This is a genomic window from Faecalicatena contorta, from assembly GCF_003149105.1.
Classification (GTDB): Bacteria; Bacillota; Clostridia; order Lachnospirales; family Lachnospiraceae; genus Muricomes; species Muricomes contortus_C.
In genome coordinates this window covers 1-115343 of record NZ_QGDS01000006.1, presented here as the reverse complement: position 1 = coordinate 115343, position 115343 = coordinate 1, and the positions used below count along the sequence as shown (strand labels likewise).

Sequence of the window (115343 nt, the reverse complement as noted above, 5' to 3'; positions counted from 1 at the left end):
TCTTCACCGGCCCTGAATTCACCATATAACTCATCAATATCTTTAATAAACTTACGATTAAACAGATGAAGCGGAATTCCTTCCGGGCAGACCCGGCTGCACTCTCCGCAATCGGTACATCGTCCGGCCACATGAAAGGCGCGGATGATATGGAACATCTTTTCTTCAAATGAATCGGTATTGGCTTTCTGGGCACTGTCAAACTTGTTGCTGTCAAATACACATTTACGGCAGCTGCAGGCCGGACAGACATTGCGGCAGGCATTACAGCGGATGCATTTACTCAGTTCTTTCTGAAAATAAGCGAATTTCTCTTCCGGACTCATGGCCTCAATCTCTGCAACCCCGGCAAACTGTTCCCTGTCGCCTGTCTCTTCTGATTCTCCGATCAGTTCATCGTATACCCGGTGCTCTTTACCCTTGCAGCTATGACAACGTTCCAGCATCGCTTCAGCGTAACTGATACTCTGATCACCATAGAGCGTCTTGATTTTTAACTCACCGTCTTCTTCAGCAATGCTCTCGATTCCTTTAATCCCGCTTCTTTTCACTGCCTCAATATCCAGCTTGCCGCGGCATCCCACACCAATAATCCATGCTTTTTCGCGGTCAACCCGATATTCTTTCAATAATTGATTAAAGCTGTATGTATCACAGGGTTTTAGGAAAACCAGTGTCTTTCCTTCCATTTTTGATGCTTCAATCATGTATTTACTTAAGTTTGCGCCACAAAATCCGTTATAGACAAATGAACGTAACTGCTCTTCATTTTCAAAGTAAGCGGGTTCTGGGTTATAAGGCAAATCACCGGCCTTCCAGCCAAGGACACGTGCCACACTCCCATCAGCCAGCAGCTCACTCGCACGCTTTACTAATTCCTGCATCGCAAATCCCCCAATCTTACATTTTCACCCAGCGACTGGATCTTCTCTACAAACTCATTCATCGTCGTTGAAAACTTTACACCTTCGGCAGCGGACACCCACTCGACCCGGGTCCTGCCCTGTTCTACACCGATATAATCCAGCATGGAGAATAACAGCGTCATCCTTCTCCTTGTATAATAATTACCGGTACTATAGTGGCAGTCTCCCGGATGGCATCCGCATAAGATTACTCCGTCCGCACCTTTTTCAAATGCCCGCAGGACAAACATCGGGTTTACCCGGCATGAGCAGGGCACCCGGATAATCTTCACATCAGCCGGATAACTCAGACGGCTGCTGCCGGCCAAGTCTGCCCCGGCATAGCTGCACCAGTTACAGCAGAAGGCAACAATTTTAGGCTTAAATTCTGTTTTTGCTGTTATCGACATATTGCATCCACCTCCGCTATAATTTGTCTATTCGAAAATCCCTGTAAATCCATGGCCCCGGAAGGACAGGTCACAGTACATGCACCACAGCCCTGACATAGGGCATTATTGACTATTGCAATTCGCCGGATCTCACGGATACCATGATCATTGACTTGACTCTCTTCGTATGTAATCGCGCCATAAGGACAAACGTTGGCGCAAGTTGAACAACCGTTACACAGTAATTCATCGGACTTCGCTGTGCAGGGGTTGGTCATCAGCTTTTCTTTCGCCAGCAAACCGATTGCTTTTACTGCTGCAGACCCCGCCTGAGCAACCGTCTCAGGAATATCTTTCGGACCCTGGCACACGCCAGAGAGAAAGACACCGGCAGTCGGTGATTCAACCGGACGAAGTTTGGGATGTGCTTCAGTCAAAAAGTTATTGGTATCAATACTGGCTGTCAGCATGGTCGCAATTTTGCGTACTCCTGCTTCCGGCTCAATTGCCGTTGCCAGTACAACCATGTCAGCTTCCATCAGAATCTGTTTATTATCCAGCAGATCAACCCCCTGCACCAGCAGCTGGCCATTTGCCTGAGGAGCAACTTTACCGACCTGTCCTTTGACATAATTCACACCGTACTCTTCAACTGCCCGGCGATAGAACTCATCGAAATTCTTTCCGGGAGTCCGGACATCAATATAAAATACAGTCACATTTACATCCGGATATTTATCACGGATCAGCATCGCATGCTTAGCGGTATACATACAGCAGATTTTTGAGCAATATTCTTTCCCACGGCAGGTGACGTCACGGGAACCGACACACTGTATAAAAACCATGTTCTTCGGTGCTTTGCCGTCGGAAAGACGTTCCAGATGACCCTTAGTCGGGCCGGCTGCATTCATTACCCGCTCCAGTTCCAGCGAGGTAATAACATCCTTGCTCTGGTTATACGCATACTCATCAAAATCATCTAATTTAATTGTATCAAATCCAGTCGCCACGACAATTGCACCATACTTCTCGGTGATAATCTCATCTTCCTGGGTATAGTCTACCGCTCCGGCCTGACACACCTTTTCACAAAGACCGCATTTACCGGTTTTAAACTTAATACAGTTTTCACGGTCAATAACCGGTACATTGGGGATAGCCTGAGCAAACGGTGTGTAAACCGCGCTGCGGTTCCCTAATCCGCGGTTAAACTCACTGGATATTTTCTTTGCCGGACATTTCTCTGAACAGACGCCGCATCCGGTACACTTATCCATATCTATAGAACGGGCCTTTTTTCTGATATCCACAGTAAAATCACCGACAAAACCACTAACCTGGTCCACTTCACTATATGTATAGATATTAATGTTATCATGGGCCGAGGCTTCCACCATTTTAGGCGTCAGAATACAGGCCGAACAGTCCAGGGTAGGGAACGTCTTATCAAGCTGTGACATGCGTCCGCCGATACTTGGCGTTTTCTCAACTATATCTACTTCATATCCCGCTTCGGCAATATCAAGTGCGGTCTGAATACCGGCGATTCCACCCCCGATTACCAGTGCTCTTTTGGTCACCCGGCTTTCCCCCGGCTTAAGCGGTGTATTAAGGGTTACTTTAGCAATCGCTGCCCGGGCCAGAATAATCGCTTTTTCGGTACCTTCTTCAATATTTTTATGAATCCAGGAACAATGCTCACGTATGTTCGCAATCTCAACCATGTAAGGATTGATACCAGCCCGCTTTGCGGCATTTCGAAAGGTCGTCTCGTGCATCCGGGGAGAGCATGAACATACCACGATTCCTGTCAAGTTTTTCTCTTTTACTGCTTCTGCTATTCTTGCCTGCCCGGCTTCCGAACACATATACTGATAGTCTTCTGCATGAACCACTCCCGGTTCCAGCAGAGCCATCTGAGCAACCTTTTCAACATCTACCGTTGCCGCGATATTGGTCCCGCAATGACAGACAAACACTCCAATCCTCTGCACTTATATCACCTCCTGTATCTTCTGAATGCACTGACTAAAAGCTGCTGGGGTAATTCCGGGTCTAAACGTTCCGGGATATCCTCCGGTGTCAGATAATCTGCCCCCCTCTGGCGCACTACCAGCTGCCGGGCACCATCAATCAGTTCCCCTGGCTTAACATTCCGCGGACAGCGTTCGATACAGGCAAAACATGACAGACATTTCCAGAGTGATTTCGAATTCACCAGAGCATCTATATCTTCATTCAGTACATAAGATACAAACTGATGCGGCTTTATATCCATCTCATTAAACAAAGGACAGGTTGCCGAGCACTTGCCGCATTTCATACATTTATATGGATCGACGCCAGTAATTTCTTTAATTTTCTGCGTCTGCGATTTTCCGTGACTCATGATGCCTGTACCTCCTCATTTTTATCAATCAGGCCCAGCGCTTCCGCCAGCAATTCAGTGAAATACTGTACGGGCAGTTTAGAACCGCTTTTACTCATATTTAAATTATAAAGACATAACGGACAGGCTGTGATCAGTGAATCAGCGCCAAATGACGCGGCTGAATCCATAATCTTATCAGTCATGTTCTGTGCCACCTGCGGCTCTTTGAGAGATATGTAACCACCACAGCATTCATTGCGGTACGGATAGATGACCGGGGTCCCCCCAATCGCCCGGATAAAGTCCTCGATAATCGTCGGATTCTCCGGATTATCGAAAGCTAACACTTCACTTGGGCGAAGCAGCAAACAACCGTAATAGGCACCAATTGCCCGGCCTTTTAAAGGATTCACAACTTTCTCTTTCAAAACATCAAATCCTATACGGTCACGAAGGACTTCCAGGAAATGGAGTACCGTAGTTTCACCTGCATAGGGTTCTTCCAGTTGCATATAATTGTTAGCCCGTGTCCGGATGTCACCCACATTCTTCATATTGTCATTGACCCGTTTAATGACATGATGACAGGCTGAACACAAGGTGACCAGATCCTGTTCTTTTTCTTTGGCAGCATTTAAAGCGCGAACTGAAGACAGCTTGGAAGCAATCTCGTCAGTGCCCAGCGGATATACTCCGCCGCAGCACTGCCATTCTTCTATTTCCTCCAGCTCAAATCCAAGCGCTTTCGCTGAAATCCTGGCATATGTATCTAAGTCTTTTGCCTTGGTTTTGAGGGTACACCCCGGATAATAACTGTATTTCATAGTTCCTCCTTACTTACACTACAGATCGATTTGCTTAATAACCGTCTTCAGTGCCTCTGCGCTTGCATGCAGTTTTTCCATCTCTTCTTCACTGAGTTTCACTGGAATCCTTCCCTGTACCCCATTGGGTCCGACCAGTGTCAGAGTACTCAGACAGACATCATCAATACCGTATTCACCGTGCTGCATCGTCGATATCGTAGCGATTGAGTCAGATGAAGCCAGCAGCATTGCACATAACTTCACTACTGATACGGATACTGCATAGAAGGTGGCTCCTTTATTAGCAATAATCTTGCCGCCTGATTTACGAACATATTCAATCATTGCATCCTGATCCAGCTCGTCGATTTCCTGTCCGAAAGACTGGGCAATCTTTGTATATTCTGCAACATTAGCACCACCTATATCAGCACATGACCAAGGGATAAATGAAGTATCACCATGCTCTCCCAATACATAAGCATGAATATTTTTCTGAGCTACTTTAAAATGCTCTGACAATCCACACCGAAGGCGGGCTGTATCTAAAATAGTTCCCGAGCCAATAATCTGATTTTCCGGAAGCCCTGATATCTTAGTAAATACATACGTCATGATATCCACTGGGTTACTGACAATCACATACAGAGCCTTGGGCGCTGCTTTGACAATTTCCGGTGTAATACTCTTTAAAATATTAACATTGGTCTGTGCCAGTTCGATGCGGGTCTGACCCGGTTTGCGGGCAATTCCTGATGTAATGATGACAATATCCGAGTCCGCAGCATCCTCATATTCGCCGGCAATGATTGAAATCGGATTACGGAAACAAGTCCCCTGGACGATATCCATAACCTCTCCTGATACCTTTTGTTTGTTAATATCAATCATTACAATTTCTGAAGCAAGATCTTCGTTTGACAGTGTGTATGCAATTGTTGATCCAACACTCCCGGCTCCAATGATGGTGATTTTTCTACTCATGTGATTTTCCTCCCTTGATTCAAGCAATCGTCTTTTTTTTAACAATGCTTTTTTAAAAAAATATGTCTCTATCCGTTATAAAATACATATTTCATATATTCTTTCGCAGCTCCTACTAAATATGATGTATAATACTAAAATACTCAGGTTATATGTATTTATTATAGAATATCACATTGATAATGTTTTAACAACCATATGATTATCCAGAAGGTAATATTATCATTTATTTACATAAATAACCCTGTTTTTTCATTCTATTTGTGTATTTTTACCAACTAAATTTTAAGAATCACCAATATTAAATATCCCGTTTTCACTGCTGACATATGATTGTATATCATCACTTTAGTATCTCTCACTCTCCGTAACACGATATAGTAATTCTATTCAAATACAGCTTGAACAAAAAAAATATATTAGTCTACAAAAAGAGTGATTTCGTCCAGATTTTTTCGGTTCGGACTCTTGTGCACTCCTTCTGCAGGTATGCCCAGGCTCATCATACAAGTGAAGAAATAATCTTCTTTGTCTATCCCGGTTTTCTCTTTCATGAGGTTTTCAATTTCTGCTCCGGCATAATTGGCACTGGTCAGCCAGCAGGATCCGTAACCAAGATCCGTTGCTGCAAGGGCTATATGCTCCATTGCGGCCCCGATATTCTGCATTCCCGGACATGGTTTATAAGCCAGATAATCCAGCTCCTCCTTAGCAGCACCACACATTTTTAACTCATGATAGCCGGAGGGCAGATAGTCCTTTCCAAAAGTGAGAATGACTACCGGAGCCCCTTTAACAAATAAGGTAAAATTTTTACAGAACTTGCGGAATCTTGCTCCGGCTTCTTCATCTTTCTTGGCCAGTTCATCGGAAATCTCAGCATTCTTTGCTTCAATAACCTCACATAGGTCTTCAATGATTTCTTTATTGTCGAGGACGAAGAAAAACCAATTTTGAAGGTTCTTTCCTGAGGGAGCAATTCTCGCCGCATTCAATATCTTTTCGATATCCCTGCGGGGAATCCTCTCCTCCTGATATCTTCTGATACTCTGCCGCTTTGAAATCAAATCAAAATATTCCATGCTTAAGCCTCCATAGCTGCATAACTTTTAAGATTTTTCGTCAACATGGGCAGAATTTTACTATAATCTCCAACGATTCCGTAATCTGCCACGTCAAATATCGGCGCCGTTTCATCCTTATTGATTGCGATGATGATATCAGCCTCTTCCATCCCGGCAACATGCTGGATTGCTCCAGAAATACCAACTGCAAAATATACATTTGGCCGTACTGTTTTTCCAGTCTGCCCAACCTGTAGGTCTTTCGGCTTCCAACCTGCATCTACCACAGCTCTTGAACAGCTGACTTCACCGCCAACCGCTTCGGCAAGCTCTTCAAGAATGTAGAAGTTCTCCGGTCCGCCCACTCCGCGGCCGCCGGAAACCAGGATGTTGGCATCCATAATATCCACTGTATCAGAGATACTCTTGACTACTTCAAGAATCTCTATGTACTGTGCATTTTCTTCAAAGCCGGGATTAAATTCAATAATCTCTGCCTGCGCATCTGCTATCTTTTCTATTTTCTGCATAACTCCCGGACGAACGGTTGCCATCTGGGGACGATTATCCGGGCAGGCAATGGTTGCAATCGTATTGCCTCCAAAAGCCGGCCTGGTCATCAACAGCTGATTATGTTTTTGTTCTTTCCCTTCCATCGCTTTCAGTGGAAAATCACCGATATCAAGCTGGGTACAGTCAGCCGTAAGCCCAGTCTTAACTCTGGCCGATACAAGGGGACCCAAATCACGGCCAATGGCAGTTGCTCCTACCAGGACGATATCCGGCTTGAATGTGTTTATAACAGAGGCAAGGCCATGGGTGTATGGTTCGGTCCGATAATCTTTTAGAGCCGGATCATCAACGAGAATCACCTTATCCGCACCATACTGGGCAAGCTTCTTTGTCAATCCTCTCACATCACTGCCCAAAAGAACTGCTGTTACGTCAGTATTTAAATCTTTTGCCAGGTCTTTTGCCTTACCCAGAAGTTCGAGAGCAACACCGTCGATTTTGTTATCCACCTGCTGTACATAGACATATACACCTTTATATTCATTTAAATTCATCCTATTATAGTCTCCTTATCTATATAACATGCTTTTCTTTTAGCTTCTCAAGTATGTACCCTACCGATGCTTCCGGATCCAGGTTTACCTGTTCCCCGGCGCCTTTTCTTACCTTATCAGACGCCTTTGCAATCTTGGTGGGAGATCCTTTCAGCCCCAGGTCGGCATCATCCACATCAATGAGGTGCTGGCGGTTAAATTCAGTTATTTCGGCATCGTAAGCTGCAAATATTCCTCCCGGAGTCATGTATCTGGGCTCGTTGAGCTCCGCCAACGCTGTGATCAGACAAGGCATCTTCGCTTTTACTACATGATATCTGTCTTCGTACTGGCGCTGTGCAATCACGTAGTCACCGTCAATCTCAAGCTTTTGGGTATAAGAAATAACCGGAATATGAAGATGCTCTGAAATCTGGGGACCTACCTGTGCGGTATCGCCGTCAATCGCCTGACGCCCTGTAATGATTAAATCATACTCAAGGTTTCTGATCGCACCTGCAAGGGTTGTTGAAGTTGCCCATGTATCCGCACCGCCAAGCATTCTGTCGGTAACTAAGACCGCTTTATCTGCGCCCATCGCCATGGCTTCTACAAGGACATCTTTTGCTTTTGGAAGCCCCATTGTAATAACCGTTACCTCGGCACCATATTGATCCTTTAAACGAAGTGCTGCCTCAAGTCCGGCTTTATCATCCGGGTTCATAATTGCGAGCATCGCTCCCCGGTTTAATGTTCCATCCGGATTAAACTGTACGCCGCCCTTAGTGTCCGGCACTTGTTTTATACAAACAATTATTTTCACTTTATATCCTCCTGTATTATCAGTTTAGGCTTGATTTTTTCCCAGCCCGGTATTGCTGGTGTTTCTTATTTTAAAAGATTAGCAGCTATAACCATCCGCTGTACTTCTGATGTGCCTTCATAAATCTCAGTTATTTTTGCATCCCTCATCATTCGCTCTACACCATATTCGCGAATATATCCGTAACCTCCATGCAATTGAACCGCTTTAGTGGTTACTTCCATCGCCGTTTCGGCAGCATATAACTTTGCCATTGAAGCTTCTGTACTGAAATGACCGCCATTTCCTTTTGCCACCGCTGCCCTATAGACAAGAAGCTGAGCTGCCTGTACCCGAGTCGCCATATCAGCAAGCTGGAACTGGGTATTCTGAAATTGGGAAATTGTTCTGCCAAACTGCTTTCTCTCCTTGACATATTCAACCGTAGTATTAAGAGCACCTCCGGCAATGCCAAGCGCCTGAGCAGCGATTCCGATCCGCCCGCCGTCAAGCGTGTGCATCGCAATCCCAAATCCCTTCCCTTTCTGTCCCAGGAGATTTTCCTTAGGAATCCGGCAATCGGTAAAGATAAGCTCATATGTAGCAGACCCGCGGATACCCATTTTTTTCTCTTTTGTTCCAAAAGAAAATCCAGGTGTTCCTTTTTCGACGATGAAAGCAGATATTTCTTTCATTGTCCGGCCTCTTTTCTCCACCATTCCGGTGACTGCAATCACAATATAAACATCTGCATATTTACCGTTTGTGATAAAAACTTTACTGCCGTTTAATACCCATTCATCGCCGTCAAGTACTGCTTTTGTCTGCTGCCCCTGGGCATCTGTTCCCGCACCCGGCTCAGTCAGGCCAAAAGCGCCAAGCTTCTCCCCTTTGGCAAGAGGCGGCAGATATTTTTCTTTCTGTTCCTTAGTCCCATAGGTCATAATCGGATCAATACAAAGGGAAGTATGTGCCGATACGATAACTGCAGTGGTGGCACATACCTTTGCCAGCTCCTCTACACAAATTGCATAAGTAAGCGGATCACAACCCTGGCCGCCATACTCTTTCGGCACCGGAATTCCTAAAAACCCGTATTTCGCCATCTTCTTTACGGTTTCTTCCGGGAAAGTTTCTGTTTCATCCACTTCCTCCGCAAGAGGTTTTACCTCTGTTTCAGCAAAATCCTTAAATAGTGTTCTCGCCATTTCATGTTTATTGCTTAAATTAAAATCCATCTTTACTCCTCCGATATATCCTGCCATTTGCTTTGAAATCTCTCTTCCCAGTGACCGATAAGCTCTTCTTTGAAGTTTGGGTGGGCAATCATAATCAGTGCTCTGGCACGCTCTCTGAGAGATTTTCCTCTGAGGTCCGCAACCCCGTACTCCGTCACGATGTAAGCAACATCATTTCTTCCTGTAGTAACTGCTGCCCCCTGTTCCAGCATGGGAACAATTTTAGAAACACTGCCGCCTTTCGCAGTTGAGGTCATGGCAATAATTGACTTGCCGCCCTTTGACATATTTGCACCCCTGACAAAATCAACCTGGCCGCCGACACCTGAAATCTGCATTGTGCCGATGCTCTCCGCACTGACCTGCCCCATGAAATCTACCTGAAGACAAGAATTGATGGAAATCAGATTATCATTTTTGGCAATGATATACGGGTCATTTGTATAGTCTGCAGAAGCCATATACACCATGGGATTGTCATCAATAAAGTCATACAGTTTCTTGCTTCCCATAAGGAAAGTTGCCACCAGTTTTCCGGGATTGAAGTTCTTCTTCTTATTGGTTATGACGCCGGCCTCAATCAACTCCACCACACCATCCGAGAACATCTCGGAGTGAATGCCTAAATCTTTTTTATCTTTTAATGATAATAAAACTGCATCAGGAAGTGCGCCAATCCCCAGTTGCAGGGTATCTCCGTCCTTGATCAGACTGGCACAGTTTTGGCCAATCTTTTTTTCAACATCAGTAAGCTCTTTGCGCCCGAGTTCAAGCAAAGGAGTATCTTCCTCAACCAGATAATCAAACTCGCTGATGTGCATAAAGCATTCACCGTGACATCTGGGCATATGCTTATTTACTTGAGCAATCTTAAGCTTCGCCACCTTAGCAGCTGTATATGTATAGTCTACTGAAATACCAAAACTTACATAGCCGTGCTTATCCGGAGTGCTGACCTGCACTAAAGCGACATCTGTCGGCAATGAGCCGTCCGTGAACAGGGCTGGTATTCTTGAAAAATACCGGGGGGTATAGTCGGCCCGCCCTTCTTTAATTGCAGTTCTTTCGTTCTTGGTTCCTACAAAAAGAGAATTGTGTCTGATATGACCATTTGCTGCTTCGGTACAATATCCGCTCTCTCCCATCCCGACCATATGTGTAGTTTCCACTCCTTTAAGCTGCTCCATACGATCACAAAGAGCCTTTGTCAGAGCTCTTGGTTCGCCGCAGGAATGACCGATGGCAATCCGGTCATTATCCTTAATATGCATGACCGCCTCAGCGGCGCTGACAATTTTATCCTTATACTTTTCTTTGAAATTTTGCATTTATTCACTCCATATTTATACCACCTGGTGAGGTTCTTTCGAACCTCGTGGTATAATACAACCTGCTGGCTTGGTAAGGTCTTTTCGAACCTGGCGGCATGGTTGTTACACAATGTCTGGGTTACATTACTTTTTCTTATTGATTCCGGCAATTTCTTTTGCGAGCTCTTTCTTGTGCGCAACGTTTGCCTGTCTGCCAATCATAATTCTCTGAGCCTGGGGTGAACCTGCACCATGCATAGATTCTGTACGGTATCCCACTGCTGCTGTTCCTAAGGTAATGTTTTCAATCAACCGCAGGATTCTCATCCGGTCCTCTGTTGGAACATCATCAGTACCTTTCAGATATTTTTCGATGTATGGCTTTAATTTTTCATTATCGAAATCTTGCTGACTGGGCATTGTAACCATAAGACCACCGGCAATATCCTCAGCCAGGCGAGTAATTTCATAAGGCATCCGAGTGACATTTTGCTTACAGACATTTGCCAGCAGAGTATCCACATAATAGTTACCAGCTTTGGTCGCGCAGCCTTCACAAGAACAGGCAATACCACATGAGTATAAACTTTCGTTCAAGTGATTCATTTCAATAATCTTATCTTTAATATGGCTCGCCTTTGGTACGCCGTTGTAATCTGCCGCCAGTGCCGTTGCACCGATCAGGACATCGCCAACTCCAACTTTACAGCCTCCATAGCTCTGGCGGTGATAAGAAGCAAACCGTTCAACCAGCATTCCTGCAAAATCAGTTTCTCCATTCATGAAAATCAGTTCATTTGGCACAAATACATCATCAAAGATCATCAACGCTTCGTGTCCGCCAAAGTTTTTATTACCTACATCAATATCTGCATTTGGTTCAAGCTTTCTGGTATCGCAGCTTTGACGTCCGTAAATCATAAAAATCCCTTTTGCATCCGCCGGCAGTGCAAAGGCTACCGCATAGTCTTTATCCTCTGGTCTTAGCGCGATGGTGGGCATAACGATGACTTCGTGAGAGTTGATAATTCCTGTCTGATGAGCCTTAGCCCCACGCACCACGATACCGTCTTCTCTTCTTTCAACAACTCTTAAATACATATCCGGATCGGCCTGCTGGGAAGGAGAAAGAGCACGGTCGCCTTTCGTATCGGTCATCGCTCCATCAACAACCAGGTCCTCTCTCTGAATTCTATCCCAGTATTTCTTAAAGTTTTCATGATAATGTGTGCCATGTGCCTCATCACATTCGTATGTAGTAGAAAAAACAGCGTTTGCTGCATCAAGGCCAACACATCTCTGAAAACATGATGCTGTCTTTTGTCCCAGCAGTCTTTGCATCTTCACCTTTTTTACCAAATCATCCGTACTTTGATGAAGATGTGTAAAACGGTTAATTTTTTCACCGTTTAAACTGGAGGTCACGGTCATTAAATCTTCATATTCCGGCTGCTGTGCCAACTCATAGGTCATTGCAACAGAATTCATAGACGGTTTGATAATCGGATGTTCTGTCGGATCTTCCACTTTTTCACCCAGTAAATAAACTTCTAAGTTAAGCTTCTTTAAACTTTCTATATATTCTTCTCTCGTTTTCATTATTATCCTCCTTGCTTATGCATCTTAGGCTTGATATTGTCAAGCCTTAGTTTCAAATTAAATACATCTCTGATAAATTGTCTTGATTTGCTCATGTGACAGTTCAATCGGATTGTTTGCCAATAATCTTTGTTGATTCTGGATTACTGAAGTTGCCATTTCTTCGGCTTTCACGTCGTCTACTCCCAGACCGCCCAGTTTTTCCCGCTCTAACACGAAGTCCAGCAGTTCAAACATCTTCTGCCATGATTCTTCTTTACTGCAGCCAAAAATCTCAACCAGCACTTCTTCCGCCGGGCTGAGATCTGCCCCCAGCTCTTTATACATATTGAAGACACTTTCAAAGACCATATGGTTTGCCTTACCATGAGGTACGTGATAATTTCCTCCCAGGGGATAAGCTAAAGCGTGTACTGCAGCACATCCGGCATTGCCGAAGGCAACTCCTGCCATGGTGCTGGCAATCAGGAAATCTTCCATGTCTCCAGGAAGTTTTGCTTCCCCTTCGTTTCTCATCTTCAGGTACCCTTTCAGGATCTTTTCGATTGCCGTTTTACCAAACATTCTTGAGAAAGGCGTTGCTTTTGGTGATATGTAGGACTCCATCCCGTGTACCAATGCATCGATTGAGCTTGTTGCAAAGACACCGTATGGCAAGGTTGAAAGCATTTGAGAAATCAATGCTGCCTCATCTGCGTAAAGCTGTGGAACGGCCAGGCCCAATTTAGTCTGTTTTTTCTTAAACTCCATAATCGAGATATTTGTAACCTCGCTTCCGGTGCCACAAGTTGTGGGAATTACAATGAGTTCTCTCTCTTTTACAAGTTTAGCGCCCTGAGCATATATTTCCTCAACATCGTATTGATCATTAAAAAGTAAAAGTTTCGAGATGTCAATTACAGTACCACCGCCGATTGCGATGATCCTCTTATAATTCTTTCCTTTGATATCTTTCAGAACGGCATCGACCATCTCATCCGACGGCTCGCCCTGTCCATACTGCTCCTGATAGAGAACATCACAGGGTGTACTGGCTTTGTCTAACTGAGGTGACAACACATACTCATTGGTAACAATCAGGTCGCTTTCGCCTAATTCTTTCTGCGCGATGAAATCCGCTAAAGAATCATAGACGGCAATTGTAGGTTTGATTGAAAAATTCATAACTTCCTCCCTTTCTCCTCTTAAAATCTTTATCGTTAAACTATTGTCGTTAAATTATTATCGTTAATTAATTAACGATATTTTCAGAAAAAAAGTCCCCCTTTCTTTATTAAGAAAGTATACTTGAGAAACCACTATATGTAAAATGTATTTACGATATGTCCATTATACTCATTTTATATGAATCTACCCTTTTACTTCTAGTATCATCTGCTTTAGCTTATTTGCGGCAATATTTAAGTGACGGCTGTTATCTTCGACAATACAAATTGTCCGGGTTGGAACTTTCTGTAAAAGCGGTATTGGAATCACCTCTCCTTTTTCGATGGCTTCCCTCGCAAATTCCTCGGGAATAAAAGCAAGACCTATGTTATTTTTAACAAGCGGCAGTAATTGGTCGGTCGTTGCCGTTTCCGTATCCGGCATCAAAACAAGGCCGTGGGTTGAATAAAAGGTATTATAAAACTCACGGGTGGTCGTATTTTTCCCCAGACAGATCAACGGATATTGAGCCACTTCTGCCAGACTTAAAGGTTTTTTTGCCAGGGACTTATACTGATGACTGCCAATTAGTATTTCCTGAAAATTCTTAAGGCCAGTCTCTAAAAAAGGTCTTTTTAGGTGAAGCGGGGTTGTCACCAGGGAAAAATCCACAGTTCCATTCTTTAATGCCTGCACTGCCTGGGGGGTGGTCTGATTGGAAAGACGCAGGCGTATCTTCGGATACTTCTCGTGAAACTGGCTCAGTACCGGTAAGAGTATGCCATGCAGTGCCGTATTACTAACCCCGATTGTTACCACTCCGCTCTCCAGATTTTTATCATTTGCCAATTCAAGCTCTGCTGCTTTCAATTGTTCATATGCCACCGCCACATGAGCGTAAAGCTTTTCTCCCTCAGGTGTCAGGCTGACGCCTCTGTTAGTTCTGACAAATAACTTACAGCTCAACTGATTCTCGAGGTTGTTTATATACTTCGTTAAATTAGGTTGATTACTGTTTAAAACATTTGCTGCCTGAGTAAAGCTCTGGTATTTTGCCACAAAATAAAATATACGGTAATAGTCATATGTGATTTCCATGTTTTCTCCTCACTCTTTCAATTGTTATTTTTATAACATAAAATATCTATTTAGTCTAGTATAACTTACTTCCCATACATAATCTATATATTCAATATGCTATAAATACTTTTTACATATACTAAACCTTGTTATATACTCACACATAAGCGAAAAAGATATTTTTTTGCTTTTCAATTGTTATTATTTTAACGATACATGGAGGATGCGTAATGAATCAAAATTTAACAAAAAGAATCCGAAATGCTGGATTGTTGGAAAAGGTAATGTCCGCAGATGATGCGGTTGCTTTCATTGAGCCGGGAATGACACTCGGTGTCAGCGGATTTACCATTGCAGGCTATCCAAAGGTAACCGCAGCCGCACTTTCCCGCCGGGCAGATACAGGGGAAAAGCTGGACCTCACCGTTTATTCAGGTGCTTCTCTCGGCGATGAATTTGATGGTGAACTTACCCGTAAAGGTGTATTTAAAAAAAGAATTCCCTATCAGACTAATAACGACCTGCGAAATGCAATCAACGCCGGTAAGGTAGGGTACTTCGATATGGCTCTCGGCGAACTGCCGGTCTGGATCAAAAACGGGATTCTCAATCATATCGATGTTGCGGTGATTGAAGCTGCTGCTATTGATGAGGACGGCAATATTATTCCGACCACTTCAATCGGCGTATCCAATACCTATGTAGAATATGCTGACAAAGTAATCGTTGAGCTCAACACCTATGTACCGGAGGAAATAGAAGGGATTCATGATGTGTTCTCTCCTCAAAAGGCACCAAATACGGAACCTATCATGATTATAAAACCAAGTGACCGCATCGGTACTCCTTACATAAAATGCGATCCCTCTAAAATCGTCGCAATTGTCGAAAGCGATGTGCCGGATAACGGGCGGGCGGTAGCTGCACCTGATGACGAGTTCAAACAGATGGCTAAGAATCTTATCAGCTTTCTGGAAAACGAAGTGAAAGCCGGACGATTGTGTAATCCTCTGCCGCCCCTTCAGGCTGGTATCGGCAGTGTGACAAACGCTGTATTGGATGGTTTACAGACATCAAACTTTGAGCACATGACCGTTTACTCCGAGGTGCTCCAGAATTCAATTTTTGAATTGATGGACAGCGGTAAAATAGACTTTGCCTGTGCAACTTCACTGACTCTTTCTTCTGATGTCAGAGATGAGTTCTTTAAGAACTTCAGCCGCTACAAAGATAAAATTATGCTTCGGCCTCAAGAAATCAGCAATGCCCCCGAGGTAATCCGCCGACTGGGTATTATCGCAATTAATACAGTAATTGAGGCGGATATATACGGCAACACCAACTCCACTTATATTGATGGACACCGTTTGATGAATGGTGTCGGCGGTTCCGGTGATTACTGCCAGAATGCCGGGCTGGCCATATTTATTACTAAGTCAACAGCCAAAAACGGGACTTTATCCTCGATTGTGCCACTGGTCAGCCATATCGATCATACGATTCATGAGATTCATGTGCTGATTACCGAGCAGGGAGCTGCTGATCTTCGGGGTCTCGACCCTATTGATCGTGCCAGAACTATCATTGACAACTGTGCTCATCCGGATTTCCGCCCGGCACTGCACGCTTACCTGGAGGAAGCAATCGAATGCTGCCCCAATAAACACAAGCCGGTCAATTTAAAAGCGGCTGCAGCGTTCAAAAAACAAACTAATAAATAGTACATAGGAGGCAAACAATGGAACAAGATGTAAACAAAATGATTGAGGAACTAGTTAACAAAGCAAAAGCTGCCCAAAAGGAATTCGAAGAAAACTTTTCTCAGGAACAAGTTGATGAAATTGTCCGTGCAATCGGCAAAGTAGTCTATGACAATGCTGAAGAACTGGCCAAAATGGCTGTTGAAGAGAGTAAGATGGGGGTATACGAGGATAAGGTAGCTAAAAACTACGGAAAATCCAAAAATATATGGAACAGCTTAAAGGGCAAAAAATCAATCGGTATTATTGACGAAGATAAAGAAAAGGGAATCATCAAGGTTGCTAAAGCAAAAGGTATCGTCGGAGCTGTTACTCCGGTCACAAATCCTGTTGTTACACCGATGTGTAACGGAATGTTTGCTTTAAAAGGACACAATGCAATCATCATCTCCCCTCACCCAAGAGTAGAAAAGCTGAATAAGTACTTGGTCGACCTCTTCCGTGAGGAATTGAAAAAATTAGGCGCTCCGGTCGATCTGTTCCAAACCATCGAAAAAACTTCTATTGAAGCAACCAACGTATTGATGAAGAATGTTGATGTAGTTGTAGCTACCGGCGGCGGTGCCATGGTTAAATCTGCTTACTCAAGCGGTAAGCCGGCCCTCGGTGTCGGCCCGGGTAACGTACAGGTAATCGTTGACCGTGGTATTAATTACGAAGAAGCTGTACCCAAAATTATCGCCGGCCGTATCTTTGATAACGGTATCATCTGTTCCGGTGAGCAAAGTGTATTTATTCCCAGGGAAAATTACGACGAAGTGATTGACATCTTTAAGAAAAATGGTGTTTTCTATGTTGATAACAAGGACGATGTCGCTAAGTTCTCGGAAGCAATCTTCCCGGACGGAGGCATTATCAACCGCGATGCAGTCGGCCAGAGCGTGCAGGTTATTGCCAAACTTGCCGGAGTTGAAGTTCCGGAAGGAACCCGGATGATTCTTCTGAAAGCCAGAAGCCTGGACAGAAATGAACCTCTCTGTAAGGAGAAAATGTGTCCGGTAATGATCAGCGCTGCTTACGATACCTTTGAAGAAGCAGTTGCACTCGCTCAGGCAAACCTGGAGTGGGAAGGAAAAGGTCATTCCGCTGCTCTTCACAGTGATGATAAAGCACACATTGAATATGCGGGGGAACACCTTACCGTCAGCCGTCTCGTAGTAAATCAGGCTTCTTCCACAGGAGCAGGCGGCAGCCTTTACAACGGCTTTTCTCCGACTACTACGCTCGGATGCGGATCCTGGGGTAATAACAGTATCTCAGAAAACTTAAACTATACGCATTTAATCAATGTTTCACAGATTGGTCTTTTCAATAAGGATGCTAAGGTTCCTAGTGATGAGGAAATCTGGAGTTAGGTTTTACTCTTAAACATCATAGCAAAGTCATAAAATTAGAAGCTGCTGCACAAAAAGATGTGCTGCAGCTTCTTACTTTTAATCAAATTATTTCACAGCCAGCGTTGCCCAAAATGTGGGAACCCCATACTCCCTAAGAATACCCTGTCCATTCGTATCCTCATAGAGGTCAATCAGCATAAATCCCGCCATTAACCTGCCATCTTTTTTCATAATGCGGTAACATTCCTTCCAGACATGCATCACATCTTCAATAAAGCAATTTGATACAGGATGAAAAATTAAGTCAAAGGAATCGTTGTCAAAGGGCAGCGGCTTTGTCATATCCGCACGGACAGCATTGATTTTATACCCTTCTCTCTCTGCAACAGACAAATCGCTTTCTATTTGCTTCTCCGAATAATCAAGAACCGTACATTCGGCGCCGCACGCGGCAAAAATAGGCATTTGCTGGCCGCCCCCTGAAGCAAGGCCGAGAACCTTTTTACCTCTCAGATCAGGATACCACTCTTTCGGTACTGGCTTATTCGGTGTCAAAAGCATTGACCATTTGCCATTCAGTGCTTCCTCAAACTGTTCATGGGAAATCGGCACACCCCACTCCCATCCATCCTCAATCCATCTATCTACCGCTTTTGCATTAATCTGTGTATAATCCATACATTTTCCTCCATAAAAAGACCCTGCTGAACTGTAACTAAAATACTACTGTACCTGATTTAACCGTCCCCAAACGTCCTCCCGCACCTTTTGTATGGATGTAACCGCCTCTTCTTCCGTTTTTCCCTTTGCATAAAAGTACAGTTTCACCTTCGGCTCCGTACCGGATGGACGTATTGAAAACCATATTTCGTTTTCTAAGACAAACTTTAAAACATTTGATTTACTGATATCCTTATACCCTTTTTGGTAATCAATTATCTCTTTTACTTTGAAACCTCCGAACTCACCGTAATCCCCTGTCCGAAAGGCTTCCATCATGCGCTCAATACGTCTCGCCCCTGCAATGCCCTCTAACACGAGAGAAACTTGCTCTTCTTTGTAATATCCATACTGTTCGTATAAATCATAAAGGACCTGAAGAAGCGTCTTTTGCTGCTTTTTATAAAATGCTGCGGCTTCACAAACAAACATGGCAGCACTTATGCCGTCTTTATCCCTGATTTCATCACTTATTGCATAACCAATGCTTTCTTCGTACCCGAACAAATATTGGAATCCGTTCCTCTCCAGCTCCGGTATTTTTCCACAAATGTTTTTAAAACCTGTTAAGGTCTCAAACATCTCAACTTCATATGCTTTACATATGGTTGTTCCCATATCCCCTGTTACGATAGATTTTATCATAGCCGGACGCTCCGGGATTTTTCCCGCTGCCTTTAACCCCTCCAATAAATAATGAATTAAAATTACCCCTGTCTGGTTTCCGTTCAGCGCAATGTAATTTCCATTTTCATCCCGCACCTCAACTGCCATTCTGTCCGCATCAGGATCCGTGGCAATTAATACTTCGGCACCCACATCAGCTCCCAGTTTTTCTGCCAGGGCAAAGGCATTTCTGTCTTCCGGGTTCGGGTATCCCACTGTAGTGAAATCCGGGTCCGGATATTCCTGTTCAGGCACAATATGAACATTGGAAAAGCCCCGCTCTTCCAAAATTGTTCTTACTGGCTTACTTCCCGCCCCATTGAGGGGTGTATAAACAATAGGAATCGTTTTTTCCAGCTCAGCCCCATCTCTGATTGCCAGAGACTTCACCAGATTCATATAATCCCGGTCCATCTTTTCGGAAAGAACTGTAATAATTTTTTCATCTGCTGCCTTATCAAAATCTATGCGCACAGCTCCTTCAAACATATTGACCTGTGCTATTTTTTCAGACATCCCATCTGCGATTTCTTCCAGAACCTGTGCCCCATTTTCCCAATATACCTTATATCCATTATATTGCTTCGGATTATGGCTTGCAGTCACATTAATCCCTGCTGCCGCCTTTAACTGAAGAATTGCATAAGACAATTCCGGTGTCGGACGCAGCGATTCAAAAATGAATACATTTATCCCATTTGCCGCTAAAACTTCTGCGGAAAGTACAGCAAATTCCTTCGAGAAATGCCTGCAGTCATACGCAATAACAACTCCTCTTTGTTTATAATCCCTGCCCTTATCTGAAATAAAATCGGCTATCCCCTGGGTCACTCTTCCGACAACAACTTCATTTATTCGATTTGTTCCTGCACCCAACTTTCCTCTGAGCCCTGCCGTTCCAAATTCAAGCTCTTTGCAGAAACGGTCTTCTATTTCTTCCGTATTTCCTTCTATCTCTTCCAGTTCACGCTGTATTGATTTGTATTCCTTCAGCCTGTCCCGCCATTGTAAATAAATCTCACCAGCTTCCACTATAAATACACCTCCGTTATATCTCTTTCTTTCACCAGGCTTTACTTAAACAAATAACTCGTCATTGAAAGAGAGCCCAGTACACAGGAATCATTAAAAACACTGACTTTATCCTGCTGCTCTGATGCACCTAAAATATAAAGAAGAGGTGCAAAATGATCCATCATTTGAAAAGCAAGTGCTGCTGACTCTCCAGCCCCTGAATAGTTTATTATATTCTCATATTCTTTATTCAATATATTATTTTTGATGTATTCATCAAATTCCAAAGCCCACGGATAGCCTCCTTCCTCCATGGACCAGTTGACCCTGGAAAGATTATGGACAATATTGCCGCTTCCCAGAATTAATACACCCTGTTCCCGCAGCCTGCGAAGCTTCTCTCCAGTTTCATAACAATCTCTTGCGGAAGCCAGTCTATCCACGCTCATCTGAAATACAGGTATATCCGCCTGGGGATACATCCGGCACAATACGGACCAGGAACCGTGGTCCAGCCCCCAGGAATTATCGATTTGGATATTCTCTCCAACCAGCTCCTTTGTCAAACCTGCAAAACGGGGCGCACCGGGAGCATTATAAGCAACCTGGTACAGTTCCTCAGGAAAACCATACATATCATAAACCATTTTGGGAAAAGGTACATCCGTAACTCTCAGCCCCGGTGTATACCAATGGGCAGAAATTGAAAGAATAGCTTCCGGCCGTGGAATTTGTCCGCCAAGAGTTTCCCAATATGCGGAAAAACGGTTATTTTCAATTGCATTCATGGGAGAACCATGTCCCACAAAAAGTACAGGCATATGTTTCATCGTATCACACCCTCCATCATATAATTCCCAAATTGTCATATAGTACTGTTACTTTTATTCTTACTGCACTTAGATATATGTACGATTCTGTCTCACTTTCGAATCACATTTCCTTCCCGCCTCGGCGCCGTCCTTCTGTATCTGACTGCCGGATATCCAATAAGCATGCAGCAGGCCACGGTCTGTTCTCCTATCTCAAGCCATTCCCTTAATTTCGGGCTTATACTTATCACCCGCATCATATAACCGCTGAACAAGGCCCCCAGACCTTCTGCAACAGCCATATTCTCAATGTTGGCCGCTGCGAGGCCACCGTCCAGAGAATGATTATCTGATGTAATAACCAAAAATGCAGGTGTATTGTAAAGAAGCGTATCATCTTGTGGATCTTTCTTCCATTTCTCATAAAAGCTTCTAAACACTCTTGCATATAACGGAGCATCTTTTTTAAGCACTTCCAAAATCTCCGGCATCGTCTCCCACACCAGATTTCTGAATTCATCCATCTTATCCTGAATAAAAACAAAGGTACTTGCCTGTTTATTTTTGGCGGTAGCTGTATAACGTCCTGCATCTAATATATGCTTTACCTTTTCTTCTTCTATTTTTTCAGGCTTAAAGTTACGAATACTTCTCCTGAATTTTATAGCATGCAACATATTCTCCGGCTCTATGCGGAACGTTTCCGGATCATATTCGTCCACATCCTCCATATCATACTCTGGAATAGAAACTGCCTGCACCGGACAGACAGCTACACAATGTCCGCATTGAATACACGGTCCTTTATTCTCAGCTTTTCCATCTGTTAGATGAATTATCTTTGCCAGGCAATCTTCCGCACATACCCCGCAGCCAATACATAACTCCTGATTTATCAATACCATAGTCTTACTCCTTCCATTTTACAGACACTTTCACAAAAGTATATCTTGTTGAAGATTAGTAGTTTAATAAATATACCGTCTTGAACGTTAGTAGTTCAATAAGTATGGGCTAATATTAAAATAATACCATAGTTTAAAAGGTTAAGCAATTATACCCAGAAGTGTAGGCTTAGTTTTGGTTTTTGAGAAAATAAATTGACACATTCGTTGTACAAAAGTATAGTTTAGTTAGAATTCAAACTATGCACCAATGATTGGGAGAGAGGATATGAAACAAAAATATTATGAGGACCAAACATTTGAAAATTTAAAATCAGACGGGAAAGTAATTACAGACTGTGAGTTTGTAGATTGTAAATTTATAAATTGTACGTTTGAAAATTTCCAATTATCCAGAAGTATACTTTCAGGATGTATTTTTCAAAAATGCAGTATTATTCACTAAAAGCCCAATATTCTCAAATCCGATTTGCAGAGTTTGAAAGCTGCAGCTTAGTAGGGATTCATTGGAACGAATTATTGCCAGCAGGAAAGCTAAGCTGGGACTATCCCAAAGATTGTGTAAACCTTCAAACTGATGTAAGATAATTACAACAGTTTGGAGGTTTTTTATGGCTAGAAGAAAAGATGAATCACCACAGAAAAAAGCAATGCGTGAAATGATGAAAGACTATCTTAAAAACAGCGATGTCAAGATCAAAGATGGCGCAGATGTCAACTCTGCAATGCGAGATATGATGTCTATTCTATTGGAGGGTGTCTTGGATGAAGAGTTAGATGAAGAACTCGGTTATACCAAGTATGATTATCGTAACAAAGATACCAACAATAGTCGCAATGGGCACTCATCCAAGACAATGCATACCTCATATGGAGATATGGAATTAGATGTCCCCAGAGACCGTAAGGGAGAGTTTGAGCCACAAGTAGTCAAGAAATATCAAAATACTGTTACACAGGACATGGAAGAAAAAATCATCTCCATGTATGCAAAAGGTATGACTACTGGGGATATCGAAAGTCATCTACGAGAATTGTATGATATCGAGATTTCTGACAGCACCATCAGCAGAGTGACCGATAAAATCCTTCCAATCGTGCGCGAATGGCAGGAACGACCTTTGGAAGAAATCTATGCGGTTGTATTTATGGATGCCATCCACTATCATGTTCGCAGTGAAGGACGTATCGTAAAGCGTGCAGTTTATATCGTTTTAGGAATTGATATGCATGGACATAAGGACGTGCTTGGAATGTATGTCGGCGAGAATGAAAGTGCGAAGTTCTGGCTTTCTATCATGAATGGCTTAAAGAATCGCGGCGTAAAAGATATCCTGATTGCTTGTGTAGATGGTCTGACAGGTTTTCCGCAAGCAATTGAGGCAGTATTTCCGAATACAGAAGTGCAGCACTGTATTATTCATCAGATCCGTAACTCTACCCGGTTTGTATCCTACAAGGATTTAAAAGCCTTAATGTCTGATCTGAAACGTGTTTATGCTGCAGCGACGGAAGAGATTGCTTATTCAGAATTGGAGCGTTTTGGCGAGATATGGAATGGAAAATACCCTAAAATCTTTAAATCGTGGAATGACAATTGGGCAACGCTCTCTACATATTTCAAATATCCTGAGCCTGTTCGCCGCCTGATTTATACGACGAATGCTATTGAGGGATTTAACCGCCAGCTCCGCAAAGTGACCAAAAGTAAGACGATTTTCCCATCAGATGATAGCCTGTTAAAAATGCTCTATCTGGCAATGATGGACATTACTAAAAAGTGGACCGGCCACCGACAGGACTGGGGTGTAATCCACTCTCAACTTGAAATTTATTTTGAAGAACGTCTGGAAGGTTATTAGAAAAATGAGGCCGAAATCCATCGGCTTTATTGACATGCTCTGAAATGGAGCTATAATACACACAAGGGGCAAAGCCCGAAAAATCGGCTTTGCCCCAACGTAACTATCAACATTTCTTAAATCAGTTTTTTGCGTTTACACAAAACTTGAAACAGTCTCGCTAAGCTAAAAGGGGCAAACATTTTGTCCCCCGCCATCAAAAATTCTCTATATTAGATTTTAACTGTAAGATTTTCTTTTCAATTTCGTCAATGATATATACAAACTCCTTATCCGCCTTCCCACTTGGATCATCCAGCCCCCAGTCTTCCCTGTATTCACAGGGAACCGCCGGACAGGAAACATTACATCCCATCGTAATAACTATATCCACCGGAGGAATCTCTTCCAACAGTTTTGAATACTGGTTTTTCTCCATATCAATACTGTAGATCTGCTTCATCAGTCTTAACGCATCCGGATTGATATTTAATACTCTTTCTGTACCTGCCGAATAAACCTCAAACATATCCCCCGCCATGTATCTGCAAAGTGCTTCGGCTATCTGCGAACGACAAGAATTATGAACACATACAAAAGCAATTTTCTTTTTCATATTCCTCCTACATGGATAGTAGCTTATCACCCTTAATTTCAGCAGCACTCCAACTGATTACTGCATAATTACCATTAGAATGCTTATCTACACGATTAATCCACTCTATTTCGTGGCTGGCTTTTGCTCTTAATAGAGCATTGGTTGTATTGGCCGCATACATTGATGAATTTATCACCCACCACTTAGCTGCAATTTCAGCCCGTTTCAAATCTTCTTCTAATCGCAATGCCTCATATACAGGTGTTGTTTCAGCTAATGTTACAATGAGCACTTCGGTTTCTTCTTCATTTCTCAAACGTGGCAAAAGTTTCTTCACCGGCTCAGGAATGGTCCCTTGTGTACGCTGCACCTCCCTATGATAGCTTTGTGTAGAATCAAGAAGCAGCAAGGTGTGACCCGTTGGTGCGGTATCAATAACAACAATCTCACTCTCAGCTTTCTCCACAATTTCTGCAAACGCCCGGAATACCGCTATTTCTTGTGTACATGGAGAACGCAAATCTTCTTCAATATAAGCAATATCATCTGCAGACATTGTTTCTCTCGCTTTTGCCAGGACTTCTTCCTGGTAACGCTTCAACTCTCCTTGTTCATCGATACGGCTCAGGGTTATATTCTCATTTTCTTCAATTACAAACTTTAGATGAGCCGCCGGATCAGTTGTTGTTAAATGAACCTTCTTTCCTTTTGCCGCCAACCCTAGTGCAACCCCAGCAGCTATCGATGTCTTCCCGACGCCGCCCTTGCCCATTGTAAAGATAACCTTTTTTCCGCTGTCGCACAAATTATCAATAATCTTTGACAACTTCGGTATTTCCGATACATTTAATGACTCATCACTCACCACCAAAGTATCTCTCACCAACAGATTCCGAACATTCTCCATTCCGGTAATGTTATAAGCCCGAAGAGGCACCGTATAACTCGGAATCCCCTTAATACCATCCGGCATATTTTTCAGAGCGTTCTGCTGTTTTTCAAACAGGCTGTCAGAAACTGCATCATCATGCTGCTCCAATACTCCATTGATTACCAGCATCTGATTATTCACATTTAAATCCGCCAGTTCTCTGGACGCCCGTTCCGCTTCCTTCAATGGCGATACTTCTGGACGTGATACAAGAATTAAAGTTGTCATATCACCATTTGACAACGTCTCCACTGCTTTTTTATAAATATCCTTGCGTTCTTCCAGACCGGAAAGTTGACCCAGGCATGATACTCCATGGGTACTTTTGCTAATAAAATCACTCCAGGCAGACGGCAATTGAAGCATGCGCAGTGTATGGCCAGTCGGTGCCGTGTCAAAAATGATGTAATTATATTCACTTTCAGCTTTTTCATCAGTAATAAAATTTGAGAACTCATTGAATGCAGCTATCTCCACTGTACAAGAGCCTGAAAGCTGCTCCTCCATATTCTCAAGCACCACATCCGGCAGTTTTCCGCGATATGGTGCAATTACACTTTCCCTGTACTCTGCTGCAGCCTGAATGGGATCCAGATTGGCAACAACCAGTCCCGGCACTTCTGAAATCGGTACGCCTTTATTCGTCAGCTCAGTGTGAAACACATCCTGAAGGTTTGATGCCGGGTCAGTGCTGATAAGCAGTACTTTCTTTCCATTGTCCGCTAATGTAACAGCGGTGGCACAGGCAATAGATGTCTTTCCAACACCACCCTTGCCAGTATAAAATAAATATTTTGTAATCGGTAATTGTTTCAAATCAAAAGCAGCCATTAACAACATTCCCCTTCGTAATCACATTCATTTCCGCATTTACATTCTTCAGACTGTTCAGATGTTTCCCCGTCCAAATAATCTTTCGGAATCTGAAGCATCTCTATGATTTCATCGTTTGTCGGATATTTCTTCGTTTTCACTATCTTTCCATCTACCACTGTAGCCGGAAGCGAATCTACACCATCCCCCATAATCAGCTTATTGATGTCAGCATTGCTTATAAATTCCTGAGGGAAATTAGTCAAGTTAAAACGTTGTACGCTAACCCCATTATTCCTCAAATTGTTAACTACTGTTGATATCCGCAGTAACTCGGTATCGACCCCAACACCACAGATACCTGTTTCACAGCACATTGCCGGTTCATAAATCTTCATTTCTTTCATAATAAATACCCTCTCTTCCTATATTTTTATATTTTGTGCTCTTCCCGAAACCATCCTCTCGTGTTATTTGCTATTTTCACGAGAACCAACATTACCGGTACTTCCACCAAAACCCCTACCGTAGTTGCCAGTGCTGCCGGTGAAGTCATCCCAAATATGGCTATTGCCACTGCCACCGCCAATTCAAAAAAATTAGATGCTCCTATCATTCCGGCCGGCGCTGCAACATCATGTGGCAGCTTTAATACTTTACTTGCACCGTAAGCGATAAAAAATATAAGTACTGTCTGAATGACCAGAGGAATTGCTATGAGCACAATATGCAGCGGATTAGATAATATCATATCTCCTTGAAATGAGAAAATGATAACCAGCGTCAATAATAATCCTGTTACAGTTGTATTACTGAATTTAGGAATGAACTGATACTGAAAATACTCCTCTCCCTTCTTCTTTGTAACCAAAGATCTTGTTAATACTCCTCCGCCGAGAGGTATCACAACAAACAATACCACCGAGAGAATTAATGTGTTCCACGGTACAGCTACATTACTTATACCCAATAAGAATTTTACAATCGGTACAAAAGCAAAAAGTATAATCAAATCATTTGTCGCAACCTGCACTACGGTATATGCGGCATTTCCTTTCGTCAGATAGCTCCATACAAAAACCATTGCTGTGCAGGGGGCTGCTCCTAAAAGCACTGCACCAGCCAAATAATCTTTTGCTAAATCTGACGGAATAACATTCTTAAAAACAATGTAAAAGAAAAACACCGCTATTCCAAACATGGTAAATGGCTTTATCAGCCAGTTAGCAACCCACGTAACAAATAGTCCCTTCGGATTTTTCCCAACATTCCGGACGCTCTTAAAATCAACTTTCATCATCATAGGATAAATCATCAGCCAAATCAGAACCGCCATCGGTATTGATACATTGGCATATTCGAACCGCCCCAAAAACTCTGGTATAGCAGGTAGAAACTGACTAATCAGGATTCCCACTGCCATGCAGATGATTACCCAAAGCGTAAGATACTTTTCAAAGAATCCAATTCCTTCTACTTTTTGTTTACTCATACTCTCTGCTCCTTTAATTAAAATATTTGTCCGCATCAAATCGACATTCGTCGATATGTGCTTTTTCAAAAAAGGCTGCCTGACAGCCTTTTTTATTACATTATCTACAATCTGCTTTTCTATTTTTAACTTCAGTAAATGTTTCCAAAAGTTTTTGTGCCTTTCTGATGCCCTCCTTGTCGATGGTATAATACATCCACTTTCCATCTCTGCGGCCCCGCACAACCTGGGCATCAGTTAATATCTTCATATGGTGCGACAGCGTAGACTGACTAATCTGCAGCTTCTCCAGTAACTCACAGGCGCAATGCTCACCTTCGGTTAAAAGTTCTAAGATGTATAATCTATTTTCATCACAAAATGCTTTATATATCTTCGCAGTTTCTCTTAAATATTTTTCCATGGTTTTACCTCGCATCGATATATATCGATATGTAAACATTATCATTCATATTGATATATGTCAATATGTATTCACATTTTTATTTTATGCCTGAACATTGGCAGGATAGAACAGACATTCCTCTTTTAAACACTCATTGTTTTCTTTGAAAAATCCACAGGCAATGCGTTCTGGCAGCTCCATCTTAATCCCGCTATTCTTTTCTGTGTATGCCGCCGCTTCTTTGATGGCCAAGAAGGAATCCCGTTTACAACACCTTGGGCCTCCATGCCGGGCAATTGCAGTCAATGCAGCAGCAGTCATAAGATTAGATTTCTGCCACTCTTCTTTTTTTAATGGTGTACATTCAGTAATGATACTGTAATATATTCCGGTACTTACCGCTGCTCCGCAGCACCCATACAAACCACAAAAACCACCCGGCACCTGCTTTCCACGTACCTCCATCTCTGATAACGCGCTTTCCAGATTAATATCTCCGCCGCTGTTCGCGTAAGCTGTCAGCAGACTGGCTCCTACCAGTATATGGTGCTCGGGGCCATGCATATAAATATAGGGATAAGTCATAATGCTTCTGGCTATTTCAATAGGGTTTCTGGATTTACTGTTATGACAGACATTGATGATTTCTTTTATTCCCTTTTTACTATGACATTCATCACAAACATAGTGACCGCCTGCACATTTTGCATTACTTAAATGCTCTGTATTACATACCACACACGCCATTAACTCTGCTTTTTCTAAATATTGAAGTTCTTCACCGCAAATAAGACACGCATTTGCTTTTCTTTTTAATCTGCCTGTTTCTTTCATTTCAACCTAATCTCCTATAGACTGATAATTTATTTCTAAATAACTGATTGGCATTTCACACCATTCGTCAATAAGGTATGCTTCTTGAACTACTAACGTTCAATAAGATATTATTTATATCATATAATACCACGTCACACCTTACACGTCATTAAAACAACATCTATTAATATTATAATTTTCACATGCTTGCTCTTTTTGTTTTCATAAGTTACAATTAAAACCCTCCACTATAACACCAGACTTTAATATGTGGTATTATTGTGCAATAGAATGGCGGTGATATTTATGAATACTTATAAGACATCCGAAATTGCGCATAGTATTGGAATCCATCCCAATACAGTGCGGCTATATGAGGAGCTTGAACTGATACCTAGGCCAAAGCGTAAAAAAAACGGCTATCGTGTCTTCACGGATTTTCATATGGAGCAGATTAAATTCGCAAGAATTGCTCTAAAGATTGAAGTCCTGCAAAATGGCCTGAGAAAACAAGCAATTACTATTATCAAAACCTCTGCACTCGGAGATTTTGCCAAGGCAATTTCTTTAACAAAACACTATTTGCAGCAGATTCGAAACGAGCAAGAAAATGCCGAAGAAGCCATAGCAATTACCGAAAAGTTGTTATCAGGTGACAGGCGGGAAGCAAGCGCTGTGTCTTTAAGCAGAAAAGAAGCAGCGGATTATTTGCAAATTTCAATGGACACTTTAAGAAATTGGGAAATGAACGGCCTGCTTACAGTAAAGCGAAAACAAAATGGCTATCGTGTTTATACCGATGAAGACATTCGGCGGCTGAAAATCATACGTTCCCTGCGTTGTGCAAATTACTCTCTTTCAGCCATCTTACGAATGCTGAATACCCTATCTCAAAATCCCGGAGCAGATATTCGGCTAGTGATTGACACCCCAAAGGAAAATGATGATATTATTTCTGTATGCGACAAGCTGCTGACATCATTACAGTATGCGGAGCAAAACGCAAAAATTATGCTCAGCCACCTTTATAAAATGAAAAAACAATTTCCGGCAAACCCTACACTTTAACACCAGACTTTGTTCTGGTGTTATTCTTTTTCTGCAAAGAAAAAAAGGAGGGATTTCATCACATGGAAACAACGATTGAGGTAAAGAACCTATGCAAATCTTACGCCCATGTCAAAGCAGTGGAAAATATCAATTTCTCCATTTGCCGCGGGGACGTATTTGGTTTGCTGGGTGCAAATGGTGCAGGCAAAAGCACCACAATTGAATGCATTTTAGGAACAAAGAAACAAGATAGCGGAACAGTATCCATTCTGGGAATGAATCCGCAGAAAGAGCGGAAAAAATTGTTTGAGAGAGTCGGCGTTCAATTTCAGGAAGCGAACTATCAGGACAAAATAAAGGTGGCTGAACTTTGTGAGGTCACTGCTTCTCTTTACAAAAACTCTCTGGATTATGGCACTCTTCTAAAACAATTTGGGCTTTTTGAAAAGCGCAAAAGCCTTGTCAGTGAGTTGTCTGGAGGCCAGAAGCAACGGCTTTTCATTGTGCTTGCACTAATTCCAAATCCTGACATCGTATTCCTGGATGAGCTGACTACAGGCTTGGACGCCAAGGCTCGGAGGGATGTCTGGAAAAGACTTTCCGCCTTAAAAGCAAAAGGCATTACGATTCTATTAGCCTCTCATTTCATGGACGAGGTGGAAACGCTTTGTGACAAAATCATGATTTTAAAAAGAGGAGAAAGTATTTTTTATGGAACAGTACAAGAGGCCATTGAAGCCAGCCCATATGAAAAATTGGAGGACGCATATCTTTGGTACACAGACGAGGAGGTAGAAAATGAAAGCATTTAGAGCTCTGTTGAAAACGGAAATAAGGTTATCTCTCCGCGGGATGGATATGTTTATTTTTGCTATCTGTATGCCTGTTGCTGTTGTTATTATTTTGGGATCAGTGTTCGGAAACAAGCCGGCTTTTGACGGTGCGGGATACACTTTTTTGGACCAGTCTTTTGGCGCAGTGTCAACGATTGCCGTTTGCGCCGGAGGTGTAATGGGACTTCCCCTTGTCGTATCTGATTACCGGAGCAGAAAAATATTAAAAAGGTTCAAGGTAACACCTGTCAGCCCCGCTCTTATCTTAACGGTACAGCTTGTTATTTATGCGCTTTATTCCATTGCTTCACTTATCCTTGTTTATGCAGCAGGAGCAATTTTTTTCGGCTATCAGCTGCAAGGTTCATGGCTGGAATTTTTAGGAGCATATTTGCTTGTTATGCTGTCAATGTTCAGCATAGGGCTGTTGGTAGGAGGAATTGCACCAAACACAAAAATAGCAGGTGTTGCTGCCAGCCTGCTGTATTTTCCAATGCTTCTCTTTTCAGGTGCTACTCTTCCTTACGAAGTGATGCCCGTTACACTTCAAAAAGCAGCAGATATATTGCCGTTAACACAAGGAATAAAGCTCCTCAAAGCTGCTTCACTCGGATTGCCGATATCCAGCGTTTTTATTCCAGTAATTGTGATGATTATAATTGCTGTAATATGTGTTACTATTTCTATTCGCTTTTTTAAGTGGGAATAACCAAAGGAAGGGCGCAGTCTTACACTGCGCCCCTAAAATATCCAGCTCTTTTCTGTCACCGATAACGGACCAGTCAACCGTTGTTTCTGAGCCGAATACGCTGAATTACCCGCTGCCTGGATTTCCTGTCATCAGCTTATTTTACTCGCCACAGAATCCCGTTCTATTAACACCGGTACCGCATTGTAACTCATAGCGGCCTCTTCTCCCCTAATCATATTCAGTATGATAGCTGCAGCCTCCCGGCCAAGTTCCCGTACCGGGTTTTTCATCGTCGTGAGCATCACCCTGGATCTCTTGGCAATATCTGCATCATCAATCCCCACAATAGAAATGTCCTCTGGTACAGAGATATGATGAGATGAGTAAATTTCCATCAGTTCATATGCAATCTTATCGTTATAGCACACATAAGCCGTATTCCCATTCATTCTGTTTAAATATCTGTCCTCATCCTGCTTCATACGGCTGATATCCTCAGTTGATACCCATATAATATGAGATTCTCTGAAAGATAACCCCGCCTCTAAAAGCGCCTCCACATATCCATAATACCTCCGCAGCCCCTGCCCATCATCCGACTTGAATATAGCTCCTATATTCTTATGCCCCTTTGAAATCAGGTATTTCGTAGCCAGCTTTCCGGCCAGTATATCATCAAGAACTACACGGGGCACCTCAAGCTGGGGATAGTAAGAATTTAAAAATACCACCGGGACTCCTCTGCAGGCCAGTTTTTCAAAAAGAGGAATATTGGGATTTGGGAGTGCACTCTTAGTCGGTTCTATAATCATTCCAGCTACATTGTTTTCTTCTATAAGCTGATTTAAGATTTCCCGTTCTTTTTCTACAGAATTGTTTGTAAACATCAGCTGCATCATATAACCTTCTCTGGCAATCGTATGTTGGATTTCCTGAATGATTCTGGGAAAAATATAATCATCAACATAGGTTGTTACTACTGCTATCTGCATACTGCCGGACGGTTCAGCACCGCTGTCTGCTTTCCTGATATATGTTCCGCTTCCACGCCTTTTCACTACAATATCCTCATATTCCAGCTTTGAAATTGCATGCCTTACCGTCTGGCGGCTTACAGAAAAGAGTTCAACCAGCTCCTTTTCAGAATACATCCGCTCTCCCGGTTTTAAATTCCCAATGTCTATCTGCTGTTTAATCCATTCGAATATCTCAATGTATTTTGGCTGTGCACACATAGCTTCTCCTTTTATAAAGAAAATCTCCGTTTTCTCACTGTAAATTATTTACCTAAACGAATCACATTCCATGATGTTTTATGAAGAATACTTGTAATGATACCTCCATCCATTTTGGATTGACTTGCCTTCTTCGGTGCCACCCTTTCATTTCCCGCGCTGTTTACAATTTTCATATTATCATTTTCCAAAACAATATGTTCCAGAATCCGGTAACCTTCCAGTCCCCTTATATCTGTCTCGAGTTCTATATCCTCATCCAGATTACGGTTAACTGCAAAAATGGTCATTTCCTCTTTTTCTTCATTCCATACTGTCACACTTTCTATATCCGTAACTTGTTCATGACACGCTGTATCATGCACCGGTGTATCAAGAACCGGACGAAGCACTACTCCACGCCCATATTGTGATGTATGCATAAATGGATAGAAAATGGTCTGCTTCCATGCTGCACCTCCGTCTTTATCTGTCATAATCGGGGCAATGACATTCACAAGCTGTGCGAGACATGCCATCTTTACTCTGTCCGCATGTTTTAAAAGAGTAATGAGCATCAGTCCAACCAGCAGAGCATCTTCAAATGTATAAACATCCTCCAGAATTGAAGGTGCAACCTGCCACGGGCGGTTTTTCATGGTATCAACTTCCTCCGCTCTGGAATGGAACCATACATTCCACTCATCAAAGCTTAAATTAATATTCTTTTTTCCACGTTTTTTTGCCTTTACATAGTCGCACGTTGCAATAACTGAACGGATAAATTCATCCATATCATCTGATTTTGCAAGGAAATCCGCGGTATCATCTGCCTCATTTCCATAATATTGATGGAGGGAAACATAATCCACAAGATCATATGTACATTCTAATGTTTTAGACTCCCACTTTGGAAATGTAGGCATCTCCAGATTGGAGCTTCCGCATGAAACCAGTTCAATGCTGGGGTCAATCAGCTTCATCGCTCTTGCGGTTTCCTCCGCAAGCCTTCCATACTCGTCCATCGTTTTGTGACCTAACTGCCACGTGCCGTCCATTTCATTTCCCAGACACCATACTTTAATATTGTGAGGGTCTTTTACTCCGTGGGCAATACGCATATCGCTGTACTTCGTGCCGCCGGGATGATTACAATATTCTAAAAGATTACATGCATCTGCAATTCCACGGGTCCCCAGGTTAACAGCCATCATCATCTCAGAATTTACCTTTTCTGTCCATTTTGCAAATTCATTTACTCCGATTTCATTCTTTTCCAGACTTCTCCATGCCAGTTCCAGCCTGGCCGGTCTTTCATCCACCGGACCTACACTGTCCTCCCACACAAAACTGGATACAAAATTCCCGCCTGGATAACGGATAATCGGAACATCAATCTCCTTTACCAGGCAGATGACATCTTTGCGAAATCCATCTTCATCCGACAGCGGATTGCCCGGCTGATATAATCCATCATATACCGCCCTTCCCAAATGCTCTATAAAAGAGCCATAAATTCTTTTATCCACCTCTGCTACTCTATATTCCTTATCAATAATCATTTTTGCCTTTTTGGCCATGTCTTTAAACCTCCTCCAGTATGATACGCAACATTATCCCGTTCTTCCTTTGGATAATATTTGCTGAATATTCTAGTAAAAAAAGACTCCCTGTTATCCGGGTTCACCCTGCACCCCTCCGATCCCCGTTTAACAGCCGATTCGAATCACCCCTGCCATATGGGGCTTCAGTGCAACACTCATTCCCGGTTTATATGGGCCCAGCTTTGTATGTTCTAATGTCACAGCATCATGACCCACATCATTATAAGCCTCTGTACTGTCCCCTGAAATATAATGGAACTGTACATCCCCGGAAGCTTCCAGCTCCAGGCCGAGTCTCTTTTCTTCTGAATCACTTTTATTTACAACCGCTATGGCGAAGCCTTCCCTGTTACTAAAGGCTGTTGCTGCAATATCAAGCACATCTGTTTCTTCCCGTTCTCCCGCTTTGTTATATACGTTCATCTTCTCCACATCTTCACACCATGCATTCAATACAATATCGCCCATATAATTCACATACAAATCAAACACATGGTATGTGCTTCTGAGCACAATCCCATTCTCATATGTATAAATGCACCCTCTGGTATTTACAATAGGAGCAAAATTCGCCATCCCTACAATATCGCAGTTCCGGTTTAATGCATTCAGGAAGCAGGCTGTAAATACTGCATCTGCCATTGTATATTTCGTATTATCATCATTTTCATCCCGTGGATACAGATACTCTTCTTTCATAATCCCCTGACGGATGGTATGAACATTGGGGTGATACCACCCTCTCAGATTCCATTCATCGAATGCAATCTTTATCTTTTTATCCAGGCCCATCGCCATCAAAAGTCCCCGTACCTTCTGTATAGAATGCTCCGTCAGATTTGTATACGCCATAACTGCTTCATAATCTGCATAATCATTATTCTGCTGGATGCCGTCCCAATACTCATGAATGGATATCCAATCCAGAAACTGTCCGCTGTTTTTGAGCAGGTTTATATTCCATTCTAAATCTGTAAGTGCTGCGGCAGTCAGCTCTGTCTCCGAATCCACATGCTTTATCATTTTTGCTGATTCCCTGACCAGGCGCCCCCACTCATCGGAAGACTTGGCGCCAATTTCCCAAAAGCCATAATTCTCGTTGCCAATACTCCAGTACTTAACTCTGTGAGGCGCGTTATATCCGTTAAAAATACGCTGTTTTGCATACTGCCCTTCCGTCTCCAGATTACAGTATTCCACCCAGTCACTCATTTCTTCCGGGGTCCCCGTACCGGCATTCGTACAGATATATGGTTCACATCCAATCTTTTTGCACATCTCTATGTATTCATCTGTACCAAATGTATTTGGGTCTTCCACCCGCCATGCCTTATCAAAAAGCGGCTTTCTGTTCTTTCCAACAGCATCCTTCCAGTGATAGGAAGATACAAAACACCCTCCCGGCCACCTGAGCACCGGAACTTTTATCCTTTGCATGGCCTCCAGAACATCCATACGAAGGTCCGTTTCGTCAGATAGTGGATTGCCGGGATCATAAATCCCCCCATAAATCTGGCGGTGGAAATGCTCGATAAAATGACCATAAATCATTGGATTTCGCTTTCCAATCTCATGCTTTCTGTTTATATGTAGTTTCATTTTCGGACTCCTCTGCAAACAAATATTACCCTTTTACTCCGCCTGCTGTCATTCCTTCAATAAAATAGGACTGGAAGCATGCAAATAATATTAAAATCGGTATAATCGCAAAACAAGACCCTGCAATGAGAATATCATAGTTATTTCCATATGGTGACATCAGGCTCTGCAGCCCCACCGGCAATGTAATCTTATTCTGGGAGCGCATAACAATCATCGGCCACAGGAAGTTATTCCAGCTCTGCATACCCTGATAGATGCCCATTGCCGCAAAGGAAGGCTTCATAAGCGGCATCATAATTCTCAGAAAAATTCCATACTCAGAGCATCCGTCCACACGTGCCGCATCCAGGAAATCTTTTGGTATTCCCGACAGATACTGCCGAAAGAAGAAAATCAGCATTGGCACCACCATATAAGGTAAAATAATGCCCCACATAGAGTCCATCACATTCATATTGATAATCAGACGATACAGGGGGAGAATGATAATTTCTGTAGGTATCATCATAACCAGCAATACACAGCCAAATAAAAGGTTCTTGAACCTGAAGTTATACATCGCAAACCCATACCCTACACAGGCACTCAAAAACAATGCCAGTACGAGCTGGGCAACCGTAATAACCAAACTGTTTTTATACCAGACGAAATAATTATTCTGTCCGCTGAACAGCAGTTTATAATTCTCTATATGGGCATTTGCCCAGTCGATATTAAAATTCAATCCATAACGCATCAGATCCGATCCCGCCCGAAATGAAGACACAAGGAGCAGGATAAGCGGAAGCAGTGTGATTAACGCCACAACTACGAAAAAGAAAATCAGAAGAATCGTTGATATGTATGATCTTTTCTTTGCCATAATTATTCCCCTTTCTTAAACGTTCCATTAAAAGCAAGCTGTATCACATTGATTACCATAACAATCAGCAGGAGTACAACGCCAATTGCACAGCCTATACCAATATTATTCTGCTCCATTCCCATCCTGTACAAGTACCCTACAATCGTGGTACCCACGTTATTTGGTGATTTATTTCCGTTAAACAAGAGGTAAGACTCTGTAAACATCGCCATCCCGCCAAAAATGGAAATCGTCAGTACATAGACCGTTGTGGGTTTTAACAGCGGCAGCGTGATAAACCTGAACTTCTGCAGGGAATTGGCCCCATCTATATCGGCAGATTCATATAAATCCTCGGGAATCTGCTGCAGGCCTGACAGGTAATACATCATATTCACGCCGGTCCACCGCCACAGACATAATATAAATAAAGTAATCCATACCGTCACCGGTTTCCTCAGCCAAACCAATGGATCCTGTCCAAAAAATGCCAGCACCTGGTTCATAAAGGACCCTTCCAGCTCACCAAACATTAAACGGAATACAACGCCCGCAACTACTACCGAAGTAAGAGCCGGAATGAACATAACACTTCTGAAAAAACCTTTTGCCCGCATCGCTTTACTATTCAGCATTGCTGCCAGAACCATTGGGATCGGTATCATAAGAGCACAACTGATTACTGTATAAAAAGCACTGTTTTTCAGACATTTATAAAAAACAGGGTTCATCAGTGTATGATAGTTGGATACACCCACAAACGTGGCTTCTCCGCCCGCTACCTTTTGAAAACTCATCATAATCGTGTTTATAACCGGATAGGCAAAGAAAATCAGAAACGTTAATACAAAGGGCAGAACGAATACATACGGCGCCGCTTTCTGGGAGTATAGAAAACGGCTGAAAATACTTTTTTTCTGCATAATTATTTCCCCATTTCTCTTGATAAAGACTTAAACAGCTTAGGGTGAAGGGCTGTTGGCACAGCCGTTTCTAATCAGCCTGCACAACAGCCCTGTCACAATAGTTACTCTGCTAATTATTTGTTACTATTCATAAATAATGCTAGCCTGTTCGTTTTTCAGCAATTCTGCTGCATCTTCATCCGGTGATGCTTCAAACGCATTTGAATAAGTTGTTGTTACTAATACACTGTAAGCTGCGGAGTATCCTCCTGAAATATTCGGTGCTGTCAGGTCAGTTCCATTTTTCTTAATAATATCGAATGGGTTTGTTGTAAAATACTGTAAGAATTTATTATCGGGATCGTTTGTGATTTCCGGGTCATCCCACAGTGACGTTCTGATTGGGTCAAATCCCAATACATCCCACTCGTATTTATTTCCCTCTTCTGAGAGTTTTGCAAATGCAAGGAACTCTTTTGCAAGGTCTTCCTGTTCCGTGTACTTAATTACGGAAGTTCCTGTACCGCCCTGAAGCACTTCACGTGTATCCCCTTCATTCCATACCGGGATCTCGTAAATTCCTATCTTGCCTTTCAGGTCCTGGCAGTAGTCTGTGAAACGTCCCATGTACCATAATGGCATTGCAAGTGAAGCAACTCCGCCGCCGTTCAGATGTCCGTACCATTCCTCCATGTGAAATCCGCCGCCAGGTGCAATTTCACAAATACCTGCATCAATCATTTTTCTAATGTAATCAACAACCTCGGCATGTTCTTTCGTATCAATGTTTGGCTGTCCATCTTCATCCACATACTGTACACCTTTTTCCAAAAGCATCATCTGCGGGAGGAACAGGTCTGCTGTCTCAACTGCAAGCATTGGTTTTCCTGTCTTCTCCAAAACCTGCTCACCGGCTTTAAAATAGTCGTCCCATGTTACAATATCAGCCGGGTCCACACCTGCTTCATTCATAATGTCCATATTGTAATAGCACACAGAAGCGCCCAGGTGAAAATCAATTCCGTACCAGTTATCGTCTTTTCCATACATCTCAACACGTGACATTACAATCTCATCTTTATATGGTTCAACCACATCGTTCAATGGAAGCAGATAGTCATCTTTCAGGAAAGAACCATAATACCCTACTTCAATATCTGCTATATCCGGTGTACCTTCTCCTGCCTGACACGCTACCAGCAGCTTGCTGTGCACTGAATGGGCTTCTCCGGTTGTGACTGTCAGGTTAATGGGGTTATCAGGATTTTCTTTGTTCCACAAATCAGCCATTTCTGTATAGAATGCTACATGCAGTTCCTGAAAGGTCCACAGTGATAACTCTGTACCGCCGTCAACAAAAGTATTTTTTCCCTGAGTCATTCCGTCACTGCTTTGTTCCGTACCTCCATCACTTTTGGAAGTGTCATCCGCAGGATCTGATTTTCCACAGCCTATCAGCATAGAGGTTACCATGGTCATGCATAATAAAATGCTTATAACTTTTCTCTTCATTTCTTTTCCTCCCATTTTTTCTTTTCAGAATTCTGCAGCATTCCGAAACCATACAACTTATACATGTATTAGGTTATACATGCTATTTATGTATTCATGTATTAACCATTAAGTTAATTTAATTATATGTATTTAAGTACATTTTGTCAATATAAGCTATTTTGATATGATTTTTTTAGTTAAGTTGCACACTTTATAGATTCTCCGTTTGTTTGTTTTTCACTTTGAATTAAGTTATTTATAAATTTTTACTTTTTTGTGAACACTATAGATTTAACTATGTATAAAGTTATTGTACCAATTTCTATACAATCTTTAACATCTCTGATACAATAAAAACATCCCAACACAGAAAGGAGAATGAATCTATATGCAATTATGGGTATCAGAAGAAAACCTCCCATTTTTTGAAGCTCTAGCAAGTCCAGTACGAATCAAAATCATCAAAAGACTTGCCGAGGGGAAGGCAAATATCAAACAACTGGCCGAGTCCGTAGGTGTCACCAGCGCCATGATGACATCTCATATAAACAAATTGGAGCAAGTTGGCCTTGTGGTGTCCACCCGTTCCAAGCAATACGGCAAAGTATGTTCCCTGCGCAGCCAGTGGTATGTTCTAAGTATGCCTACGGTTAACCATACACATGTGCAGAATTACGAGGTTCAAATCGGAGTAGGCCAATATACAAAGGCAGAGGTAAAGCCCACCTGTGGAATTGCAGATACAGAAAAAGTAATTGGGGGATACGATGACCCCAGGTACTTTTATGACCCTGCCCGCTATAATGCACAGCTTGTCTGGTTCACAAGCGGTTACCTGGAGTATGAAATTCCCAATTACATTCCTGAAAAATGTAAAATCCTTGATATAGAAATCTCCGCTGAAATGTGCTCCGAATATCCCAATGCAAGAATGGACTGGGAATCCGATATCAACCTTTATTTGAATGATAAACTTATCTGCCCCTGGGTTTCCCCCGGTGACTTCGGAGATAAGAAAGGAAAGTACACGCCAGTCTGGTGGACCTCGGCACAGTATGGCATTCTAAAACGGTTTGAAATCAACCGCCACGGAGTATTCCTTGACAAGGAAAAAAAATCTGATTTTACAGTTGACGATTACGGCTTAGACAAAAATCACTGGACGCTCCGCTTTGAAGTTTCCGAAGAAAAAAGGCGTCCCGGAGGGCTGACAATATTCGGGGAACAGTTTGGAGACTATCCAAGAGCAATACAGGTTAAAATCAACTATGAAAAATCCGCCTTATCCGAAGAAGAGAAAAAGGAGAACTTATACGAAAAGCAATCCTATTATCACTGGGAGAAATACAACAAGACGGATACTCCCTAGATATCCATAAAATCTCAAAAGATTATTTGTCCTAAAAATAGAATTATGATACAATGTATTCACTTCATAGCGAAAAATTTGTTCGGGTAATATCGGACAGGTTTTTCGTTTTTATGAACAACTTTGTATTTCTTGAACTTACAGGGCAATACTATATGCATGTACGGTCAGGCTGGCACTTCAGGGTAGAAACCCTATGTTTCGGCACCGTGTAGAGTATTTACGAAAGGAGGACATTTACATGAAAGCAGTCATTGACAGAGATGGATGTATTGCATGCGGTCTTTGTACAGAGCTCTGTCCAGAGGTATTCCGCATGGCAGATGACGGACTGGCAGAGGTCTATAGCGATATTACACCAGAAACAGAAGAAACAGCAGCTGAAGCAGCTGATAACTGCCCCACCAGCGTAATCAGCGTTGATTAATCCCGGTTATTTACTTTTTTCTACACATAAGGAAACAGCCCTGCAGAATTCATCTTAAGCAGGGCTGTTTGCCGCTTTCCCGCAGACTCTTTTATCACTCCCCCTAATTTTAATAATAGAATCCCTTTCTTTCTAATAAACTGTATCAAATCGGTTTAAATCAGAGGTCACTATGCAGAACATCTCTCAAAAAGTCTTGGAAGATACTATGTATACCAGCGACATACCTGTCTTTTCGTATAAAATAAATTATCCCTACTTCACTACACAATGCAGTCAGGCAGCCGCCCAGAACATTAACCAATATTATGCTGATTATGCCTTAAAAACAGAAAGACACTGCCGTACCATCCTTTATCCTCAGGCTGTTGAAACCGCTAAATATATCGTGAACAACAAACCACCTTTCAACACCTATACCTTTCAATCTGTTTATGAGGTTACTTATAATCAAAACTGTACTACCAGTCTTTATTTTGACAACTATACTTTTATGGGCGGCGCCCATGGTGCAACATTTCGAAATTCAGATACATGGAACTTTTTCAGCGGCAGCCGTATGACACTGGAAGACTTCTATCCCCAGGGCGCTTCTTTCACCGACTCCTTATTTACCAATATTGAACAGCAGATAGAAGAGCGCCTGAAAACTGAACCTGGCTCTTATTTCGACAATTATGAAGAACTGCTTAGGAAAAACTTTCATCCGGAAAACTACTTTCTGAAGCCGGAAGGTATTGTTATCTATTACCAGCAATACGACATCGCGCCATATTACACGGGAATACCGGAGTTCCTCATCCCATTTTCCCCCTCAGGATAGTATTTATAAAATACAGAATTTCCGAAACCAAATCAAAAAGCTGCGGTCTACTCAAACCACAGCTTCTTTTTTATTTTGTTATTTTAATATCGTAGTATTCCACGCTGCCGTCCTGGACCTGCAGCCCGATATTATAATCTGTTTTCTCATATACACGGTATGTAAAGGCCGCCTTTTCCCCAATAAAGATTTCCACCATATCACGGTCAATGATTACTTTTACATCAATCAAATCTCCCATTTTTACCGGAAATGGTTTTTCGCAAACACGAATACCATCCGGTCCGGGATTTTTAGGCTCTCCTACATTGGTACAGGACTCTCTCCAAAAAGGGTCCACATCCATTGGAAGGTTCACAAGGGATACCCTTTGCATTCCCGGCTCAACCCGCAGTTCCAGACATCTGGCTGCTTTTTCATCGGATTTCAGCAGCAGGCCAAAGTGGTCACGGCAGTCTCCTACTTTCATTTTACAACTGAACATAACGCTTTCTTCCTCAAACTGGAAGAACCCATAATTCAATGTTCCCTCTGCATTCAGGACAATTGATGTCTCTCCAAATCTCTGGTTTTCTCCCCAGATGGGTTTATATGTCCACTCTACCGGTTCCTGTATAGATTCTAAAATCTCTTTTGGCATTTTTACGTCCAGCTCGCCTTCTGCATTGACAGCCACCTCATGAGGGACACAAAATTCTCCGCCCCAGTACCATTCTCCCTGGTCGCTTCTTTCGGCCCTGTCATGTGCCCATGCGAAGTAAAACCTTCTTCCTTCATCATTTTCCAGTGATTTGGCTGCATAAAATCTTCTGCCGCCAATCCCGTCCATTTTAGGGGTTCGCCAGGGTCCAAAAGGAGATTTCGCAACCCGGTATACTGTATTCACAAACTCCGAGAACCTGGAGTAAGACAGATACCAGTTATCTCCCATCTTATACATTTCACAGCACTCCGGACAGTTTGTATGGTATGGTTTATAAATTGGCCCGTAATATTCCCAGTTTTCCAGGTTATCTGACCTGTACAAGATAATACATCCAGTCTTTGTCGGAGGTCCTTCCTTGATTCTTCCGGAAATCAGCATCCAGTAACATTCATCGTCCTCATTATAAAATACATAAGGATCTCTCCAGTCCAAACGTTCATACAATTCAGCCACAGGCTTTACAACCGGATTCCCCGGGTCTTTTGTCCATTTGATTCCATCTTCACTTGTAGCGTGACATATAGTCTGCTGGTCTGTTTCCAAATGATAGTTATATCCTGTATAAAAAATATGATATTTATTTTCTCCGTATATCACAGCTCCGGTCCATATACCGTCTGCATCGGGCTCATCACCCTCTCCCGGATACAAAGCCGTCTCAAGCTCTTCCCAGTGAACCAGGTCCTTTGAAATGGTGTGACTCCATGTTGTACGGAGCCGCGCCGGATAAACAGTTGTGCCCGGAGGCGGTGTCAACGAAAAAATATGATAAACACCATCGTGATAGAACGGAATTGCATCTCCTGTAGAATCTGCAAACGACGGTTTTCTAAATATCTTCATAGCTATACTCCTTTTCTGCTTTACTTATTTGCTGCTTTTTTCTTTCCTAATCTTTCAGAAATAATATTTTTCTGTGAATCGATGATTACTGCCACAAGGATAATCAATCCCTTCACAAGCAACTGCCAGAAGGAACTTACACCAATCAAGTTCAGTCCATTGCTTATAATACCGATTACGACTGCACCTATAACAGTTCCGCTCACATGTCCGGTTCCTCCTGCCATAGATATGCCGCCCAATACACAGGCTGCAATGGCATCCATTTCATAGCCGTCACCTGCTTTCGGCTGTCCTGAATACATACGTGAACTTAGTACAATTCCCGCAAAAGCTGCAAGAAAACCACTGATTGTAAATACAAGGATCTCCACCTTTTTAATTGGAACACCTGACAGACGCGCTGATTCCCTGTTTCCTCCCACCGCATATACATATGTGCCAAATCTCGTTTTATTTAAAAGGATTACAAAGATGATAATCAGAATAACCATGTATACAACCGGCAGCGGAACTACGCCAAACAGATAACCGGTTCCAATCATTGCGTATGCATCTGAAGTGATACGGGTGGAGCGCCCGCCGCTGTATATATAGGCAATTCCTTTCGCCATATTCATGGTTGAAAGTGTTACAATAAATGCAGGCACCCGAAATTTCGCCACGATAAATCCATTAAACAGCCCCACCAGGGTTCCCAGTGCCAGTCCCGCAAGAATCGCCGGCATCATAGGAACTCCATTGGTCACAATAAAGCCCACCGTCAGGGTACCGCTCATCGCCACAATAGAACCTACGGATAAATCAATACCTCCGAGTATAATGACCAGGGTCATACCCAATGCAAGAAAGATATTATTGGAAATCTGCCGCAATACGGATATGATATTGCCTGCCGTCAAAAAGTTTGGAGTCATGAATGACAGCGTAATTCCAATCAATATCATTACACATAAGATTCCTGTATTTGATTTCAGCATACCGATAAACTGATTGCTGCTCTTTACTCTCGTTTTGTTACTCATTTCTATTCTCCTCCTGTAGCAAATCTCATGATTTCTTCCTGATCCAGTTCTTCATGGCCCAATCTTCCTACAATTTTCCCCTCTCTTACAACACAGACATTATCACACATGTTGATAATCTCCGGTAATTCTGAAGAAATCATAATAATTGCCATACCCTGTCCTGCCAGCCGGTTGATGATCGCATAAATTTCTGCTTTTGCACCTACATCCACACCCCTGGTAGGCTCATCCAGTATGAGCAGCCTGGGTTTCGTAGCAAGCCATTTCGCCAAAACCACCTTTTGCTGATTTCCTCCGGACAGACTGGACACCGCTATATCCGTAGAAGCCGTCTTTATGTTCAATTCATCTATATACTCGCCTATCACACGGCTGCGTTTTGTCTCACTCAGCAAAGGACCTTTCATTACAGAGCCCAGGCTTGCAAGTGTCATATTAAACCCTACGGAATTAATCAGAGTCAGCCCCTGTTTTTTCCGGTCTTCCGGCACCATTGCCACTCCGTTTTGAATCGCTTCCATACTAGACTTGAATTTTACTTCCTTCCCTGACAGGAACACTTTACCGCTTTCAAAAGAATCATTTCCAAAAATCGCCTGCATGATTTCACTTCTTCCTGCTCCTACAAGCCCGGAAAAACCTAGTATTTCTCCTTTATGTACAGAAAAACTTACATTCTGGAACACTCCCGCTCTGGTAATGCCCTCTACCCTCAGGACTTCCTGATCCGTCATGTTATAATCACGTGTATAATAATTTGTCAGGCTGCGTCCCACCATCATGCCAACCAGACTGTCTACATTTGTTTCTTTTGTATTTACCGTACCTACATATGTACCGTCCCGCATGACAGTCACACGGTCTGTAACAGCAAATAACTCTTCCATTCTATGAGAGATATAGATAATGCTGACATGATCCTTTCTCAGCCTGTCCATTGTTTCAAACAGTTTCCCTACCTCTTCATCGGAAAGAGAGGAGGTTGGTTCATCCATGACCAGAATCTTTACATTAAAAGATATGGCTTTCACGATTTCTACCATTTGCTGCTGTGCAATGCTTAAATTGCCCACCTTTGTAGTCACATCTATATGAAGTCCCAGCTTTTCTGTCATATCCAGCGCCAGTTCATTCATCTTTTTTAAGTCCCTTGTATGGAGAGGTGTTAATAGCTCCCTTCCAAGGAATATATTTTCCGTCACTGTAAGATACGGAACTAACACGATTTCCTGATGAATAATTCCAATCCCGGAATTCCGTGCGTCCTGAATGCCATTCATCTCAATTTCCTGACCGTTTATTTTAATAACACCCTCATCCGGCTTATGAATACCGCCTAACACTTTAATCAGAGTCGATTTTCCGGCTCCGTTTTCTCCCAGCAACGCATGGACTTCACCCAGCCTCAATTCAAAATTGATTCCATCCAGTGCCTGAGTAGCTCCAAATCTCTTGCTGATACCCTCCATCTGTAAGATTACTTTATCTTCCAACAATTGCTCACCTCACTTAATTCTTACACCTTTTTATAAAGGGCTGTTTGATTATCTCAAAACAGCCCTTCGTTACAGTTTATCCGCTTTTTACTGCCATTGTCCTTCAGTCTTTTTTGCCTCGTCCACTGTCACAAGGTGGGAATCCAGCCAGATTTCTTTCTCAATTTCTTTCCCCTGCAGCAGTTCTACTGCTTTTTCAAATGCTGTTTCCGCAATCTGTACCGGTACCTGTGCCGCTACACATGTAAATGTGCCGTCTACCATAGCTGCTTTTCCGTCTGGAGATGCATCAATAGAATAAACTCCCACTTTTCCAGTAAGCCCTGCCGCCTTCAAAGCTGCCGCTGCCCCAAGTGATGACGGGTCATTGATACAGAAAAATGCATCTAAGTCTGAATTTGCCTGGATAATATCCTCGGCAATCGGCATGGATTCATCCAATGCAGCCTTACCGTCCTGCTGAGCTACAATATCAAATTTGTCCTTGTTATCACCAAGTCCCTCCAGGAAACCGTTTACACGGTCTACACAACTTTCATTTGAAGGGAAATCCAAAATCGCAATTTTAGCGCCATCCGGATAATCTTTTGCCATCTGCTCTCCTACAAGCACCCCTGCCTGGTAAGCATTTGTTGCAATAATAGATTCCACCAGATCCCGGTCATCTTCAATAACCGCCGTGTCTACGTTGATAACAGGAATCCCTGCATCATTTAATTCCTGCAGACCCTGGCGGATACCTGCTGAATCAACCGGAATTACAAACACCGCATCAAAACCCTGGTTTGCAGAATCAGATAACTGGCTTAACTGAGTGTTCAAGTCATAATCCGGATCCAGACATGTATACTTGTAACCTGCATCCTCACATAATTCCTGGAATTTATCATTCATAGAGGATTGGAATGTATTATTTTGCGTATTTGGCAGAAAAGCAAAATTATAAGGTCCTTCTTTTTCCTCAGTTTCTGTTTTCTTATCACCCTCAGAATCCACAATTTTTGATTCTGTAGTACATCCTGCCAGCATAGACACAGCCAGCCCTGCACATAAAATTAAAGATACTATTTTTCTTTTCATAAATTCTATTTCCTCCTTGTCTCAAACCTGTTTCATGAGAACATTACATTTCAGATACAAAATCAACCAAATAAACCGCGCGAATTTTTCAGCCATTTTTCTTCTTTTTGTAACCCTCATTTGTATTTACGCAAAATATAACATGCGTCAAGGTTCGTGTCAATTAGGGTTTTTCAACTTTGTATATTTTTGACTTGTATTTTTGTTTTTTACGTAATTTATTTTTCCATATACATGTTCCACTCCCCTGGTATAGGTTCATGCATAATGTCTTTCCAGGCGCGGACAATGTTTTTCTTTTGTACAAGGTAAGGGGATACACCTATATATTTATATCCATTATGGCCCAGCAGAGCCTTAGCCGCCGCCATCGCTGCCGCAACTCCCTGTTCAAACGGACGCTGTGTGCTCATCCCCTTCACATATTTATCCTTCACAAGATAATTCCCAATTTCCCGGTCCAGGTCTGTGGTAAAGATTTCCACATCCTCACGCCCCAGTTCTTCCAATGCCCGGATGACTCTCAACGCCGGCTGGTCCCAGGAAACATACAGCCCTTGTATGTCAGGGTGCCTGCGCAGCATGTTCTTGACTATCTCATAAGCATCCTCAATGTTTTGAAACTGCTCTACAGATGCAATTTCAATATTTACGTAATTTTCACAAATTATCTGCACTGCAATTCCATCCCTCAGATGAGTGCCATAAAAAGGGAGCCCATGGTTAATAAAACCTACTTTTACATGCTTCTTCCCCTTATAATATTCCCCCAGCAAAGTTCCTACGATTCTTCCATTTTCCCGCTCATTTACTGATACACAGGAAACATAGTCATCTGTTCCGAATCCGGCCGGTACATTGCTGAGAAACAGTAATTTTGTTTCCCGGGAAAGCTTTTTAAATGTTCCGGCGGTAACATTATCGTCAGCGGGAATGGCTATAATAGCGTCCAGACGCTGCATAGCCAGGGCTTCCAACTGGGTAACCTGCAGCTCGGAATCAAAGTTTGCCTCCGTTACTGCCGCCACTGTAACCCCAAGCATTTCGAGAGTCTGCCGGATTCCCGCCTCATGAAGCCTTTTCCACGCCGTACCACTGTAATGGAATGAAATACCAATTTTAAAATTCCCTTGTCTCAACTGCCGCTTCTCTTCCTCCGTCAGTGCAATATCATCCGGTGAAAATGCCTTTTCTCCAAACGGCCCGCCCCCTATCATCTGTGTAGACTTTCGTACCGATATCTGAAGGGGAACTCTGATTTCCCCTTTTTCATAATCCTTATTTTCTATTTTTGCAGCGATTCTTTCGACTGCATAATAGGCCATGCTCCGCGTATCCTGCCGCATTGCAGTAAGAGGCGGAACCACCAGTTCACACCATTCTTCATCGCCAAAACCAACCACCGAAATATCCTGGGGACATTCCAGCCCCATGTGCTGTAATGCCTTTAAAACTAAAAATGTCAGACGGTTGCCTCCGCTGATAATAGCGGTGGGTCTTCTTCTATTATAAAAATCTCTGATTTTTTCAATCCCTTCCTCAATATTTTCTTCATGAACAATGGAGAGTACATCCTTTTCTGTATAATCCAGTTCTGCATCCCGCAAGGCCCTTTGGTATCCCTCCAGCCGTTCCGCTACCGCACTCGTGGTCAAATCCCCCAGGATCACTCCGATTTTTTTGTGTCCGTTTTTGATCAGATGCTGTGTCCCCTTGTATAAGGCTCTTGTATTTTCCGCAACTACACTTTCTTCCTCTTTTCCACTTATAGCTCTTTCCAAAAGAACTACAGGAATATTCCTTGCATACAATTTTTCATAATTCTTGGAATCCATCCTGCATGGACTTAGAATAATTCCCGCTACCTTCTTGTCCATCATAAGGCGGTTCAATATCTCTTTTTCCTGACGGTAATTCCCATTTGAAAAATAAACAGCAGCTATGTATCCCTTTTCCCGCAAAAAGGCAGATATATGCTCGATGAGCTGCACATAAAGGGAGCCCATTAGAGACGGGATCACAATTGCCACCTGGGATTGCTTCCCAATTTTCAGGCTGCTGACTTTCTTTTGAATCTTTATTTTATAATCACTATTATTTATTGCATCCTCCACCCTTTTTACCAATTCAGGACTTACATATCTTGTTTTATTCACTACATGGGAAACTGTAGCAACAGAAACCCCTGCCGTTTTTGCTATATCTTTAATTGTAGTGCCCATATGATATACCTCCAATTTTACGTAATTATTTACACATTTGCAGTCTAACATTATTTACCATTCATGTAAATCCTTTTATTTTTACCTAATTATGAAGTGATTTAGGGCAAAAAAATAATTCACCCCTGGTTAGAAAACTCTAACCAGGGGTGAATTACTTAGATTTTAAAAGATAACTCTCCTGCTTCTCTTCTCATTGGAAGTTGTTCCAGCTTTGGCATTGAGATTGACAGTGTCTCTCTCAGAACATCTTCAATTGTTTCAACCGGTACAATCGTTATCTGACTTTTTACCTCTTCAGGCACATCTTTCAAATCATCCACATTATCTTTTGGAATTAATGCTTTCGTGATTCCTGCCCTCTGTGCTGCCAGCAGTTTTTCTTTGAGGCCGCCGATTGGGAGGACCGCACCCCTCAAGGTGATTTCACCAGTCATTGCCAGCCTTGAATTTACCTTAATCCCCGTCACCAGAGATGCCAGTGCTGTAAATAATGCAATTCCAGCGGATGGACCATCTTTTGGTACTGCTCCTGACGGAACATGGATGTGCAGATCTCTTTCTTTAAAGTTAATGGAATTCAACGGCAGCCGGGATTTTAACAGGCTTAATGAAATTCTGGCAGATTCTTTCATTACATCTCCCAATTTACCTGTCAGCATCACTTCCCCATTTCCTGCCATGCTGGTTGCTTCTATAAACAGGATTTCTCCGCCGACCGGAGTCCAGGCTAATCCAGTCACTACTCCAGGAGGATTATCCTGCTGGGCCACATCATGTCTGGACACTTTCCGTCCTAGAATATCTTCCAGTTGTTCCACGCTTACCTGATATGGAACCTCTGTTTTATTTGATACGATTTTCTCAGAAACTACCCTGGCAATTCCAGCCAACTGCTTCTTTAAACCTCTGACTCCTGCTTCCAGAGTGTATTCATTAATCACTTTCCTTATAACATCTTCCGGAATTATCAGTTGGTCCCCTGTCAAACCATGCTCCTCCAAAGTCTTTGGAACAAGATGGTCCTTCGCAATATGAAACTTCTCCTCACTGGTATAGCTGGAAATCTGTATAACCTCCATACGGTCTAACAACGGCTCTGATATACTTTCTAATGAATTTGCGGTTGCAATAAAGAATACATCAGAAAGGTCATATGGCTGATCCAGGTAGTGGTCTGTAAAACTATTGTTCTGCTCCGGATCTAACACTTCAAGCAGGGCACTTGCCGGGTCTCCGCTGAAACCTCCAACCATCAATTTATCTACTTCATCCAGAACCATGACCGGATTATTTGTACCCGCTTTCTTGATACTTTGAAGAATTCTTCCCGGCATCGCGCCAATATAGGTTCTGCGGTGTCCGCGAATTTCAGCTTCATCTCTGATACCGCCGAGACTAAGACGGATATATTTTCTATCCAGAGCCTCTGCAATACTTCTTCCAAGGCTGGTTTTTCCTGTTCCGGGAGGTCCTACCAGCAGTAGAATAGAGCCTTTCTTATCTTTTTTAAGCTGCATAACTGCAAGATGTTGAATGATTCTATCCTTTACTTTCTCCAAACCGTAGTGCTGTTCATCCAGAATACGTCTTGCCTCTATCAGGTTAACCGCCTTCTCCTCAGCCTTCTTCCACGGAAGTGAAACCAGAAGGTCCAGATAATTGCGTATTACATTATATTCAGCACCATTGGGGCCCTGAGCCTGAAGTTTTTCCACTTCTTCAAGTGCGGCTTCCTTAATCTCATCGGGCATTCCGGCCTCATCAATCCTGGTCAGATATTCCTCGTCCTTTTTACCCCGGCCTTCCTTGCCTTCATTTAGTTCTTCCTGAATTGCCTTTAACTGTTCTCTTAAGACCTGCTCTCTGTAATGCTTATTTGCCTTCTCTGAAAATCTTTCCGCCATCTGAATCTGTAATCCAATGGCTTCCTTCTGTTTCAGAAGGTAATCCATAAAGCGCAGGCTTCTCTCCTTCATGGACTGGACAGCCAGCAGTTCGTACTTCTCTTCATTAGAAACCGGAAGGAACTGGGCAAGGTATACAATGAGGGAATTTAAGTCCCGAAAACCCTCAATCACAGCAACATAACGCTTTCCGTCCGGGAATCTTTCACTTATTTCCCTTGTGATTTTCTGAATATACTCCAGCATATCCACCTGGCTTTTCTCATCCATATCTTCAATATCCGGGCTCTTTTCAAAATGGGCATAGATATAACCAGCTTCAATATCCAGTTCTTTTACCTCAACTCTATCTAAGGCTTTGATTGTAAGCTGTATTCCCTTTTCTGACTCCTGGACATCCTCAATCTGGAATGAGATTCCAATTTTATAAAAGTCATCCTCTGAAACATCATTTTGATTGAAATTCTGCTTCATCGGCAGTGCAATATTCTCTATATTTTCATCCTCCAGATACCTTATCTGTTCCTCACTCAGACTGCTGACACTGAGCTTTGTCACTGCTCCGGGCAATAATACTATATTTGAAATCGGAATAACAATTCCAGTCTTTCTAATTTTCTCTGAGTTCATCATATAAATCACTTTCCTTTCTGAATGAATGTTCCTTTATCAAGAAATACCTCTGTTTAGCTGGTATTTCTTCCCGTACATCATTCTTCATCTGACATTCATAAGTGAATGTTCGTTTAATTAACTTTGAAATGATTGCGAGACCTTTGTGAACCATAAGCTCCACATTAGAATCTCGCCAAAGTTACTCTATCAACAACGCTTCCTGAATAATATAAATAAATTCTCTCAACAGCTCCTCTTTTTCTTCCTTGCTTTTACAATGATCTACAGCAATTGACTTTACCGGATAAAACATAATTGCCATCAGGTTTTCATTACTGTAATTTTTAATAATCCGTTTCGCCTTCATCTCTAAGATCAGATTACTGACCTCACACATCCTCTGCCGCTCTGAACAACGGCTTGCAAGAGAAGGACAGTTGGAAAACTGCTCCACAAAGCTAAATACTTCTCTGTTTCCGCAGATGTAATCATAATAACTGGTAATAAGAACTTCAATTAATTGCCGGCCGCGCATCTCCCGGTTGATGCTGCCAAGCAGATAATCGAAAATCTCTTCCGCATATTCGTTGTAAATATCCTGGAGCATAACCTCCTTGTTTTCAAAATAGATATAAACTGTCGCGGGAGAGACCCCAGCCCTCTTAGCAATCTTCGAGATAGAGGTGCCATGAAAGCCTTCTTCCAGAATTAACCTTATAACTGCTTCCTTTATGCTCTTTTCTTTTTCATCATCTTTTTTTCGCATATGACCACCTCGTAATTTTATAATAAACGAACATTCACTTATTGTCAATATGAATTTTATTTCCTCCGGCAATCCGGGCAGCTCCGAGACTTGTGTCGTTAAAATATGTATCTGCCAGATGCATAAAAGCCGCAATCCTTTATTTCTAAAGAATCGCGGCTGCTATGAAGGGAAATATCAGGCAAAAAACTTATATGCATCTTGGTCATTCAACGCCTGATACAGTTTGTGTTTTCGTCGTATGATTACTTCCGATTGTATTACCTCTTCCTCATTTGGATTAAAAATCTGTGGTTTATCTCTCAGCATATTTGCATATGCTTCTTCAATATTTTTATACACGCCAAGTGTTACAGCCGCAATCATTGCTGCTCCCAACGAAGAAGCTTCGCTGTTTGCATAACGTGCTACTTTCTTATCATAAACATTAGCCTGTATTTTACAGAACAGGTCAGAATGTACCATACCTCCCGCAACACTGACCATTTCTATCGGGGAAGTAATCTCCTCCATCAAACCGATGTCATCATTTATCTCCACAGCTATTCCTTCCATTATGGAACGGATCATATCTCCACGTTTTGTGTTCAGGGAAAGGTTAAAAAACACTCCCTTTGCCAGTGGATTCCAATACGGTGCGGCACTTCCTTCAAAATGAGGAATCATTATTACTCCGTTCGAGCCTATAGGAGATGCCGCTGCCTCATCGTTCATAATATCATATATGTTCTTTCTATCCTGAATATCTGTACAGAACTGTTCTTTAAACCAGCGGTATGTAGCTCCTGTATTGAATATTCCTGCTTCCATAATCCACTGTCCTGCAATCGCAGATGCCTGGCAAAGAACCCTTGCATCCTCATCAAATACAGGCTTATCAATAGCAGAAATAACAAAGGAACCAGTCCCTGTATTCGCTTCTGCCCTTCCTGGTTTAATCACCCCCAGTGCCACAGCGGCATTCTGCTGGTCTCCACCTGATATGATTACCGGGATATCTTCCGCAAGCCCTGTCTTCTCGGCAATTTCTCTTAGGAGGCCCCCTGCGATGCTGCCCGGAGGAACTAGTTCGGGCAGCTTTTCTTCCGTTATCCCTGCAATCCTAAGAAGATCAGGATCCCATGTAAAGGTTTCGATATTCATAAGCATCGTACGGCATGCCTGTGAATAATCTGTTTTATACTGTCCTATCAGATAATGCACGACCAAATCCTGTACACCAATAAATTTTTCTGCATTCACATAGATATCGTACTGGTTTTCCTTGAGCCACAAGATTTTAGGCAGTACAAAATAAGGATTTGTACGAAGGCCAGCCTTTGTATACAGACCTTCTAATGTATATTCTTCAATTAACTTTTCACATTGTGGCACAGTACGTTTATCCTGCCACATGATTGCATTTCTCATTGGCTGTCCATCCTTCATAGGAATGAGAGATGACCTCTGTGAAGTTACAGCAATCGCCTGCGGCACATCTTCACCATTAAAAAATGGAGCTATATTTGACAGGCAATAAATAGCTGCTTCTTTCCATGATTCCGGGTTCTGTTCCACATACCCCGGCTGTGGAAATTCTGAATGGTATTCAAAGTATGTATTTTCTTTTTTCTGTCCGTCCAGACCATAGACAACAGCCCGCATACCAGATGTTCCTATATCTAAGGAAATCAAACTCATATAATCCGTACCCCTTCTGTTAATTTCTAAAGCAGGCCAGGAAGCGAAGTTGTGAATACACTTAATATTATGATGATTACAAGTGCAGTCACCCCAGAAATAGTGCCTCCGATTGTCCATACTTTCATCGTCTGCTTTACATCAAATTTACTGAATCTGTTGACTACCCAGAAGCCAGAATCATTTGGCAGTGATAATCCGATTCCGCCCGCACAGATTGCAAGACCCACAAGGATAGGTGAAACACTCGCCATACCTGCAATTATTGGTGAAAATATTGCTGAAGTCGTTACAAGTGCTACTGTTGTAGAGCCCTGTGCCGCTCTTAATACCTGACTGATTACAAATGCCGCTATTATCATTGCAATTCCAACACCGTCTGTCATACTCGTCATACCTTCCACAAGTCTTTCACCGATACCTGTGCCATTGATAATTGCTCCGAATGCTCCGCCGGCACCTGTGATAGCAAGGATAGCACCTGACTGTGTTGCGGCCTCTGTGATCACTTCATTAAATGAAGTAGTAATGTATTTTCGAAGTGAAAAGAAAGCCACAATCAATCCAATCAATAAGGCAATATTTTTATTCCCAAGGAAACCGAATACCATATAAGCTGTAGAATCCGGATCACAAATCAATGATGCTACTGTGCCTATTAAGATAATGAATATCGGAAGAAAAATCAATAAAATTCCAAGTCCGCCTGATGGAAGGTTCTTGTCGCTTGAAATTTCTTTTTCTTCATCTACATCGTCAAATGCATTTGCAAAATCATCCTTATACTCTGCCCTGCTGCCAAGGAATTTTCCATAAAATACTCCGCCCAGGATTGACGCAGGCAAACTTACGATAATGCTATATAACAGGAACCATCCAATATTAACCCCCATCGTACCCGCTACTGCAACCGGACCCGGTGTAGGAATGACAAGTGCGTGAGTTGTGATAAGACCAACTGCAAGTGCTGTAACAAGTGATACAAATGGTATCTTTCCCTTTCTGGATAGAGATTTGACCAGATTGACCAGGATAACAAATGCTGCATCAAAGAAAACTGGTATGGATACGATATATCCAGTCAGGTTAACAGCAAGACCAGCTCTTTTCTGTCCTGTCAGCTTCAGCATCAAGGCCGCAATCTGGCTTGTGCATCCGGAAATATGTAACAAATGTCCCAGTGCTACACCGAGGATAATCAAAATACCAATACCTGTCATCGTATTTCCAAAACCACTTGCAATACCATCTGCAACTTCTTTAAGAGGCATTCCGGTAAGCATTCCCATAATCAGTCCGCCAATAAGCAAAGCCAAAAACGGATGTAAATCAAACTTAATAATAGACACGAGCACGAATATCAACGCCACTGCAAATATTGCTAATAATAACCCTAAACTCATCCTTCTCTCTCCTTTTCGTATTATCTGCCGAAAAATGCAATATACTTCTTCACAACTTCTTTTACATACTCTATCTGCTTTAAAGACAGTACTGAAAAATGTGGTTGGTCTTCTTTCAGATAATCTGCTGTCTGTTCTACTGCATAAACAGATATCTCTGTATTTACATTAATCTTTGCAATTCCATGACTGATACAATTTAATATATCCTTTTCCGGTACTCCTGACCCTCCGTGAAGCACTAATGGAATTTGTAGCTTTTTATCAATCTCCTCCAGAATATCAATTCTAATATTAGGCTCTCCTTTATAAAGGCCATGCACTGTTCCAACCGATACTGCCAGAGCATCTACTCCCGTCTCTTTCACAAAGCTCCTGGCAGCTCCCGGCTCTGTATAAGCCTCCACATCTGTTTCAGAACCTTCATGTGATTTCTCCCCCGCTGCTAAACTGCCAAGTTCTCCTTCAACAGATACACCACATGCATGTGCGACTTCACAAACCTTTTTTGTGTTTTTCAGATTTTCTTCGTATGATAGTGCAGATCCGTCATACATAACAGAGCCAAATCCTGCTTTTATTGCCCTGAATACAACTTCCATATCGCTGCAGTGGTCCAAATGCAGACACACTGGTATTGCGATATCTCTGCCCAGACTCGCTGCCAGCCCCGCTGCTGTCTCTAAAGACATATTTTTTAAATATTTTGCCCCAAAGGCCAGAATAATTGGCGTATCCGTTTCTATTCCTGCCTCTATTATCCCACGAAATGTCTCATAATTATAACCGTTAAAAGAACCTGCTGCGTACTTCCCTGCATACGCCCCATCCAGGATTGATTTTAAATTCGTAAGCATTCCAGCCTCCTTAAACTCTTACAGATGCAAGCCAAGTTTTAAACTCCTCATTCTCCAATACTTCTTTATTTACAATAAAGTGTGCCTCCTCTCCATTCAGAAACTTTGCTATGTCTTCCATTAATAAGTAAGGAGAATTTGTAAGTGCTTCTGAAGTAGTCCCTGCAATATGGGTCGTCAAGGTTACATTATCCAGCTTTAAGAAGGGGCTGTCTTCCGGTATTGGTTCTGTTGTAAATACATCCAGTGCGGCTCCCATGATTTTCTGTCCTCCCAAAGCTTTAGCCAGCGCATCCTGGTCTACCAGCCCCGCTCTTCCGGTATTGATGAAGTATGCGGTAGGTTTCATCATTTCCAGCTCTTTCTCACCAATCATCCCTTTATTCTGCTCTGTCAGACGGGCATGCATAGAAACAAAATCACTTGTACTCATCAGCTCATTAAGCTCTACCTTTTTAGCTCCTGCTTCATTAATTACTTCTTCCTTCGTATAAGGATCGTATACTACTACGTTTACATCAAAGCCAGAGAGTTTTTTTGCTACTAACTTTCCTATGTATCCAAAACCAACCAATCCTATCGTCTTGTCGTGCATTTCCGGAATTGCATTGCTGTTTACAAAAGTTTTTCTCCACTCACCGTTCTGAATTGCATGGTGTGCCTTTGCTATATTTCTGGCTGCTGCCAGCATCATCCCTACGGCGAAATCCGATACCGCATGTGCATTTCTGCCCTTAACATTAAAAACAAGTATGCCTCTCTTAGTAGCCTCTTCAACATTTACATTTTCAAGTCCTGCTCTGGAAACCCCCACCAATCTCAGGTTCGGCATCGCATCCATAACTTTACTAGAAACCGGCACAAACAGCCCCATCAGAGCCTCTGCATCTTTTCCCTCCTTCAAAATGGTTTCATCGACGGTTTCAATTTCCGGTCCTCTTTTCTCTACTTCCAGCCTTCTGTATTGAAGCTGTCCCCAATCGGATTCCCAGTTCTCAACAATAATATTACTTCCGTATTGACCCATGTGCTTCTTCCATGCTTCACCAAATCCTTTGCCCGGAATCATGGCATCTCCTAAAAGTACTGCTTTCATAATGCATCTCTCCTTTTCCTTTATTGTTTGTTTTATTACTACCGTTAATTTATTAACAGTAGTTTTACTACTATTTTGTAATTATAATACCCTTTGTTTCTTAATAAGTCAATAAGAAAGGCGGTGTCTTTATTCACAAAAACTTCGCTTATTTTTTATTTACTTTATACAAAAAAAAGAATATATCACTCTGTCAATTAACAGTTTTGTGATATATTCTTTCTAAGTTTGGTTTTACAGAAGTCACCCAAGGACAACTCTTATAATGCTATATTTTATTTTTTGCTACTGCAAGCCGCGAACTGTGAATCTGAGGCAGAATCCCCTCACCTTTTTTAACTACGATACACACATAAATAATATCAATAATAACAATCTGAATAATTCTGGATGTCATGGCATCGGAACGAAACATTGTCTCAAGCGAAGAACTGCAAATCACATATTGTGCCCGGTTGGCCAAAGTAGACTTTGCATAACTTGTAATCGCACAAATCTCACAGTTTCGCTCCGCTGCTATAGAAGCAGCATCCAAAACTTCCCTGCTCACACCCGAATGAGAAATTACAATCAATAAATCTTCCGGATCCAAATTAGTAGACAGGATATTTATCATATGTGGGTCATTGCTGCATACTGCATTTAATTTAAGCTTAAGCAGCTTATGGTATAAATCAGTTGCAATTGATCCTGATGCCCCCATGCCGATTATTACAACTTTCTTAGCCTCACATATTTTATCGACCACCTTTTTTACACTCCCGGCATCTATGATTTCTTTGCTATCCCGTATGGAGCTGGTGGTGGACTGGATTATCTTTTCCATTATCTGTTCAGCAGAATCCTGAAACGTCACATCTTCATAGACAACCTCCGATGTATTCGTAGAGAGTTGCTGCGTCAAATTAATCTTGAACAGCTGATAAGAAGTAAACCCTATCTTGCGCAGAAAACGAAGCACTGTTGTCTCACTCACGTCACAAGCACACGCCGTATCATTCAGCGTATTTAGCATCACTTTATCAGAATTACTGAGTATATAATCCGCTACCGTCTTCTGTGAATTTGATAAAGTATTATATTTTGTTCTAATCAATGAAAAAATCTGTCCTCCCAACGCTATTACCTCCTCAGGATGCCCCTTATAATTTTGCAATCTTAACCTGAACTTCTTCATTATATAATAAATTAAGGAGATTTTCTAGTTCTTTATCCACAGTTTTGCAGTTATATACGGATTATGCTGACATTAAAATTGGAAAGATGCAAAGAATAAGGAGCTCCGCCCCTTGACTAAAAATCAATCAATTGGCGCTAGCTCCTTTTATATTTTTGTTATTTCTTTTTCACCGGATAACACACCTCTGTCACCAGTTCTTCCGGATTACTGGTTTGGGCAGGGCTGACATGATAGATGCAGAACATAGCACCGTTAAACTCGTAGCCATTGTCCCTTACCCAATTCGCTACCGCATGGTTCACGGTGGTAAGCTGCTCATAGCTGCCTTTGTAAGTTACCGATGCAATGTCTATCTCCGGCACATCCTTAAACACAACATGTCCGGTATTTTGATAGCTGCCCTTTACGGCGCATTGGATTTCTACATCTACATCGCTTTCTTTGTATCCCTCATCATGAAAAACAGCAAGACTGAGGCAGTTGTCGGCATATTGTACTCCCAGCGGGGCTGTTTCGCTCATCATGATGTTCCAGAGGGTGCCCTCCTGATCATAGGCAGGAATGACTTGCCGCACACTGGCAACATAGCGTTTTGGCAAAGTTTTTAATGTCACATTATAATTCATAGCAGTTTCATCCTTTCTCAACCGTTTAATGGCTGTTTCAAGGAGCAGAAGACGGTGGTTTGTTTCGGCAGCCTCCGCCTGTACTTCAGCTTGTTTTACCGCCAGAAACTCCGCCAGCGCCTGGGGATTATCGTAACTTTTCAGAATTTCGCCTATGGCAGAAAGACCGAACCCCATATCTCTAAGCGCTGTAATCCTGCCCGCAACAGGCAGCTGTTCCTCTGCATAGTAGCGGTAGCCGGTAAAGCAATCTGTGTTCTTGGGAACCAGCAGGCCGATTTCATCGTAATGCCGCAGCATCCGTATACTGATCCTTGATAATTTTGAAAAATCACCTATTTTAAGCATTTTTAATTCCTCACATATATATGTTTTTTGAGCTCACTTATAATATAGAGTATACCACAGTGTGAGAGTCAACAGGGATTTTTCAAATTAGTGGAACTTAATTTAATATTAAAAAATTTTTAAATTATTTTAATCAAAGATTGAATTTTCCCGCTATAGTGTATATATTAGAGTTATCTGAACCAAATATTGTTAAGATATTAATATAATTTATCTACATGGAGGTCAATTATGGCTGTTATGAAAGATGTGGCAAAGCTTGCAGGAGTATCTGTATCAACAGTAAGCTTTGTATTAAACGGGACGGCGAAAGAACATAAAGTAGCAGATGATACTGCCCAGAAAGTAATAAAAGCAGCAAGACAGCTGGGATATAAAATGAATTCTTCAGCCAATGAACCAAATGCATTAAAAAAATGGCAGCCGACAGTTGCATTTTTTATTCCGGTGAATTCCGTATGGATGGATATGAATGTCATTCATTCCAGCATCAACAGGCATAGAAAACAAACAGGACGAGATTACAATATTCTACTATGCCCCTATGAAACAGGCCGGCTGACAGAGAAAATTGACCGGGTTCACATATCTGCTTATGATTCTGCGGTTATCAGCATAGAAAATGAAAACGATTTAAAGGAATTGGAAGACCGCGCCGGGAGTGCTCCCTTTGTAATCTATAATCATTCAAGTTCAAGGTATTCCAGTGTTTCTTACGTGGCAGACGAAGCTATTTCACAGGCAGTAAAAATGATTAGCGCAAAAGGCTGCAGCAAGATTCTGGTACTTTCAGGAAGAGACAGCCGGCAGCACGGAGATGAATATTTTAATTTATTTATACGCTGCTGTGAGGAAAACGGAATCAAGCTTTCAAAAGATGCTTTTATCGCAACAGAAAACACAATGATTGGCGGAGCCATTGCAGCACGCTACATACTAAACATGGAAGCAAAACCGGAAATCATTATATGTATGAACAGTACTCTGGCATTCGGTGCAATACCACTTTTAGCCCGCAACCATTTTCTTATTCCAAGGGATGCTGAACTGCTATGTTTTGGTTCCTCCGGGGATGCAGAGCATATTGTAAATTACATACCATCTTTATCCATGATAGCACGCCCTCTTGATGAGATTACAATAAAAGCTTTTGATACAGCTCTGCGTCTCGCTGACGGGAAAGGAGCAGACCCAATACACTATACCTGTTTTTGCGATTTATATTTACATGATAGTTTTTCTTTATAATACTTTAATTAAAATTTTTTTAATAATTTTTAGTTTTTAGTTGACAGAATCTCTGTCTTAACGTATAATCCATTCTTAGTTAGATGCAACTAACAAGAGTGGATTATTTTTATGAAGGAGAAAAGAGGACAATATGAAATTAAACAAAGTCAAATTAAGCCTTATGGCACTTTTAACAGTTACAACCTTACTCACAGCCTGCGGCAGCAAGGAAGCCACCGGGAAGACTGCAGACAGTACTGGCGGTAAATCCACAGAAGAGGCCTCTGAAGATTCATCTGCTACATATCCGATTACCATCACCCATGCATTTGGGGAAACAATTATAGAAAAGGAACCTGAACGGATTGCGACTATTTCATGGGGGAATCAGGATGTCCCACTTGCACTGGGCATTGTTCCAGTAGGGGTCTCTAAAGCAAACTTTGGAGAAATTGATGAAAATGGCCTTTCCCCATGGACAGGAGCCAAGTATAAGGACCTTGGAGCAGAAGAACCAGTCGTCTTTGATGATACGGACGGTCTTGACTATGAAGCCATCAGCGATACGAACCCAGATGTTATTCTGGCAGCTTATTCCGGCATAACTCAGGAGGAATATGATTTATTAAGCCAGATTGCACCTGTTGTCGCATATCCTGAATATCCATGGCAGACATATTGGAGAGACCAGACACTCCTGAATGCTCAAGGTATGGGAAAAGAAACAGAGGCGAAAGCGTTAATCGACGAAACAGATGAATTAATCAATGAGGAGATAAAGAAGTATGAAAGCCTGGAGGGAAAAACAGCCGCCTTCTTTTATTTCAATGCATCTGATCTGGGCACATTCTATGTTTACACGCCTACAGATCCCCGGGCCTCCTATTTAACTGATTTGGGACTTGGTTTTCCTGACAGTGTTATGCAGCTTGCAGATGATCCCAGCGCATTTACCGTGACAATAAGCTCTGAAAATGTTGATGTATTAAAAGATATTGATATTATCGTTACCTATGGAGATGAATCCGTGCTGAAAGTGCTGCAGGAAGACTCTTTGGTAGGACAAATACCGGCTATTGCCAACGGTTCTGTGGTTATGATAGATCCTAATGCTCCATTGGCGGCATCCTGCACACCATCAGTATTATCCATCCCTGCAACAATTGAGGAGTATGTTTCTTTATTAAATGAGGCAGCAGAAAAGGTGAAATGAGAAACTTTAAGATAAGAAGTATAATCCTATTCAGTATACTATTCACTATGCTATGCGGAATGCTTTCGCTGGCAACAGGTTCCCGGTACATTCCTGTAAGCGACGTACTTTCGGCACTTACAGGTGCTAACGGGGATGCATTTACCGTAAGTGTGGTACAGGCAAGGATTCCAAGAATGGTTTTTGGTATAATAGCAGGAGGGGCGCTCGGAGTATCGGGTGCCCTTATGCAGTCCATTACAAGGAATCCCATAGCAGACCCCAGTATCTTAGGGGTAAATACAGGCGCCTCATTATTTGTCGTATGTGGAATTGCTTTTTTCAATATCAATCTGCCACAGCAATACATCTGGCTGGCTTTAACCGGTGCAGGCGTCACTGCAGTTTTTGTATACGCTATGGCTTCTATTGGAAGCGGGGAAATAACCCCGATTAAACTGGCATTATCCGGTGCGGCCACAAGTATGGCACTTGCCTCTTTAGTCAGTACGGTTATGCTGCCAAAATCTCAGGTAATGGACGACTTCAGGTTTTGGCAAGTAGGCAGCATAAGTGGTACCGGTTGGGCAGATATCATTATGGTAACGCCTTATCTGCTGACAGGTTTTATAATTTCCATATTACTAATACCCTCATTAAACAGTCTGGCTTTGGGAGATGAGATAGCTACAGGTTTGGGTGTCAATACAAAATTAACCAAAGGAATGGGAGCCCTTGCGGGGGTATTGCTGTGCGGAGCTACTACAGCTTTAGCAGGACCTATCGGTTTTGTGGGGCTTATGATTCCACACCTTATGCGCATTCTTTTTGGGCCTGACCTTAAATATATGATTCCTATGTCTTCTTTTCCATTTTCTAAGAGCGTATTCCACATCCGGGCAGCATCTTTACTTTTAAAATATAGTTCTACTCCATCTTCACCTGTATATCCTGTCTTAGAGATAATACAAGAGATTCCTGCAACCTGTGCATCAAAAACTGCATGATAATATTTTGAGGGAATCTCTTCTTCTCTTGTCAGCTTTCTTATAATTTCCATAGCTTTAGGACCCTGCACCGCAAGCTGTGCATATTCCTCCGAGACATCTGTAAATACAGCATCCCCAAACTTATGGTTTATCATCCACTGATAGTCTTTATCCTTGTTTGCTGCATTTACCACAATAAAGTAATGATTATCTGATTTCTTATAGACAATCAGGTCATCTACTGTTCCCCCTTCTTCAGTACACATGGGGCTGTATCTTGCCTGCCCATCCACAAGATTATCAAAATTATTTGTGAGCAGCATCTGTAGATTCGCCAGCGCATCCTTCCCCTCACACAGAATCTCACCCATATGGGATACATCAAACAATCCTGCCTGTGTCCTGACTGCCATGTGCTCCTTTATCACCCCCGTCCCGTACTGTACCGGGAGCAAATACCCTGCAAAGGAGACAATCTTACCTCCTGCCTTTACGTGTTCATCGTAAAGTGGTGTCTTTAAGTCCATACTCAATATAGCTCCTTTCATCTCGTTTCTCCTGAAAAATAAAAAAGAAATAGGATCATCTATAATAGACATTCCTATTTCCCTGTCGCATCTTCAGAGATTCGTCCGAATTTAATCCCTTTGCCTGAGAGTTTCAGATATCTCCTTGCCCCTTCGGCGCCATCATGCACTAAGCAACATGCACAACAGTCTCTCCTAAATTCTTCATACGATTAGTTATTATTTAGTTTTCTTTATTATATCTAGATACAAATATACTGTCAATAATAGTCTTTACTTTAACAAGCATGACTTATCTTTAACTTACTGATTGAGGTACCGCTGTAATTCTCTCTGCAGTATTTTCATACTGATATCTACACTCTTATTCTGTTCAAATATATTGGCAATCTCTGTGTTTGCAAGACTTATAATCTGCTCATACATCTGATCCTGATAAAACTTAGGGGTAATTTCTCCATTTTCAATTACTTCACATAAAAATTCTCCGCCTATTACCCGCTCTTCCGGGTCCATCTCCCCTTGTATAATCTGTTCTGCTTCCTTAGATTCCGCCACAGTTTTGAAACTGGGTACTCCCTGAGAATACCGGAAAATGTCCATCTGGCTCTCTTTATCCATAGTCAGCTCACTCAGAAATTCCCATGCCAGCATCTTTTTTCTGGAATCTTTGTTAATTCCCAGAAGAAGCGCATCCACTTTTGATACATTCTGCCCTGACACGATTCCTGGGAATGTGGTGCAGTCCCATTGAAAATTTGTATACTTTTTAATCTTATACGGATATGTCTTGTAGGTTCTGTATTCTGCAAAATTCAGCGGCATAAAAGCTACCTTTCCTGCATCGAAATCCTCCTGAGTTACAATTTCTCCTCCATACAGCTGATTCAGCTTTTTCATAAACTTTACAGACTCAACCACCCCTGTATTGGTAAAGTCCACCGCCATGTTTTTACTGTCAAAGGCGGTTCCTCCGCTGGTGTACATTGCATCCAGCCATGTATAGTTATATGTCCCAAACTGATCCAGCCTGCCGTCACCGTCCGTATCTTTGGTTACTTTCTGGCAGATATTATAAAAGTCTTCCCAGCTCCAGTCTTTCCTTGGCATCTGTATTCCCTCTTTTTCCAATAATGTCTTGTTCACAAACATCATTGTCGGTACTACCTCGTACGGAAGGGCATACTGCACCTTTTCTCCCCCTATCCCCTGTCCAATCTCTAAAGCTTTGGTAAAAAACTCTGCTTGTTGAAATTCAGGATCATCTTCCATATAGGAATCCAGGTTCTCCAGAACATCCAATGACACGTATCTGCTAAAATCCTCATCCAGGACCATGAAGATGTCCGGCATGTCTCCCCTTAAAAGTTTGTCCGCACACCACTCAGAGTAATCCTCTCTGTCGATACCTGATGTATACTCTACTTTCACATCCGGATGTGCCTTTTCAAAACGTGCAATCGCTCTGTCAATTATCACAAAGGCATCCGCATTTTCCACGCCCCAGTTGCTTCCCGTAAACATCCCGAACTCCAGGACGGTCTTTCCTTCGCTCATTTTCCAGAATATTGTAATTCCTATAATTCCAAGCACTATGACACATGCCGGAATCAGTTTTTTCCACTTACCTTTCAAAATTTATATCTCCCCGCCTTCATCGTAGTGTACACCTGTCTGGACCGCCCAAATTGCAAGCTGAGTTCTGTCGCGAAGATTCAGCTTATTCAAAATGGCACTCAGATAATTTCGGATTGTCCCCTCCGAAAGGTTCAAGACATCTGCAATTTCCTTATTACTTGCCCCCTTTTTCACTTGAGAAATAAGCTTCCACTCCGTTTTTGTGAGTGACTGTATGCTCTTTTCCGCAACAGGAATTGTGTAGTTTGTCTGTGCCATCTGTGAAAATAACTTCAACACCTTGGTCGCTATATCCGGATTAATCATTGCCCGCCCACTGTGAACCGTTCTGATGGCATCGCACAACTCATCCATGGACACTCCTTTCAGCAGATATCCGCTGGCTCCGTATCTTAATGCATCATACACATATTCGTCATCATCAAATGTAGTCAGAATAATAATTTTTATCTGAGGATACACATCTTTAATAATCTTTGTACAGGAAACTCCGTCCATCTTAGGCATGCGGATATCCATCAATACAATATCCGGCTTATTTTTCCTTATACACTGTATTGCCTCCTGTCCGTCTGCTGCAATTCCGGAGACTTCAATGTCCCTTTTGCTGTTCAGGACAAGTTCCAGGCTTTGACGTATCAATTCCTGATCGTCCGCTATGAGTACTTTAATCATATTCTTCCCCCCATCTTATCGGTATCTGCGCATCAATCAAAAAACCATTTTCTCCCGAAAAGGATATTGTTCCTCCAAGCATATTCACTCTCTCTTTCATATGCTTCGTTCCGAATCCTTTCTTTATTTCCTTACATCCAACTCCATTGTCTTTGATTTTCAGTTTAAAAATCCCATCTTCTTTCTGAGCATCAACCCAGATACAATCTGCATGACCGTGGCGGATGGCATTCGTGATTCCTTCCTGGATAATCCGGTAAATAACGTTCTCCTCATCTTCACTGAATTTCAGCGGCTTCACATTTGAATGAAAACATACCTTTACTCCTGCCAGAGAATTAATCTCCGAAATCATATCCTGTATGGCTTCCTCCAGCTGAAACCTCTCCAGCGCATCCGCTCTCAGCTCGGAGACAGAGCGCCGCACATCCTTAATGCCGCCTCTCACAGCTTTCGAAACCAATTCCAACTGTCTCTTCGTCTGTTCTGGATTTTCATCTATAATTGCAACACATGCATCAACACCGGCAGAAATTCCTGTCAGTGTATGTCCCAGTGTGTCATGTATTTCACGGGCCATTCTGTTGCGCTCCCTGGCCTCTGCCATCTTCTCTGTCATCTTATTATAATGCTTCAGCTGTGCATTTACTGTCTGCAGATTTTCCGACCTCTTCTTGGCTTCTTCAATATCACGGCTCTGAGAAAGAATAATATTCACACAATACAGTATGAAAATTAAGATATTGGCGGATATCAAAACATTATAAGCTCCCAGCAAAAACTGCTGTGCGGTTCCACTGTAATACTGGATATAGCTCCGTACTGAATACAGGTTATACGTGACCGAAATTAATTCATAATCTGCCACAAGAAAAATCATCGCAGAAGCGGAAAGCAAGAAGAACGTCCATCTTCTGTCTTTAATGTAGATTACAGTATTTGCAGCCACAAGAAGAAGGACTCCGTTATAATTAAAATCCAACATATAAATAATTCCAAGGCTGCACAGAAAGTCCAGCCCAAGTGTTGCCATAACCCCCTTGCCATTTTCCTGAAATTTATTTTCCCTCAAAATCATATCCACAACAAGAACCGCCAGAAGAAAACCACAAATTGCACAAATAGCCTGTGGGTATTTGGGGATTGCCGCTACCTGCCCGATGAATTCCCTTGCATTATCCTCTGTACTGATTCTAAATGTAGTGAAATAAATGAATCCGCAAATTCCTGCCACAGAAAAAATATTGATTCCAAGAAACAGTATACGTATAAAATGCATATATCTGTTCTTCATTTTACTGCCACCCATCTATATCAAATTCATCAAGATTCTCTCTGATTATGAGAGTACTTGGAATCTTTATGTATTCTTCTATTTCCTCACCCTCTAGATAACTGTACGCCATTTTTGCTGCAACCCCGGCGATAGTCTCCGGACTCTGACTGCTTGTGCCAGTTACATAATTTTCCTGCAGCATGGACTTAAAATCCGGTGAGCCATCAACACCATAAATCAGGACTCCCTCCTCAATTCCAGCTTTCTGTAATGCAGCAAGGGCACCCAGAGCCATTGGGTCATTACCCCCAAAAATAACATCAAATTCCTGTTCATCTTTAAGAATGTCTGAAAGGACCTCTGCTGCCACCTCAATCTCTCCGTCTGCATTCTCCTGTCTGATCACCTTATATTCCGGTTTTTCAGCAATTGTATCCAAAAACCCCCGCACTCTCTCACTTATAGACCACTGCCCTGGATTCCTAAGTATAATAATTCTTCCTGATTTTATCTGTTTCATCATATTTTCTGCACATAGCTGTCCTGCCTGATAATGATCTGTCTCCACTGCTCCGAGTACATATTGCCTGTCCGCAACCATCGTATCAATATTGATAATTGCAACTCCTGCTTTTTTACAGGCTTGGAGTGCCGGTTTGACTTCCTTTTGATCTACCGGGTTCAAAAACAGAACTTCTATCCCCTCATCAATCATATCCTGAATCTGCTTGTTCTGTTTACTCTGGTCCTGAAGCGGATTTCGTACAATCAATTTGTCCCCGTTAGATTCCACAGCCTCCTGAAGCTCCGCATTTAAAACATCAAAATATGGATTATTCCGAGTCATGTAAGTAGCTCCGAATATATGCTTCTGTCTGGTGCTCTCCTTTTCACAGCCCGCTGCTGTCATCAGCAATATTACGCCAAATGCACAGGCCAAAGCCCTTGCTATGCTTTTCATCTTTTGAGTCCACCTTTCCTCTTCATATTACTTATTATAATACACTCCTGGGTTTTTTCTATAATTTTCAAAGAATACTGTTTTGTATAAAATAAAGAGTCTGGCAAGACAGACTCTCGCGCCGAAGCGCGGTTGCTTTAGCGGCCATTTTCCTTATGCGCGTAGTGTGCATCCGGAGGGTTCTTGTATAATAGGAAACGTAGTTTCCTATTATATCAGAAAAGAAGCCGCTGTACATTTTGTCCAGCAGCTTCCCAGCTGTTTCATTATGCGTTTTTATTTCGGATATAGTCAATAAATACTGCCAGTAAAATAACAGCTCCCTTAACCACATCCTGCCAGAATGAATTGACATTCATCAAGTTCAGTCCGTTATTCAGCACACCAATAATCAGTGCACCAATAATAGTACCTCCTATTTTACCAGCTCCACCTGCCATAGAGGTTCCACCTACAACTACCGCTGCGATGGCATCCATCTCTGCTCCCTCCCCGGCTGTCGGCTGTCCGGAATACATCCTGGATGCCAGTATAATACCTGCAATACCAGCCATTAAACCTGCATATACGTGGACAGTAAATTTCACCGTTGACACACGGATACCTGAAAATACTGCTGCCTGTGCATTTCCTCCCACAGCATAAATGTGGCGTCCCATCTTTGTTTTATTCATCAATAATGCTGTCGCTACAACAGCAATCACCATGATGATAACCGGTACTGGTATAAAACCTACATAGCCTCCACCGATGAACTGCCATTGCTTTGACATGACTCGAACCGGAGAACCACCTGTATATACTTTTGCAAGTCCTCTTGCAATGTTCATGGTAGCCAGTGTCACAATGAATGGCGGGATTGTCGTTCTACTAATAACAAATCCGTTAAAGACTCCAATTGCAGTACCTACCAGCACACCCGCCAGCAGAGCTGCTGCTATAGGAAGATTATATCTTGCCACACATCCTGCCGCTATAACACCAGACAGTGCTATGATGGATCCCACAGACAAATCAATTCCTCCCAGTATGATAACCATCGTCATGGCACAGGCAATCAACATGTTTGTGGAAATCTGTCTCAAAACATTAAATATATTTTGTGATGATAAAAATGAGCTGCTTGTTGCCGGCAAAAATGACAACAGTACACACAATATCGCAAGTGCAATAAGGATTCCCAAATTTTCCCTTAAAAACATAAGACCTTTGTTATCGCTTACAGGCAGCTCTGACTTTTTCTTTTTAATTTGAGCCATAATGATTCCTCCTCCTTCTCAATAAACTCTAATGCGCTGCCAGCAGCATAACAGCTTCCTGAGTTACTTCGTCGTGATTCAGACATCCAGTTACCCGGCCCTCAGCCATCACGTAAACACGGTCACTCATATTGATAATCTCCGGTAATTCCGAAGAAACCATAATAATTGATACACCTTTTTTTACCAGCTCATTCATAATGACATAAATCTCTGATTTTGCCCCTATATCTACACCTCTTGTAGGCTCATCCAGAATCAACACATTTGGATTGGTTGCAAGCCATCTGCCTATGATTACTTTCTGCTGGTTACCTCCGGAAAGATTACCTATTTTCTGCATCTGAGTAGGTGTTTTTGTAGACATCATATCAATGTATTTCTGGGTCAGTTCTATCTCTTTTTTATCATCCACTGAGATGCCTTTTATAAACTGCTCCAGCACCTCAATAGTCATGTTAAACCGGACACTTTGTACTTTATAGAGACCCTCCTGCTTCCTGTCTTCTGGTACAAGTGCTAACCCATGTTTCATAGCCTCAACGGGAGATGTCACTTTCACTTTCCCGCCGTTTATCATGATTTCTCCTGACACGTCCTTTGTCAAACCAAAGATGGCTTTCATCGTCTCGCTGCGTCCCGCTCCTACCAGACCCGCAAATCCGATGATCTCACCTTTTTTCAAATGAAAACTTACATCTTTAACCATATTCCCATCAGAGATATGCTCACATCGAAGCACTTCTTCTCCAGGTTCCTGGTAATCTCTTGTATAGTAGTTCTCCAACGCTCTTCCTACCATCATGGCAATCAGTTTGTCTTTTGTGGTATTTTTGACCACCTCGGTTCCTACATACATACCATCACGCATAACCGTAACTCTGTCACATATCTGCTCCAATTCACTCATCTTATGGGAAATATAAATAATTCCTACTCCCCGTTTTGTCAGCTCCCTCATAGTTTCAAAGAGAAATTCCACTTCCTTATCTGCAATGGAGGAAGTCGGTTCATCCATAACAAGGATTTTTGAGTTTTGGGAGATTGCTTTTACAATTTCAACCATCTGCTGTTGAGCAATTGTCAGCTTTCCCACAAGTACATCGGCACGTATATGTACCTGGTGTTCATCCAGAAGCTTTTGAGCCTCTTCATTCATTTTCCTGCGATTTACTAAAACACCTTTCCCAAATTCCCTGCCAAGAAAAATATTTTCCGCCACAGTCATGTGTGACACCAGTACAAGTTCCTGGTGGATAATCGCAACTCCATTTTTTTTGGCATCTTCTACGCCCTTGATTTCCACTTTATTTCCGTCAATGCGAATCTCACCTTCGTCTGCCTGGTATATGCCTCCAAGTACTTTAATCAGTGTAGATTTTCCGGCACCGTTCTCCCCGAGAAGTGCATGAACCTCACCTGCCTTTAACTCAAAGCTGACATCATTCAATGCATGAACTCCCGCAAAACGTTTATGTACATGGTGCATTTCCAATAATATTTTTTCGTTCAAACTTCCACCTGCTTCCCGATTCCGGATATACTACCTTTTACTGCCATCCATCTATTCCATAATCTTCTACATCATCTGCAGTAATTAAGAATGTTTCAACCGGATATCTGTCGTCTACCTTCTCACCTTTCATTACTTTATACATAATCTCTACAGATTTCTGTGCGATTGCGATTGGTGACTGTGCTCCAGTTCCTTCAAGGAGAGAATCTCCTGATGCCAGCTCTGTTTTGAAGTCTGGTGAACCATCTACGCCATAAATCTTAACATCTTTCAAGCCTGCTGCATTTGCTGCTGCAAGTGCTCCAAGTGCTGTAGGATCATTTCCGCCAAAGATTGCTACAATATCACGATTTCCCTGAAGAAGGTCTTCTGCAATTCCCATAGCCACTTCCAGATTTCCTTTTGCATCCTGCTGTGCCACAATTTCAAATCCTTTTCCTTCAATGGCTTCCAGGAATCCATTTGTTCTGTCTGTTACAGAGTTCATTGTGGGGCTGTCAAGCACGATGATTTTTCCTCCATCCGGACACTTCTTAACCAGGTCTTCACCACATACCTTGCCGGCATTATAGTTATCAGATCCTGTATATGATGCTACATAAGACAAGTCAGCAACCTCCGTATCAAAATTGACAATTGGTACTTCCGCACTCTTCAATGCATCCAATGCCGGCATGATACCTTCTGCTTCAGCAGGATTCAGGAAGATACCATCAATATTCTGAGATATCATATCCTCTACCTGAGTAATCTGAAGCGATACGTCGTTTGCCGGGTCAGTAGAAATCAATTCATCTCCATTTGCCTCAACCTGTTTTCTGATTTCATCTTCAATTGTTACAAAGAATGGGTTTGTTCCATCCATGCAAGTATAAGCAAATTTGTAATGTTCGCCAGAGTCCTCTTTACTCTCAGCACTTTCACTTTTGCTTCCCTCATTTTTACTTTCTCCGTTGCTGCATCCCACAATCATGGTACCTGCAAGAGCCCCTGCCAATAATACACTTAAAATTCTTTTTTTCATTTTTTTCTTCCTCCCTTTGTCTAATTTATATAAATTTATTATGTCAATCTTTCTTTTTTTGTACAAGTGTACAACGTAATCAATTTCAAGTTACATTTGTAAGAACTTATATGACAAATGTAATGCATTTTTTCAAAACAGCATATATTAGACAAAAAAACCGGCAGACAACAAAAATCGGTGTCTGCCGGTACATAAAGGCAATTATGCCTGTGGATATTCATTGCACAATAATCTATACGGGCTCTCATCTTCCTCAATCTCCGGAAAACGTCCCATAGGTTCATAGAATCTGTTATCTGTATTATCATCATTGCACATGGAAACCTCTCCGAGCAAAACTTCCCCGCTCCCCTTTTCCACTTCAAAATCATGATACATATATGGATAAACAGTAATGCTCTCCCCCGGGGTAAGTCTGACCTGAGTTCCTGCTGGTACGGTGTACTCTCTTCCATCACTGTGGATAACAACATCAGTATCCGCAAACTCACCTTCTTTTGTGGAGTTATACACACGAATCAGCACATTTCCGCCACCTCTGTTGATAATATCCTCCATCTTATTCCAATGAAAATGCATGGCAGCTGCCTGTCCTTCACCCAGATATAAAAGTTTTTCCGCATATATCTTTGTATATTTCCCGAGTTTTATATTTCCATTTCTCAGGGTAATCAGTGAAAATCCCACATGCTCAAAATCTCCAAGCCCGTAATCCGTAATATCCCATCCCAGCATATTATCTCTGATTTCATCATATTCGTGACCCTTATTCTGCCAGTCTTCCGGGATAAAGCTGCAGAAGGGCGGAAGTTTAAACTGACACTTGTTTATCATAGCTTCCATTTTCTTCAAAGCTGCATTTATTTCTGATCTTTTCATATCTTTTCTCCGCTTATGCCGCTGAAAACTTTCATTGCATGTTCAATATCCTCCATCATTACCTCTCTTGCCCAGCAGGTAATGTCATGGAAAAATACAGGCCCTTCTATCTCCATGCATTTTTTCTTTACATACTCTCCGCCCACTTTTGCGCGGTATGTGTAATAATTAATCTTTCTCACACCATTTGCAATACATTTTTTAAAGTCTTCGTCACTTACACCACTTCCGCCATGCATTACTATGGGGATTCCAATTTTATCATAAATTTCTTTGATTCGGGGAAAGTCTAACTTTGGCTCAGCTTTATAAAGACCGTGTACTGTGCCGAAAGAGCAGGCTAGAGCATCAATACCTGTCAGCCCCACAAATTTTTCTGCTTCATCTGGTTCAGTATAGCAGTCATCTGCTGCAGAACCATCTTCACTGTTCATGGCACCAATCTCGGCCTCGACTGAGGCACCGTATTTTGATGCTATCTCCACAGCAGCTCTTGTATTCGCCACATTCTCCTCAAAAGGAAGCATAGAACCATCATACATAACGGAAGAGAATCCCATCTCAAGTGCCCGGTTAATCATGTCAAAGTCTCCGCAATGGTCCAAATGTACACACACCGGGACAGTTGCATTTTCCGCCATCATCACCATAATTGGTCCCATGGTTTCCAATTTAATATATTCTTCATGTACAGGGGCAAACTGAAGAATTACCGGCTGTCCAAGTTTTTCCGCCGCACCAAGCACTGCCTGGATTCCCTCCAGCTCTGTTACATTGAATGCCCCTACTGCTGTCTTTTTTGCATCTGCAATTCCCAAAATTGTTTTTAATGTTACTATCATAGCTTTCCTCCTTTTTATGACATCAGCAGACTCTGCTGTTCCCAGCCGCTATCTATCTTTTTTCTAAGTTCCTCAAAGTCCAAAAGTCCGCTTATTGTGTCATATGTAGTGACACAGCACGCCCCGGTTGCAGCCGCATATTCCAGACTTCTCTCAGGACTTTCCCCTTCCATAACACATTTCAAAAAGGCCGCTATACTGGTATCTCCCGCTCCGCTTCCTGACAAAACCCGCTCCGGCACATAGCTCTTCTGGAAAATCTTTTGTCCGCCCCAGCCTTTCAGGTCTGCATCCACCTTTCTCATATCTTCTTCAGAGGATGTTCTGAGATACATTCCTGCTGCACCGCACTTGACCATTACCGCCCGGCATCCAAAAGAAAGTGCCTTTTCTGCAATGGGTAGAATGTCCTGTTTCAGAGATAATACAGAAATAATCTCCTCTCCCCCTGCGTCTTCCTGCCATCTGTCATAGCGTTTCTTATCCAACATATATCCCACTTCTTCAATGCTTGGCACAAAAAAATCAACATAAGGCAGAACTCTGCCAAGAATCTTTTCCCAGTCACATTTTCCCGCCTCGGAATCTGGATCGACAAGTGCCAGATCCAAAGAGGTCACAAGCCCTTTTTGCTTCATCTCTCTGTACATCTGTACTAGCATCTCTCCATCATCTTCATAAAATTTCCGCATGATGGTCGGATATCCAAAATGAAAATATTGGGCTTCCCGGATTGTCTCCATTCTCATCTCATCATAGGTAAATGAATTATTACATCCCGAATCATGGAGAAATGCTCTGTCACTGCCTTTAGGCGCAATCACTATTGTATAAGAAGTCTCATCTGTATCCGAAAGAATCATATCCATCCTGCATCCGGCCTCGTTTATCTGCTTTCTCACTATCTCGCCGAACAGGTCCTTTCCTGTCTTTCCAACTAATGTTACATCTGCCCCCAACCTGTGCAGAGCCAGTCCCGTGTTGGACACCGACCCACCATTGCTGATTTGCGCTGCCCCTACATTCACAAGCTTTCCTGGTTTTAAAATATCGGAAAAGCTCTGCCCGGAAGTATTTTCGAATGCCGGAGTAATATCCAAAGCTATGTGACCTGCAACTACAATCTTTTTATGACTCATAAGCCCCTCCTTCTTCCTTTCAACAATACTCATATCATAGACACTAGATAAAAAAAAGTCAATATTTTTCTGTGTATTTGTTACAATAACATGTTAACTTGTGACATTTGTAATATGCATTTTGCACAAATTCATTCAAGTTGTCCCGGCATCTTCCGCTCATGGAGCAGTCGGGTTTTGACCTCCATGATATTCAAGAAATCAAGAAAAAGGCAAATATACTGTCAATAATAATCTTTAAAAAACAGGATTGATTAAAACAATCAACCCTGTGCATCTTTATCATTTAAATTTTTGTTAAGAGCCTTATGAATAGAGATATAACTTAGAGGCTTTAAATATAATTATATTTCCGGAAATATCATACAGTCTGTAAATATCCGCTCATAGTTTTCTGTTTCTGCCAATTCCATATACTCCATTCGCTCTGCCAGAGCCTCTATTTCCCGCTTTACCTTCTTCGACATTAATGTCATGTATGCACCTGTCTTAGATGAATTTCCCACATACTCCAGCTTATCTTGTACCGCATTTGGCAGGATGCCCGTTCCTGTCAACGATTCTGCCGGAAGATGCGCGCCAAACTGGCCGGCTATCATCACCTTATCCAAATCCTCCATACGAATACCTGCTTTATTTAGTAATGCTACAAAACCCGACAAAATAGCGCCTTTCGCCAGTTGTACCTGCCGTACATCCCCCTGGGTTACTAAAAGTTCCGGTTCATCATGCAGAATAAATTCACGCTTTGTACCATTTAGGCGGATCATGGGATACCGGTAATCTGTTTCTGCAAGTTTTTCCTTTTTCACGAATACGCCTGTCTTTTTCACAATTCCGGCTGCCAGCAATTCTTTTACAACAGCCAAAATTCCGCTTCCACATATCCCTATCGGTTCCTGGTCGCCAATGGTCTGTAACACAATCCCCTTCTCTGTTATCTTTACATCTTCTATTGCACCTTCAGATGCCCGCATCCCCGAGCTGATATTCATCCCTTCCAGTGCAGGCCCCGCAGCACAGGAACAGCATAAAATTCTTCCTTTGCTTGCAAGCACGATTTCACCATTGGTACCAATATCAATAAACAAGACATTACCAGCCTCTTCCTGCAATCTGCACACATATGCCCCAGCCACAATATCTGCTCCAATATAACCGGATACCGACGGCAGACAGTATAGCTTTGTACCGTGTCCCGCCTGAATTCCAATCTCTCTCGCAAATAACTCCTGGGCTTTCAAAAATTGCGGTTTATATGGGGACTTTCCAATACTTCTTGCATCCACTCCCAGCAGCATATGAAGCATGGTACAGTTTGCAGCCACATCGATTTCCAAAATTTTAGATTTATCGACTTCTGCTTCCCGGCAAACTTCTTCTATCATTCCATTAATAGAATTTACAATGGCCTTCTGCAGTTTTTCTGCTCCATCCTCCGGGTTTTCATATTCGTATGTGATTCTGGTCAAAACATCCAGGCCATAATGTTTCTGGGCATTAATCATGGAAGCATCCGCAAGTTCTTCCCCTGTACGCAAATCAATCAGCGCTGTGACAACTGTTGTAGTACCGATATCAATACTAATCCCATATCCTTCAGCAAAGCTGTCCTTGTCAAATTCCGGGATATAGCCTTTCGTCAGCACTTTGTGCTGACCTTCTTTTTGCAGCAGCTCAATTTCCATGTCTCCTGACACCTCTGTAAGACATGACAGCCGAACGCCTGACGCTATCTCCTCCTGCTTCAGCAGCTTTTTCTCTGTATCCGACATAACGGAAGGATTTCCTGACAGAACTCTTACTTTGCATTTTCCACAAAGCCCTTTTCCGCTGCATGGATTATCAACAAAAATTCCGTTATCTAACAACACTTGCATCAGATTGTCTCCATCAGAACAGGAAATGCGCCCCGCCCTTTGTTTGAAGATGATTTCAGTCATCTTACGCCTCCTCTTTCAGACACTCTAAAATAGCCTGTACATTTACCAGCGGTGACTTCATACCCAGTCCGCAAGCCGGTGATATAATATTGGAGCCATTTTTCATACAATTTCTAGTCAGCGCTTTTACCTTTTCCGGATCTGCAAATTCCAATGCATAGGTACTGACATTCCCCATCAGTATGCGTTCCTGCAAGTGTTGTCTCGCTTCCCTCATTGGCACAACAGAATCGAAACTAAGTATATCACTATGTACCTGATTTACTTCCTTATATACTGGATTCATCTGTCCGCAAATGTGCACAATGGTTCCCAGTTTTTCCTTCTGCAATCCATCTAACAATTTGTTTAAGTATGTAACTGCAAATTCCTGAAAATATTGGGGTCCCATAATTTCTCCCGTACCGCTGGGATCTGAAATTGCAATCACATCTGCTCCGGCTTCGATCTGGGCTCTTCCAAACGCAATAAGCTGATCTGTAACAAACTCCATATATGCATGCGCATCTGCATTTTTCTTGCGGAGTTCCTTATAAAAGATGACAGGCTCCATAATAGAGCTGGCGGTGCTGATAGGGCCTGTCAGGTTTCCCACAATTGGAACGCCCTCTGTTTCCTCTCTTAATATGCGGATGGCATCCAGTACCACTTTTGCCCTTCCATTGTTACAATCCAGTCTGGGAAGCTTATCCCAGCTGCACACTGTATCAATCACATACGCTACTACATGAGGTTCGTAAACAGTAGAACCAAAGTCCACTTTTGCTCCCATCTCCTCTGCCTCAACCGTCATACAAAAAGGAACGCCATAGTTCTCAAAGCAGTCTTTTTCATATACTGCCTTCGCCAGGTCTGCCATTTTCCTTGCATCCGTATGTGCATCCGGCATATAAACATTTGCTGCATCCATAAGCCCGGCGGTCACCATATTCATCATACCCCCCGGGCAAATGCAGGGCGGCCTGTCAACAGGCTTCTTTTCTAATACCAATTGCAACCGTTCTTTTGGTGTCATCATATCTTTTCTCCTATACTATGTTTAAAAGCCTTTTGGCAAGTTTTACTGCTTCCACCGCATTGGCAGAATAACCGTCTGCACCTATTTTGTCTGCATATTTTTGAGAAATAGGGCCGCCGCCAATCAGCACTTTTACCTGTTCCCTCAGACCAGCTTCTTCCAGCATATGAATTACGGTCTCCATGCCCCCCATTGTAGTAGTCATTAAAGTAGACATACAAATCATATCCGCATTCTTTTCTTCTGCAGTATCTACAAATTTTTGCAGCGGCACATCCCGCCCTAAATCTGTCATCTCAAATCCTGCTGTTTCCAACATGATTTTCACAAGGTTCTTTCCAATATCGTGGGTATCGCCTTCTACGACTCCAATAACACCTTTTTTCTTTGTCTCTCCATCCTCGTCCGGCAAATGTGGGCGCAAGATATCAAGCCCCGTATACATAGCATCGGAACAAAGAAGCACATCCGTTACAAAATACTCTTCTTCCTCATAAAGCTGGCTGGCACGATTCATACCATCTACAAGCCCTTCCATAATACCATCAAATGCAGGGTAGCCTGCGTCTAAATATTCCTGACATGCCTCCGCCACATCATCCTCTTCCATTTCAACAACTCCATCTGATAATCTTTTCAGATACTCCTCTTTTTTACCCATTTGTTTATCCTCCTCTTCACTATTCGGTTCTATGCTTCCCAGTTTTGCGGCCCTACTGGGTATTTCCCGTATTTTCTTGCACTTTCCATAAATGCATCCAAATTTTCCAGTGGAACATCTCCGTTCAAATCACAGCCCGAAGCCAGAATATATCCGCATTTGCTGTCATAAGCATCCATAATGCATTTTTTCACAGACAGTTCCACTTCTTTTGGTCCGCCTAAAATTAAAATTTCCACAGGATCTACATTCCCCAGAAGAGGTACTTTATCACCAATCCGCTCTTTTGTACGTTTTAAATCCACTTTGTTATCAATGCTTAGCATATCACAGCCTGATTCTACCATATCCTCCACGATACCCGTTGTATCGCCGCATATATGATAACATACCATCCCGCCCGCATCATGAATCTCCTGCATCAATTCCTTTGTGTACGGCAATACGAATTCCAGATACTGTTTCCTGCTGATAATTGTTCCTGATGCAATTGGATCACAGAATAAAATCATGGCTCCTGCCCCAACGAATTCTCTGTATATTTTTTTCAATCCATCAGTGCAAAACCGGAGCAGCTTATGCAGGTTTTCTTTATCTTTCCGGGTTGCTCTGAGCAGATATTCTGTCTTATAGACACTGGATGCTGCAGTAAACGGTCCTGAAATCAGCACTCCTGTAGGTATTTCACTGCCCATTTTTTCCACAAGAATTTTTACAGTTTCAAGATGCAGGCGGAATTTCTCATCCTTTGCTAAACTTAGCAAAGAAGGGTCCAGTTTGTCCACATCCGCCAAATTTTCAAGCGCATATTCTAAAATTGCCGGTACAGAATCTTCCGGATCACTCATCTTGCTTCCCAATGCCATTCCAACTCCATGCAGTCCATATTCTGCAATTAACAAGTCATTTCCAAATCGTTCATAACACGCAATTTGCGCCTGTGCTTCATTTTCCGCTGTACTTCTTTTCGTCTTGTGGGTCATTCCACAGGCTTTTCCCGACATGGAACAAACTACCGGGATAGCCAGAATTCGATCCATGGGCTGTCCTGTCATAAACGCATTCAAGCGTTCCATCGGGGTCATCTTATCCTGTTTGTGCATAAAAAAATCCTCCTTTATTATAAAAGCTTTACTGCTTTTACTTTTTTATTTTCCAATCTGTATCCAATGTTCTTAATGCACATTTGCCCGGCAAATTTCTCTTTACCTATCAAATGTATACACCCCTGTCCATATTTCATTGGCTCTTCCAATTCTACATCCTCAAATTCAGCTTTACTTGTCCCAAGCAGGGCAAACGTTGTCTTTGGACAAAGCAGTACAATTGCCGAATCTCCAACTAATGTCTCCACTTCTTTCAAGAATGGATATGTAAACTCTTCTACTACCTGCTCCGCTATTTTGGGACCAAGAATATTGACACCGCCGGAAGAGTCCGCATAACTGATTAAGTTTACCCCGTACTTTTGTGCCTCTTTAATGTAACGTAATATCTCCTTTCGAAACTTTTCATATACTTTTTTCATGACTTCTGTTTTTTTACGCATTCCCTTAAATACATGTCTGGCATCAATGAGTACATTGAGAATCGTAAATGGACCGGCCACTTCTAAAACCACATTCTCTCCCTGTTCCCGCAATTGACGGCAAGCCAGCAAAACTTCGTGGATACGGCCTTTTGAGTAGTCAATCTCAGGAAGTTCCAGTAATTCCTCTATATCTGTACAAATATACTCCTTTGCCCTTGGCCCGATTTTATCGTTTCCATAATTGACAAGACCACCCATTGCTTCTGCCTCCACCGTATGGCAAAAGGGAAGCTCACAAAAATCTGCTCCATCATGTTTCTTTAAAGCTTTTGCTATTTCTGCCATCGATTCCCCATATTTGTATGCTTCGGGAAATTTAAGGTTTAATTCCTTTGTTACCGCCTCATTTATGCCGACAGAATTGTCGTATGAACAATTGAAATCTTTAATGCCATTCATCATTCTTCCTCCTTCATTCCCGGATGAAATAATTCTCTTATCTTCTCTTGCTCCAAATTACAGCCAATTAATATAAGTTTATTTTCTTTCTCATCTCTATTGCTATTTGCTGCATTCTGATATCTACTATAATAAGGCGTTGCATCTATTTGAAGCACCTCACCTGTATCAACTTGCAGAATTCCTTTTACCCGAAGAACTTGTCCATACTCCTCATTTTTCAACATTGCTATTGTCTTTTCTATTTGGTCAGCTGTCTTCACCCCTGGATTTATAAAACTTAGGCTGGAAAAAACTTTATCTGCCGGAATTGGCTGATGAGCAACAACCTCTGGATGATCGGTATAGTTCTCTGCCATATCTACCAGCGTCAGTAATGCTTCCCTATCCAATTCCCTCCAATCCCCTTCATATATAATTGCGTCCGGATTTTTTTCTCGAATCCGTTCTATCTGTACTTCTTTTTCGGTCTTTCCAATTCCATCTAAATTGCTAAGCAGTAATAATCTTCCATGTTGAATCTGGTCCAGGTAGAAACTTCCAAAGTAGTCTGCGCATTCTTCAAAAGCCATAATATCTACGATGGAAATCAGCTTCGTCACACTTACGTCCACCCCATCCTTCATCCTTGCCTTTTCACAAGCATTTATTACATCTGAAAGCCTCCCTACACCGGAAGGTTCAATTAAGATTCTATCCGGATGAAATTTTTTCTCAATCTCACATATTCCTTCACGAAACTCTACTGATAAACTGCAGCAAATACATCCTGCATAGATTTCCCGCACCGGGATATCCCCTTTTATCAGTTCACCATCTATGCCTACATCACCAAATTCATTTTCTATCACTACTGTTTTCCCATCCAGCAAGGGAAGATATTGATTTAAAAAGGTGGTCTTCCCAGTGCCCAAGAATCCAGATATAATTTGAATTTCCATACGTTCTCCTTTGCTGCTGTATATTAGTTATTTTATTTCTCAAAAAAGAATCTCGCTTGCGAGATTCTCTGCCTGTGGCGGGTTGCGATAGCAACATCTTCGTTGCCGCCACAGTGTGATCCCCCGGAGGGTTTTATGTTATAGAAAACATAGTTTTCTATAACATAAAAAAAGTGCAGAAAAACAGCGTAATCACTGTTCTTTCCCCACCGAAAAGAATCTTTCACATATAGCAGGTCTCCTGACTTGATATCTCCCTTTAATTCTGCCTTCCCCAAATTATTAAGTGGCTCTTTAGAATTATCGTCCATCACACAGTAGAGCGGGCTGTTCCGGACTCTCACCGGATTCCCTTTTCAATGACTTCCGTCATCACTATATGCCTTACTTCTATAAAAGTAGCATATACCCCCGTAATCTTCAAATCGAAAAAACACATATACTTATGAGATATTTCTATATTTAGATTTGATGTTGTGTAACAAGAACCCCCATTTTCAAACGACAAAAACAGGGGTTCTTTTGAATCTTATTATTTTCTGAAACAACCTTCACCGGCTTCTTATAATCAATTGCCATAAGTCCCGGCTCATTACTCTCCTATATAGCTCCAGCACTTCAATGCCTCTCTCAGTTCTTCTTTCTCCTGAGCTGCTTCTCTAAAATTTCTTCCTTCTATCACAATATCTATAGCCTGGCGCATTGCTCTTGCCCCTGCTGTGGCTCCCCAAGGATGTCCCTGAACCGCTCCTCCTGCTGCCAGCACAATATCTTTCCCTGCCTCCCTGACGTATTTTTCCACCATTCCCGGATGGACTCCGCCTCCGATTGAAGGCATAGAAGGTTTCAAACCATACCAGGGCAGGGTTAGTTGGGCAAACGTCTGGATATATTTCTGATACAAGAGAGGATAACCGCCATAAGGCGTGTTTACCATTACAATATCAGCTCCACCCAGGCGCGCCAGTTTTCCGGCTGCCAGTGGAGAGGACATTCCGCTGGCAGTTCCTTCATAATACATTCCTGCACCTGCCGCATGTCCCAAAACCGGCACATGGGATGCCTCCGATACCTGCTTTAAAACGCTGTATCCTACAGCTGCAAAGTTCAGCATAATCCCATCTGCTCCCGCATCCTCCACACGCTTTACAGTATCCATAATCTCCCCTGCACCACTTGTCACGTTCACAAAATATAAAACCCGCTCGCCGGTTTTTTCATAAGCCGCCTGGGCCGCCTGTTTGTATGCTTTTACCCGGTCCCAGGACTTACTGTAAGAGGGGTTTCCAAGCAGTTCATCATCTTTGATAAAATCTACGCCCCCCAGTGCCGTCTCATAGAATATCCGTGCACCTTCCGCCGGCGTCAGCCCGGTACAGGGCTTAATCATATTTAATAAAAAAGGGCGCTGCTCAATTTGGGTCAGCTTCCGTATACCCTCTATCCCATAATAAGGTCCCGGGAATTTTTTTGTATATTCCTCCGGCAGTTCGATATCGAGCAGCTTGACCTGGGCAGAGGTTGACGCATCATTTCCCAGAAGTGACGTGAGAAGAAGCGGAAAATCACTGCCAAAATTCACTGCCGGGTAGGCAATCTGAATAATATATTCCCGCTCCAAAGTGTCAAGCTGCGTAGATAAATCAAGAGCAGGCACATCAAACACATTCACCACCTTTCCCATATATTTTTCTCTGATTTCCTCCGTAATGCCGGGAATCGGTATCCATGTTCCAATAGTCTGCCCAACAGCCAGGGTGGATGCCTTTTTCAATACATCTGTCTCTTTAGGCAGCTTGATATAATAAGATGCAACCACATAATTCTTACTGCGGATATTCTCCGGCAGTGTATATAATACTGAGTCCATTGTTTCTCCTTTACATACAACAGGAGCCTGAATACCGTCCGTATCCAGGCTCCTATTACTTTTTTTATCAGGTTTCCTCATGGAAATATGCATCTGAATTGTAGGGGATATTTTCCGTTCTTTTTTTCAGATTCTCCCGCAGAAGCTCATAGATTAAGTCACTGTCCCGCTTTTCCAAAGCTTCCAGATAGCTCTGGTGCTCCTCTATCATGCGTTCTCTTGACTCCTTACTATTCAAAAGCTCCTGCCCGTATATCAGTTTGAAAAAAGACAGGTTATCCCACAATGACTCTATCATCGTACACACTCTGCCAAGCTCACTTGCTTTGTAAATGGAAAAATGGTACAGTCTGTTCTGCTGATATACATCAATGGCATCCAATTCGTCCTGAGTGACAATCCGTCTGTATTCCTCGTGAATCTTCCGGAAATTTTCAATATCCTTCTCCGTAATCTTCTCGCAGGCATATTTTGCCGCCACGGGTTCAAGTGCTGTCCTGGCAATGTATATCTGCCGGACATCCTCCTTTGTCAGTGTCACAAGCCGCGTTCCTGCATAGGGAATTGACTCTGCCAGACTCATCTTCTCCAGATTGCTCAGTGCTTCCCTTATGGGCATCCTGCTGACTCCAAGCTGGCTTGCCAGTTCTTCCGTGTTCAGCTTGTCTCCCATAAGAAGCTTTCCGCTCATGATCCATTCCATCAGCTTATCCAGAACAAGGTCCGGCAGCCTGTTATGCTGCAGTGTGACCTTGTTAAAGTCATTCATTGTAATTCGCGCACTTTCTCTCATATAGTTTTCACCTAAAGTAATATTTACAAGCCAAGCTTTGAAACGGCTGCTTTCAAAATTGCCACCTGTGCGGTCTCCTCCATCAGCTCCGCTGTATGTTCTGCATCAATTGCATCCTTTCCAACTGCCACAATCCCGTGATCCACCAACAGAAATCCGGGCAGCTCTGGATACTCGCTATATATTTTTTCAACAAAAGGAAAATAATCTTTTTCAACTACTGCTGCCGGAACATCTAAAGTAGGATAATCTGTGCATACCTTCAGTTTTGCATGCCATGTTGTTCTGGTCAGTTTCTTTCCTGTGGAGGCCCATGCAATCGAATACGGTGAATGAACATGCACAACTGAATTCATCTTAGGGCAAATTCTGTATAGCAAACCGTGTAGTAAAGCTTCTCTTGTAGGTTTCCCTTTCCCTTCTACTAAATTACCGTCAAAATCAGTAATGACAAAACTCTCCGGTGTACTGTCGGCAAAAGAGCTGCCGCTAGCCTTTACAAGCATTAAATCCCTGTCTGGTATCCGGGCACTTACGTTTCCGCCACTACCTGTCTGTATACCTCTAGTATAAGCTCTTTTACAGGCTATGACAAGTTCCTCTGCTATTTTTTTAACATCTTCTGTCATGTTTTCAATATCCTTCCATATCAAATCGCGAGTTAATATTTTACTTCATCACCGATAACGCCTCTCTCACGCAGTTCATCAATCATATAATGTGCTGCCTGTACTCCCCATTCCTTTGTGTCAAGGTTTCCGGGGATTGTGATAGTCTGAATATTGTCATTTTTCAGCTCTTTTATTTTCCGAAAAATCACATCATCTACTTCCTTATAATACAGCTCTTCCCCTTCCCGGGTATTATGGCGCATCCCCTCTGTCGGGAGCAGAAGCTTAACCGGATAATCAATTTTTTCCAGACGCTCCACAAAGCGTGCCGTGGTAATCTCTGCCTCATCAGGGAGCAGCTTGATATGCGCCGTTGTGGCATTGTGATACATATAAATACGTTGCTCCATACGGGGCGGAAACTCTTCCACAGAGAAATCAATAAAATCCAGACCACCCACACTGACAACTAACGGAACTTTTTTCTGTACTCCTTTCACCAGCCTGTATTTTACATCTTCTCCAAAGGAGAACCCGCCTTTAAAATATTCCTGCGTAATTTCATGGGTAGTCAGGTCCAGAATTCCGTCAATAAGACCATCCGCAGCCATCTGTTCCATAATTGCCCCACCAGTGCCGGTAGCATGAAAACCGATTACTTCCATCCCCAGACGTTCCAACTCATCCACGGCTGCACAGGCACCCGTATTAGTAATCCCCATTAGTGTTACACCAATTACCGGTTTACTGCCCTTTTGCAGAATCTTCCCCGCTGCTTTTACCATGCCTGCACAGCAGGCACAGGCATTGTCCAGGATTTGTCTTGTCACGATGTTCATTCCTGTAAAATCACATATGGAAGGAATCACTACAATATCTTTATCCCCCACTACATCTTGAAACATCCTTCTCCCGGATGCCACTGTAGTTGCCATGACCTTTGGAAAGCCTATAGGCAGCCGTTTCATTGCATTGGTTGCCATAACGGTATTCTGAAGTCCCCCCGCAGAGAGAACCCCTTGAATTCTGTTCTCCCGAAAAAGCTTTTCCACAAAGGCAGCGCAGGCATCCATCATAAAACTGATTTTTTCACTTTTTGTCTTTGGTTCAAATTCTGCCCAGCTTGTGCCATAGGACTCTGCAACCGCCTCCCTGGATATGTCATACCCATAGGAGGAGCCCGGACCTGTGGCCACATCAATTACTAGAGCCTGTACACCCTGTGAAGTGATACACTCCCGCATATATTCCACTTCCCGGTATTTTGTGTCGCAGCTTTCAATTACAGCTATCGTCTTCATAAGCATCCTATTTTTTCAGTCCCAGAACTGGGATACGCCCCTCGTTCCACTGTGCATATGATTCACAATAATCAGATAACCCTTTATCATGTGCAAGCAGCAGATGAGTATGCGGGTCAACGCCTGCTTCATCACAGCGTCTTACGGTATCCCTGATTGTATTCCAGGAAGCCACAATATCAACGTAACGCCCCGGAGGGCAGATATCGTAATGCAATGCGTCTGCCATCTCCTGCGGCACATCAATGTTACTCATTACAAATACAGAATCGCCTACACAATAGTAAGGTCCATTTTCTGTTTCTATAACCACTGTCATATGGCCAGGACAGTGTCCAAAGCTTTCAAATACACTGATTCCCGGAATGATTTCACATTCACCTTCCACCGTCTCGAATCGTTCTTTTACCCCAGGCTGGTCAAATGGTGCAATAATCTCATCACCGTCTTTTGCAATAATGGCACGTTCATAGCTCTTAAAATGAAGCGGTACTGGATTATGCGCGTATTCCCATTCTGTTTTGTTGCATATAAAACGTGCCTTTGTAAATTTCTCTATATAGAATACATGGTCCCAGTGAAGGTGTGTAAATACGACAATATCTACATCTGATGGTTTGTACCCCACCTTAGCAAGCTTAGCCTCAATATCATCTGCACCCGGTGTCTGCCAGGAGCCTTTGTGATGATATTTATTTGCACGCTCGGTCCATGCCATCCCTGTATCAACCAGAACCAGCTGTTCTCCTCCCTCAATCAGAAACGTGAAGTCCGGCAGGGCTACTGCTTCCTCCGGCAGTCCCTTTAAATATGGTTTGCATGAAAAATGATAATGATATTCCAGTGGCTTTGTGGGAATAAATCCTGTGTTAAGTGGCCTTATTGTAAATCCCATAATAAATACCTCGCTTTCTTTTATCTAAATTGTTTTCTTTTATCTTAAAATTGTCGTCAGCCGCCAATTTTAATTCATAGATTAAACCGCACTTCTTTCTTGTTTCCGTTTTGTATAGGTGTCAAATAATACCATAGCGATAATAACAATCCCCACCACCATGCCCTGTGCAAAGGAAGATATACCTTTCAGATTCATTACATTTACGATAATCGTCAGAATCAAAGACCCGATGACAGTTCCTACAACACCGCCTTCGCCGCCCAGCATGGAGGTCCCTCCGATTACGACGGCCGCCACTGTCTGAAGCCCATAGCTGTCTCCCATGGCTGCGTCCGCTGCATTTAGCCTTGCTGTTATCAGCATTCCGGCAAGTCCTGCACACATGCTGCACATCATAAAACTGGAAACCATAATCCTCTTCATCGGCACTGCCGAATATTTCGCTGCAACCGGGTTAGAACCATATGCATATACCTGTCTTCCGTAGGTAGTTCTCTGAAGCAGTATATAAATCACTACAACAACAATTGCCGCAATAATAATCAGATTAGAAACCGGACCAATATGTCCCACCCCAATCTGTGTGAAATTTTTAGGCAGGTCATAGATAACCGCACCCTGCATGACTATAATTGCCAGACCTCCAAGTACCCAGTTAGTCCCATAAGTTGCAATAAAGCTTGGAAGTATTCCTGCCAGAAACCCATTTACAATTCCAACAATCATACCTATCAGAATCCCAATTGCAAATGCCGCCAGGATAGGAACTCCTTCTTTCATCATACGGGCACAGATACAACCTACAAATCCCGCCGTAGCCCCTACCGATAAATCCATACCTCCTGTCAGCAGTACCGCAGTAAGTCCCGCACTCAGAACAAGAAGAATACTTGCCTGTCTGAAAATCGTTATTAGGTTGTCCACAGTACGGAAGTTCGGAGCGATAGCTGCTGAAATAATAATCAGCACAATCAATCCGGCCAGACTATAAAATACTTTAGAACTTTTTATCTCTTCAAATAATCTTTTTGCTTTCATGCCCATGTCCCCCTATTCTTTTGCACGAATACGGACAACCGCATCAATAATAATCGCTGCTAAAACGATAGAACCGATAATTGCATTCTGATATATTGACTGTACTCCAACAACGTTCAGCCCGTTCTTAATAATCTGAATCAACAGCACACCAAAAATAGTTCCGGTGACACCACCCTTTCCTTCCCGCAGTGACGTTCCTCCAAGAAGTGTTGCAGCTACGGCCTGGAATTCCCATCCGTTTGCCACAATCGGCTGCCCGGATTCTACCCGGCAGAGTGTAATGATTCCCGCAATGCCTGCAATCATGCCGGCAAATGCATATGTTTTTATCAGACATTTCACCGGGCTAATGCCCGCAAGAGCCAGTGCCTCCCTGTTGCCGCCTAGTCCGTAGATATTTGTACCAAATTTTGTTTTCCGAAGCACTACCCAGACAATTACAAACACAGCTACAGCCACCCATACCATAAGCGGGATGAACAGGATTGTCGTCTCTGTCACAATCCGGTATGTAAAGCTGGAAAAATAAACGGAAGAACCTGCCGTCAAAAGCAGTGAAATACTATTCACTATATTCTGCATTCCATAAGTCGCAATAAAAGGGGGAATGTTTCCCTTTGCCACGATCAGACCATTTACTGCGCCAATCAGCATAGTACAGCAAACCGCAATCACCATTGCAGCTTCCAGAATAATTCCACGCTGTGCTAAAAATACGATAAACACTGTCACAAAGCTGACCTGCGCCCCCAGTGACAAATCTGTTCCCTGTGTCAGGACGATACAAGTTTGTGCGAATGCCACTATCATTAACGGGGTGGACTGAATCAGTACATTCCTGAAGTTTGAAAATGACAGATAGTGTGGGGCCATAAAACTGAATATTACAATGATAATGACCAGCATATACGCTACCGGAGGTACCCTCTTCATCGTTTGCTTAAAGCTATTTTTCTGCATCCTCAGTACCTCCTGTTCCCAGCATCATCCGTGCACCGATGCTTTCGGAATTGAATTCTTCCGAGCCGCGCCTTATTTCATCCACAATCTCTCCTTCATGCATAATGTAAATCCTGTCACTCATGCCGATAACCTCCGGAAGCTCTGAGGAAATCATGATAATTGCTTTTCCTTCCGATGCCAGACGGTCCATAAGCCCGTAAATCTCCATTTTTGCCGCAACATCAATACCCCTTGTAGGCTCATCAAAAATCAGGATATCCGGGTTAAAACTCAGCCATTTGGCAAGAACCACTTTCTGCTGGTTGCCGCCGGATAAGTATTTACATGCTTTGTTTACGCTTGTTGTAGCTATTCTGAGCTGCTTTTTATAATCAAGAGCTATCTCATTTATCTTCTTATTTGATATAAAGAAATTCGGAAACACTTTTTTTAGGCTGACTGCCACTGTATTCAGTGCAACGGACTCGTCCAGCGCAAGCCCCTGGAGTTTTCGGTCTTCACTTACCAGCCCGACTCCAAGCTTCACAGCATTTTGGGGAGATTTTGGTAAAACATTTTCTTCATTTATAAAAACATTTCCAGACTTGACAGGTTCAATTCCATAGAGCAGTTCTGCCGTCTCAGTGCGTCCTGCACCGACCAGTCCCGCAATTCCCACAATCTCACCCCGCCTGACGCTGATGCTCACATTTTTTACTTTTCCCTTGTAATCACATAAATTCTGGGTGCGAAGTGCAATCCCGGTATGTTCATTCCGAGTACGGACATAAACCTGGGATACATCCCTGCCAACCATCATATTTACCAGTTCTTCGTTTGAACACGCGTCGATATCTACTGTCTTAATCTTTACCCCATCCCTGAGTATAGTAATCCTGTCACCAATCAGCGGAAATTCCTGCATCCGGTGTGACACATAAACGATACCGATACCTTCCTTTTTCAAACGGTGAATTTGTACAAATAAGGACTCCACTTCCCTTTCCGATAAGGTAGCCGTAGGCTCGTCAAATACCATGACCCGTGGTTTAAAAGAAAGTGCTTTCGCAATTTCAACCATCTGCTGCTCTGCAACGCTTAGATTTTTCACATGACTCTTCACGTCAATGTATTCACAGTTCAGCGACTCCATCAGCCGCTGTGCTTCTCTCTCCATTCTCTTATGGTCAATTAGTCCCAATTTTGTCCGGTATTCCCGGTTCAGGAAAATATTCTGGGCCACACTGATATGAGGGACCAGCGTAAATTCCTGATACACTGCAACAATTCCTTTTGCCAGTGCTTCCTTTGTTCCATTAAACTTTACCACCTCGTTGTCAAAAGTAACTTCTCCTTCTTCTGCTTTGTAGGCGCCCAGAATTACTTTTGCCAGCGTACTCTTTCCTGCGCCGTTTTCTCCGACCAGAATATGCACTTCACCTTCCCGCAAATCGAAGTCTACATCATCCAGCGCCTTCATACCGGGAAACAATTTCGTAATATGACGTGCTTTCAATATTATCTTAGCCATTTTTTCACCTCATCCACTTCTTTCAACCGGATACTCCTTTTGTAAAGGAGGTTGCAAAACAGAACCTTTACACCAGATATAAAATATTGCTTTTTTGTCAAATATTTAATATCCCATATTATAAGTTTATTTTGCAGCCTCCTCTGGTGAAATCTTATGAGTTATTTCTTATTGGATTACTTTCCACCAGGCAATATTTTCTTTGTAATTCTCTACCGTCTCAGCCATAATCAGTGGGTCATTGGCCGCTGCCGGGAAGGGAATAAACTTGCCATCGGGTTCAGTTCCGTCATTCAGATAATTGACTGCATACGCACATGCAATGTATCCTGACCCATAAGGGTCTGTATTATATGTAGCAAACATGTCACCGGATTCCACCGCGCTTGTGGCATCTGTACTTCCGTCAAAGCCTGCTACCAGTACATCTGTCCTGCCGGCTGCCTTCAAGGCCTGAACACCTCCCAGTGCACTCTCATCATTCATACCGATGATTCCCTGAACGTCTGTATACTTCTGAAGCAGGTTTTCTGTTACAGACATCCCTTCTGTTCTCTTGAAGTTGGCTGTCTGAGATGCAACTATCTCGATATCTGGATATTCAGAAAAAGCTTCCTTGATGCCTTCCAGCCTCTCAATGGCATTGGCCGCTCCGGGAGGTCCCTCGAGGATGATAATATTCCCTTTGCCGCCTAAGGCTTCCGCCATCTTTGTAGCAACTGTTACCCCTGTCTCTCTGTAGTCTACCCCTGTTCTCAGGAAGGTGTCTTCCGATGCAGGTGTCCCGATTGTAATTACTATAATTCCAGCTTCCTCTGCTTTTCTGACACCCGGCATAATTCCGTTAGAATCTGCACAATGTACGATAATCACGTCCATTTCCTGCTGAATCATGTCTTCCATAATCTTTACCTGCTCCTCAACGCTATCTGCTGTGGAGGGTGCCTGAGTAACTGCTGTAAAGCCCATATCCGCTCCGGCTTTTTTAACCCCCTCGGCCTGAGCAACCATATATGGGTTGGTTGTGTTCTTGGCAATATACCCGATCTTGTATTCTTCATTCGCTTTCACATCTGATGTAATCTGTGCTCCGATTCCTTTTACCGGAAGTTTGTCTGCATTTACAGTGGTAGCTGACTCTCTTGTTATCTCTGAAGATGAGCTGTCTGAGCTTTCCTCAGTCTTTGTGTCAGTACTTGCTGTTTCCTGTGTGGAAGTGCTGCATCCTGCAAGAAGTGTACAGGCCATTGCTGCCGTCATTAAAACGGCTACTAACGTTTTCTTTCTCATTTTCTTCCTCCTTTTTTTCTCCATTCCGTTTTGGATATCGGATATTGGATACAATTTTGTTATGTTCAATATAGCACCACTGTTTTTATCTGTCAATAATAAATAATATATTTTTCTTTTTAGTATAATTTTAGTGTATTTTCAACAATTATGTTTGAGGGTTTCTGTTAAATATTACAATTCTTACCTTTATTAATTTATCATTTTCAACCACATTTGATTTTGGACATAAAAATAGATGGGAAATTCTTTCTCTCATTTTGAAAAAGAATTTCCCATTCTGTTTTTTATAAATGATAGAGTATTTTACTAGCCACATCAGCTTAAAACAGACCGTCCAATGTTAGTCCGGAATAGCCCCTCACGCCGAAGCGCAGTCGCTTTAGCAGCCATTTCCCTTGTGTGCGTAGTATCCCCCCGGAAGGGTGTTATATAATAGGGAATTTAAAGCAACAAAAGACCCCGTAATTAATCAGCTTACAATCAATTACGGGGCAACATTTTTGAATTTCTATTTATCACACTCTATATCTTTTAAATCTGTATTACATTTGTTCCCGTTTTTCTAACCTCTTTTATTGCATCTTTGGGAAATTCAAAATCAGTAACAATGTTATCATAATCTGTAATCTTATTTACAAATGTTAATGCGGTACTATGAAATTTTGAATGGTCTGCGACAAGGAATGAATTCTGACTTTTCTGAACAGCCATCCGTTTCAAAAATGCTTTATCCGTCGTAGGCGTCATAACATTCAGGTCCTCATCTATAGCAGCAGTTCCAAAGAATCCGATGTCAAACCTTAGAAACTCTATCATTTGTGTCGTATAATAGCCGTGAGTACTGCCGGTGCTTTTTTGCACTTGTCCTCCGCAAATAATCAAATCAGCAGGGCTGTCTAATAAAAGCTTTGCAATTTCTATATCATTAGTTACCACTGTAATTTCCGGAACATGTGAAATCAATTTTGCAATCTCATATGTTGTGGTTCCCGCATCCAAAAAAACAACGTTGGATTCTTTCACATATTTATAGCAAGCTTTCGCTAACTGGCCCTTTATCTCACTATTTCTTATACGTTTATCAGCATATATAACTTCATTTTTTGAAACAGCTCCCCCATGGCAGCGGTTTATCATACCCTGGGCATTTAATTTTTCAAGATCTCTGCGTATTGTCATTGTGCTTACATCCAGTTCTTTTGCAAGTTCTTCCACCTGCACACTTCCCCGTTTTTCAACCATACGTACAATCTTATCCTGACGTTCTGCTATTAGCATGAGACCAACACCTCCTCTTTCATCATAATACATGATTTTAGGAGACCTTTCAACTTTAAACATTGCCAGCATTAATTTTAGCCCCAGATAGCATTAAGAATTAAAAGTGAAATTAAAGATGTAATGCAGCATAAAGTAGAGGTAACGGTCCATACACGCATTTGTTCTTTTGTATTTTTAATGCCTAATGTTTCATTAATAACCCAAAAATAAGAATCATTAAAATAAGAGAAGAATATTCCTCCTATACAAGCCGCAAGACCTGCAAAAACGGGATCCAAACCAAGTTTTCCTAACATAGGTGAAACTACAGATGCCGCTGTCAACATGGCAACAGAACCAGAACCTTGTATTACCCGCAGCAATAGCGCTATTATGAATGGTAATAAAATTGCCGGAATCATCGTCTTTGCAATTGAAGATGCAATATAATCTCCAAGACCGCTTACCTGAATTATTTTTCCAAGCACCCCGCCTCCGCCGACCAGAAGCATCAGTTTACCGGAAGCTTTCAGACCCTCTTCTACACTTCCAAGTGTCTTCTCTTTTGTCATGTTTTTTGTTAAAGCAAACAATGCTATAAACAATCCGATTGCCAGGGCAATAATTGGTGCTCCCAGGAATGAAAATACTGTTCCCAGGCTTCCATTTACTACACCTAAATTTGTCAGAACATTATTCAGGATGATCAGTAAAATAGGGACTACAATCGGTGCAAAAGCTTTTCCTGGGGAAGGCAGACCTTCCTCCTTCACAGCCTCGTTATTATAAACTGTTTCTAATTTATTTTCCGGACGTATCCATGTATCGTTTTCACCAGGAATCTGATATATCTTATTGCCCAAATATCTTGCATAAATGATTACTACAATTAAAGAGGGAATAGAAATAAGTGTCCCCAGCAGCATCATTCGGCCAATCGGAGCATTCAGTATTCCGGCCACCCCTATTGGTCCGGCTGCAGGCGGTACCAGACTGTGACTTAAAACAAGACCGCCTGCTAACGCTACTCCTAACGCAACCACAGATTTCTTTGTCTTCTTTGACAATCCTTTTACAAGAGGTGCAAGAATAATAAAGCCTGATGTACAAAAAATAGACAATGATGTAATAAATCCAACAACCCCCATGGCTTCCACTTCTTTATCTTTCCCAAGAAGTTTAAGCAGGGAATTTGCCATTGTTGTTGTGGCTTTGGAATCCTCAAGCAATTTACCCAGCATTACTCCAAAACCTATAATAATTCCTATACTTCCAAGTGTTCCTCCGAAACCTTGCGGAATCGCTTCAACAATATCTTTCGGATTCATGCCGCCTATCAATCCTATAACTACCGCACTGGTGATTAAGGCAAGAAAAACGTGCACTCTTGTCTTTGTTATCATGAAAATCAGCAATGCCATTCCAATTAATAAACCTATTAACATTTGAATATCTGCATTCATAGTTTATACCCTCTTCACTCAATTTTATTATAATATATTAAACCAAATACTTCTCTGTACTTGCCGGAAGCGGCTCATCCCCTCATACCTGGGCCGCTTTGAATTATTAGATTACACTTTTCAGATAATCAATACAGGTTATTAATGTGTCATCACTGCCAACCAGGCCACCTTTTGTTACGATAGGTGTTTTGTTCATATCTTTATCAATAATCATACTGTATATGGCAAGGGGAACTACCTCGGCACGAACATCAAATCCCACAGCCCCAATCCGTTTGCTGTAGGCTGAAGATATATCTCCGCCGGATACATAAAGGCCCCCAATCTCATCTTTTAATTGTTTTTGAATTTCATATGTAATATCTGCCATAGCCCCTGCAATATATTCCGCACATTCTCCTTTGCTTTTCCCTTTCACTTCTCCAATTTTGGAAAAATCCAATACATCAGAATCTTCAAAGGTTGTTACAACTGCTAATATATCCGATTGTTCTTTATTATTTACCACTTCTTTAACAACCCTCTGTACTTCCGCCTCCCGTTCCGATTCTTTAAAGAACAAAAGCGAATTTACTTTTACAATATAAGGATTGCAGTGCTTTTTCAGTGCCTGAATCTGCCTTCTTGTTAATGCTGATGCACTGCCGATTGAGCATAATATTTTCTTTTCTTTTTTCACACCTGCGTAAAGTTCACGAACCACACTTCCCGTAAAAGGCCCCGGATCAATGGCAACAAACTTTATCTCCGCGCTGACACATCCTTTTGCGATTTCCTGAATATCTTCATTTGTCCTCGCATCTATTACAACAACTCTGCAGTCCTTTGTCTGCTCAAGCACTGCCTTTTTGATTGCTTCATTTCCCTGCATTACTGTTGTGAGCGCTACATAACCAACTTTATGCTCAGTCTGTAACCTTACAATATCCGTAACATTGGAAATAGAAACGGGAGAGATTGGGTCTTTTGCAACCTCTGTCAATTCCAGCGGCACATGATTCACTAACAGGTAATCTCCCAATGCTGTTCTTCCGGAGTTTGGAAATGACGCTACTACAATCGCATACGTGTCTTCTCCTAGTCCTTCTAATACAGCATCAATTTCTGCACCTACATTTCCACGTAATGTAGAATCACACCTTTTGCTGAAAAAATTACAGCCTCTGCTTTTAAAGCATTCTGCTGCCTCTTTCACCACTTCAAAAGCTTTAGATTTTTCCATTCCCCGGCTTGCAGTACTTGTGCATAGAATGTCATAACCCTGGAATTTATCAATATCCTTTAAATCCAATACTGTACCCACTCTATAGCCTTCCTGGGCTATAATAGCTCCCGTATCGTTTGCTCCTGTCAAATCGTCTGCAATAATAGCTGCTTTTAACATCTCTCTTACCTCATCATTCTTTATTTTAGAAATTGGGGCCATATTTTACCGCCAAAAGTATTGCTTCAATCATGCTTACTGCGCTTACTACACCTGTTCCTGCTATATCAAATGCCGTACCATGGTCTACGGAAGTACGTAATATAGGCATTCCTCCCGTAATGGCAATTGTTCTTTCAAAATCAAGTGTTTTGGTTGCTATATGCCCTTGATCATGATATAGAGAAAGCACGCTGTTGAATTTACCCTGCAGAGCTTGATGGAATACTGAATCCGCTCCAACCGGGCCTACTACCTGATATCCTTCTTTCTGAAGTTCTTCAACTGCTGCATAAACCTCTTCTTCTTCATCTCCGAAAAGGCCATGCTCTCCAGAATGAGGGTTTAATCCGGCAATTGCCATTGTTCCATCTTTAACTCCAAGCTGCTTTAACATCTCTGTACATCTGTGCACATAATCCATAATTCTGTCTTTTTTCACCATATCGCAGGCTTTTCTCAAAGACACATGTCTGCTCAGGAAAAACACACGCATATCATGTACTTCAAACATTGTAAGCGGGTCCTCTGTTTTGGTTAATCCACCAAAGATTTCCGTATGGCCGATGTATGGAATCTCCGCTGCTTTTAATGATTCTTTATTAATTGGAGTGGTAGCAACAGCCGAAACTTTTTTGTCCATCGCAAGCTCTATACTCTTCACAATGTATTCAAAAGCAGCCTTTCCACACATAGCTGATACTTTTCCAAACTCAAATGTATCCATGTCTATGTTTCCAAGATCAATAAGATTCAAAGTATCGCTCTGGTATTGTCCCTGGCCGGGCTCCTGAATTACGCGTACTTTTAGCGGAGCATTTAAAATTTTTACCGCATTCTCCACTACCCCTTTATCCCCTACTACTACAACCTTTGCTGCTTCAAAAACTTTTGGGTCCATAATCGCTTTTACCACAATTTCCGGGCCAACTCCGGCAGGGTCTCCAATAGGTACAGCAATATAGTTTTCTTTCATGTTCTTCCTCTTTTCATTAATTGTTTGTTTATGTTTATTTGTTCGTTATTGTGATTCTATACTTTGAGTGGTACAATGTCAACCACATCTGATTATTTATATTCTTTTTTTGTAGTTTTTCACAAAAACAGAATTATATAATTGTGCAATTTTCTTGTTCCTTTGTGTTTGATTTTGACATTTTTAGTAATATAAATCGGCCAGGGTGTTTCAGCCTAGTTAGATAATTTGACTTCCATATGTGAAAATAGTATAATAATTTTTCCTACCAACCGGAAGGTAGGAAGAAAGGGAGGGTATGCATGGAAACAAAAAATAAAATTATTAATGCAACCTATGAATTGTTTGCTGACAAAGGGATGGAGTTTACTCTAAATGAAGTTTCAAAATTGGTCGGAATAAAAAAAGCGTCAATCTATGCGCATTTTCCAAGTAAGGAGGTTCTTCTCCATCAACTTTTTAATGAAGAAATAGATAACTATTTTATTGTTATTGAACAGAATTCTAATACATTAAAAGAACTGTACTTTGGAATTATAAATTATTTTGGATGTTCAAAAGAAAAGTCACTTTTTTGGAAAAGGCTGCTTTTGTTTCCACCAGACACAATGGAAAGTGAAATTCGCCAAAAGATTGTACGTTTATCAGAATCTCGGTTACAGAAGGTTAAGGCTTTAATTCGCAATGAATATCACTCTCGCGTAAAAAGTGAAAAAGAGATTGACTCACTGACGGTTATGTTTTTATCACTTGTACATGGTTTATTATCAAGTGAATTTATTTATTCGAAGTGTGTGATTGAAAATTACATAAATGAAGAATGGATATTATTTGAAAGAACACTAAAGAAAGAGGTATAGAGTTTTGAAACCAAAATTATTTTCAATTATTAAGCACAGGAAAAAAGAACTAACTGTACGGCAAATAAAAAATGATATTATTGCAGGAATTATCGTCGCAATTATTGCACTGCCGCTTTCCGTTGCTCTGGCGATCGCCTCAGGCGTAACTCCTGAAAAAGGACTGGTCACAGCAATTATTGCCGGGTTTTTAATCTCACTTTTAGGTGGGAGCCGCGTTCAAATAGGAGGGCCTACCGGGGCCTTTGTTGTTATTATATATGGAATCATTGCACAATATGGTCTTGAGGGATTACTGATATCGACAATACTTGCTGGTGTTTTTATGATTCTAATGGGAGTCGTCAAATTAGGAAGTGTAATTAAATATATCCCCTATCCTACAACGACAGGATTTACAAGTGGTATCGCTGTTGTATTGCTGTCAACACAAGTAAAGGATTTTTTTGGATTAAACATTGACCATGTTCCATCCGAATTTTTAGATAAGTGGGCAGCATATTTTCAGAACTTTAAAACAATTCATCTGGCTACAACATTAGTTGGCCTACTTTCGTTGTTAATCATTGTACTTTGGCCAAAAGTGAATAAAACTATACCAGGCAGTTTGATTGCCTTAGTCGTAATGACTATTGGTGTAAAAACTTTAAATATTCCAGTAGAAACAATCGGCAGTAGATTTGGTGATCTTTCAAGCAGTATAAAGCTTATAAATTTTTCTGAGCTTAATGTCAGCTTATCTGTTGTAAAAGAACTGATACGGCCAGCAATAACCATTGCATTCTTAGCAAGCATAGAATCCTTATTATCAGCTGTTGTTGCTGATGGCATGATTGGCAAAAAACATAATTCTAATATGGAATTAATTGCACAGGGTGTGGCGAACATAGCCTCAGCATTATTTGGAGGGATTCCAGCGACAGGAGCAATTGCCCGTACAGCGGCAAATATCAAAAATGGAGGACGTACTCCAATTGCAGGAATCGTGCATGCAATAATGCTTCTGTTAATTATGCTGGTATTTATGCCTTTGGCGAATTTGATTCCAATGGCAACACTAGCCGCGATATTAGTTGTGGTCGCATATAACATGAGTGAATGGAGATCTTTCAAAGGCATTTTTACTTCTACCAAAAGTGATGTAACAGTATTGCTTGTTACTTTTGTATTGACAATCTTATTTGATTTAGTAGTTGCAATTGAGATTGGCATGGTCATTGCAATGTTCTTGTTCGTAAAAAGAATGTCTGAGAACAAGCTGATAGAAAATGTGAGTCATGAAATGGAAATTGATTTTAGTGAATCAGATGATAGCGAAATGAGAGAGCATATAGACAGCCGAATCGCAATTTACGAAGTGAATGGCCCACTTTTCTATGGTGTTGTGAATACATTTTTGGATATTCTTAATGAACTTCGAAGTACAACAAGAATTTTGATATTAAGACTGAAAAATGTAAATAGTATGGATGCCACAGCACTTCATGCATTGAAGCAATTGGAAAAAAGATGTAAATCACAAAAAATTCTTATTTTATATGCGGAAATTAAGCCGCAGCCGCAAAACGTATTATGCATAAGCGGGTTTGCTGATAAAATCGGTCAAGATCGATTTTTTATGACGACAAAAGAAGCGAAACAAGCGGCTAACGAAATAATAGCAATTGATTTTCATTCCCCTTCAAATAGAAAAAAATGGAGGACTAAAAATTATTTTGCATCCCATTAAGATTTTTATCCTTGCTTTATATATCATCTTACCCACATTGTGAGGCGGCAAAACAAAGGTAAAGTAAAATATCATTGGAATAATTATATTGATTGATAGCTTGAAGACATATAAATATATAATATTAATGACCGCCAGCAAAAGCCGGCGGTCATTTCAATTATTAAACCATCTCCTGCATATACTTGTCGATAAGAGCAGGATCGTTCCGTTCTGCCACCAAAACCTGCCCGTCTTTCAATGAAGGGTGCTTTTCGTGATATGTGGGCTGCTCCTTTTCGTACAATACGCCAATAGGGATACGGTCACCGAATTCCATAGCCCTCTCCATAGCTGCCAGGCGGTTGCCTGCATCATGGGTGTTATCCAATTCATAAACACGTTTATTATACCATCCAAAGGTGTTGACCTTGTTGAAGCTGACGCACGGCTGCAAAATATCTACCATTGCATAGCCTTTAAACAAAATAGCCCGCTTCATCATCTCTTCCATATGCTGCGGTTTGCCGCTGAAGCTGCGCGCAACAAAACCAGCTCCAGATGCAATGGCCATAAGAACCGGGTTGAAGGGAATATTATTATTTCCGTCCACCTGTACGCCATTTACAGCACCTTCGTCTGCGGTAGGGGAAGCCTGCCCCTTTGTCAGACCATACACTTGATTATCATGAATGAAATGGGCAATATCCACATTGCGGCGGATATTGTGGATAAAATGATTGCCGCCTTCACCGTAGCTGTCTCCGTCTCCGCTATTGATAATGACGGTCAGATTGGGGTTTACGATTTTTGCCGCCACAGCAGGCGGCACTGCCCGCCCATGAAGTCCGCAAAAGCTATTTGCGCTGATATATTGGGGAGTTTTTGCGGCTTGCCCAATGCCTCCCACAATCAATACATCATGCGGGTCTTTTTTCAATTCCTCCAGCGTCTTTTGGAGAGAATTCAAGATACTAAAGTTTCCGCAGCCCGGACACCAGGCTGTTTCATAAGTGTCGAATTTATGTCCTCCCATCAAAATCCCTCCTTTACAATTCGAGCAGCAATCTCCTCACCAGTGAGCTGTCTTCCGTCATATTTCAATATTCCGGCATCCGTTTTAATCCCGGTAACTTCGGCAATAAGCGATGCAAGCTGACCGGTATAGTTCTGTTCAACATGAAGAATGTACTTGGCTGATGAGGCCAATTGCTTCAGCAATTTTTGCGGAAGCGGCCAGACATCCCCAAACACCAGTGCGCTATAACGATTTCCACCTTTTTGATTAAGCAATTGTACAGCTTCCTCCAGCGGACCATACAAAGAGCCCCAGCCCAGAAGCAATACATCAGGAGACTCTTCTCCCAGTAATTCGGGCTCCAAAATTTCCTGCTCTAGCAGCGCCAGCTTGCCCATACGTTTTTTCATCATACGGATACGAGTCTCGCTATCTTCCACAATGTGTCCATATTCATCATGTTCGTCGGTGTCAGCGGCAACAAATCCATCTTTTGTTCCAGGAAATTTGCGTGGAGAAATGCCGCTTTCCGTAAAACGATAGCGGGCGTATTCCCCTTCCGCAGGTCCCTCTTCCGGTTCGTACAGCGCAATCTTGCGGGAATCCAACATTGGAATAGAAGCCGTAGAGTCGGCCAGATACTGGTCACTGAGCAGAATCACCGGGATTTGATATTTTTCTGCCATGTTGAAAGCACGAATGGTTTGGTAAAATGCATCCTCATGATGGCGCAACGCGATGACCATGCGTGGGAACTCCCCCTGAGAAGCAGAAATAACAAATTTTAAATCGCTCTGTTCCGTGCGGGTAGGAAAACCGGTAACAGGACCGGGGCGCTGCACATCCACCACGACAAGCGGGATTTCAGCCATGCCGGCTAAACCCAGGGCCTCCACTTTCAGGCTGAAGCCACCGCCAGAGGTACCCGTCATTGCCCGTGCACCTGCAAAAGAGGCACCGACAGCCATATTAATTGCCCCAATTTCATCCTCAGCCTGTTCCACAACAATTCCTGTTTCCGCAGATTTTAAAGACAAGTACTCCATAATGGACGTGGAGGGTGACATGGGGTATGCTGAATAAAACTTCACTCCTGCTGTCAAAGCCCCCAGCGCCAGCGCCTGATTGCCGGAAATAATCATGTGATCAGAGGCATTCCCTCCGGCATGCTCAAATTTCTGAGGCACTGCATGATATCCGGCTTGTACCGCTTGGACATTAATATCCACATATTCTGCTTTCACAGATTTTCGGAAAACACTGGCCGCCTGCTCCGTGCTCATGGGGATGCCGAACAGCTTCAACGCTGCGCCGATAGCCACACTGCTTGCCACGCGCGCGTTACCCAGTTTCTTCGCTATAGCTGCCATGTCCAGTTTAATAACAAAATCATCATCTGCTTCAACTGCACTATCACAGAGGATAAATCCGCCATCCCGCAAATGATCCCTGTGGATAGAGACGGTTTCTGCATTGAGAGCGACGATACCATCCAGCTTTTCGCTGTGACAACAGGGGACCTGCGAACCAAAACGAATACATGAAAAGTTATGCCCGCCCCGAATACGCGACATCAGATCGCGCACTGTAAATACTTCGCAGCCCGACTGCTTAATCCAATGTTCCAATATTGCCGCAGTAGTATCCACACCTTGGCCTGCAGCGCCGCCAATCAAAAGATTGTACATAATGCCCTCCTTTGTTCTTTAGCCTTAAAGTTTAAAGTGTTTATGACGATTATATCAGAAACATCAAGTAATATAAAGCGTTTAAAGACTGTTCTAAAGAAACGCCTTTTTCACCTCAAAGCTTTTAAATTCTTAGGTAAATTCTTATTAGGGGTATTAAGCTTTAGATGTATCAATATGTATAACAATCTGGGACCCTAACTGATTCCGGATTGTTTTTGATCACTCAATCCTAAATCCAGGAGATGAAAGTTTGATATTGTATTTCAGTTTTTCCAGTTAATACCCTCTTTGACGGTGCCGGAAGCAGCCCGTGCAAAAGCCGCCCCGAATACACTGCCTCAGGAGATGAAGATTCTTCACTCGTCCTGTTATGTGTTGGGGGCGGCTTCAACGGCGGAATTGACCGTGTTGCTCAATACCTGCGTGGCACATCTTTCTGAGCAGCTATTGCAATGCTTATATTACTCCCGCTGCAGCATAGACTTGGAATAACCATTTAACTTCTTATTCCCCGGCATCTCTGAATCTATTACGGATTACTTTTTCCAACTCAATCAAAACTGTTGGTATCAGCGAAAATCCAAAAATCATCAACCATTCTGCCCCCTCCAGGGATGACAATGCAAAAACTTCACGCACAGGCGGAATCACAACCAGCACAATCATTAATGCTGCCGAGATCAGGATTGATCCTAGCAGTGCCTTATTCTCAAAGAATCCCTTTGAAAAAATCGATTTGGTATTTGACCGCTGACTGTAAGAGTAGAACAATTGGGAAAATGCAATCGTACAAAACGCCATCGCCTGACCAGAAGCAAGGTCATCCCGTAAACCAACAAAAAATGCTAATAAGGTTGCGCCGGCAATCATACAGCCCTGCACGATAACACGGCGTACCAGCTCTTTTTCGAACAGCGTGCCGGATTTCAGCGGCTTGCGTTTCATAACATCTGTTTCCGGCGGATCGACTCCCAAAGCCAGTGCAGGCAGTGTATCGGTAGCCAGGTTTACCCACAGGATATGCACTGCAAGAAGCGGAGCCGGGAAATTAAACAGCGTGGCAATAAAAATGGTGATAATTTCACTGATGTTACCTGCAAGCAGGAACTGAATGACCTTTTGGATATTCCGGTATACCCGGCGGCCTTCCTTCACAGCATCAACAATAGTAGAAAAGTTATCATCCGTAATAATCATATCTGCTGCATCCTTGGCAACATCCGTTCCGGCAATTCCCATGGCAATACCAATATCCGCCATTTTAAGAGCAGGGGCATCATTGACACCGTCACCAGTCATGGCCGCTATTTCACCGGTACGTTTTAATGACTCTACAATCTTCAGCTTTTGCTCCGGCGTTACACGCGCATAAACGGTCGTGCTTTTAACAGCCTGATCATAATCTGCATTACTCATATCATCGAGCATGGTACCGGTGTAAACAGTATCACCCTGACGCCAAATGCCAAGCTCTTTTGCAATCGCTACGGCTGTAATCTTGTGGTCACCGGTAATCATCACGGTACGGATACCTGCATCAAAACAGGTCTTCACCGCTTCCTTCACTTCCTCACGGGGTGGATCTATCATTCCCACAAGGCCGATAAAGGTTAAATCAAATTCAACGTCTGTATCATCTTCTTCAGGGGCTTTTTCTATATCCTTTTTAGCAAATGAAAGTACCCGCAGGGCAGAAGCCGCCATCGAATCGGAAATACGCTTAATCGCATCCACATCCTGTTCAGTTAGAGGACGTTCTCCTTCCGGCGTTAAAATCTTAGTGCAGACAGGCAGTAACTCATCAATGGCACCCTTAGTAAATACGACTGGCCGGCCTTTTACTTCATTGACCGTAGACATCCGCTTTCGCTCCGAATCAAAGGGCTGTTCATAAAGACGCGGAGAATCATCCTCCAAATCAGCATGATCTTCACCAAACTTCCTGGATAGTACAATTAATGCCCCCTCAGTAGGATCACCCATGATATGACCAGGATTATCCGGGTCAAATTCAGCATTGTTGCATAAAGCACCTACGCGAATCAGTTCATAATAGTTGCCATTCATGGTCATGGCACTTTCTATCGCCCGTGCCTCATCATTTGATAGATCAGCCGCAATGGCAACCTTCGTCACCGTCATTTGATTCATCGTCAGGGTACCGGTTTTATCCGAGCAGATGACTGTTGCTCCACCAAGCGTTTCCACCGCCGGCAGTTTACGGATAATCGCTCCGCTTTTTGCCATCCGCTGCACACCCAATGCCAATACGATTGTCGCAGTGGCAGGCAAGCCTTCCGGTATAATTGAAATCGCCAGTGAAATAGCTGTCATCAGCAACGGAATGAACGGCTGCCGGTAGACAAAGCCAATCATAAAAATCAAGGCACAGACCACAAGTCCCACCAACGTCAGTGTCTTACCCACAGAGGTAAGCTTGCGCTTCAACGGTGTGTCAAATTCATCCTGTTTGTCAATCATATGTGCAATCCGGCCCACCTGTGTATTCATGCCGGTAGCTACTACCACACCCCAGGCACGCCCATAGGTAACAAGCGTGGATGAATAGGCCATGTTGGTCCGGTCGCCTAAAGGGCAGCCCTCATCTGCCAGATTGACCGAATCTTTTTCACTCGGGAGGGATTCTCCTGTAAGGGAGGCTTCCTGTATCTTTAAGCTGGATGTATCCATCAGCCGGACGTCGGCAGGTACCATTGCACCATCTTCTAAAAATACAATGTCACCCGGTACCAGTTCACCGGCCGGAATGATACTCTCTTCACCCTGACGGAGAGCCACGGCTTTACCAGCAGTAAGTTCTTTTAATGCATCAAGCGACGCTTCTGCTTTTTTCTCCTGAATAATACTGATTGCTGCATTGACTGCAACAATAAAGAGAATTACACCACCCTCCAATGGTTCCTGTAAAACAAAGGATAGTATTGCTGCTCCTATTAAGATCAGGATCATGGGATCTTTGAGCTGCTCCCACAGCATTTTCCAAATTGTTCTGGCTTCCTTTTTGCGAAGCTCATTGACTCCAAACGTTTGAAGCCGTTTCGCGGCTTCGGTGTCACTTAGACCCTCCGCAGAAGTCTCCAGATTTTCATAAATTTCCCCGGCAGTTTTCGCATGCCAGGGGGTTGTACTTCGATAGTCCATAAGGACGTATCCCACCTTTCTATTTTAGTTTTTATTCAAAAGATAAAGCGTAAATAAATACAAAAAACACAGACCGATATCCATAAGGACTCGATTTGTGTTTTAATTTTCACTTTATAGCTTTATCTATTTGATACGGTCGGGGAGGGACGCTACTGTCCCCGTCACTTTCTTCCACTTTATTCTTTAACCTCAATTCATAAATTAAAAATTACTATATCATATATGGAACTTAATGTAAATTAAAAAATCATTAAATTACAAATTGACTTCGGGATGAATAAGATAATGGTATAATCATTACACATCTCATAGAAGAATCACTCATTCTTTAAGCTCCTTTTGTTTTGCAGCGGTTTTAAGCTCCGATATAAATAGTCCGGCTAATGTAAGTAAAATTCCAAACACCGCAATTCCGGTGATTATTTCACTAATTACAATAACCGAGGTAACAACGGTTATAACTGGAACCATGTAAATATAAACGCTGGTTTTTACTGCGCCCAATATTTTAACTGCCAAATTCCATGTTACAAAGCACAAGGCAGACGCGCCCAATCCCAGGAATAGGATATTAAACAAATTGACAGGTTGAATTATCTGATTTATGTTTGGTTTAAACCCCGCTGTAAACAATACAGGTATCATAAACACCAGCCCATAAAAGAAAATTCTTCGGGTTGATTGAATGGTATTGTAATGAAAACTACTGATTTTCTTTGTAAGGATAGAATAGGCTGCCCATACCACGGCAGCTAAAACAGCCAAGATATCTCCCAATGAGTTTAATTGCAAGTTGCTGCTTCCATTAAAACTAATAAGAAAAATTCCAATAACAGCAACCCCAAAGCCTATAAAGAATTGCGCCCTCAATTTTTCGCCCTCTAAAAACAAGTGTGCAAAAATAGCGGTGAAAAACGGTGCTACGGAAATAATGACCCCTACATTGGAGGCGAATGTATATGTCAGGGCAATGTTTTCCAGCAAGTAATATAGTGTGACCCCGCACAAACCAGCAGAGGCAAAATATAATTCTTGTTTTTTCTCCTTGACTTTCAGTCTATGAGGGTAAACTACAAGTAACACAACGAAACCGATTGTAAATCTTAAAAACAGTAATTCTATTGGAGAAAAAGCTTCTAAAAGTATCTTTGTCGATATGAAAGTTGTGCCCCAAATGAAGATTGTAATAAATGCAAATAAATGTCCTGTGATTTCTTTTTTTATGTCCATAAAAGTCCTCTTTATACAAAACTCAACTGTGAGTATCCTTGAAAATATTCATATACTGCTTTGGTGTCAGCCCTATAAACTTCTTAAAGAAATTGGAAAAGTGGCTTTGATCAGTAAAGCCTGTCTGCAAAGCCACTTCTATTGGTAAAACGCCCTGCTCCAGCATTTTCTTTGCATTGTCAATTCGTATCGTTTCCAAGTAGCTATAGGGAGAAATACCCTTTTGTTTCGTGAACGAGCGAAGAAGATAGTATTTGCTTAGTCCCGTCAGCTTGCAAAGGTTATCAAGTGTAATATTCTCCATGTAGTGCTTTTCTAGGAATTCACAGATTGCCCTTGCTTCCATGCTCTGCTCTTCGTCTTCTGTTGGCATGGCCTGTTCAGTATATTCTTCAATTAGCTGTTCCAAAAGGAAAAAGAAGATTTCCTCTTTTCTGAAATCCCTTTCTTCCTCCATAATTATTTGATGTAATTCCCGAAGCACAACAACCAAATCGCTATGAAAAACGACTTGCGGCGTAAAATAAAGTAAATTTTCTTTTCCTGTTATTTCAAAGACTGCCTTACTCATGATTCCCGGTTGGATATTGATACAGCGATAATCCAATGTTTTGCCGTCAATTTGTTCGCACGCATGATTGTCACGGGGATTAAACAATAATAAATCTCCCGGCTCTATGGTGTACCCTTTGTTCTTGCAGGATAAAAACCGCCGGCCTTTTTCAATAAAACCAATCACATAGCATTCATGAAAATGATTGGGGAATTTCTGCATAATTCCTTGAAAATGATAGGCTTCAACCTTTAATTCAGTATCATATTTTACCGTTCTGATTTCTTGCTTCATAAGATTTGTCCTCCTTTCCTGATTATCTGATACTTAGTGTACCACAAGTGACAATATCATTCTTGTATGATATTGCCCTTTCCCTTTAAAGTCTTATATATTCTCCTTCTGCGATTGTCTATTGTTTTGGATATAAAAATAACCGCCTATTCAGCGGTTTCAGATTCGTCGGTGAGGTTGATTTCCTAAACATCGTAAACCTCATCAAACTTTAGTCTTAGTTTTGTATACAGGTACTTTTCAAAATCAAAGGTGTTTCTTTTATCAAATTGGTCATTCTTCTTACCCCACTTGGTACCGTTTACTCTCTGCAAAAACTTCCAATAATGGCAATGCCAATTGCTTGGCCTTACAAACTGGAAGTTATCGATCCGATATTATCCCTTATAACACGAAATTTACCCCTTTTTACATGCTGTCTATTCGACATTTTACAACCTTTGTTCCATACCTTCGTAAAATACTCCGGCGATTGCTAAGGTTGTTGCTATAAGTACCCCATAGTCAAAATAAAATAGCATTTTTTTAATATTTCATCTTCTTTTTCTAAAACATTACTTATCTTTCCGCCCCTGTAGCACCACTGTTTCCACATTCCCATAGGCGGAAGTTTTATACTGCATAGCGAAAATATTTCCACTAATCTCAATTGAGATAAATTAAAATTTAGTAGACCTATTGTACATTGAAAACTTAATATTGATAGTTAGTAGTGATTGGTGTATCCTTGATTTAAGAAATCGGAATTTGAAAGTGAGGAATAGTGATGAAGAAGAAAGAAATAGCAACACAAGACGACTTGCTGAAAGTATTAGATTTATTAGATAATACGAGAATCTGTTACTGGTTGGATGGTGGTTGGGGCGTTGATGTACTTGCTGGTAAACAAACAAGAGAACACCGTGATATAGATATAAATTTCGATTCTAAATATACAGATGAACTCCTACGTGTTTTGAAAGAAAATGGATATGAAGTAGTCGTGGATTGGAGTCCTGTTCGTGTAGAACTGTATCATTCGCAGTTAAGTTATATAGATATCCATCCATTCGTTCTTAATAATGATGGAACAGCAAAACAATCCAATTTGGAAGGCGGCTGGTATGAGTTTGAAGCTGATATTTTTGGAAGTGCTGTTTTTAATGGAAGAAATGTGCCATGCATATCAGCTAAGGGTCAAAAGTTATTTCACACTGGTTATGAACTGCGTGAAGTTGATAAACACGATATAGAAATCATAAAAAAATTATCCGATTGCAAAGAGTAGGAATATCATCAAATTCTAATTTACCCCAAGGATAAAATAAGTTTCCGCGAACGACTCTTTATTACGAAAAACACACGTCCATTTCTTTCACCAAGTCTCTCCCCCCTTGATTTACTGCCCTTTCCATTCCAGCAACACAACCGTCTCAACATGTGCATCATTTAAAACCTATCCTCACAAATTATTGTGATAGGTGTTTCAGCGTGCCCGGAACTCTTCGCTTTTGAAGTTGATTTTTCCCTCAAGGGCTTGGTGCAGGCGGCCAATCATAGTTTCGCGGTCGCGGTTGAGTGTGCCGGCGAGGTTGACGTAGTTTGAGGCATGGTTTGCTCGGAACACACTGCCCTCTGCATCGATATGCTCAAGTAAAATCAAGGTCTCGTGTGCGATTTCTACCGGATTCATCAGGTAAAAACGACCTTCTTTCCAGTCGCGCATCAACGGAGTTTCTAGTTCAAACAGAAGAGTTAACAGCCCGATATACTCTGGTTTCATACGGGACAGGGCTTCGGCAGTTTGGATGGCATGAGTTTCTGAAAGCTCAAGCGAGCCAAGCCCTGCGATACAAGTAACACTCAATTTCATGCCTGCTTCTTTGACCATCAGACCGGCGCGCACGATTTCATCTGCTGTTTCGCCCTTGTTAACACGGCGCAGGACTTCATCCGAGCCGGATTCCAGCCCCAGATATATCATGGACAGTCCGAGAGCAGAAAGCTCGTTCAGTTCCTCCTGGGTCTTACATAGAATGGATGACGGTGACCCATACGCGGTCACTCGCTCACATTCAGGGAAAACCTGCTTGATATAACGCAAAATCTCCGCCATATGCGTGGCACGGCACATCAGTGCATCGCCATCCGCTAAGAAAATTCGCTGGACCTTATGATACTGAGCGCGTGCTGCGTCGAAATCGGCCTTGACCTCCTCCAATTTGCGCACGCGGAACTTCTTTTCCTTATACATATCGCAAAAGGTGCATTTATTATGACTGCAACCGATAGTGACCTGCACAATCAGGCTGTACGCCTCAGAGGGCGGACGGAAAACACGGCCTTCATATTGAATCATGGTTTCATTTCCTTTCTGAAAATCTAAATTATAAGGGAACTCTATCGCGCAAATACATATGGTTCTTTATTTCTTATATCATTCTACACAAGTATCAACAGTATTACCAAGAACTCGCAAAGACAGGGAAACAACCAGTTCGGACTTGCAAACCAAAGGCACACCAAAATCAAGGGGTGCAAGTATGCTGGAGCATGCCACAGATATATCAATATGTATCCCCCCTGTAGACACAGGGTGATATCCTATTAGCTTGAATCCCGGATTTTAGTCAATCAAATCGTTCTGGAATCTAGACAAATGTTCATATGGTAAAATCAACCTGCCATGGTATAATCCACAACCATCATTTATTAGACTATTATCTGCCGCCGAGAACATGTTTACATCAATATTAGACAGCTTCAGCCGCTGTAATAACACGACTCTCTTAACATAAAAAAGAGGCATAGTTACCTTAAGTCATAGACTATACCTCCTTGCACTACACCCAGTATAACTATACGAAATGTAATTGTCAATTATATACTGGCGTGATACCTGCAACACTTTATTTTTGCCCTTTCTAACACGAATGTATATAGAAATTTTATATTGTTGTCCCGATCTTTTGAGCAATATCCATTTCTTCTCTTATCAGTTCCCCAAAATGCCCACATACCTCACGAATGATCTCCTGGTTGCTTTGCCTGATAGATGCTTTATATAATCCATATTTTACTGTTACCCATTTTTGAAAAAACTCCTTAGAAAAATATTGATCATATTTTCCCCTGTATAGCGACATGCTCTGGAGGTAATGAACATAAAGATAACGGTTATTGATTAAAGCATCTATGTACTTTGCAAGCAATTCCCCGTTTTTATGTTTTCCGTAAGCACACTCCTTGATTTGAACAAGGAGATTTTCTTGTATTTTAGGGTGAGAATACAGTATTTCCTGTACCTCCTGCCGGATACTTATATGAAACTGGTTCCCGGCTGTTTTATAAATCCAGCAAATATCAACAGTGTGGGAAATCATATTATCATTAGTTAGCTCCATATTTTTCCCGTCATATGTGGGGTCAAAACATGAATAAGTGTTTCCATTCTTTTTTCGGGCAATAAAATAATGGGAGCTGTGCAACGTCCTATAATAAGGGGTCCACGGAATGAAAAATGCATCCATTCCAACTACCATCCACTGCTCATTGGAAAGCCGTGATAAGCTCTTTTCCACCTCCTCTGGAGAACAGCAATTCAGAAATTCAAGCTTTACACCCAATGCCTCCAGATTAGCGGGCACTCTTCTGGATAAATACAAATGATGAATCTGATCATACGTAAAATCCGTTTCTGACCACAAGTTAGCAAAAACATTCCGATAATCCACCCCTGTGAGTGCAGCAGCATTCAACATACTGCTGGAATAGCAATTTAATCCCTGAAAATAAAACAGACTCATGACTGCGCCTCTCTTTTCCTTTCATTTTTCCCCGACACAGTCTTTCCGATTATATCAACCATCTTTATTTTCAAGGGCTGTTTAAATCCTGACAAGTGTGTTTTGCAGTAAGCTCTGATTTCTTCCCGAATTTTTTCCCGGCTGGTCTGAGAGTCGGCCGGAATAATATCTGCGCAGACAGTTTCATTTCCCCATTCATCCATCTCTCCATAGACAACACAGTCCTTTGCAAACCGGCTGTTTAAGATACAAGCTTCCACTTCCTCCGGATATACGTTAAATCCTCTGACGATAATTACATTTTTCTTCCGACCGTAAATATACAAATACCCTTCCTCATCCAGATAGCCAAGATCACCTGTATACAAATAACCATTTTTCAATACTCCTTTTGTTTCCTCTTCATTTTTGTAATACCCTGACATCACATTGGGCCCCTTTACAAGAATTTCCCCATTGATATAAGGAGTATCTGTAATCACACCGTCATCATCTATAAAAATCTCAATCCCTTTTATCGCCTTTCCCACAGAATCCAATTTTTCTAAACTAATATTCGCACACTTCGTAATTAATGGGGCTGCTTCCGTCATCCCATAGCCCTGCCAGAGCTGAATCTTAGGATAAGCATTTAAAAGTCCTCTCAGTGTGGCACCGGAAATTTTACTTCCCCCAAACCCAAAATATTTTAACAAATGAATATCATAAGGAACAGGCCTGCCTGCGGTCTGCTCCATCATAAGGAGAATGGTAGCCCCACCCTCATAGTGAGTTACCCTGTGGTCCTGAACTGTTTTATAAAAGGAATCCAAAGTAAAGCCCTCTTTAAGCAGAACCATAGGGAATTCTTTTATGAGGCAGGCACACAGGATCATCAAACCATATGCAGAAGAAAACGGAACTGCAAGGAGATACCTTATATCCTTCTCATTCAGGTTTTCAAAACACATTTTGTCAATATACCCCAAAACAGAAGCCGCAACATTCCTCTCTGTCAAAGGCACAATTTTACTCCTGCCTGTAGAACCGGATGTCGTTAACAGCACCATTGGTTCATCTGGCCCTGTACCAGGCTTGTAAAGAAGCTGCATAGTATCTTGTGGCTGGCATTCCTCCACATAAATCACATATAAATGAGGTATAGACACTGCTTTTATCTCTTCAAAAACTGGACGAAATCTTTCTGAAGTAATGATAATACCTGTGTCCGTCTGTTCAAGCAAGGGAATTACCTCGTGCTTTGTCAGGCGGACATTTAAAGGAAATGCCGTTTTTCCCAACAGAAATATACCAAAAAGAGCGGCAATAAAATCGCTCCCATCGGGTAAAAATATCGCGGCATTTTCCCAATGCCTCAAGGGCAGGTATGCCTGAACGCCTATAGTTTTTTGAATAACATCCTGAATCGTAATGCTGGTCTTACCATCAATAACTGCCGGTTTTTGCAGACATTTAGACTTTAAAAATAAATCTCTAATCATCTTTTAATGTTCTCCTTTACTTTTTTTTCAACCGATGCAATCAGCTGGCTGACCTCCAGGCAAGATTCCATTTCTGTGATATCAAAGGTAATGGAATATATATCCTCTATCTTAAGTAAAAGACGGATAAAAGAAAGGGAGTCAAATCCCAGATCTTTGTACAAATTGTTTTTTTTGTCAACAACCGATAACTTTGCAGTTTCTTCTATCATCCGGATAATTTCGTCATTGATTACCACTACAGTCTTTTCCTCCTTATCCTTTTAGATATTTCTTTTTTAAAGACCTGCATCATACTGACAGGTTCATTACAAACTTTCTTCTATCATTTATTCAAGCAAAATTCCGCCGCTGACTGAAAATCTGCTGAATATTTCTGAAGTAGCCCCTTCTGTTCTGCATCCTACTATAATGCCAACAAGGGAACCTGCTGGAATGACCGCATTAATATCTGTTTCGGAACCTCTTTTCAAGGTATATTTAGGAACCGCTCCGCCGCCTTCTGGCGCTGTAAACGGTTCAGAATAAGTCAGAGTTTCTTGAAGTATGGTAAAGATCATCTCTCCTGTCATTTGACCCGGAATATCTGATGTTAAAACTGCAAGTGCCGCAAACGGATACATTGTTACCCCCTCAGGTAAAAAAAGTGCCAATTTTGCACCAAATAACACATAGATGTTTTTTACCAGTGCATCATAAGGCATTACAAAACAACTACGGTAAAATTGATCGTAATTGACAAAATTAAACGTGATTATTCCAGCCTCCCAGTCACCCGCCTGTAGCTGAGTAGGTCTCCCCGAATTAATCTGATTTGCTTCGAATCCAGCAAATTGAATAATAGATGGATTCCCTTGATCATCTGCAGAAACCTCAGCATATTCATCATCAATGGCAAATGGGATCACCCCTGCCCGGTCAGCCCCAGCCGTGCCTGTTGGTCCAGTTGCTCCCGTCGGGCCGGTTACACCTGTGGCTCCCGTCGGACCGGTTGCCCCTGTGGCTCCGTCTGATCCCGTGGCTCCTGTCGGACCTGTCGGACCGGTTGCTCCTGTGGCTCCGTCTGATCCCGTGGCTCCTGTCGGACCGGTCGGACCGGTTGCTCCTGTGGCTCCGTCTGATCCTGTGGCTCCTGCCGGGCCGGTTGCCCCTGTGGCTCCGCCTGCTCCTGTCGGACCGGTTGCTCCTGTGGCTCCGTCTGATCCTGTAGCTCCTGTCGGACCGGTTGCCCCTGTGGCTCCGCCTGATCCTGTGGCTCCTGTCGGACCTGTCGGACCGATTGCTCCTGTGACTCCTGTCGGACTGGTTGCCCCTGTGGCTCCGTCTGATCCCGTGGCTCCTGTCGGGCCGGTTGCCCCTGTGGCTCCGCCTGATCCCGTGGCTCCTGTCGGACCGGTTGCTCCTGTGGCTCCGTCTGATCCCGTAACTCCCGTCGGGCCGGTTGCCCCTGTGGCTCCGTCTGATCCCGTGGCTCCTGTCGGACCGGTTGCTCCTGTTGGTCCCGTTGGACACACAGGCCTTGGTGTACAGGGACAACAATCACATCTACAAGGATTACAATTTAACTTTTCATGACAACTTTGTTGTTGTACATTTTCATCATCTTTCACGATTTTAGCTCCTTTTCGTAAAGTTAATCTTTTACACATATTATATACAATGTCCTAGAAGTAAGTTACTCTTCTCCTTACTCAAAACCGGCTCTATTCCATAATCATGCACCAGTTTTGCCCTGCCCTCTGCCTTTCGTATCATGGGTTTACGTATCGTGTATAGGGTTTAAAATTTACTGTAACAGAACAGAAACTTCGTGTTAAGGGCTTAGAGGTATCGTGTACCAAGTATAGGAAATGTGCACGAGTATGCACCAAAGAAAATCTTTCCCGCCGACAGCTGGTTCATTTCGGAAGGCGGTGGGACATTTTACGAAATGGAAAGCAATAAGCCTTCCGAAGATAATCTAAACCGGTTTAAACATATTTTGAAACAGAGTCTATCCGAAAGAGGTGATTTTATGGCTGGTTCGTTTTTTTGCACTTTATAGTCACTACTATCGTCTCATCCGCTGCCATACCGCTTATCTTGTTGCTGAATAAAACTCTGAAAAAGCACACCTCTATGAAATGGCAATATAATTTGTACTTGCTGTTTCTAATCTGCTGGGCGGGCCGTTTATACCCAGCAAACTCTTGGATTTTTTGTTGCGGGAAATTGGCTGAACACTTTGCATTTTAGAGAAAACATGGCTGTAAATACCGATCAGCTCTGTAATCCACGCAGGCTTTTTCCAGCCAAATTTTTAGGATGTAAAAAGAACAATAAATTTCCATAAACGCTTCTTTGCCTTATCATGGGCCGGATCTTCTAGTGACATGATAGATGCTTACTTAACCTCGCCTGTGAATCCATGCTCTTCAAGCCTCTTGAGCTTTTCCTCATTATACAGGCCGGTGACCGTTCCATTCTGCTTAATATAGTAGTTGCCTATTAGATAGGCAACTATAGGATTTCCGAAGTATTTCACCGGTGATTTCAATATCGGAATTAATACACTGACCTAGCCTCTTTCTTCCTCGCAGGTTACGTTGAATATAACTTTCATAATAGAACCCTCCAGCATAGGAGCTTCTCTAAATGTTTTTGCAGGTGCTCAAGATGCTCCTCATACTCCTGCTTTAAACCAAACAAATGAAATTGCTAAGTCTCTACAAATTTCTCATACTCACGCCTTTAGCATCCTCTGTTCTATACAGTTTTTCCGAATGGATTTGCTTATATCAGACAGGTACAAGAAGAATATGGAATTTTATGATAACGTATAATTAATTTCGCAAATTCAATTTCATAAAAATAGACATGGTCTATAGCCGTTTGGTAGAATTAAGTTACCACACAAAATTTTTCC

At 42.2% G+C, this 115343-nt stretch carries 98 protein-coding genes, 3 pseudogenes and 2 riboswitches (1 of these 103 running past the window's edge); of the genes and pseudogenes, 16 read left to right on the top strand and 85 right to left on the bottom strand.

The genetic code is table 11. The annotated features are described in order from the left end of the window. The 14 genes from A8805_RS11575 to A8805_RS11510 form a co-directional block, all read right to left on the bottom strand. Nucleotides 1-884: the 5' portion of a 4Fe-4S dicluster domain-containing protein gene (locus A8805_RS11575; RefSeq protein WP_109711264.1), read on the bottom strand. 76 nt of this gene lie to the left of the window's left edge; the window shows 884 of its 960 coding nt (coding positions 1-884); the start codon lies at nucleotides 882-884; its stop codon lies off the left edge, out of view. Next, nucleotides 872-1315: a hydrogenase iron-sulfur subunit gene (locus tag A8805_RS11570; RefSeq protein WP_109711262.1), complete on the bottom strand. Its 444-nt coding sequence runs from the start codon at nucleotides 1313-1315 to the stop codon at nucleotides 872-874. The genes A8805_RS11575 and A8805_RS11570 overlap by 13 nt, the downstream gene beginning before the upstream one ends. Then, nucleotides 1306-3294, bottom strand: a complete 1989-nt coding sequence (locus tag A8805_RS11565) for a CoB--CoM heterodisulfide reductase iron-sulfur subunit A family protein (RefSeq protein ID WP_109711260.1) — start codon at nucleotides 3292-3294, stop codon at nucleotides 1306-1308. The genes A8805_RS11570 and A8805_RS11565 overlap by 10 nt, the downstream gene beginning before the upstream one ends. Nucleotides 3295-3299: 5 nt before the next feature. Continuing rightward, on the bottom strand, nucleotides 3300-3689 hold the full coding sequence (locus A8805_RS11560; protein ID WP_109711258.1) for a 4Fe-4S dicluster domain-containing protein: 390 nt from the start codon (nucleotides 3687-3689) through the stop codon (nucleotides 3300-3302). After that, a complete protein-coding gene (locus tag A8805_RS11555) occupies nucleotides 3686-4495 on the bottom strand; it encodes a CoB--CoM heterodisulfide reductase iron-sulfur subunit B family protein (protein WP_109711256.1) in 810 nt (269 codons plus the stop codon). Before A8805_RS11555 ends, A8805_RS11560 begins: the two co-directional genes overlap by 4 nt. Before the next feature lie 18 nt (nucleotides 4496-4513). Then, the gene (locus tag A8805_RS11550) at nucleotides 4514-5461 is read right to left on the bottom strand and encodes an L-lactate dehydrogenase (RefSeq protein WP_109711254.1); all 948 of its coding nucleotides are present in this window, start codon (nucleotides 5459-5461) and stop codon (nucleotides 4514-4516) included. A 419-nt stretch (nucleotides 5462-5880) separates the two neighbouring features. Beyond that, nucleotides 5881-6543, bottom strand: coding sequence for a nitroreductase family protein (locus tag A8805_RS11545; RefSeq protein ID WP_109711252.1), 663 nt, complete (start codon nucleotides 6541-6543; stop codon nucleotides 5881-5883). Between the two features lie 2 nt (nucleotides 6544-6545). Beyond that, on the bottom strand, nucleotides 6546-7592 hold the full coding sequence (locus tag A8805_RS11540) for an electron transfer flavoprotein subunit alpha/FixB family protein (RefSeq protein ID WP_109711250.1): 1047 nt from the start codon (nucleotides 7590-7592) through the stop codon (nucleotides 6546-6548). A gap of 19 nt (nucleotides 7593-7611) precedes the next feature. After that, entirely contained in the window at nucleotides 7612-8394 is a 783-nt protein-coding gene (locus A8805_RS11535; RefSeq protein ID WP_109711249.1) for an electron transfer flavoprotein subunit beta/FixA family protein, read from the bottom strand. Nucleotides 8395-8459: 65 nt separating this feature from the next. Next, a complete protein-coding gene (locus A8805_RS11530; RefSeq protein WP_109711538.1) occupies nucleotides 8460-9611 on the bottom strand; it encodes an acyl-CoA dehydrogenase in 1152 nt (383 codons plus the stop codon). Nucleotides 9612-9613: 2 nt separating this feature from the next. Continuing rightward, nucleotides 9614-10939: an acetyl-CoA hydrolase/transferase family protein gene (locus tag A8805_RS11525; protein WP_109711247.1), complete on the bottom strand. Its 1326-nt coding sequence runs from the start codon at nucleotides 10937-10939 to the stop codon at nucleotides 9614-9616. A gap of 126 nt (nucleotides 10940-11065) precedes the next feature. Continuing rightward, nucleotides 11066-12520 carry a 4-hydroxyphenylacetate 3-hydroxylase family protein gene (locus A8805_RS11520; protein ID WP_181392813.1) on the bottom strand — a complete coding sequence of 485 codons (1455 nt, stop codon included), beginning with the start codon at nucleotides 12518-12520 and terminating at the stop codon, nucleotides 11066-11068. 57 nt (nucleotides 12521-12577) lie between these two features. After that, entirely contained in the window at nucleotides 12578-13684 is a 1107-nt protein-coding gene (locus tag A8805_RS11515; protein WP_109711243.1) for an iron-containing alcohol dehydrogenase, read from the bottom strand. Nucleotides 13685-13870: 186 nt separating this feature from the next. After that, a complete protein-coding gene (locus tag A8805_RS11510) occupies nucleotides 13871-14764 on the bottom strand; it encodes a LysR family transcriptional regulator (RefSeq protein ID WP_109711241.1) in 894 nt (297 codons plus the stop codon). A gap of 212 nt (nucleotides 14765-14976) precedes the next feature. On the opposite strand from A8805_RS11510, the gene A8805_RS11505 reads away from it, so the two are divergent. Then, nucleotides 14977-16467, top strand: coding sequence for a succinate CoA transferase (locus A8805_RS11505; protein ID WP_109711239.1), 1491 nt, complete (start codon nucleotides 14977-14979; stop codon nucleotides 16465-16467). A gap of 17 nt (nucleotides 16468-16484) precedes the next feature. Next, the gene (locus A8805_RS11500) at nucleotides 16485-17861 is read left to right on the top strand and encodes an aldehyde dehydrogenase family protein (RefSeq protein ID WP_109711237.1); all 1377 of its coding nucleotides are present in this window, start codon (nucleotides 16485-16487) and stop codon (nucleotides 17859-17861) included. Between the two features lie 87 nt (nucleotides 17862-17948). On the opposite strand, the gene A8805_RS11495 is transcribed toward A8805_RS11500, so the two are convergent. From A8805_RS11495 to A8805_RS11480, 4 genes are read right to left on the bottom strand one after another with little or no spacing between them, the layout of a single operon-like run. Then, on the bottom strand, nucleotides 17949-18521 hold the full coding sequence (locus A8805_RS11495; protein ID WP_109711235.1) for a class I SAM-dependent methyltransferase: 573 nt from the start codon (nucleotides 18519-18521) through the stop codon (nucleotides 17949-17951). A 45-nt stretch (nucleotides 18522-18566) separates the two neighbouring features. Next, a complete protein-coding gene (locus A8805_RS11490) occupies nucleotides 18567-20261 on the bottom strand; it encodes a phospho-sugar mutase (RefSeq protein ID WP_109711233.1) in 1695 nt (564 codons plus the stop codon). Between the two features lie 41 nt (nucleotides 20262-20302). Further along, nucleotides 20303-21112, bottom strand: a complete 810-nt coding sequence (gene ygiD / locus A8805_RS11485) for a 4,5-DOPA dioxygenase extradiol (protein ID WP_242992366.1) — start codon at nucleotides 21110-21112, stop codon at nucleotides 20303-20305. Nucleotides 21113-21165: 53 nt separating this feature from the next. Further along, nucleotides 21166-21960, bottom strand: coding sequence for a nitroreductase family protein (locus A8805_RS11480; protein ID WP_109711229.1), 795 nt, complete (start codon nucleotides 21958-21960; stop codon nucleotides 21166-21168). Between the two features lie 250 nt (nucleotides 21961-22210). Between A8805_RS11480 and A8805_RS23125 the strand changes: the two genes are divergently transcribed. Next, the gene (locus A8805_RS23125; protein WP_109711227.1) at nucleotides 22211-22405 is read left to right on the top strand and encodes a pentapeptide repeat-containing protein; all 195 of its coding nucleotides are present in this window, start codon (nucleotides 22211-22213) and stop codon (nucleotides 22403-22405) included. A gap of 205 nt (nucleotides 22406-22610) precedes the next feature. Then, entirely contained in the window at nucleotides 22611-23822 is a 1212-nt protein-coding gene (locus tag A8805_RS11470) for an IS256 family transposase (RefSeq protein WP_181392817.1), read from the top strand. A gap of 196 nt (nucleotides 23823-24018) precedes the next feature. On the opposite strand, the gene A8805_RS11465 is transcribed toward A8805_RS11470, so the two are convergent. The 6 genes from A8805_RS11465 to A8805_RS11440 all read right to left on the bottom strand — a co-directional run bounded on the left by A8805_RS11465 (nucleotide 24019) and on the right by A8805_RS11440 (nucleotide 28854). Continuing rightward, nucleotides 24019-24417, bottom strand: coding sequence for an arsenate reductase ArsC (locus A8805_RS11465; protein ID WP_109711223.1), 399 nt, complete (start codon nucleotides 24415-24417; stop codon nucleotides 24019-24021). 7 nt (nucleotides 24418-24424) lie between these two features. Next, the gene (gene arsA, locus A8805_RS11460) at nucleotides 24425-26161 is read right to left on the bottom strand and encodes an arsenical pump-driving ATPase (protein ID WP_109711221.1); all 1737 of its coding nucleotides are present in this window, start codon (nucleotides 26159-26161) and stop codon (nucleotides 24425-24427) included. Beyond that, complete coding sequence (gene arsD / locus A8805_RS11455; RefSeq protein ID WP_109711219.1) at nucleotides 26161-26550, bottom strand: arsenite efflux transporter metallochaperone ArsD; 390 nt, start codon at nucleotides 26548-26550, stop codon at nucleotides 26161-26163. The genes arsA and arsD overlap by 1 nt, the downstream gene beginning before the upstream one ends. 26 nt (nucleotides 26551-26576) lie before the next feature. Beyond that, the gene (gene arsB, locus A8805_RS11450; RefSeq protein WP_109711217.1) at nucleotides 26577-27635 is read right to left on the bottom strand and encodes an ACR3 family arsenite efflux transporter; all 1059 of its coding nucleotides are present in this window, start codon (nucleotides 27633-27635) and stop codon (nucleotides 26577-26579) included. Between the two features lie 100 nt (nucleotides 27636-27735). After that, nucleotides 27736-28038: an ArsR/SmtB family transcription factor gene (locus A8805_RS11445; protein WP_109711215.1), complete on the bottom strand. Its 303-nt coding sequence runs from the start codon at nucleotides 28036-28038 to the stop codon at nucleotides 27736-27738. Nucleotides 28039-28122: 84 nt separating this feature from the next. Then, nucleotides 28123-28854 carry a DUF5714 domain-containing protein gene (locus tag A8805_RS11440; protein ID WP_109711213.1) on the bottom strand — a complete coding sequence of 244 codons (732 nt, stop codon included), beginning with the start codon at nucleotides 28852-28854 and terminating at the stop codon, nucleotides 28123-28125. Between the two features lie 288 nt (nucleotides 28855-29142). Between A8805_RS11440 and A8805_RS11435 the strand changes: the two genes are divergently transcribed. The 3 genes from A8805_RS11435 (at nucleotide 29143) to A8805_RS11425 (ending at nucleotide 31428) form a co-directional block, all read left to right on the top strand. Beyond that, nucleotides 29143-29904, top strand: a complete 762-nt coding sequence (locus A8805_RS11435; RefSeq protein ID WP_109711211.1) for a MerR family transcriptional regulator — start codon at nucleotides 29143-29145, stop codon at nucleotides 29902-29904. Between the two features lie 62 nt (nucleotides 29905-29966). After that, the gene (locus A8805_RS11430; protein WP_109711209.1) at nucleotides 29967-30698 is read left to right on the top strand and encodes an ABC transporter ATP-binding protein; all 732 of its coding nucleotides are present in this window, start codon (nucleotides 29967-29969) and stop codon (nucleotides 30696-30698) included. Further along, nucleotides 30685-31428, top strand: a complete 744-nt coding sequence (locus A8805_RS11425) for an ABC transporter permease (RefSeq protein ID WP_109711207.1) — start codon at nucleotides 30685-30687, stop codon at nucleotides 31426-31428. Before A8805_RS11430 ends, A8805_RS11425 begins: the two co-directional genes overlap by 14 nt. Before the next feature lie 131 nt (nucleotides 31429-31559). On the opposite strand, the gene A8805_RS11415 is transcribed toward A8805_RS11425, so the two are convergent. The 6 genes from A8805_RS11415 to A8805_RS11390 all read right to left on the bottom strand — a co-directional run bounded on the left by A8805_RS11415 (nucleotide 31560) and on the right by A8805_RS11390 (nucleotide 39091). Continuing rightward, nucleotides 31560-32645: a GntR family transcriptional regulator gene (locus tag A8805_RS11415; RefSeq protein WP_109711205.1), complete on the bottom strand. Its 1086-nt coding sequence runs from the start codon at nucleotides 32643-32645 to the stop codon at nucleotides 31560-31562. A gap of 44 nt (nucleotides 32646-32689) precedes the next feature. Beyond that, on the bottom strand, nucleotides 32690-34204 hold the full coding sequence (locus A8805_RS11410; RefSeq protein WP_109711203.1) for an alpha-N-arabinofuranosidase: 1515 nt from the start codon (nucleotides 34202-34204) through the stop codon (nucleotides 32690-32692). A gap of 129 nt (nucleotides 34205-34333) precedes the next feature. Further along, nucleotides 34334-35827 carry an alpha-L-arabinofuranosidase C-terminal domain-containing protein gene (locus tag A8805_RS11405; protein ID WP_109711200.1) on the bottom strand — a complete coding sequence of 498 codons (1494 nt, stop codon included), beginning with the start codon at nucleotides 35825-35827 and terminating at the stop codon, nucleotides 34334-34336. 25 nt (nucleotides 35828-35852) lie between these two features. Continuing rightward, nucleotides 35853-36692: a carbohydrate ABC transporter permease gene (locus A8805_RS11400; protein WP_109711198.1), complete on the bottom strand. Its 840-nt coding sequence runs from the start codon at nucleotides 36690-36692 to the stop codon at nucleotides 35853-35855. Nucleotides 36693-36694: 2 nt separating this feature from the next. Continuing rightward, complete coding sequence (locus A8805_RS11395; protein WP_207657695.1) at nucleotides 36695-37597, bottom strand: carbohydrate ABC transporter permease; 903 nt, start codon at nucleotides 37595-37597, stop codon at nucleotides 36695-36697. Between the two features lie 126 nt (nucleotides 37598-37723). Continuing rightward, nucleotides 37724-39091 (bottom strand): ABC transporter substrate-binding protein, encoded by a 1368-nt coding sequence (locus A8805_RS11390; RefSeq protein ID WP_242992365.1) that lies wholly within the window; start codon nucleotides 39089-39091, stop codon nucleotides 37724-37726. Between the two features lie 370 nt (nucleotides 39092-39461). Here A8805_RS11390 and A8805_RS11385 point away from each other — a divergent pair, with 370 nt between their 5' ends. The 3 genes from A8805_RS11385 (at nucleotide 39462) to A8805_RS11375 (ending at nucleotide 41692) form a co-directional block, all read left to right on the top strand. Continuing rightward, entirely contained in the window at nucleotides 39462-40442 is a 981-nt protein-coding gene (locus tag A8805_RS11385) for an ArsR/SmtB family transcription factor (RefSeq protein WP_109711196.1), read from the top strand. Between the two features lie 241 nt (nucleotides 40443-40683). Further along, complete coding sequence (locus tag A8805_RS11380) at nucleotides 40684-40869, top strand: ferredoxin (RefSeq protein WP_109711194.1); 186 nt, start codon at nucleotides 40684-40686, stop codon at nucleotides 40867-40869. Between the two features lie 172 nt (nucleotides 40870-41041). Next, entirely contained in the window at nucleotides 41042-41692 is a 651-nt protein-coding gene (locus A8805_RS11375; RefSeq protein WP_109711192.1) for a DUF3298 and DUF4163 domain-containing protein, read from the top strand. 70 nt (nucleotides 41693-41762) lie between these two features. Here A8805_RS11375 and A8805_RS11370 read toward each other — a convergent pair whose 3' ends face one another. The 13 genes from A8805_RS11370 to A8805_RS11310 form a co-directional block, all read right to left on the bottom strand. Further along, a complete protein-coding gene (locus A8805_RS11370) occupies nucleotides 41763-43241 on the bottom strand; it encodes a glycoside hydrolase family 32 protein (RefSeq protein ID WP_109711190.1) in 1479 nt (492 codons plus the stop codon). A 20-nt stretch (nucleotides 43242-43261) separates the two neighbouring features. Continuing rightward, complete coding sequence (locus tag A8805_RS11365; protein ID WP_109711188.1) at nucleotides 43262-44266, bottom strand: ABC transporter permease; 1005 nt, start codon at nucleotides 44264-44266, stop codon at nucleotides 43262-43264. 2 nt (nucleotides 44267-44268) lie between these two features. Beyond that, nucleotides 44269-45738 carry a sugar ABC transporter ATP-binding protein gene (locus A8805_RS11360; protein WP_109711532.1) on the bottom strand — a complete coding sequence of 490 codons (1470 nt, stop codon included), beginning with the start codon at nucleotides 45736-45738 and terminating at the stop codon, nucleotides 44269-44271. 114 nt (nucleotides 45739-45852) lie between these two features. Next, entirely contained in the window at nucleotides 45853-46845 is a 993-nt protein-coding gene (locus A8805_RS11355) for a sugar ABC transporter substrate-binding protein (RefSeq protein ID WP_109711186.1), read from the bottom strand. Nucleotides 46846-47063: 218 nt separating this feature from the next. Continuing rightward, complete coding sequence (locus A8805_RS11350; protein ID WP_181392811.1) at nucleotides 47064-49067, bottom strand: LacI family DNA-binding transcriptional regulator; 2004 nt, start codon at nucleotides 49065-49067, stop codon at nucleotides 47064-47066. Nucleotides 49068-49225: 158 nt separating this feature from the next. After that, on the bottom strand, nucleotides 49226-51607 hold the full coding sequence (lon, locus tag A8805_RS11345) for an endopeptidase La (protein WP_109711182.1): 2382 nt from the start codon (nucleotides 51605-51607) through the stop codon (nucleotides 49226-49228). Between the two features lie 181 nt (nucleotides 51608-51788). Next, on the bottom strand, nucleotides 51789-52355 hold the full coding sequence (locus A8805_RS11340; protein ID WP_109711180.1) for a TetR/AcrR family transcriptional regulator: 567 nt from the start codon (nucleotides 52353-52355) through the stop codon (nucleotides 51789-51791). A 177-nt stretch (nucleotides 52356-52532) separates the two neighbouring features. Then, complete coding sequence (locus tag A8805_RS11335) at nucleotides 52533-54035, bottom strand: FGGY-family carbohydrate kinase (protein ID WP_109711178.1); 1503 nt, start codon at nucleotides 54033-54035, stop codon at nucleotides 52533-52535. Between the two features lie 26 nt (nucleotides 54036-54061). Beyond that, nucleotides 54062-55438: a GntP family permease gene (locus A8805_RS11330; RefSeq protein WP_109711176.1), complete on the bottom strand. Its 1377-nt coding sequence runs from the start codon at nucleotides 55436-55438 to the stop codon at nucleotides 54062-54064. Between the two features lie 20 nt (nucleotides 55439-55458). Further along, nucleotides 55459-56295, bottom strand: coding sequence for a class II fructose-bisphosphate aldolase (locus A8805_RS11325; RefSeq protein ID WP_109711174.1), 837 nt, complete (start codon nucleotides 56293-56295; stop codon nucleotides 55459-55461). A gap of 10 nt (nucleotides 56296-56305) precedes the next feature. After that, nucleotides 56306-57391 carry a 2-hydroxyacid dehydrogenase gene (locus A8805_RS11320; RefSeq protein WP_109711172.1) on the bottom strand — a complete coding sequence of 362 codons (1086 nt, stop codon included), beginning with the start codon at nucleotides 57389-57391 and terminating at the stop codon, nucleotides 56306-56308. Between the two features lie 268 nt (nucleotides 57392-57659). Continuing rightward, nucleotides 57660-58508: a MurR/RpiR family transcriptional regulator gene (locus A8805_RS11315; RefSeq protein WP_181392810.1), complete on the bottom strand. Its 849-nt coding sequence runs from the start codon at nucleotides 58506-58508 to the stop codon at nucleotides 57660-57662. Between the two features lie 218 nt (nucleotides 58509-58726). Beyond that, nucleotides 58727-59545 carry a MerR family transcriptional regulator gene (locus tag A8805_RS11310; protein WP_109711168.1) on the bottom strand — a complete coding sequence of 273 codons (819 nt, stop codon included), beginning with the start codon at nucleotides 59543-59545 and terminating at the stop codon, nucleotides 58727-58729. 231 nt (nucleotides 59546-59776) lie between these two features. On the opposite strand from A8805_RS11310, the gene A8805_RS11305 reads away from it, so the two are divergent. From A8805_RS11305 to A8805_RS23000, 3 genes and pseudogenes are all read left to right on the top strand, one after another. Next, complete coding sequence (locus tag A8805_RS11305) at nucleotides 59777-60793, top strand: LacI family DNA-binding transcriptional regulator (RefSeq protein WP_109711166.1); 1017 nt, start codon at nucleotides 59777-59779, stop codon at nucleotides 60791-60793. A gap of 133 nt (nucleotides 60794-60926) precedes the next feature. Then, the gene (locus A8805_RS11300; RefSeq protein WP_242992364.1) at nucleotides 60927-61988 is read left to right on the top strand and encodes an iron-siderophore ABC transporter substrate-binding protein; all 1062 of its coding nucleotides are present in this window, start codon (nucleotides 60927-60929) and stop codon (nucleotides 61986-61988) included. Continuing rightward, nucleotides 61985-62773, top strand: a pseudogene (locus A8805_RS23000) (FecCD family ABC transporter permease); the annotation flags it as partial. The gene A8805_RS11300 and the pseudogene A8805_RS23000, both read left to right, overlap by 4 nt. 53 nt (nucleotides 62774-62826) lie before the next feature. Here the strand turns inward: A8805_RS23000 and A8805_RS11290 are convergent. The 30 genes and pseudogenes from A8805_RS11290 to pdxA form a co-directional block, all read right to left on the bottom strand. Next, nucleotides 62827-63483, bottom strand: a pseudogene (locus A8805_RS11290) (glycine cleavage system aminomethyltransferase GcvT); the annotation flags it as partial. A 102-nt stretch (nucleotides 63484-63585) separates the two neighbouring features. Further along, nucleotides 63586-63691, bottom strand: a riboswitch (glycine riboswitch). A 95-nt stretch (nucleotides 63692-63786) separates the two neighbouring features. Further along, nucleotides 63787-65118 (bottom strand): ABC transporter substrate-binding protein, encoded by a 1332-nt coding sequence (locus A8805_RS11285; RefSeq protein ID WP_109711164.1) that lies wholly within the window; start codon nucleotides 65116-65118, stop codon nucleotides 63787-63789. Nucleotides 65119-65121: 3 nt separating this feature from the next. Further along, a complete protein-coding gene (locus tag A8805_RS11280; RefSeq protein ID WP_109711162.1) occupies nucleotides 65122-65796 on the bottom strand; it encodes a response regulator transcription factor in 675 nt (224 codons plus the stop codon). Then, entirely contained in the window at nucleotides 65789-67090 is a 1302-nt protein-coding gene (locus A8805_RS11275; protein ID WP_242992362.1) for a sensor histidine kinase, read from the bottom strand. The genes A8805_RS11280 and A8805_RS11275 overlap by 8 nt, the downstream gene beginning before the upstream one ends. 1 nt (nucleotide 67091) lies before the next feature. Further along, nucleotides 67092-68033 (bottom strand): sugar ABC transporter substrate-binding protein, encoded by a 942-nt coding sequence (locus A8805_RS11270; protein ID WP_109711158.1) that lies wholly within the window; start codon nucleotides 68031-68033, stop codon nucleotides 67092-67094. A gap of 266 nt (nucleotides 68034-68299) precedes the next feature. Next, nucleotides 68300-69235, bottom strand: coding sequence for an ABC transporter permease (locus A8805_RS11265; RefSeq protein WP_420319470.1), 936 nt, complete (start codon nucleotides 69233-69235; stop codon nucleotides 68300-68302). A gap of 85 nt (nucleotides 69236-69320) precedes the next feature. Next, nucleotides 69321-70805 carry a sugar ABC transporter ATP-binding protein gene (locus A8805_RS11260; protein WP_109711154.1) on the bottom strand — a complete coding sequence of 495 codons (1485 nt, stop codon included), beginning with the start codon at nucleotides 70803-70805 and terminating at the stop codon, nucleotides 69321-69323. Between the two features lie 37 nt (nucleotides 70806-70842). Further along, nucleotides 70843-71832 carry a sugar ABC transporter substrate-binding protein gene (locus A8805_RS11255; protein ID WP_109711152.1) on the bottom strand — a complete coding sequence of 330 codons (990 nt, stop codon included), beginning with the start codon at nucleotides 71830-71832 and terminating at the stop codon, nucleotides 70843-70845. Between the two features lie 204 nt (nucleotides 71833-72036). Then, a complete protein-coding gene (locus A8805_RS11250; RefSeq protein ID WP_109711150.1) occupies nucleotides 72037-72714 on the bottom strand; it encodes a D-lyxose/D-mannose family sugar isomerase in 678 nt (225 codons plus the stop codon). Beyond that, the gene (locus A8805_RS11245) at nucleotides 72711-73556 is read right to left on the bottom strand and encodes a class II fructose-bisphosphate aldolase (RefSeq protein WP_109711148.1); all 846 of its coding nucleotides are present in this window, start codon (nucleotides 73554-73556) and stop codon (nucleotides 72711-72713) included. Before A8805_RS11245 ends, A8805_RS11250 begins: the two co-directional genes overlap by 4 nt. Nucleotides 73557-73570: 14 nt before the next feature. Continuing rightward, entirely contained in the window at nucleotides 73571-74695 is a 1125-nt protein-coding gene (locus A8805_RS11240) for a carbohydrate kinase family protein (RefSeq protein ID WP_109711146.1), read from the bottom strand. 344 nt (nucleotides 74696-75039) lie between these two features. Next, entirely contained in the window at nucleotides 75040-76638 is a 1599-nt protein-coding gene (locus A8805_RS11235; RefSeq protein ID WP_109711145.1) for an ASKHA domain-containing protein, read from the bottom strand. Between the two features lies 1 nt (nucleotide 76639). Continuing rightward, complete coding sequence (locus tag A8805_RS11230) at nucleotides 76640-77656, bottom strand: methylcobamide:CoM methyltransferase MtbA (protein WP_109711143.1); 1017 nt, start codon at nucleotides 77654-77656, stop codon at nucleotides 76640-76642. Between the two features lie 10 nt (nucleotides 77657-77666). Beyond that, the gene (locus A8805_RS11225) at nucleotides 77667-78317 is read right to left on the bottom strand and encodes a corrinoid protein (protein ID WP_109711141.1); all 651 of its coding nucleotides are present in this window, start codon (nucleotides 78315-78317) and stop codon (nucleotides 77667-77669) included. 29 nt (nucleotides 78318-78346) lie between these two features. Beyond that, the gene (locus tag A8805_RS11220; protein WP_109711139.1) at nucleotides 78347-79420 is read right to left on the bottom strand and encodes a uroporphyrinogen decarboxylase family protein; all 1074 of its coding nucleotides are present in this window, start codon (nucleotides 79418-79420) and stop codon (nucleotides 78347-78349) included. 17 nt (nucleotides 79421-79437) lie between these two features. After that, the gene (locus tag A8805_RS11215) at nucleotides 79438-80310 is read right to left on the bottom strand and encodes a uroporphyrinogen decarboxylase family protein (protein WP_330405927.1); all 873 of its coding nucleotides are present in this window, start codon (nucleotides 80308-80310) and stop codon (nucleotides 79438-79440) included. Beyond that, entirely contained in the window at nucleotides 80307-81248 is a 942-nt protein-coding gene (locus tag A8805_RS11210; protein WP_109711135.1) for a CobW family GTP-binding protein, read from the bottom strand. The genes A8805_RS11215 and A8805_RS11210 overlap by 4 nt, the downstream gene beginning before the upstream one ends. A gap of 213 nt (nucleotides 81249-81461) precedes the next feature. Further along, nucleotides 81462-81643, bottom strand: a riboswitch (cobalamin riboswitch). A gap of 197 nt (nucleotides 81644-81840) precedes the next feature. Next, nucleotides 81841-83118, bottom strand: coding sequence for a RuBisCO large subunit C-terminal-like domain-containing protein (locus tag A8805_RS11205; protein WP_109711528.1), 1278 nt, complete (start codon nucleotides 83116-83118; stop codon nucleotides 81841-81843). Between the two features lie 67 nt (nucleotides 83119-83185). After that, nucleotides 83186-83911 (bottom strand): GntR family transcriptional regulator, encoded by a 726-nt coding sequence (locus tag A8805_RS11200; RefSeq protein ID WP_109711133.1) that lies wholly within the window; start codon nucleotides 83909-83911, stop codon nucleotides 83186-83188. Nucleotides 83912-83934: 23 nt separating this feature from the next. Continuing rightward, the gene (locus A8805_RS11195) at nucleotides 83935-84540 is read right to left on the bottom strand and encodes a class II aldolase/adducin family protein (protein WP_109711131.1); all 606 of its coding nucleotides are present in this window, start codon (nucleotides 84538-84540) and stop codon (nucleotides 83935-83937) included. A gap of 32 nt (nucleotides 84541-84572) precedes the next feature. Further along, nucleotides 84573-85823: a Tm-1-like ATP-binding domain-containing protein gene (locus A8805_RS11190; protein ID WP_109711526.1), complete on the bottom strand. Its 1251-nt coding sequence runs from the start codon at nucleotides 85821-85823 to the stop codon at nucleotides 84573-84575. Nucleotides 85824-85830: 7 nt separating this feature from the next. Further along, nucleotides 85831-86718 (bottom strand): N-acyl homoserine lactonase family protein, encoded by an 888-nt coding sequence (locus tag A8805_RS11185; protein ID WP_109711129.1) that lies wholly within the window; start codon nucleotides 86716-86718, stop codon nucleotides 85831-85833. 81 nt (nucleotides 86719-86799) lie between these two features. Continuing rightward, complete coding sequence (locus tag A8805_RS11180) at nucleotides 86800-87759, bottom strand: ABC transporter permease (protein WP_109711127.1); 960 nt, start codon at nucleotides 87757-87759, stop codon at nucleotides 86800-86802. 12 nt (nucleotides 87760-87771) lie between these two features. Beyond that, nucleotides 87772-88722 carry an ABC transporter permease gene (locus A8805_RS11175; protein WP_109711125.1) on the bottom strand — a complete coding sequence of 317 codons (951 nt, stop codon included), beginning with the start codon at nucleotides 88720-88722 and terminating at the stop codon, nucleotides 87772-87774. After that, entirely contained in the window at nucleotides 88709-90235 is a 1527-nt protein-coding gene (locus A8805_RS11170; protein ID WP_109711123.1) for a sugar ABC transporter ATP-binding protein, read from the bottom strand. Before A8805_RS11170 ends, A8805_RS11175 begins: the two co-directional genes overlap by 14 nt. Nucleotides 90236-90403: 168 nt before the next feature. Further along, complete coding sequence (locus A8805_RS11165) at nucleotides 90404-91525, bottom strand: sugar ABC transporter substrate-binding protein (protein WP_109711121.1); 1122 nt, start codon at nucleotides 91523-91525, stop codon at nucleotides 90404-90406. 534 nt (nucleotides 91526-92059) lie between these two features. Continuing rightward, nucleotides 92060-92806 carry a DeoR/GlpR family DNA-binding transcription regulator gene (locus tag A8805_RS11160; RefSeq protein WP_109711119.1) on the bottom strand — a complete coding sequence of 249 codons (747 nt, stop codon included), beginning with the start codon at nucleotides 92804-92806 and terminating at the stop codon, nucleotides 92060-92062. 77 nt (nucleotides 92807-92883) lie between these two features. Beyond that, nucleotides 92884-94251: a GntP family permease gene (locus A8805_RS11155; RefSeq protein ID WP_109711117.1), complete on the bottom strand. Its 1368-nt coding sequence runs from the start codon at nucleotides 94249-94251 to the stop codon at nucleotides 92884-92886. Between the two features lie 106 nt (nucleotides 94252-94357). Next, entirely contained in the window at nucleotides 94358-95680 is a 1323-nt protein-coding gene (locus A8805_RS11150; protein WP_242992360.1) for a four-carbon acid sugar kinase family protein, read from the bottom strand. After that, a complete protein-coding gene (gene pdxA, locus A8805_RS11145) occupies nucleotides 95664-96653 on the bottom strand; it encodes a 4-hydroxythreonine-4-phosphate dehydrogenase PdxA (RefSeq protein WP_109711115.1) in 990 nt (329 codons plus the stop codon). The genes A8805_RS11150 and pdxA overlap by 17 nt, the downstream gene beginning before the upstream one ends. A gap of 302 nt (nucleotides 96654-96955) precedes the next feature. On the opposite strand from pdxA, the gene A8805_RS11140 reads away from it, so the two are divergent. After that, nucleotides 96956-97513: a TetR/AcrR family transcriptional regulator gene (locus A8805_RS11140; protein WP_109711113.1), complete on the top strand. Its 558-nt coding sequence runs from the start codon at nucleotides 96956-96958 to the stop codon at nucleotides 97511-97513. Nucleotides 97514-97517: 4 nt separating this feature from the next. Next, complete coding sequence (locus tag A8805_RS11135) at nucleotides 97518-99242, top strand: SulP family inorganic anion transporter (protein WP_109711111.1); 1725 nt, start codon at nucleotides 97518-97520, stop codon at nucleotides 99240-99242. 163 nt (nucleotides 99243-99405) lie between these two features. Here A8805_RS11135 and A8805_RS11130 read toward each other — a convergent pair whose 3' ends face one another. The 5 genes from A8805_RS11130 to A8805_RS11110 form a co-directional block, all read right to left on the bottom strand. Continuing rightward, the gene (locus A8805_RS11130) at nucleotides 99406-100257 is read right to left on the bottom strand and encodes a thiamine pyrophosphate-dependent enzyme (protein WP_109711109.1); all 852 of its coding nucleotides are present in this window, start codon (nucleotides 100255-100257) and stop codon (nucleotides 99406-99408) included. Continuing rightward, nucleotides 100257-101927, bottom strand: coding sequence for a 2-oxoacid:acceptor oxidoreductase subunit alpha (locus tag A8805_RS11125; RefSeq protein ID WP_109711107.1), 1671 nt, complete (start codon nucleotides 101925-101927; stop codon nucleotides 100257-100259). Before A8805_RS11125 ends, A8805_RS11130 begins: the two co-directional genes overlap by 1 nt. A 507-nt stretch (nucleotides 101928-102434) precedes the next feature. Next, nucleotides 102435-105092, bottom strand: a complete 2658-nt coding sequence (locus tag A8805_RS11120; RefSeq protein WP_109711105.1) for a calcium-translocating P-type ATPase, PMCA-type — start codon at nucleotides 105090-105092, stop codon at nucleotides 102435-102437. Between the two features lie 324 nt (nucleotides 105093-105416). Next, entirely contained in the window at nucleotides 105417-106325 is a 909-nt protein-coding gene (locus tag A8805_RS11115) for a DMT family transporter (protein ID WP_109711103.1), read from the bottom strand. A gap of 22 nt (nucleotides 106326-106347) precedes the next feature. Continuing rightward, nucleotides 106348-107172, bottom strand: coding sequence for an AraC family transcriptional regulator (locus A8805_RS11110; protein ID WP_109711101.1), 825 nt, complete (start codon nucleotides 107170-107172; stop codon nucleotides 106348-106350). Between the two features lie 766 nt (nucleotides 107173-107938). Here A8805_RS11110 and A8805_RS11100 point away from each other — a divergent pair. Beyond that, nucleotides 107939-108439: a nucleotidyltransferase domain-containing protein gene (locus A8805_RS11100; protein ID WP_109711099.1), complete on the top strand. Its 501-nt coding sequence runs from the start codon at nucleotides 107939-107941 to the stop codon at nucleotides 108437-108439. Nucleotides 108440-108637: 198 nt separating this feature from the next. On the opposite strand, the gene A8805_RS11095 is transcribed toward A8805_RS11100, so the two are convergent. The 7 genes and pseudogenes from A8805_RS11095 to A8805_RS22345 form a co-directional block, all read right to left on the bottom strand. Further along, entirely contained in the window at nucleotides 108638-109510 is an 873-nt protein-coding gene (locus A8805_RS11095; RefSeq protein ID WP_109711097.1) for a radical SAM protein, read from the bottom strand. Between the two features lie 267 nt (nucleotides 109511-109777). Further along, nucleotides 109778-109912 (bottom strand): annotated as a pseudogene (locus A8805_RS22350) (guanosine polyphosphate pyrophosphohydrolase); the annotation flags it as partial. A 187-nt stretch (nucleotides 109913-110099) separates the two neighbouring features. Further along, on the bottom strand, nucleotides 110100-110957 hold the full coding sequence (locus A8805_RS11085; RefSeq protein ID WP_109711095.1) for a hypothetical protein: 858 nt from the start codon (nucleotides 110955-110957) through the stop codon (nucleotides 110100-110102). Next, the gene (locus A8805_RS11080; RefSeq protein ID WP_109711093.1) at nucleotides 110954-112438 is read right to left on the bottom strand and encodes a class I adenylate-forming enzyme family protein; all 1485 of its coding nucleotides are present in this window, start codon (nucleotides 112436-112438) and stop codon (nucleotides 110954-110956) included. Before A8805_RS11080 ends, A8805_RS11085 begins: the two co-directional genes overlap by 4 nt. Beyond that, on the bottom strand, nucleotides 112435-112677 hold the full coding sequence (locus A8805_RS11075; protein WP_109711091.1) for an acyl carrier protein: 243 nt from the start codon (nucleotides 112675-112677) through the stop codon (nucleotides 112435-112437). Before A8805_RS11075 ends, A8805_RS11080 begins: the two co-directional genes overlap by 4 nt. A 90-nt stretch (nucleotides 112678-112767) precedes the next feature. Beyond that, nucleotides 112768-114048 (bottom strand): collagen-like protein, encoded by a 1281-nt coding sequence (locus A8805_RS22130; protein WP_181392808.1) that lies wholly within the window; start codon nucleotides 114046-114048, stop codon nucleotides 112768-112770. A gap of 773 nt (nucleotides 114049-114821) precedes the next feature. After that, complete coding sequence (locus A8805_RS22345; protein WP_207657694.1) at nucleotides 114822-114974, bottom strand: hypothetical protein; 153 nt, start codon at nucleotides 114972-114974, stop codon at nucleotides 114822-114824. Nucleotides 114975-115343: the final 369 nt, after the last annotated feature.

Excerpts from the sequence above, each read along its gene's own strand:
- A8805_RS11185 (WP_109711129.1), bottom strand. The coding sequence starts at position 86,718 with ATGGGATTTACAATAAGGCCACTTAACACAGGATTTATTCCCACAAAG.
- A8805_RS11110 (WP_109711101.1), bottom strand. The coding sequence starts at position 107,172 with ATGAAGCAAGAAATCAGAACGGTAAAATATGATACTGAATTAAAGGTT.
- A8805_RS11470 (WP_181392817.1), top strand. The coding sequence starts at position 22,611 with ATGCGTGAAATGATGAAAGACTATCTTAAAAACAGCGATGTCAAGATC.
- A8805_RS11555 (WP_109711256.1), bottom strand. The coding sequence starts at position 4,495 with ATGAAATACAGTTATTATCCGGGGTGTACCCTCAAAACCAAGGCAAAA.
- A8805_RS11495 (WP_109711235.1), bottom strand. The coding sequence starts at position 18,521 with ATGGATTATACACAGATTAATGCAAAAGCGGTAGATAGATGGATTGAG.
- A8805_RS11205 (WP_109711528.1), bottom strand. The coding sequence starts at position 83,118 with ATGGACTCAGTATTATATACACTGCCGGAGAATATCCGCAGTAAGAAT.
- A8805_RS11255 (WP_109711152.1), bottom strand. The coding sequence starts at position 71,832 with ATGAAAAAAAGAATTTTAAGTGTATTATTGGCAGGGGCTCTTGCAGGT.
- A8805_RS11505 (WP_109711239.1), top strand. The coding sequence starts at position 14,977 with ATGAATCAAAATTTAACAAAAAGAATCCGAAATGCTGGATTGTTGGAA.
- A8805_RS11405 (WP_109711200.1), bottom strand. The coding sequence starts at position 35,827 with ATGAAACTACATATAAACAGAAAGCATGAGATTGGAAAGCGAAATCCA.
- A8805_RS11415 (WP_109711205.1), bottom strand. The coding sequence starts at position 32,645 with ATGTGTGCACAGCCAAAATACATTGAGATATTCGAATGGATTAAACAG.
- A8805_RS11540 (WP_109711250.1), bottom strand. The coding sequence starts at position 7,592 with ATGAATTTAAATGAATATAAAGGTGTATATGTCTATGTACAGCAGGTG.
- A8805_RS11570 (WP_109711262.1), bottom strand. The coding sequence starts at position 1,315 with ATGTCGATAACAGCAAAAACAGAATTTAAGCCTAAAATTGTTGCCTTC.
- A8805_RS11355 (WP_109711186.1), bottom strand. The coding sequence starts at position 46,845 with ATGAAAAGAAAAATAGTATCTTTAATTTTATGTGCAGGGCTGGCTGTG.
- A8805_RS11095 (WP_109711097.1), bottom strand. The coding sequence starts at position 109,510 with ATGATTCAATATGAAGGCCGTGTTTTCCGTCCGCCCTCTGAGGCGTAC.
- A8805_RS11275 (WP_242992362.1), bottom strand. The coding sequence starts at position 67,090 with ATGAAGAACAGATATATGCATTTTATACGTATACTGTTTCTTGGAATC.
- A8805_RS11550 (WP_109711254.1), bottom strand. The coding sequence starts at position 5,461 with ATGAGTAGAAAAATCACCATCATTGGAGCCGGGAGTGTTGGATCAACA.
- A8805_RS11080 (WP_109711093.1), bottom strand. The coding sequence starts at position 112,438 with ATGATTAGAGATTTATTTTTAAAGTCTAAATGTCTGCAAAAACCGGCA.
- A8805_RS11150 (WP_242992360.1), bottom strand. The coding sequence starts at position 95,680 with ATGGCCCCAATTTCTAAAATAAAGAATGATGAGGTAAGAGAGATGTTA.
- arsD (WP_109711219.1), bottom strand. The coding sequence starts at position 26,550 with ATGAAAGAAATGAAGATTTATGAACCGGCAATGTGCTGTGAAACAGGT.
- A8805_RS11430 (WP_109711209.1), top strand. The coding sequence starts at position 29,967 with ATGGAAACAACGATTGAGGTAAAGAACCTATGCAAATCTTACGCCCAT.
- A8805_RS11360 (WP_109711532.1), bottom strand. The coding sequence starts at position 45,738 with ATGGAGGGTATCAGCAAGAGATTTGGAGCTACTCAGGCACTGGATGGA.
- A8805_RS11440 (WP_109711213.1), bottom strand. The coding sequence starts at position 28,854 with ATGAAAGAAACAGGCAGATTAAAAAGAAAAGCAAATGCGTGTCTTATT.
- A8805_RS11085 (WP_109711095.1), bottom strand. The coding sequence starts at position 110,957 with ATGAGTCTGTTTTATTTTCAGGGATTAAATTGCTATTCCAGCAGTATG.
- A8805_RS11365 (WP_109711188.1), bottom strand. The coding sequence starts at position 44,266 with ATGAGTAACAAAACGAGAGTAAAGAGCAGCAATCAGTTTATCGGTATG.
- A8805_RS11545 (WP_109711252.1), bottom strand. The coding sequence starts at position 6,543 with ATGGAATATTTTGATTTGATTTCAAAGCGGCAGAGTATCAGAAGATAT.
- A8805_RS11385 (WP_109711196.1), top strand. The coding sequence starts at position 39,462 with ATGCAATTATGGGTATCAGAAGAAAACCTCCCATTTTTTGAAGCTCTA.
- A8805_RS11510 (WP_109711241.1), bottom strand. The coding sequence starts at position 14,764 with ATGGAAATCACATATGACTATTACCGTATATTTTATTTTGTGGCAAAA.
- A8805_RS11500 (WP_109711237.1), top strand. The coding sequence starts at position 16,485 with ATGGAACAAGATGTAAACAAAATGATTGAGGAACTAGTTAACAAAGCA.
- A8805_RS11235 (WP_109711145.1), bottom strand. The coding sequence starts at position 76,638 with ATGACTGAAATCATCTTCAAACAAAGGGCGGGGCGCATTTCCTGTTCT.
- ygiD (WP_242992366.1), bottom strand. The coding sequence starts at position 21,112 with ATGACAATTTGGGAATTATATGATGGAGGGTGTGATACGATGAAACAT.
- A8805_RS11515 (WP_109711243.1), bottom strand. The coding sequence starts at position 13,684 with ATGAATTTTTCAATCAAACCTACAATTGCCGTCTATGATTCTTTAGCG.
- A8805_RS11220 (WP_109711139.1), bottom strand. The coding sequence starts at position 79,420 with ATGCACAAACAGGATAAGATGACCCCGATGGAACGCTTGAATGCGTTT.
- A8805_RS11130 (WP_109711109.1), bottom strand. The coding sequence starts at position 100,257 with ATGGGAGGACATAAATTCGACACTTATGAAACAGCCTGGTGTCCGGGC.
- A8805_RS11270 (WP_109711158.1), bottom strand. The coding sequence starts at position 68,033 with ATGAAAAGCATAGCAAGGGCTTTGGCCTGTGCATTTGGCGTAATATTG.
- A8805_RS11395 (WP_207657695.1), bottom strand. The coding sequence starts at position 37,597 with ATGCAGAAAAAAAGTATTTTCAGCCGTTTTCTATACTCCCAGAAAGCG.
- A8805_RS11390 (WP_242992365.1), bottom strand. The coding sequence starts at position 39,091 with ATGAAGAGAAAAGTTATAAGCATTTTATTATGCATGACCATGGTAACC.
- A8805_RS11180 (WP_109711127.1), bottom strand. The coding sequence starts at position 87,759 with ATGAAAGCAAAAAGATTATTTGAAGAGATAAAAAGTTCTAAAGTATTT.
- A8805_RS11265 (WP_420319470.1), bottom strand. The coding sequence starts at position 69,235 with ATGTTTTTAAGGGAAAATTTGGGAATCCTTATTGCACTTGCGATATTG.
- A8805_RS11300 (WP_242992364.1), top strand. The coding sequence starts at position 60,927 with ATGAAATTAAACAAAGTCAAATTAAGCCTTATGGCACTTTTAACAGTT.
- A8805_RS11115 (WP_109711103.1), bottom strand. The coding sequence starts at position 106,325 with ATGGACATAAAAAAAGAAATCACAGGACATTTATTTGCATTTATTACA.
- A8805_RS11560 (WP_109711258.1), bottom strand. The coding sequence starts at position 3,689 with ATGAGTCACGGAAAATCGCAGACGCAGAAAATTAAAGAAATTACTGGC.
- A8805_RS11465 (WP_109711223.1), bottom strand. The coding sequence starts at position 24,417 with ATGAAAAAGAAAATTGCTTTTGTATGTGTTCATAATTCTTGTCGTTCG.
- A8805_RS11250 (WP_109711150.1), bottom strand. The coding sequence starts at position 72,714 with ATGAAAAGATCAGAAATAAATGCAGCTTTGAAGAAAATGGAAGCTATG.
- A8805_RS11530 (WP_109711538.1), bottom strand. The coding sequence starts at position 9,611 with ATGGATTTTAATTTAAGCAATAAACATGAAATGGCGAGAACACTATTT.
- A8805_RS11240 (WP_109711146.1), bottom strand. The coding sequence starts at position 74,695 with ATGAGTCATAAAAAGATTGTAGTTGCAGGTCACATAGCTTTGGATATT.
- arsB (WP_109711217.1), bottom strand. The coding sequence starts at position 27,635 with ATGAGTAAACAAAAAGTAGAAGGAATTGGATTCTTTGAAAAGTATCTT.
- A8805_RS11225 (WP_109711141.1), bottom strand. The coding sequence starts at position 78,317 with ATGGGTAAAAAAGAGGAGTATCTGAAAAGATTATCAGATGGAGTTGTT.
- A8805_RS11245 (WP_109711148.1), bottom strand. The coding sequence starts at position 73,556 with ATGATAGTAACATTAAAAACAATTTTGGGAATTGCAGATGCAAAAAAG.
- A8805_RS23125 (WP_109711227.1), top strand. The coding sequence starts at position 22,211 with ATGATTGGGAGAGAGGATATGAAACAAAAATATTATGAGGACCAAACA.
- A8805_RS11410 (WP_109711203.1), bottom strand. The coding sequence starts at position 34,204 with ATGGCCAAAAAGGCAAAAATGATTATTGATAAGGAATATAGAGTAGCA.
- A8805_RS11170 (WP_109711123.1), bottom strand. The coding sequence starts at position 90,235 with ATGGCTAAGATAATATTGAAAGCACGTCATATTACGAAATTGTTTCCC.
- A8805_RS11230 (WP_109711143.1), bottom strand. The coding sequence starts at position 77,656 with ATGATGACACCAAAAGAACGGTTGCAATTGGTATTAGAAAAGAAGCCT.
- A8805_RS11310 (WP_109711168.1), bottom strand. The coding sequence starts at position 59,545 with ATGCTTAAAATAGGTGATTTTTCAAAATTATCAAGGATCAGTATACGG.
- A8805_RS11195 (WP_109711131.1), bottom strand. The coding sequence starts at position 84,540 with ATGACAGAAGATGTTAAAAAAATAGCAGAGGAACTTGTCATAGCCTGT.
- arsA (WP_109711221.1), bottom strand. The coding sequence starts at position 26,161 with ATGGCTGCTTTTGATTTGAAACAATTACCGATTACAAAATATTTATTT.
- A8805_RS11200 (WP_109711133.1), bottom strand. The coding sequence starts at position 83,911 with ATGAGAGAAAGTGCGCGAATTACAATGAATGACTTTAACAAGGTCACA.
- A8805_RS11335 (WP_109711178.1), bottom strand. The coding sequence starts at position 54,035 with ATGAGTTTGATTTCCTTAGATATAGGAACATCTGGTATGCGGGCTGTT.
- A8805_RS11280 (WP_109711162.1), bottom strand. The coding sequence starts at position 65,796 with ATGATTAAAGTACTCATAGCGGACGATCAGGAATTGATACGTCAAAGC.
- A8805_RS11370 (WP_109711190.1), bottom strand. The coding sequence starts at position 43,241 with ATGAAGATATTTAGAAAACCGTCGTTTGCAGATTCTACAGGAGATGCA.
- A8805_RS11155 (WP_109711117.1), bottom strand. The coding sequence starts at position 94,251 with ATGAATGCAGATATTCAAATGTTAATAGGTTTATTAATTGGAATGGCA.
- A8805_RS11160 (WP_109711119.1), bottom strand. The coding sequence starts at position 92,806 with ATGCTAATAGCAGAACGTCAGGATAAGATTGTACGTATGGTTGAAAAA.
- A8805_RS11425 (WP_109711207.1), top strand. The coding sequence starts at position 30,685 with ATGAAAGCATTTAGAGCTCTGTTGAAAACGGAAATAAGGTTATCTCTC.
- A8805_RS11525 (WP_109711247.1), bottom strand. The coding sequence starts at position 10,939 with ATGCAAAATTTCAAAGAAAAGTATAAGGATAAAATTGTCAGCGCCGCT.
- A8805_RS11325 (WP_109711174.1), bottom strand. The coding sequence starts at position 56,295 with ATGCTTACGAATTTAAAATCAATCCTGGATGGGGCGTATGCAGGGAAG.
- A8805_RS11435 (WP_109711211.1), top strand. The coding sequence starts at position 29,143 with ATGAATACTTATAAGACATCCGAAATTGCGCATAGTATTGGAATCCAT.
- A8805_RS11165 (WP_109711121.1), bottom strand. The coding sequence starts at position 91,525 with ATGAGAAAGAAAACGTTAGTAGCCGTTTTAATGACGGCAGCAATGGCC.
- pdxA (WP_109711115.1), bottom strand. The coding sequence starts at position 96,653 with ATGAAAGAAAACTATATTGCTGTACCTATTGGAGACCCTGCCGGAGTT.
- A8805_RS11380 (WP_109711194.1), top strand. The coding sequence starts at position 40,684 with ATGAAAGCAGTCATTGACAGAGATGGATGTATTGCATGCGGTCTTTGT.
- A8805_RS11375 (WP_109711192.1), top strand. The coding sequence starts at position 41,042 with ATGCAGAACATCTCTCAAAAAGTCTTGGAAGATACTATGTATACCAGC.
- A8805_RS11100 (WP_109711099.1), top strand. The coding sequence starts at position 107,939 with ATGAAGAAGAAAGAAATAGCAACACAAGACGACTTGCTGAAAGTATTA.
- A8805_RS11445 (WP_109711215.1), bottom strand. The coding sequence starts at position 28,038 with ATGGAAAAATATTTAAGAGAAACTGCGAAGATATATAAAGCATTTTGT.
- A8805_RS11210 (WP_109711135.1), bottom strand. The coding sequence starts at position 81,248 with ATGGAAATTCAAATTATATCTGGATTCTTGGGCACTGGGAAGACCACC.
- A8805_RS11305 (WP_109711166.1), top strand. The coding sequence starts at position 59,777 with ATGGCTGTTATGAAAGATGTGGCAAAGCTTGCAGGAGTATCTGTATCA.
- A8805_RS11400 (WP_109711198.1), bottom strand. The coding sequence starts at position 36,692 with ATGGCAAAGAAAAGATCATACATATCAACGATTCTTCTGATTTTCTTT.
- A8805_RS11350 (WP_181392811.1), bottom strand. The coding sequence starts at position 49,067 with ATGGGCACTACAATTAAAGATATAGCAAAAACGGCAGGGGTTTCTGTT.
- A8805_RS11340 (WP_109711180.1), bottom strand. The coding sequence starts at position 52,355 with ATGCGAAAAAAAGATGATGAAAAAGAAAAGAGCATAAAGGAAGCAGTT.
- A8805_RS11330 (WP_109711176.1), bottom strand. The coding sequence starts at position 55,438 with ATGAGTTTAGGGTTATTATTAGCAATATTTGCAGTGGCGTTGATATTC.
- A8805_RS11480 (WP_109711229.1), bottom strand. The coding sequence starts at position 21,960 with ATGGTATTGATAAATCAGGAGTTATGTATTGGCTGCGGGGTATGTGCG.
- lon (WP_109711182.1), bottom strand. The coding sequence starts at position 51,607 with ATGATGAACTCAGAGAAAATTAGAAAGACTGGAATTGTTATTCCGATT.
- A8805_RS11175 (WP_109711125.1), bottom strand. The coding sequence starts at position 88,722 with ATGCAGAAAAATAGCTTTAAGCAAACGATGAAGAGGGTACCTCCGGTA.
- A8805_RS11140 (WP_109711113.1), top strand. The coding sequence starts at position 96,956 with ATGGAAACAAAAAATAAAATTATTAATGCAACCTATGAATTGTTTGCT.
- A8805_RS11125 (WP_109711107.1), bottom strand. The coding sequence starts at position 101,927 with ATGTACAATCTTTTGATTGGCGGCGCTGCAGGCCAAGGTGTGGATACT.
- A8805_RS11520 (WP_181392813.1), bottom strand. The coding sequence starts at position 12,520 with ATGAAAACGAGAGAAGAATATATAGAAAGTTTAAAGAAGCTTAACTTA.
- A8805_RS11320 (WP_109711172.1), bottom strand. The coding sequence starts at position 57,391 with ATGAAAGCAGTACTTTTAGGAGATGCCATGATTCCGGGCAAAGGATTT.
- A8805_RS11190 (WP_109711526.1), bottom strand. The coding sequence starts at position 85,823 with ATGAAGACGATAGCTGTAATTGAAAGCTGCGACACAAAATACCGGGAA.
- A8805_RS11120 (WP_109711105.1), bottom strand. The coding sequence starts at position 105,092 with ATGGACTATCGAAGTACAACCCCCTGGCATGCGAAAACTGCCGGGGAA.
- A8805_RS11215 (WP_330405927.1), bottom strand. The coding sequence starts at position 80,310 with ATGATGAATGGCATTAAAGATTTCAATTGTTCATACGACAATTCTGTC.